This is a genomic window from Inquilinus ginsengisoli, from assembly GCF_050434925.1.
Taxonomy (GTDB): Bacteria; Pseudomonadota; Alphaproteobacteria; order DSM-16000; family Inquilinaceae; genus Inquilinus; species Inquilinus ginsengisoli_B.
The window spans coordinates 4081313-4193843 of sequence record NZ_JBNDJK010000001.1 but is presented as its reverse complement, the minus strand read 5'-3'; the positions used below and the strand labels follow the sequence as shown (position 1 = coordinate 4193843).

The window sequence follows — 112531 nt, the reverse complement described above, 5'->3', positions numbered from 1 at the left end:
TCGAACTCCCCGCCGCCGCGGTCGGCGCGGTCTTCGTGGTGGCGCTCGGCCATGTCCTCAGCCGTCGCGCCGCCAGACACAAAAACCGGGAACAGGAAGCCTGATCGTCCGATCAGGTGAGACAGGCCAATCGCGACTTCGCTCCGGGTCGCGTCGCGATAGCTCCTTCTCACACTTTGCGGTCAGGAGGCGCCACAGTTTCGCTTGACTTTAAGTTCCTGTTTTGTTCTAATGCAGGGATGGTCGATCCTGGGATCAAGGCCCGGACTCCCTCTGCCGCTTCGCCGGCCACGGACGAGGCCGACCTGGCGATGCTGTCCCGCATGGCCGCTGGCGCCGAGACGATGGCCATGGGCTTCCAGGCCCGGGTCATGGCCGCCCTCGAGGCCGACGATCTCGACCGCGCCGGAGAGGCCGAGACCCACTTCAGCAGCCTGTTCCGCGGCATCCGCCGCGCCATCGCGCTGAAGGCCAGGCTGCGCCGGCAGCGGGAGGAGGCGCGGCGGAAGGCCGAGGCCGGCACCGACCGGCGGCAGGACCGGAAGGACCGCCGGCGCCAGGCCGTCGCCGCGGGCCTGTCCCAGGCCATCGCCGTCGCCAAGCCCGAGGCCCGGGAACGGCTCACCGCCGATCTCTGGGAACGGCTGACCGAGAACGACCGCATCGATGCCGACCTCGCCGACACCGCCCTGCCGATCGCAACCCTGATCCGGCGGCTGGGCCGCCAGATCGGCCTCGCCGGCAGCGTCATCGCCTATGGCCTCGATCCGGCCCTGGCCAGGGCCGATCGGGCCGCGGCCGGCCCGAAGCCATGGGACCAGCCCTCCGGCCCGGCTGCCGCCCCGCCGCCGCCTCCGGACCCGTCCCGCCCCCGCCTGGTGGTCGCGCGCGGCATCCCGGCCAGCCTTGTCGGCGGACCCGAGGGCGAGCACTGGATCCACAACGTCACCACCGGCGAGGTCACCGACAAGACCGGCAAGGTCGTCCGCATCCTGCCCGTGCCCGAGCAGCCCTGGCGGCCTGGTGCCGGCGACACCGTATTGCCCGCCAGGACCGCGCCGGCCGATCCGGGCGGCGCCCGGCCTCCGTCAGCGGCCGGACCGCCGGATCCCCCGCCGCCGCTCGATCCGGACGAAGCCGAGTTCCAGCGCCAGGCGGCCTATGCCAAGCAGTACGGCATCACCCTGCTCAGGCCGCCCGCCCTGGCACGGCGCCTGGGATTGCCCGAGAATGGCACGGCCGACGGCGGCCCTGTCCCCGGCTTCGGGAACCGGGGCGCGCGGACACGAGGCCGTGAGCAGCGGACGCCGCGAGGCCGCCGTCAGGCGGCCTCGCCGGGAGTCCTTCCGGCGCGGTCGGTCGCCCGATCCGGACCGGCCTCATTCCGTTGGGTGATCGTGCCCCGCCCCGCTCTCCTCCGGCCATTCGAGCTTGAACGCCTGCTTCAGCTCCGAGATCTGGCCCGGCGACAGCAGGCGCGGGTTCAGGCCGCGCAGCAGCAGGTGCAGCTTCGCCGTCTCCTCCAACTCCTCCGTCGCATAGACCGCCGCCTCCAGGCTCTCGCCCGCCACCACCGGGCCGTGATTGGCCAGCAGCACGGACGAATAGCGCCCGGCCAGGCCGCGAATGGCGTCCGCCACCGCCGGGTCGCCCGGCCGGTAATAGGGCACCAGCGCCGTCGCCCCGACCCGCATCAGGTAATAGGCGGTCAGCGGCGGCAGCACCGCCTTGGGATCGATGCCCGGCAGCATCGACACCGCCACGGAATGGGTCGAATGCAGATGCACGATGGCGCGGGCCGAGCCGCGGGTCTCGTACAGGGCGCCGTGCAGCGGGATCTCCTTGGTCGGCTTGTCGCCGGACAAAAGCCGCCCCTCGGCGTCGAGCCGCGACAGCCGCGCCGGGTCGAGGAAGCCGAGCGAGGCGTTGGTCGGCGTCACCAGCCAGCCGCCATCGTCCAGCCGCAGGCTGATATTGCCGGAGGACCCCGGCGTCAGCCCGCGCTCGAACAGCGAGCGGCCGAAACGGCAGATGTCCTCGCGCAGGCTGGTCTCGTCCATGAATCCTTCCTCCGAATGCGGTCAGGCGGTGGCGCCGGGGATCAGCTCGAAGCCGAGATCGACGACCACCGGCGGTTCGCGGCCGCAGACCAGCCGCGCCCCGACCTCCCCCATCCGCACCCGCGGCGAGCGGATGGTGGAGAGCGGCTGCGGCAGCGCCTGGCCCAGGTCGAGCCCATTGAAGCCGAACAGCGCCACCTGGTCCGGCACGGCGATGCCGCGGCTGAGGCACAGGAAGCAGCCGCCCATCGCCATGTCGTCATTGGAGAAATAGACCGCGTCGACCCGGTCGGCACCCTCGCCACGGTCGAGGATCCGCGCCAGCCCTTCCCGCCCCGAGGCGGCGGAGGACCGGCCCGGCAGGATCTCGGTCGCGACCAGGGCCGCCGGGCTTTCCGACAGCGCCTCGCGAAAGCCCTCGAACCGCTTCGCCGCGCGCCGGTCCTGGCTGAGATCGTGCCCGACATAGGCCAGGCGGCGATAGCCGCGCTCGATCAGATGGCGGGCGCTGGCCCGCCCGGCCGCCCGGTTCGACAGGCCGACGACGATGTCGAGCCCGGCGCCGTCGAGATCCATCAGTTCGGCCACCCGGATTCCGGCATTGGCGAGCATCGCCCGGCTGCGGTCGGTGTGCTCCAGCCCGGTGACGATCAGCCCGGCCGGGCGCCAGGCCAGCATCGCCTCGATCAGCCCCTCCTCCCGCGCCGGGTCGTAATCGGTGACGCCGACCACCGGCCGGAACCCGGCCGCATCCAGCACGGCTTCGGCGCCGCGCAGCACGTCGGGAAAGACGATGTTGGCCAGCGACGGGATGATCACCCCGACCAGGTTCGAGCCGGCCGAGGACAGGGTGCCGGCCAGGCGGTTCGGCACATAGCCGAGGCGCCGCACGATCTCCAGCACCCGCTCGCGCGTTTCCGCGGCCACCGGCCCGCCGCGCAGCACCCGCGACACGGTGATCTTGCTGACCCCGGCGGTGCGCGCGATGTCCGCCAGCGTGATGCCCTTGGGATCGAGCCTGCGAGTGCGCGCCATCAGGCCCTTGCCTTCCTGGCCCGGCGGGACAGAGTCATCTCGGGTGACAGAAGCGGCGCCGGGGCCATGGGTCTTTCCTGTGAGCAGCCGCCCTCACGGCGTTGATACCGATATCATACTCTATCATGGAATTGTATAGCAGTCAGTTTATGGCTTTTCGGCTTTGTTGGATCGCCGTATGATATCGGTATCAGAAGCGAACGGATGCAGCGCCGGGCCGGCTGCGGCCCGGGTGACTGCACTTCGCCGAGACGAGGAGAATCGGAATGCAGGAAGCAGGGAGGACGGGCCGCGCCGCCGTGATCGGGCTCGGCTCGATGGGGCTGGGCATGGCCCTGTCGCTGCGCCGCGCCGGCTTCGAGGTCGCCGGCTGCGATCTCTCCGCCGCCGCGGTCGAGCGGCTGGTCGCTGCCGGCGGTACCGGCGCCAAGACCCCGGCCGAGGCCGCCGCAGGCGCTGACATCGTGGTCTCGGTCGTGGTCAATGCGGCCCAGACCGAATCGGTGCTGTTCGGCGAGGCCGGCTGCGCCGCGGCGATGCCGGAGGGGGCGGTCTTCGTCTCCTCCGCGACCATGGCGCCGGAGGCGGCGCGCGGCATGGCGGAGCGGCTGGAGGCGACCGGCCGGCACTATCTCGACGCCCCGATCAGCGGCGGCGCCCAGCGCGCGGCCGAGGGCGCGCTGACCATCCTCGCCTCCGGCAGCTCTGCCGCCTTCGCCACGGCCCGGCCGGCGCTCGACGCCATGGCGGCGAAGCTGTACGAGCTCGGCGACGCGCCCGGCACCGGCGCCGCCTTCAAGATGGTGAACCAGCTGCTGGCCGGGGTGCATATCGCCGCCGCCTGCGAGGCGATCGCCTTCGCCGCCCGCCAGGGGCTGGACATCCGCAAGGTCTATGAGGTGATCACCGCCTCGGCCGGCAATTCCTGGATGTTCGAGAACCGCATCCCGCATGTGCTGGACGGCGACTATGCGCCGCGCAGCGCGGTCGACATCTTCACCAAGGATCTCGGTATCGTCATGGACATGGCGCGCAGCGGCAAGTTCCCGGTGCCGGTGGCCGGCGCCGCCCTGCAGATGTTCCTGATGACCGCCGCCGCCGGCATGGGCCGGGACGACGACGCCTCGGTCGCCCGGCTCTACGCCCAGATCGCCGGCCTCGACCTGCCTGGCGTGCCGAAGAAGGAGGGATAGATGCCGCGCTTCGCCGCCAATCTCAGCCTGATGTTCACCGAGTGGGACTTCCTCGACCGCTTCGACGCGGCGGCCGGGGCCGGCTTCACCGCGGTCGAGTACCTGTTTCCCTATGAGCATCCGCCGGAGGCGATCGCCGAGCGGCTGGCCCGCAACGATCTGACCCAGGCGCTGTTCAATCTGCCGCCGGGCGACTGGGTCAGGGGCGAGCGCGGCCTGGCCGCCCTGCCCGACCGGGCCGACGAGTTCCGCGCCTCGGTCGCCACCGCCCGGACCTATGCCGAGGCAACCGGCGTCGGCCGCGTGCACATGATGAGCGGCAACGCCGACCCGGCCGACCCGCGGGCACAGCAGGCCTGGCGCGAGGCGACCTTGTTCGCCGCCGAGGCCTTCGCCGCCAAGGGGGTCGACGTGCTGCTGGAGCCGCTCAACACGCGCGACATGCCGGGCTATTTCCTGGGCGACTTCAACCGGGCCGCGGCCCTGATCGGCGAGCTGGGCCTGCCCAACCTGAAGCTGCAGTTCGACTGCTACCACCGGCAGATCCTGCATGGCGACGTGACCATGGCGCTGCGGGCGCTGCTGCCGATCACCGCCCATGTCCAGATCGCCAGCGTGCCCGGCCGGCACGAGCCGGACATCGAGGAGCTGAACTACCCGTTCCTGTTCCAGGAGTTGGAGCGGCTGGGCTATGCCGGCTTCATCGGCTGCGAGTACCGGCCGCGCGCCGGCACGCTGGAAGGCCTCGGCTGGTTCGCGCCCTATGCCGGCCGCCGCGAAGGATGAGGAGGAGACGATGACCCTCGTGCTCGGCTGCGTGGCCGACGACTACACCGGCGCCTCCGACCTGGCGAACACCCTGTCCAAGGCGGGGCTGCGCACGGTCCAGACCATCGGCGTGCCGCGCGACGACCTGGACCTGCCGCCGGTCGACGCCGTGGTGGTGGCGCTGAAGAGCCGGTCGATCCCCGCCGCCGAGGCGGTGGAGCGCAGCCTGGCCGCCGCGCGCTGGCTGCGCGGCCGCGGCGCCGGCCATGTGCTGTTCAAGATCTGCTCGACCTTCGATTCGACCGATGCCGGCAATATCGGCCCGGTGACCGACGCGCTGCGGGCCGAGATCGGCGCCGGCCCGGCCCTGGTCACCCCCGCCTTTCCGGAGACCGGGCGGACGGTCTATCTCGGCCATCTCTTTGTCGGCACCGTGCCGCTGCATGAGAGCCCGTTGAAGGATCACCCGCTGAACCCCATGCGGGATTCGAACCTGGTGCGCGTGCTGGCCCGGCAGAGCCGGGCGCCGGTCGCCCTGCTGCCCCTGGCCACGGTGGAGGCCGGGCCGGAGACGGTGCGGACCACCCTCCGCCAATTGGCGGCCGAGGGCGCCGGCGCGGTGATCGCCGACGCGGTGCTGGACCGGCATCTGGAGACTTTGGGCGTGGCGGCGCTGGACCAGCCGATCTCGACCGGCGCCTCCGGCCTCGGCCTCGGCCTCGCCCGGGCGCTGGTCGCCGCCGGCCGGATCACGGCCGCGGGCGGGATCCAGGCACCGGCCCCGATCGGCGGCCCGGCCGCGATCCTGGCCGGCAGCTGCTCGCAGGCGACCTTGGGCCAGATCGCGGCGGCGGAGCGGAGCATGCCGGTCCTGCGCCTCGACCCGGAGGCGCTGGCCGGCGATCCCGCCGAGATCGGTCGGGCGCTCGCCTGGGCCGGGCGCCATCGCGCCGAAGGGCCGGTGCTGATCGCCAGCAGCGCGCCGCCGGATCAGGTGGCGGCGGTGCAGCGGAAGCTCGGCCGCGATGCCGCCGGCCATGCCATCGAGCAGGCGATGGCGCGGATCGCTTTCGGCCTGGTCGAAGCCGGCGTGCGCCGGCTGGTGGTGGCGGGCGGCGAGACCTCCGGCGCGGTGGTCGACGCCCTGGCCCTGCCCGCCTTCCGCATCGGCGCCGAGATCGCCCCGGGCGTGCCGGTGCTCCACACCGTCGGCCGCGAGCCCTCGATGGTGCTGGCGCTGAAATCCGGCAATTTCGGCGGCCCGGACTTCTTCGCCGACGCGCTCAGGGCGATGCCATGAGCCAAGGCGGATGGGCCTGAGCCACCCCCTCACCCGAAACCGCTGCGCGGTTCCGACCTCTCCCCAAGGAGAGGTATAGGGGCCTAACGCTCTCTATTCCCTCTCCTCGGGGAGAGGGAGGGGCCCGTCGCGTTGGCGACGGGAGGGTGAGGGGGAGAGCGGTGCCGCCCTCAGAAGATCACCGGCTCCGGCTCCAGCGCCACGCCGTAGGTAGCCTGGACGTCGCCCTGGATCTGCCGGGCGAGGTCGAGGATCTCGGCCCCGGTGGCGCCGCCGCGGTTGACCAGGACCAGCGCCTGGCGGTCATGCACTGCGGCCTGGCCGACCGCCCGTCCCTTCCAGCCGCAGCGGTCGATCAGCCAGCCGGCGGCCAGCTTCACCCGTCCGTCCGGTTGCGGATAGCCGACGATGCCGGGGAAGGACACGGAGAGATCCTGATACTGATCCCCGGGCACGATCGGGTTCTTGAAGAAGCTGCCGGCATTGCCGATCACCGCCGGGTCGGGCAGCTTCTGTCGCCGCACCGCGACCACGGCGTCGAAGATCTCCGCCGCTGCCACATCCGTCCGATCGCCGAACACTCGCGCCAGGTCGGGATAGGTCGTGACCGGTGCCCAGGGCCGCGGCAAGCGCAGGGTGACGGCGGTGACGATCCAGCGCTCCGGCTCGCGCTTGAACAGGCTGTCGCGATAGCTGAAGCGGCAGGCCGCGCGATCGAGGGTGACGAAACCGCCGGTCGCGGTGTCGAAGGCGCGCAGACTGTCGAACCGCTCCTCCAGCTCCACCCCATAGGCGCCGATGTTCTGGATCGGCGCGGCCCCGGCCGTGCCCGGGATCAGCGCCAGATTCTCCAGCCCCGGCTGGCCCTGGACGATGGTCCAGGCCACCAGATCGTGCCAGACCTCGCCGGCCCCGGCCTCGACCAGCACCGTCTCGGCGCCTTCCCCCACCAGCCGCCGGCCGGGGATCCGCATCAGCAGGGTCAGCCCGTCGAAATCACCGGTCAGCACGACATTGCTGCCGCCGCCCAGCAGCCGGCGCGGCAGGCCAGCAAAGCGCGGATCCGCCAGCACCGCCGGCAGGTCCGCCTCGTCGCGGATCTCTACGGCATGGCGGCTGCGCGCGGCGATGCCGAAGCTGTTGGCGGATTGCAGCGGGTGGTCGGTCAGGATCTGGTACATCAGGCGACTTCGGAACGAGGATCAACTTCAGTCTGTCATGCTCGGGCTTGACCCGGGCATCCAGAAGATGTCGAGGCCCCTTGGATTGCCGGGTCGAGCCCGGCAATGACAAGAAGAAAGATCGGTCGGGACGGCTACACGATCTCGTCGATCAGCTTGGCGATCAGCGCCTGGATGAAGCTGTCGCGGCCCTCGGCGGTGCGGACGAAGGCGCCGATGCCGCCGATCACCTGTTGCCGGTAATAGTCTTCGAGCCAGTCATATTCGTCGAGGATGACGAGGGCGTTGACCGTCACCCCCGCCGTCTCCGCCGCGTCGCGGGCCAGCGTGGAATCCAGCCCGGCATTGGAGAAGCCGTTCGAGACGATGTCGATGGTCTGGCGCGGGCCGTCGAAGCCGCTGCCCTTGAACAGCTCGAGCGCGTCCAGCACGGCGCTGCCGATCGCGGTCGATCCCGCCTCCTGTCCGGCCGGCGCCGCCAGCACCGCCTCGGCGAAGGCATCGGCATCGGCGGCGCTGGCGAGCCGGCGCCAGGGCAGCAGCACCTTCAGGCTGTGCGGGCCGTCGAAGCGCGCCAGCGTCACCGCGATGCCGGGGCCGGCGGCGACGGCCGCCTTGACCTTGTCGTCGCGGAAGGCGGCGGCATGGCCGCGCAGCTGGAACTCCAGCGCGCCGGTGGTGATGCTGGCCGAGGCGTCGACCAGCAGCACCAGCTCGAGATCGACCGGTTCCTCTGCCGGCGCCGGCTTGGGCTCCGGCGCCGGATTCTGGGCCGCGAGCGGCCGGGCCAGCAGCGCGCCCGCCAGCCAGCCGGCGAAGTGCCGCCGCCTCATGGCGCCAGCGTCGCCAGGAAATCGTCGGCGTCGCGCCAGAAGGCGCTGCGGATGTCGTCGCGTTCCATCAGGATCTCGTGCCGGGCGTCCGGATAGACGCTGACCCGGCACTGCGGCATCTGTTGGGCGACCCGGCGGGAGGCGACGTTGTCGACCAGCCGCTCCTGACCGGCCAGCAGCATCAGCACCGGCACCCGGATGGACGGCGCCTCGCGCGTGATCGCGGCGGAGGATCGAAAAGCCGCCGCCAGCCAGCCCCAGGTGATGCCCGAGACGCGGTAGTCCGGATGGTCGCGGAACCAGTCGGCCTGGATGCGGTTGCGCACCGGATCGCTGGACAGCAGCCGCCGCGGGTCGAGCAGGCGCTGCGCGTCATAGCCGCCCTCGCCCGGCGCGTAGCCGCGGCCGCGGCCCAGGACGGCCGCCATCGGCGACAGCAGCCGCGCCGCCTGGCGGGCATAGGGCTGGGCGATCGGCATCACCATCGGTGCGGTCAGGATCGCGCCGGCGGCGAGATCCGGCTGGGCGGCCAGCAGCCGCAGCGCCAGGTGCCCGCCCATGGAATGGCCGAGCAGGATCAGCGGCCCCTCCCCGGCCGGCCGTACCACCTGGTCGGCGATCAGCGCCACGTCGCGCACCAGCGGGTCGAAGCTGTCGTAATGGCCGGTCTCGTCGCCCATCGGCGTGCGCGACGACAGGCCCTGGCCGCGCCAGTCGAAGCCGAAGACGCGAAAACCGCGGGCGATCAGCTCGCCCGCGGTCTCGCGGTACTTCTCGATGAACTCGCTGCGGCCGTTCAGGATCAGCACGGCGCCGCGCCGCCCCTCCGGCTCCGGCCACGCGGCCCAGCGCAGCCGCGCCCCGTCCGGCGTCGTCAGGACATCGGTGCGGGGCGCGGCGGCGAGGTCCATCCGCCTATTCGGCCTTCACTTCGGACCGCAGCGCCGCCTGCGCCGCAGCCAGGCGGGCGATCGGCACCCGGTAGGGCGAGCAGGAGACGTAGTCCAGCCCGACCGATTCGCAGAAATGGATCGAGGCCGGGTCGCCGCCATGCTCGCCGCAGATGCCGAGCTTGATGTCCGGGCGGGTCTTGCGGCCGCGCTCCACCGCCAGCGACACCAGCTCGCCCACCCCGTCGCGGTCGAGGGTGACGAAGGGGTCCTGCTCCAGGATGCCGGCGCGGGTGTAGTCCGGCAGGAAGGTGCCGGCATCGTCGCGGCTGATGCCGAAGGTGGTCTGGGTCAGGTCGTTGGTGCCGAAGGAGAAGAACTCCGCCGTCTCCGCCAGCTCATGCGCCCTGAGCGCGGCGCGCGGCAGCTCGATCATGGTGCCGATGAGGTAGTCGAGCTTGAGCCCCTTCTCCGCCTCGACCGCGGCGGCCACCGCCACGATCGCGGCCTTGAGGATGTCGAGCTCCTTCTTCGAGAAGGCCAGCGGGATCATGATCTCCGGCGTCACCGTCTCGCCGGACGCGGTCTTGACCTCGGCCACCGCCTCGAAGATCGCCCGCGCCTGCATCTCGTAGATCTCCGGGAAGGAGATGCCGAGGCGGCAGCCGCGATGGCCGAGCATCGGGTTGCTCTCGTGCAGCTGGGCGGTGCGGTGCCGCACCCGGCCGAGATCGACCCCGGCGATGCGGGCGACCTCCTCCAGATCCTCCTCGGTCCGCGGCAGGAACTCGTGCAGCGGCGGGTCGAGCAGCCGGATGGTGACCGGCAGGCCCTTCATGATGGTGAACAGCTCGACGAAATCCTGCCGCTGCATCGGCAGGATCTCGGCCAGCGCCGCCTTCCGCGCATCCACCGATTCGGCCACGATCATGCGGCGCACGGCGGTGATGCGGTCGGCCTCGAAGAACATGTGCTCGGTCCGGCACAGGCCGATGCCCTCGGCCCCGAACTTGCGCGCGGTGCGGGCGTCCAGCGGGGTCTCGGCATTGGTGCGGATCTTCATCCGCCGCACCTCGTCGGCCCAGCCCATCAGCTTGGCGAAGTCGCCCGACAGCTCCGGCTGCACGGTCGGCACCTCGCCCTTCATCACCTCGCCGGCGGCGCCGTCGATGGTGATGACGTCGCCGGCCTTCAGCGTGACGCCGCCGACCGAGACGGTCCTCGCCTTGGTGTCGATGCGCAGCTCGCCGGCGCCGGAGACGCAGGCCCGGCCCATGCCGCGGGCCACCACCGCCGCGTGGCTGGTCATGCCGCCGCGGGTGGTCAGGATGCCGGCCGCGGCATGCATGCCGTGGATGTCCTCCGGGCTGGTCTCCTCGCGCACCAGGATGACCTTGTCGCCCATCTGCGCCTGGGTCTCGGCCTCGTCCGCGGTCAGCACGATCTTGCCCGAGGCCGCGCCGGGCGAGGCCGGCAGGCCCTTGGCGATGACCTCGCGCTTCGCCTTCGGGTCCAGCGTCGGGTGCAGCAACTGGTCCAGCGCCTGCGGCTCGACCCGGCGCACCGCCTCGCGCTGGTCGATCACGCCGGCCTCGGCCAGCTCGACCGCGATGCGCAGCGCCGCGGCGGCGGTGCGCTTGCCGTTGCGGGTCTGCAGGATGTAGAGCCGGCCTTGCTGGACCGTGAACTCGATGTCCTGCATGTCGCGGTAATGGCTCTCCAGCCGGTCGCGGATGTCGCAGAGCTGCCGGAACGTCTCCGGCATCGTCTCCTCCATCGACGGCAGGTCGCTGCCCGCCTGCTCGCGCGATACCTTGGTCAGGTTCTGCGGCGTGCGGATGCCGGCGACCACGTCCTCGCCCTGGGCATTGACCAGATACTCGCCGTAGAAGGCGTCCTCGCCGGTCGACGGGTTGCGGGTGAAGGCGACGCCGGTGGCGCAGTCGTCGCCCATGTTGCCGAACACCATGGCCTGGACGGTGACCGCCGTGCCCCAGCTGGCCGGGATGTCGTGCAGGCGGCGATAGGTGATGGCGCGCTGGTTCATCCAGGAGCCGAACACGGCGCCGACCGCACCCCACAGCTGGTCCTTCGGGTCCTGCGGGAAGGGCTGGCCGAGATCGGTCTGGACCACGCCCTTGTAGCGGTCGACCAGGGTCTTCAGGTCCGCGGCCGTCAGCTCGGTGTCGAGCGACACGCCGCGCTCGCGCTTGATGCCCTCGAGCTCGTCCTCGAAGCGGTAATGCTCCACCCCCAGCACCACGTCACCATACATCTGGATGAAGCGGCGGTAGCTGTCATAGGCGAAGCGCTCGTCGCCGGTGCGGGCGGCGAGGCCGCCGACGGTCTCGTCGTTCAGGCCGAGATTGAGCACCGTGTCCATCATGCCCGGCATCGAGGCGCGGGCGCCGGAACGGACCGAGACCAGCAGCGGGTTGGTCTTGTCGCCGAACTTGGCGCCGACGATCGTCTCGATCTGGCCGAGCGCAGCCTGGACCTGCTCCGTCAGCTCGTCCGGATAGGCCCGGCCGTGGTCGTAATAGTAGGTGCACAGCTCGGTGGTGATGGTGAAGCCGGGCGGCACCGGCAGCCCCAGAACGCTCATCTCGGCGAGATTGGCACCCTTGCCGCCAAGCAGGTTGCGCATGTCGGCGCGGCCATCGGCCTTGCCGTTCCCGAAGCCGTAGACCCATTTGGTCATTTCGTTCGATTCTCCGCCTTGGCGTTCGTGGGAGACGATTGAGTCGGATCTTAGACCCGAAACGGCGGAAGCGGTACGTCGGCCCCCGACCGGGCATTCGGGCGGGCTACGTGCAGACAGCCGCCTTCCAGAGCCCTTGCGGTCGGAATCATCGTACCTCCGCCTCGATCCAGCGCAGCGGGAACAACGGTTCGATCCCCGTGCGTGTTCCGTGTCTTGCAGCGCAGCGAGGCAATGAAGTCAAGCTCGGAAAGGCCGCTGGATTCCTCAGAGTTTTAACCTTTTGCGATGCAACATGACCAATTCCCGGACTGCTAATAGCGAAGACGGAAATCTGCATCGATTTAATAAGCGAGCATAGGGATGCACAGAGTTATGCCAGTTGGCGGCGAATGAACCAATACGATCACCGCCGCCCTCTACCGACGAATAAATCTACCGATTCCGTCGCTGCGAGATCTATCCCTCGACCCTGGAGAAGTCGCCGACGGCATCCATCGAGCGCGTCAGATCCTCCAGCAGCGCCAGGCGGTTACGGCGCCGCGCCGGATCGGGATCGTTGACCAGCACTGCGTCGAAAAAGGCGTCGACCGCGGGTCGCCAGCCGGCGAGCGTCGTCATCGCCCCGGCAAAGTCGCCGGCCGCCAGAGCCCCACGCAGCGGCTGTGCATCCGCCCCCAGCCGTTCGAACAGCGCCCGCTCCTCGGCCATGGCGAAGCGGGCGGGGTCGACCTCGCCGAAGCCCTCCATCCCGTCCTTCTTGCGCTCGATCCGGCCGATGTTGCCGGCACGGCGATAGGCGGTGAGCAGATTCGCCCCGTCCTCGCTGCCGAGGAAGGCGGCCAGCGCGTCGACCCGGCCGAGCAGCCGCAGCAGGTCGTCCTCGCCGCCCACGGCGAAGACCGCATCGATCAGATCGTGGCGCACGCCCTTCTCGCGCATCGCCACCTTCAGCCGGTCGGCGATGAAGGACAGCAGGTCCTCGACCACCAGGGCGCGGTCGCGCAGGCCCTCGACGCGATAGGCGTCCCAGGCCGAGCCGAAGGCCTCGCGCAGCGGCAGGGCGGCGCGGTTCTCGACCACCAGCCGGATCACGCCCAGCGCGGCCCGGCGCAGCGCGTAGGGGTCGCGGCTGCCGGTCGGCTTCTCGTCGATGGCGAAGAACCCGGCCAGCGTGTCGAGCTTGTCGGCCAGCGCCACGGCGATCGAGACCGGCGCGGTCGGGCAGCGGTCGCTCGGTCCCACCGGCTTGTAGTGGTCGGCGATCGCCTCGGCGACGTCTGGCGCCTCGCTTTGGGCCAGGGCGTAGTAACGGCCCATCAGCCCCTGCAGCTCCGGGAACTCGCCGACCATCTCGGAAGTCAGGTCGGCCTTGGCCAAGCGGGCGGCGCGGTCGGCGCGGGCCGGGTCGGCGCCCAACGTCGGCGCGAGCCAGGCCGCCAAGGCCGCCATGCGTTCGACCTTCTGGGCCACGCTGCCCAGCTTCGCGTGGAAGATGATCGGGTCGAGGCTCTTCACCCGGCCTTCCAGCGGGGTCTTGCGATCCTGGTCCCAGAAGAACTTGGCGTCCGACAGGCGGGCGCGCAGCACCCGCTCGTTGCCGTCGATCACCGTGGCGCCACCGTCCCTGGTCTCGGTGTTGGCGACCACGGCGAAGCGCGGCGCCAGCTTGCCGTCTGCCCCTTCAAGGGCGAAGTAGCGCTGATGGGTGCGCATCGAGGTGACCAGCACCTCTTCCGGCACCGCCATGAAGGCGTCGTCGATCCGGCCGAGATGGGCCACCGGCCATTCGACCAGCCCCGCCACCTCCTCCAGCAGACCCGGATCGTCGCGCAGGGTGAGGCCGGCGGCCTTGGCCTGGGCCTCGACCTGCTCGCGGATCAGCGCCTTGCGCTCCTCGCGGTCGAGCAAGACATAGGCGTCGAGCAGCTTGGCCCGATAGTCGTTGAAGCCGCTGACCGTGATCCGGCCGGGCGCCAGGAAGCGATGGCCGACCGTCGAGTCGACGGCCTCCCTGGCCCCCTCGCCCGAGCCGTCGATGTCCGGCTTGTGCAGGTCGTAGCGGAACGGCACCACCTGGCCGTCGAACAGCGCCAGCACGTGGTGCAGCGGGCGCACCCAGCGCACCACCTGCTCAGCCGCGCGCATCGATTTCGGCCAGGGCAGGCCGAGGATCGCCTTCCGGATCACCTCCGGCAGCAGGTCCGCGGTCGGACCGCCCGGGATGGTCAGGCTGGCGAACCAGATCTTGCCCTTGGGCGTGTCGCGCTGCTCGCACTGGTCGAGCGTCAGCCCGGTCGCCTTCAGGAAACCGTCGATCGCCTGCTGCGGCGCGTCGACCTTCGGCCCCTTACGCTCCTCGGCCACGTCGGGCCGCACTGCCGGCAGGCCGTCGACCACGAGGGTCAGGCGCCGCGGCGTGACGAAAGCCTCGGCCCGGCCGAAAGCCAGGCCGGCCGCCTTCAGCGCGTCAGTGACGAGGGATTTCAGGTCCTCCGCGGCCCGCGCCTGCATGCGGGCCGGGATCTCCTCGGAGAAGAGTTCGAGCAGGAATTCAGCCATGTCAGCTCCCCTCAGGCCGCGTCGAGCCAGAGTCGGCAGCAAGCCCGGGCGAGGTCGCGCACGCGGCCGATATAGGCGGCGCGCTCGACCACGGAGATCACGCCGCGGGCGTCGAGCAGGTTGAAATTGTGGCCGGCCTTCAGGCACTGGTCATAGGCCGGCAGCGCCAGGCGGCGCTCCAGCAGTGCCTTGCACTCCTGCTCCGCATCCTTGAAGTGCTGCAGCAGGATCGCCGTGTCCGCGTGCTCGAAATTATAGGCCGAGTATTCCCGCTCGGCCCGCAGGAACACCTCGCCGTAGCGCTTGGCGCCCGGGGTCTGCGGGTCGTTGAACGGCAGGTCGTAGACGCTCTTCACGTTCAGCAGGTACATCGCCAGGCGCTCGAGCCCGTAGGTCAACTCGACCGGCACGGGGTCGCATTCGATGCCGCCGACCTGCTGGAAATAGGTGTACTGGGTGACCTCCATGCCGTCGCACCAGACCTCCCAGCCGAGGCCCCAGGCGCCGAGCGTCGGGTTCTCCCAGTCATCCTCGACGAAGCGGATGTCGTGCAGCGCCGGGTCGATGCCGAGGGCATAGAGGCTCTGCAGGTACAGGTCCTGCGCATCCGCCGGTGCCGGCTTCATCAGCACCTGGAACTGGTAGTAGTGCTGCAGCCGGTTCGGGTTCTCGCCGTAGCGCCCGTCCTTCGGCCGGCGCGAGGGCTGGACATAGGCGACGTTCCAGACCCGGTCGGGGCCGAGCGACCGCAGCGTCGTCGCCGGATGCGACGTACCAGCGCCGACCTCCATGTCATAAGGCTGCAGGATCAGGCATCCCTGGGCGGCCCAGAAATTCTGCAGCCGCAGGATGATCTCCTGGAAACTCTTCGGGGGTGGGGCGACCACTGGGAAGTCTCGGGGCGGCATGTCTCGGGCTGGCGCTGGAGTGAGGCCGCGCACCATAGGGCGCCGGGCGGGTGGCTTCAAGCACGGGGCGTCCCATTTTGTTACGTCGTCGGCCCCGCGCCAACGCCAGGCAGCATCGGGCGTTGCGGGGATAGGAACGGTTTTGCGAGATAGTCGGCGTAACAGTCTGTTACGCAATCACAAGATGCGGCATGCAATTTTCCTCTATTTTAAATGTCATCCTCGAGCTTGACCCGGCGATGACAGTGAGAGGAAGCGGTAGATCCGTAACGGATCTATTGCCTGCGTTTGAGCACAAGTGCCTCGGCGATGCGCTTTTCCAGGAGCGCCTGCATCTCGTCCATCACCTGCTCATGCGGAATCCATTTCGTGGCCGGGTCGTCGGCCTCGCGCAGCGCCTGCTCCAACTCAGCGTCGACCCAGGCATCGTACTCGGCGCGCGCCTGATCGGCAGAGTGTCCCTTTGCCATGACGTCACCCCTCGCAACGGTGGCTCAGGCCATCGGCATGATAGGCACCGCAGTTCGGGCAGCGGACCAGATCCTCGGTGCGCTTCTGTGCCTTCCGGGCGCGGTGCTGCTGCGACAGCGCATCGCGCCGCGCCGCCGTATCGCGGGCGACGCCGACGCGGCGGGCCATGCCCATCAGCCAGAGCACGCCGACCACCAGCGCAATCGCGACGAGGATCTTGCTGAGCATTTACGTCCTTACATCCCGTAGCGGGACCAGAGGAGGCGATCCTCCACCGCGCCGACGGCGCTGTCCACAGCGGCGGCGGCCAGGCTGTCGGCCCGGGTCAGGCGGCGCAGCCAGCCGGTCGGCTGCTGCACCAGCTTGAGCCGCACCTTCGGCCCGAACTTGGCGCGCAGCACGGCATGGGGGTGGCCGATGCCGTCGGCCAGGCCGAGGGCACGGCCCTTGGCGCCGGTCCAGAACTCGCCGGTGAACAGGGTGGCGTCATCCGCCGTCAGCCGCCCGCCGCGGCGGGCACGGATATGGGCGATAAAGGCGGCGTGGATCTCGCGCTGCAGCTCCTCCAGCTTGGCCACGTCCTCCGGCCGCTCCGGCTGGAACGGGTCGAGGATCGATTTACGCGTGCCGGCGGTGTGCATCCGGCGTTCGACGCCGATGCGCGCGATCGCGTCCTGAAAGCCGAAGCCGGCCGAGATCACGCCGATCGAGCCGATGATCGAGCTGTCATCGACCCAGATCTCGTCGCCGGCGCAGGCCAGCCAGTAGCCGCCCGAGGCGGCGACGTCCTCGACGAAGGCGTAGACCGGGACCTTCTTCTCCTCCGCCAGGTCGCGGATGCGGCGCGCGATCAGCGAGGATTGAACCGGCGATCCACCGGGAGAGTTCACCAGCAGCGCCACCGCGGCCAGGCGCTTGGGGCTGAAGGCGGCGGCGATCGGGCGCGCCAGCTTCTCCATCGACAGGCCCTGGGCCAGGAAGCCACGCCCGCCTCCGATCACGCCGCGCAGCGGCAGAACGGTGACCAGCGGCCCGTCGCCGCGGCCGAGCAAGGGAAGTCGGGACAGGAGGCCCATGGATGCGCTCTCGATCGGTTGGTTGCCGCACGATACCGGGCAGGATATGGCCCGTCGGGCCCCGATTTCAAAAGATCCGGCGCTTCAGAGCGCCAGCGGCGCCGCGTCGCGCAGCACCGCCTGCGCCGCCGGAGTGTAGCCGCCATCGGCCTCGTGCAGCACCAGCCCGGCTGCCAGCACGGCGGGCGAACGGCCGCCCTGCCGCGCCTGCACCAGCACCCGCCGTGCCGGCTCCCCTACCCTCGGCCAGAGCGGGAACAGGGTCAACGCGCCGAAGCCGGGCTGCAGCACGGCGCAGATCTCGTCGACCCGGTCGGCGCGATGGATCAGGGTCAGCCAGCCGCGCGGCTTCAATGCCCGCGCCGCGGCGGCGACCCAGCCGGTGAGATCCAGCCCGTCCTCGACATTCGCCGCCGCCTTGACTGGATGGGCGGAGGCCCGGCCGCGGCCGGGCGGCAGGAAGGGCGGGTTCATCATCACCCGGTCGAAGGGCGCACCAGGGACAGGGTCGGCGACGCTGCCCTCGACGATCGCGGCACGCCCGGCCAGCCCGTTCAGCCCGAGATTCTCACGCGCCAGCGCCGCCAGGCCGGGATCGCGCTCGACGCCGGCAACCGAAATCTCCGGGCAGCGTGCGGCGAGGCAGAGCAGCGCCGCGCCGACGCCGCAGCCGAGATCGGCCACCCGCTCGCCGGGCATGGCCCGCACCGCGGCGGCCAGCAGCACCGGGTCGATCGCGGCCCGGTAGCCGTCTCGCGGCTGCAGCAGGCGGACCCGCCCATCGAGCAGTCGATCCTCGCCGGCCGCCGGTCCCGCCCCCTCAGGCATCCGGCAGGCTTTCCCCCGCGGATTGAAGGACATAGCGTGCCCTGGCCCAGTCATCGACCGCCACCATCAGGCGGCGCGGCAAGATGCCCAGGCTCCCTTCCAGCACGGATGTGTGCATATCAAGGATGACGCTTTCGATCCGGGCGTCGGTCAGCAGCGCCGTCAGGAAGGACAGCCGGACCGGGTCGTTGGTTCGCAGAAGCTCTTTCACGGGGCCCATTTCTCGTTTATGCAGCGCACACAGGCGTCATGGTGACACAATCCGGTCCGGATCGCTGCCCCGCTGCAGGCCGGTGCCGGAGATCGGAATTGGATGTTGAGGAGCCAGGCTTGACCGCCAGTCTTGGAGCGACGAGAGCCGAGTCCCTGCCGCCGGAGCCGACCACCGATTCCGGCGCGCTCGACCGCCTGACCACCCTCGTCGCCGAGGATCTGGAGGCGGTGAACGCCCTGATCCTGCAGCGGATGCAGAGCTCGGTCGAGCTGATCCCGCAGCTGGCCGGCTATCTTATCGCCTCGGGTGGCAAGCGCATCCGTCCGGTGCTGACCCTCGCCTCGGCCCGGCTGTGCGGCCATCGCGGCCAGCGCCATGTCGGCCTGGCCGCTGCCGTCGAGTTCATCCACACCGCCACCCTGCTGCATGACGACGTGGTCGACGAGAGCGACCTGCGCCGCGGCCAGGCCTCGGCCAATGTCGTGTTCGGCAATCAGGCCAGCGTGCTGGTCGGCGACTTCCTGTTCTCCCGCGCCTTCCAGGTGATGGTCGAGGACGGATCGGTCGACACGCTGCGCATCCTGGCCAACGCCTCGGCCGTGATCGCCGAGGGCGAGGTGCTGCAGTTGTCGGCCGCGCACGACACCGTGACCAGCCGCGACACCTATCTGCGGATCATCCGCGCCAAGACGGCGGAGCTGTTCGCCGCGGCCTGCGAGATCGGCGCGGTGGTGGCCGACCGCAGCCCGGCCGAATGCGCCGCCATGCGCAGCTTCGGCACCGAGCTGGGGATCGCTTTCCAGATCGTCGACGATGTGCTGGACTATTCCGCCCGCCAGGCCCGCCTGGGCAAGACCATCGGCGACGATTTCCGCGAGGGCAAGATCACCCTGCCGGTGATCCTGGCCATGGAGCGCGGCAGCGAGGAGGAGCGCGGCTTCTGGCGCCGGACGCTGGAGGATGGCGAGCAGGCCGAGCAGGAGGATCTCGATCACGCTGTGGCTTTGCTGCAGCGCCACCACGCGCTGGCCGACAGCATGGCGGCCGCGCGGGTGCATGCCGAGAACGCCCTCCGGGCGATCCGCCTGCTGCCCGCCTCGCCGATGCGCACGGCGCTGGAGGACGTGGTCGAGTTCGTCGTCGAGCGGGATTTCTGACGAAACTGCGACACAGGCCTTGCGGCCCCCCGCCAGTCTCGCTATAAGCCCAACCGCCGGTGCAACGGAGTGTAGCTCAGCCTGGTAGAGCGCTACGTTCGGGACGTAGAAGCCGGAGGTTCGAATCCTCTCACTCCGACCATTTCCAACCGGTTCGACGGCGCCCTCCCGAGGCGCCGTTTCCTTTTGTGCCTCCTGCCCCGGATAAAAGAGGCCGGCCCGGTTGCGGTGCGGGCCGGCCCTGAAGTGGAGCAATGGAGTCAGTCCGGCGAAGCCTTCGCCGGCCACCCCGACCGGGTCGAGGTGGTAAGTCGGACTATCTTTGATCCGACAGGGTCCCGACACCCCCATATGGGAGGGCCGCATCGGAATTCCGCGGTGCGGAATTGCCTGTTTCACGAGCGATTCACGGGCGGGGACCGAGCGTCAGTCGTGGTGGAACACCTCCGGCATCATCGCCCACCATTCTCCCGCCTCCCGGGTCTCGAACGGCTCCTGGCACGGCGAACACAGCGCCCACCACTCCCGGGTCTTCGGGTCGGCCGCCATCCGCGCCATGTCGGCGGCAAAATCCACGCCGTGATACTCCCAGTAGGCGAACAGGATGTTCTCCGGCTGCTTCAGGAAGATCGAGTAGTTGCGGATCTGGCAGGCGCTGATCGTGGCCAGCACCTCCGGCCACACGGCCTGGTGCAGCCGCAGATACTCCGTCACCGTGTCCGGCTTCAGCCGGATGCACATGCCCATGCGCTGCATCGCTTTCTCCTCGTCCTATCCCCAGAGACCGTTTGGAAATGCGCTGGCGTGAGTCGGCTGGTGGTGGTTTCGAGAACCAGCGCGCAGCGGACGTTTGGGTCCGTGAGCACCGGAAGCGCAGAAACCGCCGTCAGACGGCCGCACCAGTAGCATTTACAACGGTCTCTCAGCGCCGGCCTCGCCACGCGACCCGGTCCTGCCGCGTCGCCTCGGCCACCCTGCCGGCGGCGTCGCGCAGCCAGGCCGGCTTGCGCGCCGCGAGATCGTCGGCGACGGCCCGGGCGCGCGAGCGGCGGGCCGAGTGCAGGTTGGCCAGCTCCGCCCCCATCGCCGTCAGCAGGCGGCGCATCAGGCCGGGATCGGCCAGCGCCGGAAAATCGAGCTTGCGGCTGTTCGGCGCCAACCGGCGGACGAGGATGCCCTTGCGCGGCTTAAGCCAGGGGTCGGCGATGCGGAATTTGCCGAAGGCAACCTCTGCGAAGCGCATCTTGCGATCGCCCCCCTGAACCAGCGACCAGGCCGAGGGCAGCAGCGGCTTGGCCTCGCGCGCCACCGGGCCGCCATGCCAGTCGGCGATTGCGACCCAGCGCGGCCGGCCCAGGCTGCCGGTCCCCGCCACGCGCTGGGCGGTGGCCATGGTCAGATCCGAATCGGGCATGGCCGCGGCCAGGACGTCGCGATAGCTGCGCGGCGGCGAGGCGCGCGGCAACTGCTCCAGCGCCGACCAGAACCGCTCGCGCTCCTCGTCGCTGGCCAGCACCAGGTCGCGCAGCCAGAGGTGCCGGCGTTCCAGCACGAAGGCGGCCGGTGCCCGCAGGCCCTCGACATAGCCGCCGAGGATGGCGGCGGAGATTTCGTCGACGGAGACCGAGCGGTCGCGGCCGCGGGCCAGCACGGCGCTGGCGGCGAGGCGAACGAGGTCGAGCGCGTAAGGCGTCTCCGCCGCCTCGTCGAAATCGTTAACGCCCCAGACCAGGCGACCGTCGGCGTCGCGCCACAGCCCGAAATTGCCGATATGGGCGTCGCCCACCGCGACCACGCGCGGCGTCTCCATCAGGCCGGGGCACAGCTCATGCACGGTTTCGGCCCAGCGGAAACAGGTGGCGCGCAGGAAGAGGAAATCGCTCTCCTCCATCTTGCGATGCTTGCGGTCGAGGTCGGCCTGGACGAGCTGCCGGCCGAGCTGCTCCTCGAGCCAGACCTCGTAGCGCTTGACCGACGCGGTGATCGACCCCATGCGGCCCCCGGCTTTGCCCGGCCGCCATCATAGTCGGCCGCGGCCCGCCGTCCACCGGGACGCGCTGTCAGCGGGGGAGCGTCTCGACCGCCTCGACCACCAGCGGGCTCAGCTCGGCGTTCTTCGCCGCCACCTGGGCGCGGATCTGGTCTTTCATCCGCGGCTCCCAGAAATCCTTGATGTGCTTGCGCACGCCGGCCACCGCCTCCTCCTTGGGGTAGGAGGCGAAGAAGCTGGCGATCTGGTTCGCCATGCGGGTGATCTTGTCGGAGCTGCCGCTCATGCTTCGACCTTGGCTGCAATCAGGGGAGAGAAATCGGTGTAGGCGGTCATGCCGTCGCCACGGGCGAAGGCGATCAGGGTGACGCCGGCGGCCTTCGCCGTGTCGATGGCCAGCGTCGTCGGCGCCGAGATCGCGACCAGGATCGGGATCCCCGCCGCGGCCGTCTTCTGCACCATCTCGAAGCTGCAGCGGCTGGTGATGACGCAGATCCCCTGCCCCGCATCGATGTCCGCGCGAGCCAGGGCGCCGACCAGCTTGTCGAGCGCGTTGTGCCGGCCGACATCCTCGCGCACCAGCCGGATCCGGCCCCCGCGGTCGGCCCAGGCGGCGGCGTGGACGGCGCCGGTGCGGCTGCGGATGTCCTGCAGCCCGTCGAGGTCGCGCAGCGCCCGGCGGATCGCCGCCCGCTCCACCTCGATCGGCTTCGGGGCACGGCGCTTGCGGCCATGCAGGGTGTCGAGGTCGCTGGTGCCGCAGATGCCGCAGCCGGTGCGGCCGGTGATGGTCCGCACCTTCTGCAGCATCTGGGAGAACTGCGCGCCGCGCAGCGCCATCCGCACCTCGATGCCGCGCTCCTCGTCGCCCACGACCTCCTCGACCGTCAGGTCGGACGCCGCATCGGCCAAGCCTTCGGTCAGGCTGAAGCCGAGGGCGAAGTCCTCGAGATCGGCCGGCGACGCCATCATCACGGCGTAGGACAGGCCGTTATAGACCAGCGCCACCGGCACCTCGGCCGCGACCACCTCCTCCACCGGCTCGGCCCGGTCGTCCCGGGTCAGCCGCCGGGCCGGCACGCGCAGATCGGTTGGAGGCAGGGCCATTCTATTCCGCGGCCTCCTGCGGGCGCTCGATCTGGATCGTCTTCTCGCGCAGCTCGCGATAGCCGATCTGCCAGTCGGACAGGTGGTTGACCCGACGAACCTGCACCGCCGTCACCTTGTATTCCGGGCAGTTCGTGGCCCAGTCGGAATAGTCGGTGGTCACCACGTTGGCGCCGGTCTCGGCATGGTGGAAGGTGGTGTAGACGACACCCGGCTGCATCCGGTCGGAGATCCTGGCCCGCAGGCTGGTCTCGCCCGACCGGCTGTGCAGCGCCACCCAGTCGCCGTCGCGGATGCCACGGTTCTCGGCATCCGTCGGGTGGATCTCCAGCACGTCCTCGTCATGCCAGGCGATGTTGTCGGTGCGCCGGGTCTGGGCGCCGACATTGTACTGGCTGAGGATTCGGCCGGTGGTCAGCACCAGCGGGAAGCGCGGGCCGGTGCGCTCCTCGGTCGGCACGAACTCGGTGATCATGAAGCGGCCCTTGCCGCGGACGAAATGGTCGATATGCATGATCGGGGTGCCTTCCGGCGCCGCGTCGTTGCACGGCCACTGCACCGATCCGAGCTCGTCCAGCTTCTGGTACGAGACGTTCTTGAAGGTCGGGGTGGTGCGGGCGATCTCGTCCATGATCTCGCTGGGATGAGTGTAGCCCATCTTGTAGCCCAGCGCCTCGGACAGCATCATCGTCGCTTCCCAGTCGGCATAGCCGGCCTTGGGCGGGGTGACGCGACGGACGCGGCTGATCCGCCGCTCGGCATTGGTGAAGGTGCCGTCCTTCTCCAGGAAGGAGGAGCCGGGCAGGAACACATGGGCGTAGCTGGCGGTCTCGTTCAGGAACAGGTCATGGACGATGACGCATTCCATCGCCGCCAAGCCGGCGGTGACATGCTTCACGTCCGGATCGGACTGGGCAATGTCCTCGCCCTGCACATACAGGCCCTTGAACCCGCCATCGACGGCGGCGTCGAGCATGTTCGGGATGCGCAGGCCCGGCTCGGCCGACAGCACGGTGCCCCACATGTCCTCATAGATCTTCCGCACCTCGTCGCCGGCGACGTGGCGATAGCCCGGGAACTCGTGCGGGAAGGACCCCATGTCGCAGGAGCCCTGGACGTTGTTCTGGCCGCGCAGCGGGTTCACGCCGACGCCGCGACGGCCGATATTGCCGGTCAGCATCGCCAGGTTGGCCATGCCCATGACCATGGTCGAGCCCTGGCTGTGCTCGGTGACGCCGAGGCCGTAATAGATCGCGGCCCGGCCGCCGGTGGCATAGAGCCGCGCCGCCGCCCGCACCTCGGACGCCGGCACGCCGGTGAGGGTCTCGACCGCCTCCGGCGAATGGCGCGGATCGGCGATGAACTCGGCCCAGCGCGAGAATTCGGCGATGTCGCAGCGCTCGCGGACGTAGTCCTCGGCCACCAGCCCCTCGGTCACGATCACATGCGCCAGCGCGTTGACGACCGCGACATTGGTGCCGGGCTTCAGCGGCAGGTGATGGTCGGCCTTGATGTGGGCCGACTTCACAAGGTCGATGCGGCGCGGATCGACCACGATCAGCCGGGCGCCCTCGCGCAGACGGCGCTTCATGCGGCTGGCGAAGACCGGATGGGCGTCGGTCGGGTTGGCGCCGATCACCACGATCACGTCGCTCTCGTCGACGCTATCGAAATCCTGGGTGCCGGCCGAGGTGCCGAAGGTCTGGCCCAGGCCGTAGCCGGTCGGCGAATGGCAGACCCGGGCGCAGGTGTCGACATTGTTGTTGCCGAAGCCGGCGCGGATCATCTTCTGAACGAGGTAGGTCTCCTCGTTGGTGCAGCGCGACGAGGTGATGCCGCCGATCGAATCCTTGCCGTAGGTCGCCTGGATCCGCTTCAGCTCGGAGGCGGCATAGGAAATTGCCTCCTCCCACGACACCTCGCGCCACGGATCGGTGATCTGCTTGCGGATCATCGGCTTGGTGATCCGGTCCTTGTGGGTCGCGTAGCCCCAGGCGAAGCGGCCCTTGACGCAGCTGTGGCCGTGATTGGCCTTGCCATCCTTGTACGGCGTCATCCGCACCACCTCGGTGCCCTGCATCTCGGCCTTGAAGGCGCAGCCGACGCCGCAATAGGCGCAGGTGGTGACCACCGAATGCTCCGGCTGGCCGGCCTCGATGATGCTGTTCTCCATCAGCGTCGCGGTCGGGCAGGCCTGGACGCAGGCGCCGCAGGAGACGCACTCGCTCTCCTTGAAGCCGTCATCCTGGCCGGCCGAGACGAAGGAGCCGAAGCCGCGGCCGTCGATGGTCAGGGCGAAGGTGCCCTGCACCTCCTCGCAGGCCCGGACGCAGCGCGAGCAGACGATGCATTTGGTCGGGTCGAAGGTGAAATAGGGGTTGGAGGTGTCCTTCTCGCCGACCAGGTGGTTGGCGCCGTCATAGCCGTAGCGCACCTCGCGCAGGCCCACGACGCCGGCCATGTCCTGCAGCTCGCAATCGCCGTTGGCGGCGCAGGTCAGGCAGTCCAGCGGGTGGTCGGAGATGTAGAGTTCCATCACGTTCCGGCGCAGCTTCGCCAGCTTCGGCGACTGCGTCCGGACCTTCATGCCGGGCTCGACCGGCGTGGTGCAGGAGGCCGGCGTGCCGCGCCGCCCCTCGATCTCGACGACGCAGAGCCGGCAGGAGCCGAAGGGCTCCAGGCTGTCGGTCGCGCACAGCTTCGGTATCGCGGTCTCGATCTCGGCCGCCGCCCGCATCACCGAGGTGCCGGCGGGCACGGTCACGGCCTCGCCATCGATCTCCAGCGTCACCATGTTGGGCGAGATCCGCGCCGGGGTCCCGAAATCCTGTTCCGTCACGAGAGCCATCGGATGGACTCCTTACTCGGCCGCTTGCGCCGGGGCGGGCGCGCGGTCGAAATCATCGGGGAAATGGGTCAGGGCGCTGAGCACCGGATAGGGGGTGAGGCCGCCGAGGGCGCAGAGCGACCCGTCCAGCATGGTCTCGCACAGGTCTTCGATCAGCGTCAGGTTGCGGCCGAGCTCGCGCCCGCCGGTCTCCCGGTTGGCGATGATCTTGTCGATCGTCTCGGCGCCGCGGGTCGAGCCGATGCGGCAGGGCGTGCACTTGCCGCAGCTCTCGATGGCGCAGAACTCCATGGCGAAGCGGGCCTGGACGGCGAGGTCGACGCTGTCGTCGAACACCACGACTCCGCCATGGCCCAGCATGCCCTTCTTCGCCGCCATCGACTCGTAGTCGAGCGGCGTGTCCAGCAGGCTGTCCGGGAAATAGGCGCCGAGCGGGCCGCCGACCTGGACCGCGCGGAACGGCCGGCCGCTGGCGGTGCCGCCGCCGAAGCCCTCGATCAGCTCACGCAGGGTCAGGCCGAAGGCGACCTCGATCAGTCCGCCGCGCTTGACGTTGCCGGCCAGTTGCAGCGGCTGGGTGCCGCGCGACCGGCCGGTGCCGTAATCGGCGTAGAAGGCGGCGCCCTTGTCGAGGATGATCGGCACCGAGGTCAGCGACAGCACGTTGTTGATCACCGTCGGCTTGCCGAACAGGCCCTTCAGGGCCGGCAGCGGCGGCTTCGGCCGGACCATGCCGCGCTTGCCCTCCAGGCTCTCCAGCAGCGAGGTCTCCTCGCCGCAGATGTAGGCGCCGGCGCCGACCCGGACCTCGAGGTCGAAGCGCTTGCCGCTATCGAGGACGCTGGGGCCGAGCAAGCGGCGCTGATAGGCGATGTCGATCGCCGCGTTCATCGCCGCGATCGCATGCGGATATTCCGAGCGGATGTAGACGAAGCCCTTGGTCGCGCCGGTGGCGATGCCGGCGATGATCATGCCCTCGACCAGCAGGAAGGGGTCGCCTTCCATGATCATCCGGTCGGCAAAGGTGCCGCTGTCGCCCTCGTCGGCGTTGCAGACGATGTATTTCCGGTCGGACTGGGCCTGCAGCACGGTGCGCCACTTGATGCCGGTCGGGAAGCCGGCGCCGCCGCGGCCGCGCAGACCGGAGGCCGTGACCGTCTCGACGATCGCCGCCGGCTCCATCGCCAGCGCGGCGCGCAGGCCCTTCAGCCCGTCATGCGCCTCGTAATCGTCCAGTGACAGCGGGTCGGTGATGCCGCAGCGGGCGAAGGTCAGGCGCTGCTGCCTGGCGAGATAGGGGATCTCCTCCGGCCGGCCAAGCCGAAGCGGATGGTCGCCGCCCTCGGCGAAGCCGGCGGCGAACAGGCCCGGCACGTCCTCGGCCTCGACCGGGCCGTAGCCGATGCGGCCGTCCGGCGTCTCGACCTCGACGAACGGCTCCAGCCACAGCAGGCCGCGCGAGCCGTTGCGCACCAGCTGCAACTCGACGCCGCGGGCGGCAGCCTCGGCCTGGATGGCGCGGGCGACATCGTCGGCACCGACCGAGACAGCAGCAGCGTCGCGGGGGACGAAGACCTTCATCGCCCGGCCTCCATGGCGTCGACCAGGCGGTCCAGGCGCCTGGTGTCGATCCGCCCGACCAGCTCGCCATCGGCCAGCGCCGCCGGGGCGCAGGCGCAGTTGCCGAGGCAGTAGACCGGCTCGACCGTGATCCGGCCGTCCGCCGTGGTCTCGTGCAGCCCGATGTCGAGCCGCCGCCGCAGATGCTCGGCGAGGTCGCGCGCGCCCATCGACTGGCAGGCCTCGGCCTGGCACAGCTTCAGCACGTGGTGCCCGGCGGGCTCGGACCGGAAATCATGGTAGAAGGTGATGACCCCGTGCACCTCGGCGCGGGACAGGTTCAGCGCGTCGGCCAGCAGCGGCACCGCCTCGCGCGGCACATGGCCGAAGACCGATTGCAGGTCGTGCAGGATGGGCAACAGCGGCCCTTCGGTCGCACCATGCGATGCGATCACGTCACGCGCCACCTCGGCGTCCCAGCCCCGGTGTTCGGGCATTCCGTCCCACTCCCTTTTCGGGTTCGTTGGTTCGGGCGGCCCTTGGCTGCCACCCGATAATTTAGGATGGGCGGGTGCGTATACCAGATTCAAATACAAAGCCCGGATGAATTGATAAACAGCGCTTATGAAGATGGGGGCTGCAGCGGCGTGCCCTGCAACTCGGCATCGAGGTCCAGGGTGCGGGCGGTGTCGAACAGGCCGCGGGCCAAGGGCGACGGCGGATCGCGATCGGCCATCACCAGGCCGACGGTGCGGGTCGCCTCCGGCTCGACCAGGCGCAAGGCCCGGGTCCCCGCGGGCACGCCGAACAGGTGCAGCAGCGCCCGCGGCATGACGCTGGACCAGGGCCCCGAGCGGACATGCGAGCACAGGTTGATGATGCTGTCGGTCTCGACCGCGGCTCGCGGCGAACAGCCGACCGACCGGAAGATGCCGTCGATGATCCGCCGGTTCTGCATGGTCGGGGTCAGCAGGCACAGCGGCAGCTCCGCCGCCTCCGCCCAACGGATGGTGCGGCGCGATGCCGCCGCCTGATCCGCCGGCATCAGCAGGATGTAGTCCTCCTGGTACAGCGGCAGGCTGCGGACATGGCGCAACGGCTCGTTGTCGAGATAGGTGACGCCGACATCGATCTCGAAATTCTCCAGCCCGGCCTCGATCTGGATCGAGGTCTGCGACAGCACCGACACGGTGACGGCCGGGTGCGACTGGGCGAAAGGCGAGGTGACCAGCGACACGATCGGCAGGGCCGAGGGCACGGCGCCGATCCGCAGCTTGCCGGCCAAGCCCTGCTGCAGCATCGCCAGCTCCTGCGCCAGGCCGTCGCGGTCGGCCAGGATCTTCTTGGCCCAGTCGAGCACCAAGGCGCCTTCGCGGGTGAAGCCCTGGAAGCGGTGGCCGCGCTCGACGATCGGCACCTGCAGCTCTTCCTCGAGCTGGCGCAGCGCGGTCGACAGCGCCGGCTGCGACACGCGGCAGGCCTCCGCTGCACGGGCGAAATGCTTCTCGCGGGCGAGGGCGACGAGGTATTCGAGCTGGCGGATGACCATCGGGCCTCCGGAATGCGACTTGATAACGCATGGTTATCGGACGCCTCCGCCCCCGCCGCAAGCGGGTCAGCCCGGCGCCGTTTCGATTGGCCCTCCGCGACCCGGCCGCTAAGCTGCCGTCCTCCTCACTCGACATAGCGATCCCGTGACGACGACAGCCCTGGGCGGCGACCGCCTGCTCGACCATCCCTCCTTCCTGGTGTTCTGGGGCGCGCGGGTGCTGTCCGCCATCGGCTTCCAGATGTCGGCCGTCGCCATCGGCTGGCTGGCCTACGCGCTGACCGGCAGCGCCTATACGCTGGGCCTGGTCGGGCTGTTCCAGTTCCTGCCGATGGTGGTGCTGACGCTGCTGGTCGGCCATGTCGCCGACCGCTACGACCGCCGCCGCATCGTCCAGATCTGCCTGGCCGTCGAAGGCGCGACGCTGGTGGTGCTGGCGCTCGGCATCCTGGATGGCTGGCTGACCGTGCCCGGCATCTTCGCCGCGGTGCTGGTGCTGGGCGCGGCCCGCGCCTTCGAGCAGCCGACCATGGCGGCGCTGCTGCCGGCGGTGGTGCCGGCCGGCATCCTGCCCCGGGCGCTCGCCGTCTCGTCCTCCGCGATGCAGACGGCGACGATCGTCGGCCCGTCGATCGGCGGGCTGCTCTACGCCGTCGGCACCACGGTGCCCTTCGCCGTCGCCGCCGCCAGCTTTCTCGGCGCCGGCGCGCTGATGCTGCTGATGCGGCTGGAGCGGCCGCCGCCGCAGCGCGAGCCGGCGACGCTGCGCTCGGTGTTCTCCGGCATCGCCTTCATCCGCAGCCAGCCGATGATCCTCGGCGCCATCTCGCTCGACATGTTCGCGGTGCTGCTGGGCGGGGCGACGGCGCTGCTGCCGATCTATGCCCATGACATCCTGCAGACCGGCCCATGGGGCCTGGGCCTGCTGCGCGCCGCCCCGGCCGTCGGGGCGCTGATCATGTCGGCGGTGCTGACCCGGGTGCCGTTGCGCCGCGCCGTCGGCCTCAAGATGTTCGCCGCGGTGATCGTGTTCGGCGCCGCCACCGTGGTCTTCGCCGCCTCCACCAGCCTCGCCGTGTCGCTGGTGGCGCTGGCCGTGCTCGGCGCCGCCGACAACGTCAGCGTGGTGATCCGCAGCTCGCTGGTGCAACTGCTGACGCCGGACGGGATGCGCGGCCGGGTCAGCGCCGTGAACTCGCTGTTCATCGGCACCTCGAACCAGCTCGGCGAGTTCGAATCCGGCATGGCCGCCGGGCTGCTCGGCGCGGTGCCGGCCGGCATCCTCGGCGGCGTCGGCACCGTCGTGGTCGCGCTGCTGTGGATGCGGCTGTTCCCGGCGCTGCGCAAGGCGCAGACCCTGTCAGGCTGAGCGAATGATGACCAATCCCGCGCCGACCGGTGTCGCCGAGCTGATCGAATGGTTGTCGGGCGACGAGTGCCACGACGCCTCGGGGGCCGAGCTGCTGGCCGGGCTGGGCCAGCGGCTGCGCGCGCTGGGCCTGCCGGTCGACCGGCTGAGCCTGCATCTGCGCACGCTGCACCCGCAGATCCTGGCCCGCACCTTCGCCTGGACCGAGGGCGAGCCGGTCGAGCTGCGCGACCGCGACAACTCGATCGAGCGTCTGCCCTTCTTCGCCGGCAACCCGATCCGGCGGGCCACCGAGGCGCGGAGCTGGCTGAGCCTCTCGACGCCGGAGGAGATCGCCGGGCTGGAGGAGCTGGACTTCTTCCAAAATCGCAACCTGGCGGTGGCGGAGGTCGTGCCGCTGCTGATGGGCCAGGGCCCGGCCAGCGCGGTCGTCTTCGCCACGCGGCGGCCGGAGGGGTTCGGACCGGACGGCCGCGCCCTGCTGCAGCGCATCGTCCCGGCCCTGCGCGGCGCCTGCGAGATCCGCCTGCTGCAGCTGGCCGAGGCGACGCTGCTCGACACCTATGTCGGCCCGCTCACCGGCCGGCGCATCCTGGAAGGGCATATCCGGCGCGGCGATGTCGAGACGCTGAACGCGGCGCTGCTGCTGTGCGACCTGCGCGACTTCACCGTGCTGTCGAACCGGCTGCCGCCGGAGCAGATGCTGGACCGGCTCAACCTCTACTTCGACCAGCTGGTGCCGCCGATCGCCGCCCATGGCGGCGAGGTGCTGAAGTTCATGGGCGACGCCGTGCTGGCCTTCTTCCACCACCAGGACGGGCCGGCGGCCAGCTGCGCCGCGGCTTTCGAGGCGGCGCGCCAGGCCCTGACGAACATCCACTCCGTCTCCCAGGCCGGGACGCCGCTCTCCGCCGGGGTGGCGCTGCACCATGGCGAGGTCGCCTATGGCAATATCGGCTCCGGCGGGCGGCTGGACTTCACCGTGATCGGCCGCGACGTCAACCTGGTCAGCCGGATCTAGACCGCCTGCGCCACCACCGGCCAGCCGCTGCTGATGTCACCGCACTTCGCGGCGCTGCTGGACCGACCGGGCAGCCGCAGCATCGGCCCGCACCCGCTGAAGGGCTTCGCCGAGCCGCTGGAGCTGTTCGCCTGGGCTTCCGAGTAAGGCTCAGGTGAAGGCGTCGGGCATGCTGTCCTTCTTGCGCCGCATGAAGTCCTGCAGCGCCTCGTCGATCGCGGGGTCGATCGCCGGCGCCTCATACTCCTCCAGCATGCGCTTCCAGATCTTGTTGGCACGCTGCGAGGCGTCCTGCCGGCCCTCGGCCTCCCACTGCTCGTAGGAGTTGTTGTCGGCGACGGTCGAGCGGTAGAAGGCGTTCTCGAAATTGCGCTGGGTGTGGTCGCAGCCGAGATAGTGGCTGCCCGGGCCGACCTGGCGGATCGCGTCCATCGCCTGGCCGTTCTCGCTGAGGTCGATGCCCTCGGCCATCACCTGCATCATGCCGAGCTGGTCGGTGTCGAGGATGAACTTCTCATAGGAGCTGACCAGGCCGCCTTCGAGCCAGCCGGCGGCGTGCAGCACGAAGTTGACCCCGCCCAGCATGGTCGGCAGCAGGGTGTTCGCGCTCTCGAACGCCGCCTGGGCGTCCGGCGCCTTGGAGCCGCAGAGCGAGCCGCCGGAGCGGAACGGCACGCCCAGGCGCCGGGCCAGGGCGGCGGCGCCGTACAGCACCAGTGCCGGCTCCGGCGTGCCGAAGGTCGGCGCGCCGGACTGCATCGAGATCGAGCTGGCGAAGGAGCCGAACACGACGGGCGCGCCGGGGCGGCACAGCTGCGCCGTGGCCATGCCGGCCAGGCTCTCGGCCAGGGTCTGGGTCAGCACGCCGGCGCTGGTGACCGGCGCCATGGCGCCCGCCAGGATGAACGGGGTGACGATCACCGCCTGGTTGGCCCGGGCGTAGGTCTTCAGCGCGCCGAGCATGGTGCCGTCCCACACCATCGGCGAGTTGGCGTTGATCAGGCTGATCAGCACGCAGTTCCGGTCGACGAACTCCTCGCCGAACACCAGCCGCGCCATGGCGACCGTGTCCTCGGCCCGCTCCGGCGCGGTGACCGAGCCCATGAACGGTTTGTCGGAGTACTTGATGTGGGAATAGACCATGTCGAGATGCCGCTTGTTCACCGGCAGGTCGACGGGCTCGCACACGGTGCCGCCGGAGTGGTGCATCGCCGGCGTCATGTAGGCGAGCTTGACGAAGTTGCGGAAATCCTCGATCCGGGCGTAGCGGCGGCCCTCGTCGAGGGTGCGGATGAAGGGCGGGCCGTAGACCGGGGCGAAGACGGTGTTGCCGCCGCCGATCTGCACATTGCGGTCCGGGTTCCGCGCATATTGAGTGAACTCGCGTGGCGCGGTCGCCTGCACCAGCTGCCGGCACAGGCCGCGCGGGAAGCGGATGCGGGTGCCCTTGACGTCGGCGCCGGCCGCCTTCCACAGCTCCAGCGTCTCCTCGTCGTCGCGGAACTCGAGGCCGATCTCCTCCAGCACCGTGTCGGCGTTGTGCTCGATCAGCTCGAGCCCGTCGGTCTGCAGCACCTCGTAGAGCGGGATCTTGCGCGAGATGTATTTCAGCTGCTGCAGCCCGCCGCCGCGGCGCAGGGCGCGCCGGGCCTCGGCGCCGCCGCGGCCGCGGCGGCCGGCCCGACCGCCGGTGTCCTGGGTGTCACCCGATGGGGTGTCGTCCGATGGGATGGCAGCGTCGGTCATGGCGGGCATTCCTTCTCGCAGAGTCCCGATGCTACGCGCCGAGGCTGCGGCGACCATCGTGCCTGCGACCCGGCCTCGCCCGGTCACGACACCACCGCCGCAGCCGCCTTGAACCCGGCCCGCGGGCGGGTTACCTGGAGAGGGCCATGACCTCCGATCTCCCACCCATCGTCTCGCCCTGCATCGGCGTCTGCACGCTCGAGGCCGGGACCGGCCTGTGCGCCGGCTGCCTGCGCACGACCGAGGAGATCGCGGCCTGGCGCGACGCCGACAACGCCTGGCGGCTGGCCACCCTGCAGCGGCTGAAGGAGCGGCGGCGCGCCCGCGGCCGCACCAGCGCCGCCGACAGCCGACCGCGCCGGCGCCAGCCGCAGCCCGTCTGAGGACCCGCCATGACCACCGTCACCGTCGCCGCCACCCAGACCTTCTGCAACTGGAACGAGGCCGAGACGCTGGAGCGGGTCGAGGCGCTGGTGCGCCAGGCCGCCGGCCGCGGCGCCCAGATCGTGCTGCCGCAGGAGCTGTTCGCCGCCCCTTACTTCTGCCGCGACGAGCTGCAGAAGCACTTTGCCCTGGCGCAACCGATCGACGGCCATCCGGTGGTGGAGCGGTTCCGCCGGCTGGCGGCGGAGCTGCAGGTGGCGATGCCGGTCAGCGTGTTCGAGCGCGCCAACAACGCCTATTACAACTCGATCGCCATGGTCGATGCCGATGGCAGCGTGCTGGGCGTCTACCGCAAGTCGCACATCCCGGACGGGCCGGGATACGAGGAGAAGTTCTACTTCAACCCCGGCGACACCGGCTTCAAGGTGTGGAACACCCGCTACGGCCGCGTCGGCTGCGGCATCTGCTGGGACCAGTGGTATCCCGAGACGGCGCGCTGCATGGCGCTGATGGGCGCCGATGTCCTCTTGTACCCGACCGCGATCGGCAGCGAGCCGCAGGATGGCGGGCTGGACAGCCAGGCGCACTGGACCCGGGTGATGCAGGGCCATGCCGGCGCCAACCTGGTGCCGCTGGTCGCCTCCAACCGCATCGGCACCGAGCAGGGCGAGCGCTTCAGCCAGACCTTCTACGGCTCCTCCTTCATCGCCGGCCCGACCGGCGAGCTGGTGGCCCAGGCCGGCCGCACCGAGGAGGAGGTGCTGGTCGCCCGCTTCGACCTCGACGCCATCCGGGCCCAGCGCGCCAGCTGGGGCCTGTTCCGCGACCGCCGGCCGGAGCTGTACGGCGCGATCCTGACCTATGACGGGGCCACCCGGCCGTCCTGAGGGCACCATGCGATTGCCTCTCCCGCTTGCGGGCCCTTTCAGAACAGCTGAAGCCGCTTCATTTTAGTCCCCCCTCCCCTTGCGGGAGGGGGGCAGGGGGAGGGGTCTGCGCGCGTCCGCGCGCGAATGGCCAGGGCAGGAACCCGCGGTCCATGCCAGTTCGCGACGGTCTGGGCCGGCTCAAGCCGAGGGAACCCCCTCCCCCTAACCCCCTCCCGCGAGGGGAGGGGGACTCATTTTTTCGATCGAGACCGTTACCGCCCCGCCGTCACCCGGCCTCGGCCAAGCCCTGCCTCTCATCCGCGGCGATCTCGGACAGGACCCAGTCGCGGAAGGCGGTGATCTTCGGGACGTCGCGGCGGCTGTCGAGGTAGACGAGGTAATAGGAGCCCTCGTCGCGGATGCTGTAGGGGAACGGCCGGACCAGGTCGCCGGCGGCGAGCTCGTCGAGGAAGAAGGTCGGGTTGACCAGGGCCACGCCCTGCCCCGCCTGCGCCGCGCGGCCCATCATCTGCTGGTTCTCGAGCCGCAGGCCGCGGTCGGACACGGTGCGCGGCACGGCCAGGCCGGCGGCGGCGAACCAGCGCTGCCAGTAGCCGTCGCCGTCGTCCCAGAACAGCGGCACCTCGAGCAGGTCGCGCGGATCCTTGAGACCGCCGGCGCGGTCGCGCAGCGCCGGGCTGCACAGGGCGGTGTATTCGATCGGCATCAGCGGATGGGCGGCCAGGCCGGGCCAGACGCCCATGCCGTGGCGGATGCCAATGTCGCTGTCGCCGCGGGTGAAGTCGACCAGCTTGGTCTTGGTGTCGAGCCGCACGGCGATGCCGGGATGGGCGAGCTGGAACCGGCCGAGCCGCGGCACCAGCCAGTTGGTGGCGAAGGTGTGGATCGAGGTGATCGACAGCAGCCCGCCGGTGTCGTCCCGCGCCGCGGCGAAGGCGCCGGCCAGCCGGGCCAGGGCCTCGGTCACCGCCGGCGCCAGCCGCTCCCCGGTCTCGGTCAGCGCCACCTTGCGGGTCAGGCGCAGGAACAGCGGCGCGCCGACGCGGTCCTCCAGCAGGCGGATCTGGTAGCTGACCGCCGCCTGGGTCATGCCCAGCTCGGCCGCCGCCTTGGTGAAGCTGAGGTGGCGCGCCGCCGCCTCGAACACCCGGATGGCCGGCAGCGGCGGCAGGCGCGAGGCTGATCCTTCATCCATTAACAGGGCTTATCCGTTGCTTATCGAGAACGCGTTGGTCGAACGCCCGGCGAACGCCGATATTCGTCTCATACAGACCACATCGCAACGACGGCCCGTCGACACGCATCAGCAGGGCTGATGCATCCGGGCCATCCGGAGACCGACATGACCAGCATCGTTCAGCGGGCGCCCGTGCGCCCGATCCCCCGGCTTCGCCCCCGGCGCGGCCTGCTCTCCATCCTGCGGGCCGCCGCCCGGCGGATGCTGCGCCCGGCCGCCGGCAGCATGCTCTACCCCAAGGAGCTGTCCGATCAGCTGCGCCGCGACCTGGGGTTCGACCGGAGCTGAGGACACGTCGAACAATAATTGAACCAATAATACTGTCATGCCCGGGCTTGACCCGGGCATCCAGAGGATGTCGACATCTTCTGGATTGCCGGGTCAAGCCCGGCAATGACAAATAGGGGAATCTCCCTGGAAGCCCCGCAATCATGCGGCGCTGGCGGCTCGGGTCGCCATGGTCTCGGCCGCTTCGGCCAGGAGCCAGTCGCGGAACAGGGCGATCTTGGGGACGTCGCGGCGGGTCTCGAGATAGACGATGTAGTAGGCGACATCCTCGCGCAGCAGCGTCGGGAAGGGCTGGACCAGCTGGCCGGAGGCGAGGTCCTCGGCGAACAGCAGCGGGTTGAGCAGCGCCACGCCCTGCCCCGCCTTCGCCACCTGGCCCATGATCTGCTGGCTGTCGAGCCGCAGCCCCTCATCGGCGATCGAGGCCGGCACCGCCTCCCCCGCCGCGGCGAACCAGCGCTGCCAGGCATCGGCGTCGTCCCACAGCAGCGGCAGGCGCAGCAGGTCGCGCGGATGGCGCAGGCCGCCATCCGCGCGCTGCAGCAGCGCCGGGCTGCACATCGGCGCGAAATCGACCGGCATCAGCCAATGCGCGGCCAGGCCGGGCCACAGGCCCTTGCCGACGCGGATGCCGAGATCGTGCTCGCCGCGGGTGAAGTCGACCATCGCGGTCATGGTGTCGACCCGGACGGTGGTGCCGGGATGGACGGCCTGGAACCGGCCGAGCCGCGGCACCAGCCAGTTCGAGGCCATGGTCAGGACGGTGGTGACCGAGAGCAGCCCGCCGCCGGCGTCGTCGCGCAGCGCGGCGAAGGCCCCGGCCATGCGCGACAGCGCCTCGGTCAGCACCGGCGCCAGGCGCTGCCCGGCCTCGGTCAGCGCCACCTTGCGGGTGAGGCGGTGGAACAGCGGCGCGCCGACCCGGTCCTCGAGCAGGCGGATCTGGTAGCTGACGGCGGCCTGGGTCATGCCCAGCTCCGCCGCCGCGCGGGTGAAGCTGAGGTGCCGGGCCGCCGCCTCGAACACCCGGACCGCGGCGAGCGGCGGAAGCTGGAAGCCTGGCTGGGTGTCCATGGGCGGTCTACGGGCGGTTCAGGATATGTTCCATTCTCGCCCGGGAGGGGCGTTAACTCAAGAGCGGCGGCTGCTCTTGCGGCACGAACCCCCTCCCCCTACCCCCTCCCGCGAGGGGAGGGGGAGGATTCAGAGGATGTAGCCGGCCCTTGCCTCCGCCTCTTCCACACCGTCATTGCGAGCGCAGCGAAGCAATCCATGCGGCCGCTCGTGCGGAACGATGGATTGCTTCGTCGGCTTCGCCTCCTCGCAATGACCGTGAGGGGAATGACCCGTGTCCCGCCCCGCCTCAGTCCAGCGACTGCAGGGTCTCGCGCATGGTTTCCACCAGGCGGTCGATCTCCGCCTTCTCGATGATGAAGGGCGGCGACAAAGCGACGATGTCGCCGGTGGTGCGGATGCCGACGCCCTTCTGGAAGCACTTGATGAACAGGTCGTAGGCCCGGGCGGTCGGGCGGCCGGCGATCGGCTCCAGCTCGACCGCGCCGACAAGGCCGAGGTTGCGGATGTCGATGACGTGGCGGGTGCCCTTCAGGCTGTGCAGCGCCTGCTCCCAGTACGGCGCCAGGTCGGCGACGCGCTCGAACAGCCCTTCCTCGCGGTAGACGTCGAGGGTGGCCAGGCCCGCGGCCATGGCCAGCGGATGGGCCGAGTAGGTGTAGCCGTGGAACAGCTCGATCATGTGCTCCGGCCCGGTCATGAAGGCGTCGTAGATGTGCTTGCGCACGCCGACGGCGCCGGCCGGGACGGCGGCGTTGGTCAGGCCCTTGGCCATGGTCACCAGGTCCGGCTGCACGCCGAAGAAGTCGGCGGCGAAGGGGGTGCCGAGGCGGCCGAAGCCGGTGATGACCTCGTCGAAGATCAGCAGGATGCCGTGCTTGTCGCAGATCTCGCGCAGCCGCTGCAGGTAGCCCTTGGGTGGCATCAGCACGCCGGTGGAGCCCGCCACCGGCTCGACGATCACCGCGGCGATGGTGGAGGCGTCGTGCAGCGCCACCAGCCGCTCCAGGTCGTCGGCCAGCTCGAACCCGTGCTCCGGCAGGCCGTGGCTGTAGGCGTTGCGCGCCAGGTCGTGGGTGTGGCGGATGTGGTCGACGCCGCCGAGCATGGTGCCGAAGGTGCGGCGGTTGGCGACCATGCCGCCGACCGAGATGCCGCCGAAGCCGGTGCCGTGATAGCCGCGCTCGCGCCCGATCAGCCGGGTGCGGGTGCCCTGGCCGATCTGGCGCTGATAGGCCAGGGCGATCTTCATGGCGCTGTCCACCGCCTCGGACCCGCCGCCGGCGGCGAAGAACACGTGGTCGAGGTCGCCCGGCAGCAGCTGGGCGACGCGGGAGGCCAGCTCGAACGCCTTGGGGTGGCCCATCTGGAAGGACGGCGCATAGTCCATCTCCGCCGCCTGGTCCTGGATCGCCTGGACGATCTTCGGGTGGCAGTGGCCGGCGTTGACGCACCACAGGCCGGCTGTGCCGTCCAGCACCTGGCGGCCGTCGACCGTGGTGTAGTACATGCCCTTGGCCGAGGCGTAGAGCCGCGGCGCCGCCTTGAACGACCGGTTCGCGGTGAACGGCATCCAGAAGGATTCGAGGTTGTTCGGGGCGCGCAGGTCGCCGCGGGGCAGGGCATCGTCCATGGGGTGCAACTCCGGTCGGCTGTGGAGGGAACCGAACACGCCGAACGGCCGGCGCCGGCTCGCCCCCGGATCGTGAAGGGCCGGACCGGAGCCTAGGACCGCCCGGATCGCTGGACAAGCGGGCGCGCGCGCCGGACACTGCGAAAACCGCCGGCGGAGGCCGCCCCGATGCCGGCGTTCGGGATTTCGAACAGGAAAACACCCATGGCCGATGGCACGGCCGTCCTCGCCCCTCCTCACTCCGGCGCCGACGACCCGGGCATCGACATCGGCGGCCGGCTGCGGCGGCTGCGCGAGGAGCATGGCTTGAGCCAGCGCGAGCTGGCGCGCCGCGCCGGCGTCTCCAACGCCACCGTCTCGCTGATCGAGCAGAACCGCGCCAGCCCCTCGATCGGCTCGCTGAAGCGGGTGCTGGACGGGCTGCCGCTGAGCCTTGCCGCATTCTTCGCCCTGCCCGAGGGGCCGGAGGACCCGGTATTCTTCCCGGCGGCCGAGCTGACCGAGATCGCGGGCCGGCTCGGCCCGCATGGCGGCGCTCCCGACGGACCCGAAGGACCCGAAGGGCTGATCTCCTACCGCCAGGTGGGCTGCGACCTGTCCGGCCGGGCGCTGCAGATCCTGCATGAGCGGCTGGCGCCGGGCGCCGACACCGGCCCGACGGCGCTGAGCCATGCCGGCGAGGAGGGCGGCGTGGTGATCCGCGGCCGGGTGGAGCTGACGGTCGGCCCGCGCCGCCGCATCCTCGGCCCCGGCGACGCCTATTACTTCCAGAGCCGCCTGCCGCACCGCTTCCGCGTGGTCGGCGAGGAGCCGGCGGAGATCGTCTCGGCCTGCACCCCGCCGAGCTTCTGAGAGCAGGCCCCGCCCGGGCCCGCGGCCCGGGCGCTCGCAGAGGACCTTCCTGTGAGGGCCGGCCCCGCCCCCTCCCCTCGCCCGCAACCGCAAGCACCTCCGGCCCCTCCCGCAAGCGGGAGAGGCGAACCACATCGAATTGTCCTGGAAAGAGAGCATGTCGCGACCGCGGCGGCGTTCAGCTGCTGTCGGGCTTGGGCGGCCTGGACGGCGGGCAGCCGTCTCCGGACTCCTCCGGCGGCTCGGCCCAGCCGTCCGCGGGCAGAGAGGTGGCGGCGACGAGTTCCACGCTCGTGCCGGGCAGGTCGATGATGTCGGCCTCGTCCGAGCCCTGCGGCGGAGGAGCCGAAGGCGGCATGCGGCCGATCTTGCGGCACACCGCCTGCAGGAACTCCTCGGGCGACAGCGTGTCCAGCTGCACGTCCAGGATCTCGTCCTCGACCAGCCTCTCCCACACCCTCGACCGCACGCGTTCGACGTCCCCGGCCTGGTCCGGCCGGGCCACCGCATTGGCGATGGACTCGGCGGCCTGCTCCCGTTTCTGCCGGCGGCGCTCCTGCTCGCCCGACTTCACCCGCCCGGCCTTGCGCATCAGATAGTCGGTGCGGATCCGCTCGGTCATCGCCAGCGACAGCCGCACCGACCGGGACAGCCGCGACTGCGTCAGCCCGAAATCCGGCGTGTCCGGCCCGGCGGGCGTCCTGTCCTGCTGCCGCTCGATCATCCGCTTGGTGCGCAGGTCGGACTGGACCAGCTCGCGCAACGCATCCAGCGCCCAACCCGTCCAATGCATGTCGGGGTCGGTCGGCTTGATCTCGTCGGAGTCGGATTGCGTCCCGTTCATAGAACGTATCATGAACGATAGTCGTGGGCTGGCGCAATGAACATTGCGTGCACTCGCCCGCGGCACGCGCCCGGCCGGGTTCCGCCCTTCGCTGTGACAAATATCGTCCGTATTGACGTTCGCAGGTGGAGGCGCCCCATGAGCGACACTGCCATCGCCAAGCTGTTCCAGACCGGCCATAGCCAGGTCGTGCGCCTCCCTAAGGGGTTTCATCTGCCTGGCAAAGAGGTCCGGGTGCGCCGCTACGGCCGCGGTGTGCTGCTGGAATCGATGGAGCGGAGCGTCGTGGACATCCAGACGATCGTCGCCGAGATCGCCCGGCTGCGCGGCATCGACTTTCCGCCCGAGCGCCGGCCCGAGCAGCCACCGATGCCAGCCGAGACGTGTCGTTGGACGATTGATCGGGGATCGGGAATCGGATCGACGGCAGCGGGGACTTCCGCTCGCTCTTCGAGCAAGAGCAAGAATCCACCAAAAACTCACAGTCTCCTTAAGCAACCACCTAACCTAACAGAGGACGAAACTAAATAATACTTAATCAAGTAAATAAATCAAGCTGAATCGGGCCCTCATAATGAGGAACCGCCCCATCAATCTTTACCTCAATGCCATTTCTATTTAGCGTCACGCAAATTAAAACTTCAATATCTCCAACGATTAATGTCGATGATGCCTTTCGATTTATAATACTGTCCATAGTGAATTGAACAGTATCATCTTCGCCACCGCCGCCATCTCTCAGATCCCGCAGACGAACCTCTCTCACTCCAATGCTCGATGCGCCCGGCGACGGAAGCGCAGTCTCCAAAAGTACACGTCGCTCGCGAAAACTCCCTCTCGAACTACGTTTCTCTTCCGCCATCATTAAAACATCATTCCACTCAACATCAGAGTTGGCTGCAAGCGACATGACCACTTCCAAAATGTCAGAGAGTTCCTCGGTCTTTGCCTTTGGAGAAGAAGCACTACTAAACTCAAATCCCTCTTCAAATAGCTTTCCTATAAGCGCGGCAACAATATCCTCTTTCGCTAGTTTTGCTTCGATCACTCGTTCGCCACTGGCCCTTATTCGGTCGGGTATCCTATCTCGCACGAGTTTCCCAAAGACCTGTCTACCACGGACGCGATTATATTTTGCCGTATTGGGCGGGTCTACGGCTACACCTGCTTGATAAAGCTTATAATAGGTATGGCTAAGCGCTGATCCCTGAATTTCTACTGGCAAGCGCTTCTGCTGCGCAACTTGTATAACTTTATCCAGAAACTCCTCTTCGCGGATTAGTTCAGCGTCTGGATCCAGCTTCAGAGTAACATGCTCATCACCTATAGATTCCAAGTCGGAGTAGCTCTTAATCCTAAATGGTCTGTACTTTGGTGCCTGTCGCGGTGCGGGATCAAAGATTTCTCTGGCGCGAAACCAGGGGACGTTCCTTCCAATGGCAAGAGCTTCTGGAACACCAGAGAACCACATTATCTGCGCACGCCGTCCCAACTTGTTGGCAATATTCGCGGTTCTTATGCCGATTTCCAGGGCATCTTTTTCTGATAGAACTGAACTTCGGCTTCTCCTGCGGAGAATGTCGACATACTCCCAAGATCCGTCGCCACGCTCGCAGAGAAATCTTGGTTTAAATCTTATCCTTTCCGACAAAATTTTTTCACGGCGAATATCAACCTGATAAGAATCGTGAGGCAATACCTGTAGGCCGTCGGGCAGCCCCCACAGAGCATCGACAAAGGCTATTGGCTCTCCAGGATCAGCATATGCCCATGCCCCAACCCGAGCAGGAATAAACGCATGCAGAATAAATGCAAAAGAGGTCGGCTCCAGCCCCCTTTCCTTGAACTCCGCTACGTGGTTGGCAATCCAATCAATTGCGGCTTGCCCATTTACTGTTTCGGTTCGAGGAAGGTTAAATGACATAATCCCTTTGTCAGGCAGGACATCCATCCGCACTACGGCACGGCCATTTGTGAGCCGCTCAATCTCGTCGCGGAGTTGCGTTTGGTCGGCTGAGAGAGCGGCAGCAATATGAGCACCATTGGCAAAATATAATATCGGACATGCACTAGGAGATTCAAAATCGAATTCCATTAAATTCTTTAATTTTTTCCATTCTGTTTCACTTCCCAAGATGTACCGCTCAAATATTTCTGTCGACAAAATATCCGGAACTGAATATTTACCCGAAATATCGATATCATTTGGATCAACACCGCTATCGATCTCATTCCACTCAAAGTCCACTTGTACCAAATACAGAGCTTTTTCGCACACTAACCATTCCACATGAACGCGAGTCGTAATGACCTCGGTCAGCCATCTACCCACCGATCTGAGATTCGCATGGAGCACGAAAATTGATGCGTAAAGCGGTAGCTTCGGATCTGGTCTAGGAGCAAATCGAGAATTGAGTCCTCGAGGTGGCAGCCAACTCGGAACATCGATCTCGTACTGCCATTGGTTTCTTGTTGGGCTAACACGGATTTCGTTGGAGAAGTGTCCCGCACCATCGGGATTTCGGAAAATCTGAATGACTATACCGATTTTTCCAGAAAGACCTCGTACCGATGCGTGCTCAAATATCTTTCGCGCGGCAGCACCAGCATCAACGCCCGTCGCCTCGCTTTGTATACGTATTGAAAGATAGCGACCGCGATCCGCTAGCGTTTCATCCACTCCGCTCGAACGCACAAGGAACCCGTCCTTCGCGTTCGCACGGTGGTCATCAAGCCACACAGCAACGTCCGAATTAGAGAGTATCGCTTCGACTGCATCTCCGGCCCTGTGGCAATCATGCAATCCAATCGATATGCTGATGTACGGTGGACACCAAGCCCGGGGAAGAACGGCTAGTCCAGCAGACTTATTTCCGAACGCAGACGCGTGTCGACGGAATTCCGCAAACGTTCTGAACTCTATTGGATCGCGTTGGCGGTAAAACTGAATTGCCATGTTAATTTCGAGGCTCCTCAGCTCTCACCGCCCTGTTTCGTGGTTCCGATATAAGTTTGAGCAAAATTTTGTAGTGCAGCTATAACGTTGTCTGAAAAATATCCAAATAGAAATCCGAATCCGAGAGAAAAATATGTTCCTCGAAAAGATTCACCTTTGACGAATGGAAGTAGTCCAGAGACGATCAGAAACGCTAGAAAAACCGACACCACACCAGATATAACGGGAACAAGTAGGCGCCACAGAACTCTATCTCTGCTCCACACACCTTTTGCTACAGAGTGATATAGCCATTTTAGATCAAAAATTATTCCACCAGTTATCCCGGCCAAAACACTAGAAAAGATTGCACTATTTCTTTGTTCAGATTCACACTCAGAAACGGAATGTGTATAGAGCTCGACTGTGATGCGCGTTCGGTCAAACACATACCAATATAAATTGACAAAAAGCTGACTATCGCCAGCAATATCAATAAGTACAGCAATTCAAAAGTAATCTGATACCAAGCAGAAGAGTTATAGCGGCTGCGCCACTCTCCATCTTGTCGACCATCAGTGAGATCTATCTTATTCTTTGGATCGCTGGTTGTGCTCATGAACTATGCCAAAAGCGGAAGATGTGGAATTGATCATATCTAGAGCGGGATATTTCCGATAGTCCCACTCATCAGGCTTATTCAGCCCCCGCGCGATCAGTTTTCGAAACCACTGTGATTGCGGTGATGAAGGAACGCCAATTAGGCCTCTTTCTGAAGCGGATCGAACCCAGAGATATTCGGTGAGTATCTCAACATCTTCAGACGACCAACTCAATGGCTTAAACTCTGACCAACTCACCCCTTCTTCTTGCGATGAAAGATCTACAAGATCAAAAGAAAGCGGCAACAAATGAAGATGAGCTTGATCAACCCCACATGAATGCAGACTTTGGTATGGCCCTCCATGCTCAAAGGCATACACCTGACCCAAACGCTGCAGGCGTGGAAGTAAGCTGGCCACAACTGCTTCTAGCTCGATGCGTTCCGATCTATCCAAAAATGTAAAATTCGGAATATGCCGCCGCGGAACCACGAGCAGCCATCCTACCGTCAGGCTACCGAGTGAAGGGAGCACGACAAATTGGCGGGATTCTAACACTGGGACATCAAACAACCCACGGGACGCTTGGTGAGCATCCGTTATCCATCCGAAGCGGTTATTGTCAGCCGATAAGTGATTCATGCTAGGGAATATAAGGTGATTTGCGTGCGCGCGGAAGCCCACGCTAGAGGGGCAAACAGCTATCTACGCACGATGGTTAGATAGCCGCCCAGAGTTAGGTGCTTAGGCCCTCCCCAGGTTCCCCGCTGCCCGCTTGCACTACATCGGGGCTGCCGTCTCGCCACCCCGGACCCCACCGCGCCCGACTGGTTCTCGCTCGCCGAGCTCACCGCCCTCTTCCAGGCCATAGTCATCGACCTGGCGCTGGCCGGCGACACTGCCATCGGCATCGACATGGCTGCGGCCGGGGAAATGCCACCTCTGCCCATCGATTCCCGACCAGCGTCGCACTCACCCAAACGATATCCGGCGGAGTATGTTCGGGGAGTAATGAGCGCGCTATAAAAGGCCCATGGGATTCGGGGTCTTCATCCACCGCTCAGATTCGATCTACGACGACAGCCCCGCTGAACGATACCAGTTTCCCAGCCAATATCTTCGTCGGGTTCAGGCCTGCGTCGGCGACTGGATCATCTACTACGAGCCCCGAAAAATCGTCGCGACCCGCGGCTATTTCGCCGTGGCGAAGGTCCAGCAGGTCATTCGCGACCCCGGCGTATCCAGCATGTATCTCGCCCTGATCGAGCCAGGAAGCTACCTGGACTTCGCCAATCCCGTGCCGTTCAGCGACGCTGGGGGCGTGGTGGAGCGAGGCGTGTTGAACGAGCAAGGGCAGATCTCCGGCCGCGCGCAGTCGGCCGTCCGCCCGATCTCCCCGGCCGATTTCAACCGCATCATCACGCTGGGCCTGGATCTGTCCGAACCCGTGCTGCCACGCGTCGGCGATCCCATTTCCCCTATCGGCTTCCAGGAAGAGCAGGCGCCGATGGAATTCGAGCAGAGTCGCGAAAGGGTGAATGTCATCACCTCTCGGGTCGTCCGCGACCGCGTGTTCCGCCAGATCGTCCTGCGGGCCTATGACCAGCGCTGCGCGATCACCAGTCTCAGGCTGATCAATGGCGGCGGCCGGGCGGAGGTCGCTGCCGCGCATATCCGGCCGGTCGAGGCGAACGGACCCGATATCGTCAGCAACGGGCTTGCCCTCTCCGGCACGGCGCATTGGATGTTCGATCGCGGGCTGATCAGCCTGGGTGACGACCTGGATATCCTGATCTCACGACAAGCCAATGACCAGGACAGCATCCGGGCCTTCATCAACAGGACCGGCCGGGCGCACAAGCCTCAGAGAACGCTCGATCGGCCACATCCACACTTCCTCCGGTGGCATCGGGAGCACTGCTTCAAGCAGTGACGTGAGGCGGCGACCACGTCATGGCAGGGCGAGCGTGATGCGCCGGGTTCCCTCCCCCGCCATCCTGCGTTAAACCGGCACCGGCCGTCGGCCGCTCCGGATTTCCTCTGCATCGGACCCCGCCATGCCCGACTGGTTCTCGCTCGCCGAGCTCACCGCCCTCGTCCAGGTCGTGATCATCGACGTGGCGCTGGCCGGCGACAACGCCATCGTCGTCGGCATGGCCGCGGCCGGGCTGGCCGCCGAGGAGCGGCGCCGCGCCATCCTGTGGGGCATCGTCGCCGCCACCGTGCTGCGCATCGTCTTCGCCCTGTTCACCACCCAGCTGCTGCAGATCGTCGGCCTGCTGTTCGCCGGCGGCATCCTGCTGCTGTGGGTGTGCTGGAAGCTGTGGCGCGAGCTGCGCGCCGACCACGCCGCCGAGGCCGCGGCGCTGAACGGGGGCGAGGCGGCCGAGGCCGGCGGGGGCGGTTCCGGCGGAGGGAACCCCCTCCCCCTGGCCCCCTCCCGCGAGGGAAGGGGGGACTCGAAAGGAGTCCCGACCAAGACCTTCCGCCAGGCCGTCACCCAGATCGTGCTGGCCGACGTGTCGATGTCGCTGGACAACGTGCTGGCCGTGGCCGGCACCGCGCGCGACCACCTGGAGGTGCTGATCGTCGGCCTCGCCCTCTCCGTCGCGCTGATGGGCCTGGCCGCCAACTTCGTCGCCCGGCTGCTGCACCGCCACCGCTGGATCGCCTATGTCGGGCTGCTGATCATCCTGTATGTGGCCGTCGTCATGATGTGGGATGGGGCGCACGAGATCTGGGCGGTGGCCAAGCCGGCCGTGGCGGGCTGACCGGCTCGCTTTCTGCGAGGGTGGTTCTCGCGGAGGGACGCCCCTCCCCCTAGCCCCCTCCCGCGAGGGGAGGGGGGACTCATAGGGCCTCATCGTCTCGGGCCGATGAGGCGGGTTCAGGGCGGAGCCCGCCCCCTCACCCTCCCGTCGCCAACGCGACGGGCCCCTCCCTCTCCCCGAGGCTGTCGGGCTCACACATTGCCTCTTCTGAGTCCCCCCTCCCCTTGCGGGAGGGGGTTAGGGGGAGGGGTTCTCTCGGCTCGAACCGAGCCAGACTGTCGCAAACCGGCTCGGACGGCGAGTTCGGTGCCCGCCCATTCGCGCGCGGACGCGCGCAGCCCCTCCCCCTGCCCCCCTCCCGCAAGGGGGGACTTTAAAAGCCCGTTTCAGCGATGTGTGAATCCGATAGCTCCCGAGGAGAGGGGAACAAGGTGCCGGTGCCCCTTCACCTCTTCTGGGGAGAGGTCGACATCGCGGCGGCGGCGCTACGGGGCCCAGGCCAGGAAGGCGTAGGTGGCGGTGTAGGGCACGCCGACCAGCGTGTCCGGCCGCACCGGCGGGGCGGCGGGGGCGGCGCCGCCATGGGTGGCGAGGCGCTGCACATAGGCCACCCGGGCCAGCAGGCCCGGCGCCGGGTCGTCCGTCACCGCCACCAGCAGCCAGGGAATGTCGGCCGGATCGGGCGCCGGCGCCGAGACCACCGGCACCGCCGGGTCGTGCGCCACCCTGCTGCCGTCCGCCGCCTCCCAGGACGGGCCGGCATAGTGGAAGATCGCGATCCGGCCGCCGTCGCCGGTCAACCGGGCCAGCGGCGCCTGCAGCACCCAATGCGGCGCGCCGCCGGCCTCGGCGACGCTCTTGTAGATCTGCACGCCCGAGGCTTCGGCGGTGAACAGCAGCCGCGCGCCCGGCGGCTGCAGCGCCGGCGGCGCCTCCGCTGCGGCGACCGTCTGGGGCGCGACCGCCGGCAGCGCGCCCAGCAGCAGCCAGGCGGCCAGGACCCATCTCCGCATCGGGTACTCCTTCACCCCGTCGACCGGTTCCCCCTTGCCGCCGTTCGCCGCGGCCCCGCCACGGGTTGCGGCGCCTATTCGTCGCGATAGGTGCGGACGATGCCGGCGGGGCGGAGCTCGGCGTCGTCGGGGTCCTGGCCGAATTCGCGGCGGGCGCGGCGCTGGCGCAGCAGGTCCCAGGCGCGGTCGAGCTCGACCTCGATTTCCTTCAGCCGCTTCAGCTCGGGATCGCTCGGCCGGCCGCCGGACCACAGCCGCTCCTCCTCCGCCACCAGCTTCTCGATCCGGTTCAGCACGGATTGGTCGGTTGTCACAGCACGGTGTCTCCCTCGCTATCGTCCGAATCGAGAGTAGCGCAAAGCGCGGGCCGTGACAGGGGCGCGACGGCTCGCCGCTGTTCGCCGCCGGTTCGGCGCGGCAGCGGGGCGGACCGCTACCTCTGCGCTTGACTCCGGCCGGCTGCGGTATGAACATCTGTTCATTGATCGAGCAGAATCACAATCTGTCCGATCGACCGTCAGGCGCCGCCGCCCGAAACGGCGTAGGCTTCCGGCGGGAAGAGAGCGAGACCGCGGATAGACGCGGCTTTGGAGGAACAACCCGAGGAGGCCACCATGCCCTGGAAGATGTGCAAGGCCCTGGCCGGCGCCGGCGCGCTGGCGCTGCTGCTGTCGTCCGCTTCGGCGATGGCGCAGCAGAAGCTGACCATCGCCACGGTCAACAACGCCGACATGATCATCATGCAGCGCCTGTCGAAGGACTTCGAGAAGTCGAGCGGCATCGCCCTGAACTGGGTGGTGCTGGAGGAGAACGTGCTGCGCCAGCGTGTCACCACCGACATCGCCACCAATGGCGGCCAGTTCGACGTGCTGACCATCGGCACCTATGAGGTGCCGATCTGGGCCGGCCAGGATTGGCTGCTGCCGATGGACGACCTGCCGGCCGACTATGCGCTCGACGACGTGCTGAAGCCGGTGCGCGACGGGCTTTCGCATGACGGCAAGCTGTATGCCCTGCCGTTCTATGCCGAAAGCTCGATGACCTTCTACCGCAAGGACCTGTTCGACAAGGCCGGGCTGAAGATGCCCGACCAGCCGACCTACGACCAGATCAAGGAATTCGCGGCCAAGCTGCACGACCCGTCGCACGAGATCTACGGCATGTGCCTGCGCGGCAAGCCGGGCTGGGGCGAGAACATGGCCTTCGTCGGCCCGCTGGTGAACACCTATGGCGGCCGCTGGTTCGACGAGAAGTGGGAGCCGACGATCGACACGCCGGCGTGGAAGGAAGCCATCACCTACTATGTCGACCTGCTGAAGAACTACGGCCCCCCGGGCGCGCCGTCGAACGGCCACAACGAGAACCGGGCGCTGTTCGCCAGCGGCAAATGCGCGATGTGGATCGACGCCACCTCGGCCGCCGGCTACCTGTACAACCCGAAGGACTCGACGGTGGCCGACAAGGTCGCCTTCGCCCAGGCGCCGATCGCCAAGTCGCCGAAGGGCAACCACTGGCTGTGGTCCTGGGCCCTGGCCGTGCCGAAGTCGACCAAGGCGCCGGACGCCGCCAAGAAGTTCATCGCCTGGGCCACGTCCAAGCCCTATATCGAGGCGGTGGCGAAGAGCGACGGCTGGACCGTGGTCCCGCCCGGCACCCGCAGCTCGACCTACGCCAACCCCGAGTACCAGAAGGCCGCGCCCTTCGCGTCCTTCGTGCTGAAGGCGATCGAGACCGCGGACCCGAACGACGCCACGGTCGAGAAGGTGCCCTACACCGGGGTGCAGTTCGTCGGCATTCCGGAGTTCCAGGCCATCGGCACCGAGGTCGGCCAGCAGATCGCCGCCGCCCTCGCCGGCTCGGTCACCGTCGACGCCGCGCTGAAGTCCGCGCAGGACGCGGCGGATCGGGCCGTGACCCAGGGCGGGTACAAGTAAGGGCCTCGTCTCCCCGGCTGGATGTTTTTCCAGTCCCCCCTCCCCTTGCGGGAGGGGGGTAGGGAGAGGGGTCTGCGCGCGTCCGCGCGCGAATGAGGTGGACACTCTCCGATATCACCGCGGCCACGCATCAGCGCCAGCTCAGGCCGAGAGAACCCCCTCCCCCTACCCCCTCCCGCGAGGGGAGGGGGGACTCAAAAAGAATTCCCGCGCCCGTCGCGCATCGCGTCAGGAAAGGATGCATGCCATGGCCGCCATCGCCTCGACCCGGCGCAAGGCGACGCTGCTGCTCGCCCCCTCGGTCACGGTCCTGGCCCTCTGGGCCTTCGTGCCGCTGGCGGCGACGATCTATTTCTCGACCCTGCGCTGGAACCTGATGAATCCGGCGCGGCGCGGCTTCGTCGGCCTGGGCAACTACACCTACCTGCTGAGCGACCCGTCGTTCTGGGACGCGATCCAGAACACGCTGATCCTGGTCGGCTCCGTGCTGGCGATCACCGTGGTGCTGGGCACCCTGATCGCGCTCCTGCTGGACCAGCCCTTCCCCGGCCGCGGCATCGTCCGCGTCCTGGTAATCGCGCCGTTCTTCGTCATGCCGACGGTCAGCGCGCTGGTGTGGAAGAACATGATGCTGCACCCGGTCTCCGGCGTGCTGACCTGGGTGGCGCGCGCGGTCGGGCTGCAGCCGATCGACTGGCTGAGCCAGGCGCCGCTGGCCGCCATCATCATCATCGTCGCCTGGCAGTGGCTGCCCTTCGCCGTGCTGATCCTGCTGACCGCGCTGCAGTCGCTGGACCATGAGCAGCGCGAGGCGGCGCGGATCGACGGCGCCGGGCCGATCGCGATGTTCTTCTACATCGTGCTGCCGCATCTGATGCACGCCATCGGCGTGGTCATCATGGTGATGACCATCTTCCTGCTGTCGATCTTCGCCGAGATCCTGGTCACCACCAATGGCGGCCCGGGCACAGCCAGCACCAACCTGACCTACCTCGTCTACCGGAACGGCCTGCAGCAGTTCAATGTCGGCAGCGCCTCGGCCGGCGGCGTGGTCGCCGTGATCCTGGCCAACATCGTCGCCTTCTTCCTGGTGCGCGCCCTGGCCCGCACCCTGCGCAAGGGGAGCTGAGCCATGGCCATGCAACGCAGCCGCCAGCAGGCGATCGGCGTCACCATACTGGGCTGGGCGGTCGGGCTGGTCCTGTTCTTCCCGATCGGCTGGATGATCCTGACCAGCTTCAAGACCGAGATCGAGGCCTTCGCCACGCCGCCGTCGATCTTCTTCACCCCGACGCTGGAGAACTACGTCGCGGTCAATTCGCGCATCGACTATGTCCACTACGCCCTGAACTCGGTCTACATCGCCTTCGGCTCGACCCTGCTGTGCCTGATCATCGGCGGCATGGCGGCCTATTCCATGGCCTTCTTCCCGACCAGGCGGACCGAAGGCACGCTGTTGTGGATGCTGTCGACCAAGATGATGCCCGCGGTCGGCGTGCTGGTGCCGATGTATCTGGGCTTCCGCGACCTCGGCCTCCTGAACACGGTCACCGGCATGGTGCTGCTGATGACCCTGGTCAACCTGCCGATCGTGGTGTGGATGCTGTACACCTATTTCCGCGACTATCCGCGCGAGATCCTGGAGGCGGCGCGGGTGGACGGCGCCGGGTCGTGGCAGGAGATGCTGTACATCCTGCTGCCCACCACCCTGCCCGGCATCGTCTCGACCTCTCTCCTGACCATCATCCTGAGCTGGAACGAGGCGTTCTGGAGCATCAACCTGACCGGGCCGGATTCCGGGCCGCTGACCGCCTTCATCGCCTCCTTCTCCAGCCCCGAGGGGCTGTTCTGGGCCAAGCTGTCCGCCGCCTCGACGCTGGCGATCGCGCCGATCCTGGTGCTGGGCTGGCTGTCGCAGCGCCAGCTGGTGCGCGGTCTGACCTTCGGGGCGGTGAAGTGAGCCATGGCTGACGGCTACGACTTCATCATCGTCGGCGGCGGCAGCGCGGGGTGCGTCGTCGCCAGCCGGCTGGTGACCGAGCGCCGGGCCCGGGTGCTGCTGCTGGAGGCCGGGGGGCGGCGCGGCAGCCGCCTGCTCGACATGCCCGCCGGCTACATGAAGTTCCTGAACCAGGACACCTACCTGACCCTGAACCAGACCGTGCCGCAGGAGCAGCTGGGCGGCCGCGCGCCCATCATCCCGACCGGCAAGCTCTTGGGCGGCGGCAGCGCGGTCAACGCCATGGTCTATATGCGCGGCCGGCCGCAGGACTATGACGGCTGGGACGCCGAGCTCGGCGGCAATTCCGGCTGGGGCTGGGCCGACCTGCTGCCCTATTTTGTCAAGCAGGAGGGCAACGACCACCTCGGCGCGCCTTTCCACGGCACCGACGGGCCGCTGAAGGTCTCGCATCTCGGCCAGCACTGCGCCATGAGCCGCGCCTTCGTCCAGGCGCTGCAAGGCCTGGGCGTGCCCTACCGGCCGGACTTCAACGGCGGTGAGCAGGCCGGCGTCGGCTTCATGCAGCACACCATCGACGCCGCCACCCGCACCCGCTGCAGCGCCGTCGCCGCCTTCCTCGGCCCCGTGCTGCGCGACCCGAAGCTGACGGTCGAGACCGGCGCCGCCGTCACCCGCATCCTGGTCGAGCGCGGCCGCGCCACCGGCGTCGACTACGTCAAGGACGGGCAGAGCCGCCGCGCCGGCGGGGCCGAGGTGATCCTGGCCGCCGGCGCCTATGCCTCGCCCAAGCTGCTGATGCTCAGCGGCATCGGCCCGGCTGCGGCGCTGGGCCGGCACGGCATCCAGGTCAAGGCCGACCTGCCGGGCGTCGGCGCCAACCTGCAGGACCATCACGAGGTGCCGGTGGTGGCCGCCACCAACGGCGCCTATGGCTATTTCGGCCAGGACCGCGGCCTGCCGATGGTCAAGGCCGGGCTGCAATACCTGATGTTCAAGACCGGGCCGGTGACCACCACGGGGGTCGAGGCCTGCGCCTTCATCGACCCGGACGGCGAGGACCAGAGCGACCCGAAGCTGCAGCTGTACTGCGTGCCCACCGTCTATCTCGACCGCGACGTCACCGGCGTGGCGCCGACCGACGGGGTGACGCTGAATGCCTGTCTGATGCGGCCGCAGGCGCGCGGGTCGGTGGCGCTGCGCTCGGCCGACCCGGCCGACCCGCCGCTGATCGACTGCGCCTTCTTCGGCGACCCGGAGGATCTGCGCCTGTCGGTGGCCGGGCTGCGCTATGCCCGCCGGGTGCTGGCCGCCGACCCGGTGCGGCGGATGGTGACCGGCGAGATCTTCCCCGGCGACGCCGCCACCAGCGACGACGACCTGGCGGCGCATTGCCGGCGCACGGTCAAGACCAACTACCACCCGGTCGGCACCTGCCGCATGGGGCCGGAGAGCGATCCGACGGCGGTGGTCGACCGTGAGTTGCGCGTGCGCGGGGTGGAGCGGCTGCGCGTCATCGACGCCTCGATCCTGCCGCGGGTGACCAGCGGCAACACCAACGCCCCGGTGCTGGCGGTCGCCGACCGGGCCGTCGACCTGATTCCGAATTAGCTCTGTTGTGATGGAGAAGACCATGTACCGCGAGAAATTCGACCTTTCCGGCCGCGTGGCGGTGGTGACCGGCGGCGGCCGCGGCATCGGCCGGGCCACCTGCGAGGCGCTGGCCGAGGCCGGCGCCAAGGTGGTGGTGGCCGAGATCCTGGCGGATATCGGCGCCGACACCGCCAAGGCCGTGGGCGGCGAGTTCATCAGGCTGGACGTCACCGACCCCGACGCCGTGACCAAGGCGGCCGACGACGTCCGGTCGCGGCTGGGCCGGGTCGACATCCTGGTCAACAATGCCGGCATGGCCCGCAACAGCGACGCGCTGGAGACCAGCGACGAGGAATGGCGCAAGGTCATGGACCTGAACGTCAATGCCGTCTTCTGGTGCGCCCGCGCCTTCGGCAAGCACATGGTGGCGGCCAAGAGCGGCAGCGTGGTCAATATCGGCTCGATGTCCGGCATCATCGTCAACAAGCCGCAGGGCCAGGCGCATTACAACGCCAGCAAGGCCGCGGTGCATCTGCTGACCAAGTCGCTGGCCTGCGAATGGGCGCCGCACGGGGTGCGGGTGAACGCCATCGCCCCCGGCTACATCGCCACCGACATGACCCTCGCCGGCCGGACCAAGAAGGAATGGTACGACCAGTGGATCGAGATGACGCCGATGGGCCGCTGCGGCGAGCCCTGGGAGATCGCCGCCACCGCCCTGTTCCTGGCGGCCGACGCCTCCGGCTTCTTCACCGGCGCGATCCTGGGGCCGGATGGGGGGTATACGGCGTGGTGAGGACGGTCTGACGAGGGACTGGCGCAACCTCTCACCGTCATTGCGAGGAGGCGAAGCCGACGAAGCAATCCAGGGCAGTGCGAGCGGCTCTGGATTGCTTCGCTGCGCTCGCAATGACGGTAAGGGAATCGACTCGCTTTTTGTTCCCATTTTGTTCTAACCTCCCCGGCATGGTCGATACCATGCCTGCTCCCACCCGCCTGATCCGGATCGATGCCGCTTTGGCTGCCGCCTTCGGGCCGCCGCCGCGCTGGCTGTATCCGGACCCGGTCGAGGTGCTGGTCCTGGCCCTGCTGTCCGCGCGCACCCGGGACGAGGTGGCGCTGGCCGCCCACCGGGTCCTGCGGGTGCGCTTCCCGCGCTGGGAAGCCCTCCTCGAGGCCGATCCGGCGATGATCGAGCGGCTGATCGGCCGCACCACCTGGCCCGACCGCAAGGCGCAGACCTTGCAGGAGGCGCTGCGGGCGCTGCAGGCCGCGCGCGGCCGGCTGGAGCTGGACTTTCTCGCCGACCGGCCGGTCGAGGAGGCGATCGCCTGGCTGCAGACGCTGCCGGGCGTGGGGCCGAAGACGGCCGCGTGTGTGCTGCTGTTCAGCCGGCTGCGGCTGCGCGCTTTGCCGGTGTCGACCGGCCATCACCGCATTGCCAAGCGGCTCGGCCTGATCTCGCGCCGCGCCGGCGCCGAAGCGGCGCATGAGCCGCTGCTGGCGATGCTGCCGCCGGACTGGGACAACGACCGGATCGAGCGGCACCACTGGCTGGTCAAGCGCCAGGGCCACGACCACTGCACCGACCGGCGGCCGCGCTGCGGCAGCTGCCCGGTGCGGGAGCTGTGCCCGAGCCGCGGCCGCATCCTGCCGGCGCCCGAGCACCGCATCCGCCAGCTTCCCCTGCCCTTCCCCGCCATCGGCATCCGGGTACATCCGGGATTCGCAGCCGGCGGCCCGACGGAATCTTCGGGAGGTCGTTCGCCGGTCCTTCGGCACGCGCGAACGAAACCTTCTCTCTCGGACGAAACCTCGGGTGTTCGATCCTCCGCCGATCTGATAACTTTCCCAAAAATAGAGCAGTTGGAGGTTCGCCCGTCTGCGAGGACGTGAACCCGATCTCCATCCTGGAGGGTTCAAATGTCGCTCATCAGCACTGTTGCTTATTCGCCCGACCCGACCGACGGCCAGGCCCTGGGCCTGGACGTCGCTCTGAACGGCGCCACCCGGCTGGTGGTCAACTGGGGCGACGGCTCGCCGCTGCAGCTCTATCAGTTGGAGCCGGGCAGCACTTCGATCCACCTGTCGCACGACTACGCCGGCCCCACGGCCGGCACCATCGCAATCCGCGCCGCCGCCCCGGGCGTGCCGGACGAGCGCACCACCCTGAACCTCTTCGTCGGGGCGGATGAAGCCTACACCCGCGTCTCCGCTGATCCGGAGGAGCCGGAGATCACCCGCAAAGGTCCGGTGATCTCTGCCGACGGCCAATGGGTGGCCTGGGCCGACGCCTACAACGAGATCTACAGCGGCTACGGCGTCACGCTCAAGAACCTGGTCGACGGCACCACCGTCAGCCTCGGCAGCACCCATGGCGATGCCTATGAGTTCGATGGCGGTCCGGTGATGCTGGCGAACGGCAACGCCACCTGGTTCGCCGAGAAGTACTCCGGCATCGAGGGATACGAATTTCACCCCGTCGTCCTTTACCGGACCGAAGCGGGCGACTGGACCACGCTCCGGGACGCGTATGACGTCACGGTCACCGACGACGCCAAATATGCCGTCTACCGGCAGGACTCGACTCTCGCCTCGGACAATGGCTGGTATCTCCGCGACCTCGACACCGGCACCAACACCTATCTCGGGTCGAGCAGCCCCGAATATGACGGCCCGCGCTACCACGTGCATGTCGTCGACGGCCAGTTGGTGGTCGACGACGACACCACCGGGCAGCAATCGGTCAGCGGGCCGCTGGCCACGGACACCACGGCCGATGGCAGCCTCACCGTCGTCGCCACCGACGAGGCGCTGGCGCCGGGCGACACCAACAGCGGCTCCGACGTCTATGTCCAGGAGAACGGCACGGCCGAGCCCCCGCCACATTCCGGCACCGCCGGGCCGGACGTGCTGCTGCTGGGCGCGGCGAACGACATCGCCGAAGGCGGCGCCGGCAAGGACTATCTGGCCGGGGGGCTCGGCGACGACAGCCTGAGCGGCGGCGCCGGCGACGACCTGTTGGAGGGCGGTGCCGGGGCGGACAGCCTGGCCGGCGGCGACGGCATCGACGCCGCGGGCTATGCCACCAGCCTCGCCGGGGTGCAGGCCAGCCTCGACCGGCCGGCCGGCAACACCGGCGCCGCGGCCGGAGATACCTATTCCGGAATCGAGACCCTGCTGGGCAGCGCCTTCGCCGACCGGCTCGAGGGCGACGCCGCAGCCAACGCCCTGCGCGGTGGCGCCGGGGACGACCGGCTCGGCGGCCTCGGCGGCGACGACCGGCTGGCCGGCGGCGACGGCGCCGACGTGATCTCCGGTGGCAGCGGCAGCGACCGGATCTATGGCGGTGCCGGAGACGACCGCATCACCGGCGGCGCCGGGGCGGACACGTTGGTGGTCCAGCCCGGCTTCGGTCGCGACGTGGTGACCGATTTCGACCATGCGGGCGGCGACGTGGTCCTGTTCGACCGCGCCGTCTTCGGCAGCTTCGGCGAGGTCATGGCCCATGCCGCCGATTACGGCGCGGACGGCACCGTGATCACGCTCGACGCCGAGGACAAGCTGATCCTGCTCGGGGTCGACCGTGCCTCGCTGGTGGCCAGCGACTTCGCCTTCGTCTAGGCGCTACGCCGCCAGGCTGGGCTGCGGACCGACATAACGGCTGTCGGGTCGCAGCAGCCGGCCGGTCTGCTCCTGCTCCAGGATATGGGCGGTCCAGCCGGCGACGCGGCCGATGGCGAAGGCCGGGGTGAACAGTGACCGGTCGAGCCCGACCGCGTCGAGCACCAGGGCGGTGTAGAACTCGACATTGATGTCGAGCGGCCGGTCCGGCTTGTGCTTGTGCAGCGCCGCCAGGGCCGCTTTCTCGACCGCCTCGGCCAGGGCGATGCGCGGGCTGGACAGGCGCGCGACCACCGATTTCAGCACGTCGGCGCGCGGGTCGCGGGTGCGGTAGATGCGGTGGCCGAAGCCCATCAGCCGGCGGCCGGCCGTGAGCTCCCCCTCGATCCAGCCGGGCGCGGCCTTGGCGGCGCCGATGGCGTCGAGCATGTCCAGCACCGGCCCCGGCGCGCCGCCATGCAGCGGGCCCTTGAGGGCACAGAGCGCGGCGGTGACCGAGGCCACCGTCCCGGCCAGGGTCGAGGCCACCACCCGGGCGGCGAAGGTCGAGGCGTTCAGGCCGTGGTCGGACACGGTGACGAGATAGGCGTCGAGCGCCCGCGCCAGCGCCGGCTCGGCCGGCTTGCCCGCCAGCATGCGCAGCAGGTCGGCGGCGTGGCCGGATTTCGGATCGGGCGCGATCGGGGTCTTGCCCCGGGCCTGGCGCACCAGCGCCGCCAGGAACACCGGCATGGCCGCGACCAGGCCCAATGGGGAGCCATCCGCATCGTCGGCCAGGCCGGCGATCATCGCCCGCAGCCCGTCGATCGGCGGCAGCCCGGCGGCGGCCGGCAGCAGCCGCGGCACATGGCGGAAGGCGGCGGCGCGGGTGACGCCGAGCCGGGCCTTGAGGTCCGCGGTGTCGGCGAAGCCGTCCCACAGCAGCGCCAGCACGCCTTCGAAATCGAGCGTCCGCGCCGCCTCCTCGACCGGCAGGCCGCGGATCACCAGCACGCCACGCTGCCCGTCCACCAGGCTCATCACCGTCTCGGCGGCGACGATTCCGTCCAGTCCTGTCGTCATCTCGACCTCCTTCTTCGCAGATGCACAAAAGGTCGAGCCGAACGGATAGGTTGTCAATCTTGATAGATGCGATCAATGTATCTGGATGATTTGTTGGGACATTCCCTTTTTGTCATCGCCGGGCTTGACCCGGCGATCCAGGGGGCTGCCGCTGCGCGAGCCGGCCTACGCAAGGTCCGCGTACAAATCCCGCCACTCCGGATTCTCGCTTTCGATCAGCGCGAGCTTCCAGCGCCGTGGCCATTTCTTGAGCGCTTTCTCTCGCCGGATCGCTGTCTCGACCCAATCGAAGGCTTCCACATGAACAAGCATCTTCACGCCGTAGCGTTTGGTGAAGCCGTCGACCTCACCCATCCATGATCCAGGAGCCCAACCTGTCGGCGAGCGAGGCGGCGGCGGAGCTGGGGGTCAGCCTGGCGACGCTGTACGCCTATGTCAGCCGCGGCATGGTCCGCTCGATCGCCGAGCCCGGCCGCCGCCAGCGCCGCTATGCCGCCGCCGACATCCGCCGCCTGGCCCGCAAATCCGAGCCCGAGGCGACCCCGCCGCCGCTGTACTGGGGTCAGCCGGTGCTGGAATCGGCGATCACGCTGGTGGCCGGCGGGCGCCTCTATTACCGCGGCCGGGACGCGGTGCGGCTGGCCGAGAGCGCGACGCTGGAGAGCGTGGCCGGGCTGCTGTGGAATGTCGCCGCCGACGACCCCTTCGCCGCGCCGGTGGCGCCGCTGCCGCCGGTTGCCGCGCGCATCGCCGCCGAGGCGGCCGGCCTGCCGCCGATGGAGCGGGCCATGGCGGTGCTGCCGGCGCTGGGCGTCGAGGACGACCGCGCCCTCGCCCGCTCCGCCGCCGGGCTGCAGCGCACCGGGGCAAGGCTGCTGCGCTGGCTGACCGCGGTGATGCTGCGGCGCCCGGCCTCGGCGGCGCCGGCGCATGAGGATCTGGCCGAGGCCTGGGGCGCAGAGTCCAAGGGAGCCATTGGCGGCGCCGACCTGCTGCGCCGGGCCCTGGTGCTGTGCGCCGACCACGAGCTGACCGCCTCGACCTTCGCCGCCCGCATCGCCGCCTCGACCGGCGCCTCGCCGCATGCCGCGGTCGCCGCCGGGCTGGCGGCGCTGAACGGCCCGCTGCATGGCGGCCTGAGCGCCCGCACCGGCACCTTCCTGGAGCTGGCGCTGGGCGCCGCCGACGCCCGCCGCCTGGTGGTGGAACGGCTACAGCATGGCGAGGACCTGCCCGGCTTCGGCCACACCCTCTACCCGGAGGGCGACCCGCGCGGCCAGCACCTGCTGGACCGCATCGTCGCCACCCTGCCGGACGGGCCGGAACTGGCGGTCGCCCGCACCCTGGTCGAGACCGTGTTCGACCTGACCGGCGAGCGCCCGACCATGGACTTCGCCCTGGTGCTGGCGAGCCGGCTGATCGGCCTGCCGCCCGAGGCGCCGCTGGCGGTATTCGCGCTCGGCCGCAGCGTCGGCTGGATGGCGCATGTGATGGAGCAGTATGCGGCCGCCCGGCTGATCCGCCCGCGCGCCCGCTATGTCGGGGCCCAGCCTTAGGACCCTGCCTCCTCGCGCAGCCCGACCAGGCTGTAGATCGGCACCGGCTCGCGGGCGCCGCGCGGCACTTCGTTGCCGACGAAGCGGAACTCGAACCCCTCGCCCGCCTCCTGCCGAACCGCCTCGCTGACCAGGATGGTGGTGCCGTGGATCTTGTTCAGCACCTCGAGCCGCGCCGCCACGTTCACAGTGTGGCCGAGCGCGGTGTAGTTCATCCGGTCGACCGAGCCGACATTGCCGACCACCGCCTCGCCGGTGTGCAGGCCGAAGCGGGTCGGCATCGCCCTGCGGCCTTCGGCCTCGAACTCGGCGTTCAGCCGGTCGATCCGCGCCGCCGCCCCGAGGGCGCCACGGCAGGCGCGGCGGACATGGTCGGGCTGATCCTCGGGCGCGTTCCAGAACGCCATGACGCTGTCGCCGATATACTTGTCGATGGTGGCGCCGCTGGCGATCAACTCCTCCCCCAGCGCGCCGAAATAGCGCGAGGTGCGCTCCATCAGCTCCTCCGGCGGCAGGCTTTCGGCCAGGGCGGTGAAGCCGGCGACATCTGAGAACAGCACGGTGACCGGCTGGCGCCGCCCGCCCAGCGCCGGCACCAGCGTCTGGCCGAGGATGCCGCGGACGATCTGGCCCGGAACATAGGCGGCGAAGCTGCGCAGGGTGAGGCCGAGCACGTCGATCGCCGAGGATAGCGACCGGATCTCCTCGATCCGCGACCCGCCCGGGCCGCCGCCATGGAAGTCGAACCGCATGATCCGGCCCAGATCGCCCGTCACCCGGCGCAGCGGCCGGGCCAGGGCCCGTGCCGCGACCAGGACGATGCCGAGCGCCAGGACCGTGGCGCCGACGCCGATCAGGAGCGAGACGTAGCGGATGCGGTCGGCCGGCCCGACCACCAGGTCGTAGGGATAGGCGATGCCGAGCACCACGTCGGGCATGCTCATGCCGATCGGCTCGAATCGTTCGAGATAGGATTGGGCCCCGAGCGCGCCGGTGAAGTTCCGGCCGGTGCCGACGGATTGGAAGCTGCGATACATCTCGGCCAGGATCGGCGACCCCAACTCGCCCAGGAGCGGCAGATGTTCCGCACGGGCTTCCCGGAACTCGGTGCGGTAGCGGACGCCGTCGGGATGGGCGATCAGCGCCCCGGACCGGCTGAACACCACCAGCTCGAGCTCACGCTCCTTGCGCAGATCGGCCAGGGTACGGTCGAGGACCGCAAGGCCGATGTCGATCCCGAACACGGCGCCATCCGCCAGGCGTGACTTGCGCGCCAGGCTGACGCCGACCTGGTCCATGGTCGCGAAGCGGTAGGGCTGGGTGATGATCGCCCCGCCGGCCGCCACCGCCGGCGCATACCAGGGCCTGGTGCGCGGGTCGAAGCCGGTCGGCATCACCTGCGGCTCGCCGATCGGCCGCCCCTCCGCATCCGTCACCACCCAGCGCGCGGTCGCGCCGTCGAGGGTGGGTTCGACGAATTGCAGCGCATAGGCCGCGCCGGGCAAGGCCGTGGCCGTCACCTCCGGCAGATGCGCCGTGGCCAGCGACTGCACCAGGACGAAGCGGCCGTCGTCCCAGGCGGCGAAGAAGGCGGTGGCGGCCGGCAGCACCTGCTCGAGGTCATGCAAGGTGCCGCGCATCACCGCGCCCAGATGATCCTCCGGCACGTCGGTCTCGATCGTCAGCGTGGCCGTGTCCAGCACCACATCGGCGAGGTGCAGCCCGTTGCGGAACTCGTCCCGCACCCGGCTGACGATCCGGTCGAACCGGGCATCCGCATCGGCGCGGACCAGCGTCGTGACCTCGCCGTGGTTGTACCAGATCAGGCCGCCGGAGATCGCCAGGACGATGACGGCGAACACCGCCGCCACCACGACCTGCAGCTTCCACGGTCCGAATCCGGTTGCAGTCACCCCCCGCATGCCCCCTCCCAGGGTTGTGCCCGCCACCCTAGCCCGATGGCGCGCCGGCCGGAACCTCCCCGATCGGGCCATGCCCGGCAAATCGGGGCTGCCCTTCGATCACGACGTTTGACACGCCTCGCCGGCCCGCGCTTGCCTGCAGGGAAACGCCCCGCGCCGCTGGATCATGACCGCCCTCTACCTGCCCGTCGCCGCCATCATCCTCGGCATCTCCGTCCTGCAGATCGCCAACGGCATCCTGGTCACCATCCTGCCGATCTCGCTGACCGAGGCCGGCTATTCGATCCAGGCCTTCAGCGCGGTGGCGACGGCACATTCGCTGAGCTTCCTGCTGGGCTGCGTGCTGTCGACCCGGATCATCGGCGCGGTCGGGCACATCCGCGCCTTCGCCGCCTATGCCGCCGCCACCTCGGTGACGGCGCTGAGCTTCACCGTCGCCCCCGACCCGGCCTGGTGGATGGCGCTGCGCCTGGTCACCGGCTTCTGCTCCGCCGGGCTGTTCACCGTGGCCGAGAGCTGGCTGAACGAGATGACGCCGAACGCCCATCGCGGCCGGGTGTTCTCGGTCTACACCATCGTCCAGAAGGTGGCGCTGGTCGGCGGCCAGTTCGTGCTGCTGATCACCGGCGGGCCGGTGGTGCTGGGGCTGTTCATGATCGCCTCGGCCTTCTATTCGATGTCGCTGATCCCGGTGGCGATGACCCGGGCCCCGACCCCGTCGATCGCCGCCATCCGCACCCTGCCGCTGCGCCAGCTGTACCGGATCGCCCCGGCGGCGGTGATCGGCTGCGTCTCCAGCGGGCTGATCAACAGCGCCGTCGCCTCGATCGGCCCGATCTGGGGGCTGCAGGTCGGGCTCGGCGTCGGCCTGGCCGGCGCCATCCCGGCCATGTCGCAGGTCGGCAACCTGCTGGCGCAATGGCCGCTGGGCCGGCTGTCCGACCGGATCGACCGGCGCAGCGTCATGCTGGGCGCCAGCGTCGTCACCATCCTGGTGTCGCTGGCCCTGGCCCTGGCGCGGCCGGATTCCGACTGGCTGCTGGCGGTGCTGTTCGGGCTGTGGGGCGCGGCCTCGATCTCGACCTACGGCATCTGCGTCGCCCATGCCAACGACCTGGCGCCGCGCGGCACCGCCGTGGCGCTGTCGAGCAGCCTGCTCCTGTGCTGGGGCGTCGGCGCCTGCGCCGGCCCGCTGGTGGCGTCGACCGTGATGGGCTGGGTCGGACCGCAGGGGCTGTTCCTGCACGGTGCCGCCATCGCCACCGTCACCGCGGTCTTCACCGCCTGGCGCATGACCCGCCGCCAGGCCCTGCCGGCGGAGGCGCGCGAGCCCTTCGTCAACCGCCCGGCGACCAGCCCGATCGTCGGCGAGATGACCGCGCGCGAGTCGAAGACGCAGTAGCCGCCTGAGGCGCGATGTCTCTCTTCTATTGTCATTGCCGGGCTTGACCCGGCAATCCCAGGGGCCACCCGGAGCGGCATCGACAGCTTCTGGATGCCCGGGTCAAGCCCGGGCATGACAGCAAGGGGTATACCAACCCCTTGCTTGTACGCCAGAATCGGAAGCGGGCGGCCCGGAGGCCGCCCGCTTCGCCGCAACAAGGCTGTTTCGCGACGACCGCTACGCCGTCCGCCGCGACGCGGGCTGCACGGCGAGACGAGGGGCTGTCATTTTCGCCGGCGCCGCGGCGGTTCCGCGTCCGCGCCGCTCGCCTGCGAAGTCGCCTCGTCTCGCCAATCCTCGCCCCGAGCTGAGCAGCCTCGACAGCTCGCGCCGGGCCCGGGACAGGCGGCTCTTCACCGTGCCGACGGCGCAGTTGCAGATCTCCGCCGCCTCCTCGTAGCTGAAGCCCGAGGCCCCGACCATCAGCAGGATCTCGCGCTGGTCGGGCGTCAGCATCATCAGCGCCCGGCGGAAGTCCTGGAACTCCAGCTTCGAATCCTGTGATGGCGGCACCCAGAGGAGGTCGAGATCGACCCCGTCCTTGGGCTCGGCCACGAACTTCCGGCGCCGCAGCTGGTTGACGTACTGGTTGCGCAGAATCGTGAAGATCCAGGCCCGGAAGTTGGTGCCCGGAGTGAACTGGGTCTCTGCCCGGAGCGCGCGAAGGATCGCGTCCTGGACCAGATCATCGGCGCGATCCGCATCACCGCTGAGCGAACGCGCGAAGGCCCGCAGATGCGGGATCGCCTTGGTCAGCTCAGCGTGAAAGTCGAATGGCACATTCCCCTCCTTGTTGACGCCGACGGCTGTGCCGGCCACGCGGGATCGATGGTGGTGCGGTCCGAACTGTCGGCACCGAATAAGGCAGAAATTCGGCCCTTCCGCCATGCGCCCGGCCTGTTTCGGTCAGCGATCCTTGTCCTCCTTCGGCTTGTCGGTGCTCTTGGCACCGTCCTCGAGCATCTTCATCAGGTCGTCCGGCAACGGCTCCTCCAGCACCGGATCGTACAGCGATCGGAGCTGCTGCGAGAGCCAGTTGTCGAATTGCGGCGGCCGCTTCAGGCGGTCCGGTCCCGGACGACCGGGATCGGTCGGCCGCGCCCCCGCTTCCCGCCTTCGCGTTTTCTCGCCGCGACGTCGATTCATCAACGCTCGATCCCGCTCTGCTTCGGCCATTGGTGGTACCCTACACTACCAATCCTCGACCAGGATGGAAGTTCCTGCGCCACCCCTTGCCTGCCGGCCGGTTCTGCGGCATTGGAACGGATTGCGATCCGGGGCGACGGCCGCTAAGCATGACGCTGGACGGGCAAGCCCTCCCGTATTCGTAAGGTGGACGCGATGACCGGCTCTTCGCAGGAGATTCTGAAGCACCTGCCCTACCTGCGGCGCTATGCCCGGGCCCTGGTCGGGTCGCAGGAGCGGGGCGACCAGTATATGCGGGTGTTCCTGGAGGCGATCCTGGAAGATCCGCAGCGGATCCCGGCGGACGGCAACCTGCGGGTCCAGATCTTCGCCGTGTTCCATGACGTCTGCACCCTGCTGCACGCCACCGACGAGGAGGACACCGCGGCGCCGCTGGAGGGGCTGGTGCCGGTCGAGGCCCGGCTGTCGCAGCTGACGCCGACACAGCGCCAGGTGCTGCTGCTGGTGTCGCTGGAAGGCTTCTCCTTCGAGGATGTCGGCTTCATCCTGCACCTGCCGGAGACGGAGGTGCGCGACCTGCTGGACGCCGCCCGCAAGGAGATGCAGCGCCAGCACCCGGCCCGGATCCTGATCGTCGAGGACGAGCCGCTGATCGCCATGGACATCGCCCGCATCGTCGAGGAGATGGGCCACACCGTCTGCGGCACCGCCGCCGACCATGCCGCGGCGGTCGCCCTGGCGAAGCGCGAGTCGCCGCACATCGTGCTGGCCGACATCCAGCTCAAGGGCGGCGACAGCGGCATCGAGGCGGTGCAGGACATCCTGCGCGGCATCTCGGTGCCGGTGGTCTTCGTCACCGGCTTCCCCGAGCGGCTCCTGACCGGCGAGCGGCTGGAACCGACCTTCGTCGTCACCAAGCCGTTCAAGCCCGAGGCGCTCGTCTCGGTGATCGGCCAGGCCCTGGCGATGCATCCGCCGCCCGCGCTGGTGTGACGCCGGGGTGGCGACCGGATCGAGCGGCAGCACCATGACCACCGCCCTGATCACCGCCATCGACACCCGCGAGGAGCGCGACGTGATCGCGGCCCGGCAGCGTGTCCGGCTGGTGGCGACCGAGTTGGGCTTCGACGGTCGCGACCGGGTGCGCATCGTCGCCGCCGCCTCGGCCATGACCCGCAGCTTCCTGGCGCGCTTCGAGCAGGCCAATCTGTCGCTGCTGGTCACCGCCGGCCCGCCGATGGCGCTGGAGATCGTGCTGGCCGCGCCGCGCCGGCCGCTGGGCCAGGGGCAGCCGCAGCGGCCGCGCCTGGACACCGCGGCAGTCCGGGCGCTGATGGATTCGGTCGAGCTGCGCCACGCCCGCGGCGTGGTCCGGCTGGTAATGCGCAAGGAGCTGCCGGCCAGCGCCGGCCGCGACCCGACCGCGCTGGCGCATCGGACCATGGCAGCACTGGCGGACGAAACCGGCGTCGATCCCTTCGAGGAGGTGCACCGCCAGACCGTGGAACAGATCGCCAGCCTGACCGAGCTGCGCCAGCGCGAGGAGCAGCTGATCGCCGCCAACGCCCAGCTGCGCGAGGTCGAGCGGGCGCTGCGCGCCAGCCTGGAGGAGAAGGACGTGCTGATGCGGGAGGTGCATCACCGCGTCAACAACAACCTGCAGATCATCTCCAGCCTGCTCAACCTGCAGGCCTCGCGCGCCACCGAGCCGGCGGTGCGGGAAGAGCTGGCGGTGGTCGGCCACCGCATCCAGTCGCTGAGCCTGGTGCATCAGAAGCTGTACCATTCCGACGACCTGTCCCATATCGACGCCGGCGGCTATGTCCAGGATCTGTGCGCCCATCTGCAATCCGCCTTCGCCGCCGGCACCGGCCCGGTGGCGCTGACGGTCGAGGCGCCGCACCAGCAGATCCCGCTGGACAACGCCATCCATCTCGGCCTGATCGTCAACGAGCTGGTGACCAACAGCCTGAAGCACGGCTTCCGCGACGGCCGCGGCGGGCATATCGCCGTGTCGCTGCAGCGCACCGACGACGACAGCCTGACCCTGACCATCGTCGATGACGGCCGGCCCGACGACGGCAGCCGGCGCGGCTTCGGCATGACCCTGGTCGAGGCCATGGTCCGCCGCCTGGACGGCATCCTGACGATCGACCGGAACGGCGGCACCCGCACCACCCTGACCGTGCCAGTGCCGAAATCAGCCCCGCAAATTCGTTCCGAATCAGGGCTCTAGAAAGAAAACTCACATCACAAGATCAACTTCAGCCTCTATAGTATTGATGACGAAATACAAGGCCAATTGTCTGGCAATTTTCTGTGTGCAATCAAACACCTCGCGACGATCCTTTAGAAAAACACTCCACACTTGCTGAATTTATGGTATAGTCCTTCGTGCAGTACCTTCTGCACCCTTCCGCTTCCTAACGACCTTAACCAAGCCGCGGTCCCCCGCGGCTTGTTTTTGTATGGATGCCGGGCGAGTTCAGGGGACGACGAAGGTCAGCGGGATCTCGGTCGTCGACTTGATCTCCTCCATCGCGAACATGGAGGTGACGTCCGCCAGCTCGATGCGCGCGATGATCTTCCGGTAGAGCGCGTCGTAGCTGCCGATATCGGCGACATAGGCCTTGAGCAGATAGTCGATCTCGCCGCTCATGCGATAGACGTCGACGATCTCCGGCAGGTCGCGCACGGCACCGCTGAAGCGCTCGAGCCATTCGACCGTGTGCTGGTTCGTCCGCACGGCGATGAACACGGTCACGCCGACATTGAGGGCCGCCTTGTCGAGCAGCGCCACGCGCTTGCGGACGATGCCCGCCTGTTCCAGCTTCTGCACGCGGCGCCAGCACGGCGTGGCGGAGATGCCGGCCTTCACCGCCAGGTCGGCCAGTGCGATCGTCGCATCCGCCTGCAGCGCCTTCAGGATCCTGAGGTCGATCTCGTCGAGCTTGAGCGAGGACGACGAGGCCATGGCACGGGCTCCTTCCTGCGCGGCGCGCGGGCGGCATCGCCCCAAAAGCCGATCATGGAATCAGTTTCTACCAGAATGGCGAAACGGGAAAATCCATTTCCATTGGCCGAGTGGTCTCCGGCAACAACGCAAGCTGCTTCCCGCCGGTCCGGCATACGCTGTTGTCATGTTTGGAGAGGCAGGCCGGACCATGAACCACGCCGTTGCAGCAGAAGCCCTCCGGTCCACCGCCGGGTGGAGAGGCGCGATGCTGGAGACCCTGCCGGATTTCGCCGGATCACCGCAGGCGGTGCTGGAGCATGTCGTGGCCCATCCCGAGCTCGTCCGCAATCTCGACCTGGAGCACAAAGCCGGCAGCTATGCCCGCACCCTGCTCTGGGGCGATGCCGCGTCGAGCGTCTGGGCCATCGTCTGGGACCGCGGCGCCCGGACGGCGATCCATGACCATCACTGCTCCTGCGCCTTCGGCATCGTCAGCGGCCGCCTGACCGAGTTCCGCTTCCGGGCATTGGACGAGGTGCGGGTGGCGAAGACCTGGGAGACCGTGCACCGGCCCGGCGACATCGTGTCCCTGGCGACGGCCCAGCCCAACATCCATCAGATGGTCAATGACAGCGGTGCGATCGCAATCTCGCTGCACATCTACGGCTTCGACCCCCGCGTGCACGACTCCTCGGTCAACCGGGAGTACGTGGCCATCGGAGACCGTCCGTAAATGCTACTGGCGCGGCCGTCTGACGGCGGACTCGAAGCTTCCGGTGCTCACGCACCAAACGTGCGCTGCGCTCCGGTTCTCGAAACCACCGCCAGCCGACTCACGCCAGCGCATTTCCAAACGGTCTCCGACGCTCTGCCCGTCCGGCGTCAGCCCCCCACACCTGCCTGCAGCACCGGGGCGCCGTGGGTGTGGGGGATCTTGTCGGCGAAGACCTTGACGAAATCGTCCACCGCATGGTCGGTCGCGAGCGGCCGCAGCGCCTCGTCCGTGTAAGCCGCAGCCGCCGGATCGGCCTGCACCCGCTTCATGATGGCACGGTAGCGCCGGAGCAGGGTGATCCACTGCGCGGCCACCTTGACGAACTCGACGGCACGGCGGGGATAGAAGATCAGCGGGTTCTCGATCGGCAGGCCGTGCCGCCGTTGGGTCCGCAGCTTGCGGCGGGCATAGCCGAACTGGAGCGGATGCACGCCCTCGATCCGCGACGCGCCGGAGAACACGGTGAGGATGTCGGCGATCTTCTTGAGGCTGAGGCCGCTGACCGCGGCCCGCCGCAGCACCGTCTCGACATGGTCGTCGGTATAATAGCGGCCCCAGGCATCGCGATAGACGCCGTCCCACTCCTCCTTCGACATCATCGCATGGCCGGTGCAGACATGCTCCAGGTCGTATTTGTTCATGTCCGGGTCCATCGGCACCCGCTTGAGATACAGGTTCTTGTGGTCCTCCGAGCCGGGCAGCGGCGTCAGGCAGAAGAATTCGAGGATGTCGATCGGCAGCTCGCGCTTGATGATCTCGATGTCGCGGGCGATGCTCTGCGGCGTGTCGGTCGGGAAGCCGAGGATATAGCCGGCCCAGGTCATCACCTTCTGGCTGCGCCAAGCCTGCAGCATCTCACGGTATTCCCAGATCTTGTTCTGGCGCTTCTTGGTGTTGAGCAGCGATTCCGGGTTGATGTTCTCGAGCCCGATGAAGACGGCGTTGCATCCGGCGCGCGCCGCCTTCTCGATGAAGCCCGGGATGCGGTGGCACAGCGTGTCGACCTGCAGCACCAGGCGGATGCGGAAGCGATGCTGCTCGCGCAGCTCGATCAGCCGGTCGAGGATCGGCTCCCAGTTGCGGTTGCGGGCGAAATTGTCGTCGGTGACGAAGAAGCGGGTGACGCCCTGCGCCTGATTGGCGCGCACGATCGCCTCGACGTCGTCCGCCGTGCGATAGCGCGACTTCCGCCCCTGCACGTTGATGATGGTGCAGAACGAGCATTGGAACGGGCAGCCGCGCCCGGCATCGAAGCTGGTGTAGTGGCCGGCGATCCGCTGCACCACGTCGCGCGGCAGGATCGGCAGGGTCGCCGCCGCCATCTCGGGCATATCGCCGAGGTAATTGTAGATCGGCTTGAGCTGCCCGGCATCGATGTCTTGCAGCAGGGCGCCGAGGCGGCCCTCGCCTTCGCCCGCATACAGGCTGATGCCGAGGTCGAGCGCCTCCTGCAGGTCGGGCGGCAGTTCCGGCAGCATCGAGATGCAGCCGCTGACATGGAAGCCGCCGATCACCACCGTCAGCCCGGCGGCGCGGAACCGGCGCGCCAGATCGAGCGCGCGGGGATACTGGTTCGACTGGACGCCGACCAGGGCCACGAAGCCGGCCCCCGCCTCGCGGATGCGGCGCGTGATCGCGGCGACATCGACGACGGTGTTGCATTCGTCATAGGCCTCGATGGCGATATCGACATCCGGCCCGAGCACCCGTTCCGCGGCGCATTCCGTCAGCAGGCCATGCACGCTGGCCAGGCTGTTGGACGGGATGGTCGAGCGCCGCCATTGGATGACATAGCCGTCGTCGTCGTAATGCGACGGCTTCACCAGAACGATCCGAAACGCCCGTGCCCCCATGGCGCTCACCCCACTCGTTGGTGGTAGCGGACTATCGCTGCTCTGGCGTCCGGTCGATCACGGCCCCCCGATCACATCCGGACGCCACTCAATTCATGCACCGCAATTCTGTGATTCAAGCACGATCACCATGAGTCTGTCACAGCAATTCGATCCAGGGCGTAATGTCGGACATCAAGACTTTTGCCGGTATTTGAAGGAATCATTGATCCGGCCGACGATGTAGTCGCCGGCGTCGACCGGCGGGTAGTGCGGCTCTTCCCCCTGCCCCAGGTTCAGGTCCCGCGGGTCGACCGAGGCGGTGTAGGTCGGGTCGTAGAAGGTGGCGATCGACAGCCGCTTGCGGCCGCTGCGGTTCACCACCCGGTGCGGGGTCGACGCGAAGCGGTCGTTCGACCAGCGGGCCAGCAGGTCGCCGACATTGATCACGAAGGTGCCGTCGACCGGCACCGCGTCGATCCACTCCCCGTCCTTGCGCTGGACCTCGAGCCCGCCGGTCTGGTCCTGCCACAGCAGGGTGATGCAGCCGTAATCGGTGTGCGGCGCCACGCCGAACTGCTCGGCGCCCAGATCGGCCGGCTGCGGCGGGTAGAACACCGCCTGGGTGCGCTGCATGCGCTTGGCATAGCGCTCGGCGAAGAAGTCCGGCGCGATGCCGAGGCTGAGTGCCACCGCCCGCAGCAGATGGGCACCGCACACGCCGATCGCCTCGTAGTAGCGGTAGAAGTCGCGCTGCACCTCGGGCATGAAGGCCGGCCAGTTGTTCGGCCCGCGCAGCGCCTGGCCGGCCAGCACGTCGGGGTCGTCCTCCGGCAGCTCCAGCCCGGTCGAGAAGAACTCCTTGTAGTCCGGCTTCTTGGCCCCGTACATCAGCGCGCCGCCGATCTCGTGAAAGCCGCGATGGCGCTGGTTGACCTTGACCTGGCGCTTGGTCTCGACCGGCAGGTCGAAGAAGCGACGCATGGTGGCGACCGCCGCGTCGATCACATCCTGCTTCACGCCGTGGTTGCGGATGTAGAAGAAGCCGACCTGGGTGCAGGCGGCATGGATCTGCGCCGCCGCCACTGCCGTGCCGGCCGGGTCGCCGGCGACCACCGGCGCGAAATCGACGATCGGAAGGCCCAGGGTCGCGCTCATCTCATCCTCCCACTGCTTCGGCCGGCGCATCCTGCCAGAAGGCGTTGCGCCGGCGGTAATTGTCCAGGAACTGGCGGATCCGGGGATGCCCGTCCTCGAGGAAGATCTGCCGCGGCGGCCCCTTGGCCAGGATCCGGCCCTCGTCGACGAACACGACGGAGGTCGCGACCTGGGCGGCGAAGCCCATCTCATGCGTCACCACCACCATGGTCATGCCGTCGCGGGCCAAGGCGCGCATCACCTCCAGCACCTCGCCGACCAGCTCCGGGTCGAGCGAGGAGGTCGGCTCGTCGAACAGCATGATCTCCGGCTCCATCGCCAGCGCCCGGGCGATCGCCACGCGCTGCTGCTGGCCGCCGGACAGCTGCGACGGGTAGGAGCCGCCCTTGCCGGCCAGGCCGACCCGGTCGAGCGCGGCCTGGGCCTTCCGCTGCGCCTCGGCCCGCGGCAGCCGGCGGACCCGGACCAGCGCCTCGGCGACATTGCCCAGCGCGGTCATGTGCGGCCACAGGTTGAACTGCTGGAACACCATGCCGACATTGCGCCGCGCCTTGCGGATCCCGGCCTCGCCCATGCGCTGGCGCTTGCCGTTCTTCGTGACGAAGCCGATCGGCTCGCCATCGATGCGGATCTCGCCGGCATCATGCTCCTCGAGGAAGACCATGCAGCGCAGCAGCGTGCTCTTGCCCGAGCCGGAGGGGCCGACGATGCAGACCACCTCGGACTGGTCGATCTCGAGATCGACGCCCTTCAGCACCCGGGTCGCGCCGAACTGCTTGGTGACGCCGCTGAGCTGGATCAGGGTCATGACGCCGGCACCAGGAAGCGGCCGACCCGGCGCTCGGCCCAGCGGCCGAAGCCGGCGGCGACCTCGACCAGGCCCCAATAGATCAGCGCCAGGGCCAGCGTCGTCTCGACGAAGGCGAAGGTCTCGGCGCCGATGCCGCGGATGACGAAGGTCAGCTCGGGAATGGTGACGATCGACAGGATCGCAGTCTCCTTGCTGAGGAGGATGACCATGTTGACCAGGGCCGGGAGGATCACCACCAGCATCTGCGGCAGCACGATCCGCATCAAGATGGTGGCGCGACCCATGCCGAGGCAGGCGGCGGCCTCGACCTGGCCCTTCGGCACGGATTCGAAGCCGGCGCGGAAGATCTCGGCGAAATAGGCGCCGGCATAGACGCCGAGGCCGAGCAGCCCGGCCTCGATCGGGTCGAGCACCAGGCCGAAGCTGGGGCCGCCGTAATAGAGGATGAAGAGCTGCACCAGGAAGGGCGTGCCGCGGACCGCCTCGATCACCACCCGCACCACCGCGCGGACCACCCGGCCGAGCCCGCGCTGCATCAGCGCCAGGACGAAGCCGAGGACGAGGCCGATGACGACGCCGACGATCCAGGTGCCGAGGGTGACGCCGAGGCCGGACAGCACTTCGGGCCAGCGGTCGAGGATGATGGCGGGATCGAAGCTCATCGCCCGGCTCCCAGCCGCCGCTGCAGCCACAGGCCGAGGCCGGACAGGGCGAGGCACAGCACCAGGTACAGCACGCCGCCGGCGAGGTAGATCTCGAGCGGGCGGTAGCTGGTGGCGACGATGTTCTGGCTGACCCGGGTCAGCTCCGCCACCCCGACCACCGAGATCAGCGACGACGCCTTCAGGATCATGGTGCACTCATTGACCAGCGCCGGCATGGTCAGGCGCAGCGCCAGCGGCACCCGGATGCGCCACAGCACCTGGGACGGCCGGAAGCCGAGCAGCCGCGCCGCCTCCAGCTGGCCCCCAGGGACGCCGAGGAAACCGCCGCGGAGGATCTCCGCCATATAGGCCGCTGTGCACAGGGCCAGCGCCGCGATCGCCGCGACCAGCGGCGGCACGTCGATGCCGATGAAGGGCAGCAGGTAGAACACCAGCAGCAGTTGCACCAAGAGCGGCACGCCGCGGAAGAAGCTGATGTAGAGCGTGCCGGCCCGGCGCGGCCCGGGCCGGTGCGACAGCCGCAGCAGGCAGATGCCGACGGCGAGCAGGAAGCCGAGCCCGAGCGACACGGCCGAGACCCAGAGGGTCGTGCCCGCGCCCTTCAGGAGCAGCGGCAGGCTCTTCAGGATGACGGCCGTGCTGAACACCGGACCCTCTCAGGCGAACCGGTCTCAGACGTTCGGGTCGGTCACCTGGGCGGGCACGTCCATCTCGACGCCGAACCACTTCTTCTGGATCGCGGCGAGGCGGCCGTCGGCCTTCATCTTGGCCAGGGCGGCGTCGATCGCGTCGAGCAGCGGCGCGCTGTCGGCGTCCTTGCGGCCGAGATAGCCGAAATAGACCTTCTTGCCGAAGGGAGGCATGACGACCTCGAAGGTCTCCGGCCGCTGCTGCGCGACATAGGCAATGTTCGGCAGCGAGTTGCCGACGGCGACGATCCGGCCGGCCGCGAGATCGGCATAGGCCTGGTTGTTGTCGACATATTCGCGGACCTCGGCTTTGCCCGGCAGGGTCGCGACATAGGCCTTGAGCTGCTCCAGCTGCGAGGAGGCCTTGCCGGCGCCGACCATCTTGCCGGCGATGTCCTCGGGCTTCGTCACGGAGGTGTCGCCGGCCCGCTTCAGCAGGGCGACCGAGGCGTCGGCGATCGGCGAGGTGAAGCGGTAGCGCTCCATCCGCGCCTTGGTGATCGTCACCGGCCCGGCGACGACCTGGAACTTGCCGGCCTCGAGCCCCGGCAGGACGCTGTCCCAGGGCAGGTCGACGAAGCTGATCTTGACCCCGAGCTCCTTGCCGATCTCGTCGAACACCTCGACGTTCAGCCCCTTGTGCTCGCCATCCTCGGAGAAATCGAACGGCGCGAACTGCATCTCGGTGCCGATGACGAGCTCGCCGGACGACTTCACCTGGCTCAGCAGATCGGCCGCGTGCGCCTGCGGCGCGGCGGCCAAGGTCCCCACGGCCATCAGGCCGGCTACGAACGCTCCCAGAACCCGCATCATATGCCTCCACATCCCTGAACTTTGTCGACCGCACGGCATTGCGGTGCCGCGCGGCTTTTGCGGTTCTTAGACTTCGCCCTCCCCGGAGACAACCGCGCGGTCCGTGCCGCCGCAGTTTCGGCAACGGTTCCGCACCTGTCTATACATGTCAAGCGGCAGCTTTCTCCCCATTTTCCCTGTGGCTCTGGCCGGCTTTCCCCTTATCCTTTCGTGAAAGGCGGCCCCTGTCGCAAAAGGGGGGCGCCGATACGAGGGGAGGACACGATGCTCGGCCGGATGCAGCACGAACCCTTGCAGATCGGATCGCTGCTCGACCATGCGGCGCGGCTGCACCGGGGCTCGCGGGTCGTCACCCAGCGCCGCGACGGCAGCACCGTCACCCACTCCTACCCCGAGATCGCCGCCCGCACCGCCCGGCTGGCCCACGCCCTGGCCGCACGCGGCGTGGCCCAGGGCGAGCGGCTGGCGACGCTGGCCTGGAACGACCACCGACATCTCGAGCTCTATTACGGCGTCAGCGGCATCGGCGCGGTGTGCCACACGGTCAATCCACGGCTGTTCCCGGACCAGATCGCCTATATCCTCGCCGATGCCGGCGACACCCATCTGTTCCTCGACCCGATGTTCCTGCCCATCCTGGCCGGGATCGGCGACCGGCTGCCGGACCTGAAGACCCTGGTGCTGCTGGAGCCGCCGGCCGAGCCCGTAGCGCCCGCCCTGGCCGCCCGCTTCGAGATCCTCGATTACGAGACGCTGATCGCCGGCCACGCCGAGACCTTCGACTGGCCGGTGCTGGACGAGAACACCGCCGCCTTCCTCTGCTACTCCTCCGGCACCACCGGTGAGCCGAAGGGCGTGCTGTCCTCGCACCGCTCGACCCTGCTGCACACCTATGCCGCCAACCAGCCGGACGCCTTCGGGCTGCGCGCGGTCGACACCGCCATGCCGGTGGTGCCGATGTTCCACGTCAACGCCTGGGGCATCCCCTTCGTCGCGCCGCTGGCCGGGGCGTCGCTGGTGCTGCCGGGGCCGCGGCTGGACGGCGCCTCGTTGTTCCGGCTGATCGAGACGACCGGCGTGACCTTCTCGGCCGGCGTGCCGACGATCTGGCTCGGCCTGCTGGCCCATCTGCGCGAGAGCGGCGGCCGCTTCACCCGCCCGCCCCGGCTGGTGATCGGCGGCTCGGCCTGCCCGTTGCCGATGATCGAGGCGTTCGAGCGGGACTATGGCGTCGAGATCGGCCATGCCTGGGGCATGACCGAGACCAGCCCGATCGGCCTGTTCAACGCGCCGAAACCGGAGACGCTGAGCCGGGACGAAACGGAGCAGCGCGCGCTGAAGCGCAAGCAGGGCCGGCCGATCCCGGGTATCCGGCTGCGCATCGCCGATGCCGAGGGAAACGACGTGCCGGCCGACGGCGTCGCCTTCGGCGAGATCCTGGTGCGCGCCCCCTGGGTCGCCGCCGCCTATTTCGGCCGCGACGACGACCCCGCCTTCACCCCGGACGGCTGGTTCCGCACCGGCGACGTCGCCACCATCGACGGCAGCGGCTTTGTCGAGATCGTCGACCGCGCCAAGGACGTGATCAAGTCGGGCGGCGAATGGATCAGCTCGATCGCGCTGGAGAACATCGCCGTCGGCCACCCGAAGCTGCGCGAGGCGGCGGTGATCGGCGCCCGCCACCCGAAATGGGACGAGCGGCCGGTGCTGATCGCGGTGCCGGCCGAGGGCGCCGCCCCGACCAAGGCCGAGATCCTGGCCTGGTTCGACGGCAAGGTCGCGAAATGGTGGCGGCCGGACGACGTGGTGTTCGTCGACGAGCTGCCGCACACCGCCACCGGCAAGCTGCTGAAGAGCGAGCTGCGCAAGCGGTATCGGGATCATCTCGCAGGGTAAGGCCGCGCTCATCTGTCATCCTCGGGCTTGACCCTGGGGCAGCCGGAGAGGTTCTTCGTAGCCTCTGGATTGCCAGGTCAGACCCGGCAATGACAATAAAGGGGATAGTGAGAGAGCGGCCTGCCTCACCTCGCAGGTCGAGCAGGCACCGTCGCCCTGTCGCGGCGCAGCCTGACCCGACTGGTCCAGCAGGAGACCGGCTGCCGATCGGACAATGGCGGCTGCGCCGGCGCGTGGCCGCCATTGTCCTTCTGGCCGAGGGCCGGAGATATGGGCACTGCCATAACGGTCTGGTCGGCGGAGAGCGATCGGCTGAACCTCAGCGACCGCCCGCCGCCGGCGTCGCTTGGCCGTCCGCCACGAGCCATTTCTGCAGCTTGCCGAGGAATCCCCAGCCGGTCAGCGCCACCGCGAAAGGCTGAATGGCGCTGGCCCAGGAAGTCACGGTGTGTTCATCGATCGGAGGGAGGCCGAGAGAGGTCGCCCAGCTCGGGGCCACCGCCGTCAGGAGCGTCGCCACCAGTCCGATGGCCGTCTTGCGACCGTCGAGGAGACGGCCGACGGTCTGCCCGAGAGCTGCATTAACCGATGTGAGGGGCTGCCCGTTGTCGGGCGGCGGCGGATCGACGACCGGGGACGGGCGCGTGAAATCCGGATTCAAGATCGATGCGGCGCTTGGCACCGACAGGAAGGTGCGAGCGAAGGCGGTGATGTCCTCCAGCCGGTTCATCCATCCCTTTCCGAAGGTGCTGAAATGGTGGAGAGAGCGCAGGAACCGCTCCTGAATACTGGCGAAATCAGCGACCAGCCGGGGCAGATCCGCGCGCGCTGCCGCGCCCAGCGTCTGCCGGCCGACCGCGCCGTCCACCGCCACCTGCAGGCCCTGGGCGACCAGGGCAGCCTGCAGGAAGCGGGCACCGCGGCTGGGGCCGTGCAGCACGGCGGCGTTGTAAGTCATCGCGGCCGCCGCCGCCGGCATCTCGTCACCGCGCACGACGTCATAGTAGAACGCCTTCATGATCAGGCGCTGCTCCACCCGGGTCAGGGCCTTGAGCTCCGCCTTCGAAACTGCCCCGCCACGCCAGCGCGAAAGGGTGGCCAGGGTGATCCCCATGTTGGTTGCACCGCCGGGATCGCTGGGATGGTCGACATATCCGCCTTCCCATTTGTCGATGTAGGTCTGGATACGGGCGAACTGATTGGGAAGCATGGCGTGGATCTCCGCAGTCGGGTCAGGCACGGCGGAACGGTTGAGCGCTCCGTCTCCAGCGGTCGAGGCGTCAAGATCGAGACTGTCGACTCCGATGCCGCTGGTTACCCTCGACGCACCGACGCCGTCCAGTGCCGGCCGCTCTGGTACCGCTGGCCGCGGCGGGACCGCGCCTGCACCTGCCCAGCCCTCGATGGCGGTCTCCAGATTCTCCGCCCAGTTGTCGTCGCCGAATGGCGGATAGCGTCCTGCCCGGAGATCCTCGATGCGTAGTCCCGCCAATTGGAGGTGCGGCATCTCCCAGCTCAGCGGCTCCAACCCGTGCCGGCGCCCGAGCTCGTGGAGCGCCTTCCAGTGGACGACGTTGATACCTTGGGTGTCCCAACTCCACTGTCCGTTGATCTTGAGGACGAAGTCCGCAGCCAGTCCATATTGGTGATACGACGACCAGGGACGCGCGTTGGTGACGATACTGCCCGGCGCCGACCTCCCCTTTGAGAAGAGGTATTCCTGCCGCTCCGGTGATCTGAAGGATTCGAACAATTCAAATGGATGATTGCCGTCTTTCAGATCATCTATGAGCTTCAGAACTGCATCCCGAAATACCGGATGCAAGACCGATACATCGGTGTGACGTCGATCAAGCGATTGCATCTGATTTCACCTGAAGTAAATTGCAACTGTGTAGGACAAAAAGTCTATAAAATAATTTCCAAAATTCGGCGATGCCAATATTACATCAAAGGCATTTTTTAGTAAAGACACCAGAGCTTTCTGGCCGTAATCACGCCCGCACAACTTCTACGATGTCCGCACATCATCTGTTCGAGCGCTCGGTACACGAGGTCTCCGCCAGCGTGCGTCGCTGGTGGCGCCGGGCTTCTTTCCGGCAACCGGCCCGCGGTCGATGAGCTTGGCGCTGCCGGGCATCGTCCCGGTCGGGCTCGGCATCATCAGCCCCGCTATCAGCCTCGCCGCCTAGCCGAGCACCAGGTCATCGCGGTGGATCATCTCGTCCCGGCCGCGATAACCGAGGATGGCCTCGATCTCGCGGCTCTTGTGGCCGCGGATGCGGTCGGCGTCGTCGGAATCATAGGCCGAGAGGCCGCGGGCCAGCACCCGGCCGTCGCCGTCCTTGACCGCGATCGGGTCGCCGCGGCGGAAGCTGCCCTCGACCGCGGTGACCCCGGCCGGCAGCAGGCTGCGGCCATCCGCCAGCGCCTTGGCCGCGCCGGCGTCGATCACCACCGACCCGACCGGCTTGAGCGAGCCGGCGATCCAGCGCTTGCGGGCGGTGCGCGGCTCCGCCCCCGGCACGAACCAGGTGCAGGGCGCGCCGGATTCGATGCGGGCGAGCGGCGCTGCCTCCTTGCCCATGGCGATCACCATGCGGCAGCCGGCGCCCATGGCGATGCGGGCGGCGACCAGCTTGGTGACCATGCCGCCGGAGGAATAGCCGGGCAGCGCCTCGCCGGCCATCGCCTCGATCTCCGGCGTCAGCTCGCCGACCTCCGGGATCAGCGTCGCCGTGGGATCGCGCTTCGGGTCGGCGGTGTAGAGCCCGTCGATGTCGGACAGCAGCACCAGCGTGTCGGCCGAGATCATCTGCGACACCCGTGCCGCCAGCCGGTCGTTGTCGCCGAAGCGGATCTCGGCCGTGGCCACCGTGTCGTTCTCGTTGATCACCGGCACCGCGCCGAGCCGCAGCAGCGTCTCGATCGTCGCCCGGCCGTTCAGGTGGCGGCGGCGGTCCTCGGTGTCCTGCAGGGTCAGCAGGATCTGGGCCACGGTGATGTCGTGCCGGGCCAGCGTCTCCTGATAAGCATGCGCCAGGCGGATCTGGCCGGTGGCGGCGGCGGCCTGCTTCTCCTCCAGCCTGAGCGGCCGGCCCTTGAGGCCGAGATGCTCGCGACCCGCGGCGATCGAGCCGGAGGAGACGATCACCACCTCCTGCCCGCGCGCGCGGCAGCGGGCGACGTCGTCGGCCAGCGCGTCGAGCCAGGCGCGGCGCAGCTGCCCGGTGCGCGGGTCGACCAGCAGGGCGGAGCCGACCTTGACGACGATGCGGCGGGCCTGGGCGAGGGAAGCGGTCATGACGGGCATTCGGCAGACGAAAGGCAAGGCCCCTTCCTAGCCCTCCGACCGCATCGGAGCCAAGCCGTTCCGCGACCCGCCCTCCCCTCGCCGCGGCACGGCGGCTATGATCCGGCACGACGCGGCCCGCCGCCCCGATTCAGAGGAAGCCTCATGACCGAGGACGCGACCGTCCTGCTGTTTTCCTACGGCACGCTGCAGCAGGAGAATGTCCAGCTCTCCTCCTTCGGCCGCCGGCTCGAAGGAACGCCGGACGCCATGCCGGGCTGGCGGCGCGGCGAGATCGAGATCACCGACCCCGAGGTGATCCGCACCAGCGGCAAGCGCTTCCACCCGATCGTCGAGCCCGGCGGCGCCGCGGATGCGGTGGCCGGCACGGTGTTCCGCATCACCGCGGCCGAGCTCGCCGCCGCCGACGCCTATGAGGTATCCGACTACAAGCGGATTCAGGTGCGGCTGCGCTCCGGCCTGGAGGCCTGGGTCTACGTCCGGGCCTGACGTCAGCCCCGGCCGAGCGCCCGTCGGATCGCGGTCTCGACCGGCGAATAGGCCCCGTCCGGCCGCTCCAGGCGGTAGGGCTCGGCCAGGCCGAGCGAGGGTTGCGCCAGAAAGCGCGGCTCGGTCCCACGGTGCCGCTGCGCCGTATGGATCATGAAGGGATGGCACAGATAGACCGTGCCGGCCTCCCCGATCGCCAGCGCCTCCGGCCGGCCGGCGCCGACCCGGTCGACCCGCGGGGTGGCCAGCCCCGCCTCGCCCGCCGGCTCGAGGAACCGGGCCATGTCGAGGTGGGAGCCGACCCGGAGCCGCGTCGGCGCGTCGTTCGGCCCGATGTCGGAGAACAGGAACAGCATCACCAGCGCCCGGCCGCGCGAGCTGACATTCACCCGCCAGGACGAGAAGTCCTGGCGCTCGTTCGGGTCGCTGCTGTCGCCGGGGAAGCTGACATCGACATGCCAGCCGTCGTCATTGGGCGCCATCCGCGCCGGGAACCGGACCGGGAAGGTGCCGAGATCGGCCCGCGGCTGCCACCGCCCCGGGCCGACCAGCCGGTCGAGGGCGGCGCGGAGGACCGGCGTGTTCGCCGCCTGGCGGAACGGCTCCTGCCCGTACCAGCCGAGCCGGACGACCGGTTGCGTCCAGGTCTTCGGGTCCTGCGGATCGCCGGGCAGGTCACGCCACAGGATGGCGCGGCCCGCTTCTGCCAGGTCCCGGGAAAACGCCCGGTCGACCCGGACGAACCCGTCCTCGATGAACCGCTCCACCTGCGCGTCGCTGAGCATGTGCGACGGAGACTCGAAGGCCATCGGCTTCTCCCGTTCGCTCCGACTGGGCCGCTCAGTCGGAATCGGTGGCCGCCCAGGGCGTGATGTCCACCGGCGCCGCCTCTTCCTCGGCCGGGGCCGGGCGGCTCTCGGCGATGCGGGCCCAGAGCAGGCGCAGCACATCCTGCACCCCGCCGCCGGTGGCGCCGGACAGGGCGACGACCTTGGCCTTGCGGCCGGCCACGGCCTTCAGCGCCTTCAGCCGCGCCGCGATCGTCTCCTTGTCGAGCGCGTCGGTCTTGTTCAGCCCGACGATCTCGAGCTTGCCGGCCAGGCCACCGCCATAGGCCGCGAGCTCGCCGCGGACCACGCGATAGGCCTCGGCCACATCCTCGCTCGTGCCGTCGACCAGGTGCAGCAGCACGTTGCAGCGCTCGACATGGCCGAGGAAGCGGTCGCCCAGCCCGGCACCCTCATGCGCGCCCTCGATCAAGCCGGGGATGTCGGCCAGCACGAATTCATGGTCGTCGCTGCGGACCACGCCGAGATTCGGATGCAGCGTGGTGAAGGGATAGTCGGCGATCTTCGGCTTGGCCGCGGTGGTGGCGGCCAGGAAAGTCGATTTGCCGGCATTGGGCAGCCCGACCAGCCCGGCATCGGCGATCAGCTTCAGCCGCAGCCAGACCCAGCGCTCCTCCCCCGGCCAGCCGGGATCGAATCGGCGCGGGGCGCGGTTGGTCGAGGTCTTGAAATGGGCGTTGCCGAAGCCGCCGTCGCCGCCCTTGAGCAGCCGGAGACGCTGCCCGACCTCGGTCAGGTCGGCCAGCACCGTCTCCTTGTCCTCATCCAGCACCTGGGTGCCGACCGGCACACGCAGCACGGCATCAGCCCCGGCGGCGCCGAACCGATCGGAGCCCATGCCGTGATGGCCGCGCTCGGCCTTGAAATGCTGCTGGTAGCGGTAGTCGATCAGGGTGTTCAGCCCGTCCACCGCCTCGACCCAGACGTCGCCGCCGCGGCCGCCGTCGCCGCCGCTGGGGCCGCCGAACTCGATGAACTTCTCGCGCCGGAAGGCGACGCAGCCATTCCCGCCGTCGCCGCTCTTCAGGAAGATCTTGGCTTCGTCGAGGAACTTCATGGCCGAATCGCCCCGTACCGCCGGCCCCGGGGCCGGCCCTCTTCTTGTCGCATCAAATAGGAAACGGGGGAATGGTCGCCCATTCCCCCGCTTCACCATCGTCCGTGCCTGCAAGCCCCCGGAGGGGGCGAGGCGTTACTCGGCGGCTTCCGCCTGGGCGATCGACACCGTCATCCGGCCGCCGGCCGACTTGAACTGGACGCTGCCGGGAACCAGGGCGAACAGAGTGTGGTCCTTGCCCATGCCGACATTGACGCCGGGATGGAACTTGGTGCCGCGCTGCCGCACGATGATGTTGCCGGGAATGACGGCCTGGCCGCCGAAAATCTTGACGCCGAGGCGCTGGCCTGCCGAATCGCGGCCGTTGCGCGACGAACCACCGGCCTTCTTATGTGCCATCTGTCGATCTCCTCTTTACGCGCCGGCGATGGCGGTGATCTTGAGCACCGTCAGGTCCTGGCGGTGGCCCTTCTTCCGCCGGTAGTTCTGGCGGCGCTTCTTCTTGAAGATGATGATCTTCGGGCCGCGGGTCTGCTCGACCACCTCGGCGGTGACCGAGGCACCGGCCAGCACGGGCGTGCCGATCTGGATGGCCCCCTCGCCGCCGAGCATCAGCACCTCGTCGAGGGTGACGGACGCGCCGGGCTCGCCGGCGAGGCGCTCGACGGTGATGAGCTGGTCCTGGGCGACCCGGTACTGTTTCCCGCCGGTGCGGATGACTGCGAACATGGTCAAGCTGCCGTCGACTAGGAGGATGGCCCGTTGGCGGTCCGTCCTCAGGTGATCAAAAACGAGCACGGGTGCCAGCCGAACCAGCACCCGTGTCCGTGAACGCGGCACTATAGTCAGGCGCGTCCGCGTGTCAACGGGGGAATGCCGAACCGGGGATTCCGCCCCCGCAATCGACGCTTGCATGGCCGAACGCTCTCCACTATGGTCCGCGCCGGCCACGCGGAGGGGGTCTTTACAGACCGCCCGCCATGCCTCTGCGGAGAGGTGCTAGAGTGGTTGAATAGGACGGTCTCGAAAACCGTTGTGTCCGCAAGGGCACCGAGGGTTCGAATCCCTCCCTCTCCGCCATTCACTCGATTTTTGGCAGTTTTCCTGGGCTCCCGGGATTGTTCCAGTGGCCGAGGCTACAATTCCGGCTACAACGGAATTTCCGTCCGGACATCCGCGGTCAGCACGACATCGATGCGAGTGGCGTCGAAGGGGAACACGACCCGTCCGTCAGCGGCGTGGTCAACGACGCCGCTGCTGATCAGGGCGGCCACATCAGCATCAACCCGCACCGTGAGAAGCTGGACGTTTGGCGCGAATTCAATCGATGCCTACGAGAATATTCGTGACAACTTCGCGTGAACAATTAAGATGGATTTTCTATTAGAAGGTTTTTTTTCAGCAGGGTCTCTTTAGCCGACTATTTCCCAGTGACATATTGCGCCCCCCTGCTGGCCGGCCATTTGAAGGGGGAACACATGAAGCAGAAACCTGAAAACATTCAAGGAATTCAGATCTTGCGGGGGCTGGCCGCCACCGTGGTCGCGCTGGGGCATTCCCAGTACGGGGCCGCCGGCCGGTTGAGCACCGATTTCTTTTCCTGGGACCACATGCTTGGAGCCGGCGTCGACCTGTTTTTCGTGATCTCCGGGTTCATCATGATGCTTGTGAGCGACCCGGCTTCTGGCCGCGAGAGCACGCCGGGGATCTTCCTGCTTCGCCGCTTCCAGCGGATCGTGCCGCTCTATTGGTTCTACACCCTGCTCCTCGTGGTGAGCGCGATCCTGGTCCCGTCGCTCTTGCGCTGGACGACGCTGACGCCCGATCTGGTGTTCACGTCCCTGTTCTTCATCCCGAGCTTCCACCCGGTCAACGGCCTCGTGCAGCCGCTCCTCTCCATAGGGTGGACGCTGCAATACGAGATGTTCTTCTACCTCTGCTTCGCCGCGGTGCTGGGCCTGAGCCTAGGCGCCAGGGTGGTGGCGATGACGGTGCTGTTCGCCGGCCTGATGGTCTTGACCAGCGCCATCGGGCGGGAGACCGCGATCCTGTCCTTTCTCGGCAATCCGATCGTCTTTGAGTTCGTGGCCGGTATGGGCGTGTATTGGCTCTATTGCCGAGGATGGGTGACCCGCCGGGCTGCGGTGCCGATCGCCGCCGTTGCGCTGCCGGTGGTGGTGTGGCTCGTCGGCTCGGGCACCGCGGCGCCGCTGGAGGACGTCCTCGACCGACGTTGGCTCCGCGCCGTCGTCTGGGGCGTGCCGGCGCTGCTGGTGTTCTATGTCGGTCTCGCCATCCACGACATGCCGGGCGCCGCCGGCCGCGCCCTGGCCAAGCTCGGCGACGCCTCGTATAGCCTCTATCTGAGCCACGTCTTCGTCGCGGCGATCCTCGGCAAGGGATGGGCGGCCCTCGGCCACGGGCCAAGCTCGGTGTTCGGGGCCCTGGTGGTGCTGCCCTGCTGCATCGTGGCGGCGCTGGTGTCCTACAGCTTCGTCGAGCGACCCCTGGGGGCCATGGCCCGCCGCGCCGCCGGTCTGTTGCAGAAGGCGCCGCAGACCCGCCCGAGTTAGGTCGTGCTCCGAAAGTGCCATGCCGTCGCGGCCGGGCGCGGCGGGGGAATGGCCCTGGTGGCGCCAACAACCGGCAGTTCATGCAGCAGTTCTGAGCGACCAGTCGGACGACGGTATGGCCGACGAAGCAGCCGAAGGCTGGGATCTGATCTCCCTCCCCGCCATTCCCGCCGATTGCTCTCTATGGTCCGATATTGCCGCCGATCGCTGCACTCTACCAGGCAGCATGGCGAACCGTCGATTCTACGCCATGGCCCGATATATCTTGGCTGGGGTTGCGGACCGATTCAGCGCAGCAAAGGCAGCTTACGCCCCCCGGCCAGACATTCGGGGCACGCCAAATCCAGAAGCAGCCATATTCTGAATAGGCGGCAGCAGCGGCCTTGCGCAGAAGCGGACTTCCCTATCTGACCGGGGTGACTTCGACTAAAAGGAGGCTAGACTCGCACGGCATTCCCGCCATTACGAAGAGAGCGCGAGATGCCCCGCTTTCTCGCCGTCTATACCATGAAGCCCGAAGACCTCGCCCGCTTTCGGAGCCTGCCCAAGTCCGAGCAGAGCGCGATCGACGCCATCGGGTTAAAGCAATGGAGGGACTGGGAGGACAAGAACGCCGCATCGTTCCCCGATCGCGGGGGAATGGTCGGCAAGACGAAACGCGTGACCAAGGACGGCATCGCCGACGCCGTGAACCCCTTCTGCGGCTACATTGTCGTTGAGGCCGAGACCATAGAGGCTGCCGCCCGCCTTTTCGAGAGCCACCCACATTTCTCGGTCTTTCCAGGAGACGGCGTGGACATCATGCCCTTCGTCACCGACCCTGCGCCCTAGCCCTCCGGCCCTGGACTGCTCGATGAACATTCGACTTGTTTGCAGCCCTCAGGCCATCGCCCCTCTGGCGGCGACCGGCCACAGGCATTCGACCCGGCCGTTGCGCGTGCCGACATACCAGTCGTAGCGGTCGACCGTCGGGTCGCAATGGCCCGGCACCAGGCGCAGGCGCTCGCCGAGGCGAGGCCGGGCAGCGCCGGGATCGACCACCAGCCGGCCATGCTCGTCCGACGGGCCCTCATAGCGGATGCCGTCGCGGCCCCAGACCAGGGGCATGCCGCTGTCGGTCGGCAGCGCCTTGTGGCCGGCGTCGACCACGGCGGCGCCGTCGCGCGGCACGCTCATCACCGTCGCCAGCACGAACAGCGCCTGGCGGAAGGGTGGCGGTGGGTCGTTGCGGGCGTAGTCGGCATCCATGAAGGCGTAGGAGCCGACCTGCAGCTCGGTGAACACGCCGCTCGCCGCCTCCAGCGCGAAGGTGCCGGTGCCGGCGCCGCCGACGATCGGGCAGTCGAGGCCGGCCCGGCGCAGATCTTCCACCGTCCGCCCGGCCGCCTGTGCCGCCTCGGCGATGGCGGCGGCGCGCTCCTCCGGCGAGCGGCGGTGCTGGGCTCGGCCGTGATAGGCCTGCAGCCCGCCGAAGACGAGGTGCCGGCTGGCGGCGATGCGCCGGGCCAGCACCACCGCCTCATCCCCCGGCGCCACGCCGCAGCGGCCGGTGCCGACATCGATCTCGACCAGCACGCTCAGCCGCGTGCCGGCCACCTCCGCCGCGGCCTCGATCGCCGCCACGGCGTCGGGATGGTCGGCGCAGACGGCGACCCGCGCGATCCGGGTCAGCGCCGCCAGCCGGGCCAGCTTGCGCGCACCGACCACCTCGTTGCTGACCAGTATGTCTGGCACGCCGCCCCAGGCCAGGATCTCGGCCTCCGCCACCTTCTGAGTGCATTGGCCGACGGCGCCGCGCGCCAGCTGCAGATGGGCGATCACCGGCGATTTGTGGGTCTTGGCATGCGGCCGCAGCTTCACCCCGGCCGCCGCGGCCAGCCCGGCCATATGGTCGAGATTGGTCTCGAAGGCGTCGAGGTCGAGGATCAGGGCCGGGGTGTCGACCTCCTCCTCGCGCATGCCGGGCTCGGCCGGCGGCGGCTGCAGCATCGATCGGACTCCTTGAGGCTCGGGCCTAGGCCGCCATCGGCCGGGTCGCGCCCTTCAGCTCGCGGAAATTGTCGCGGATATGGGCAGCCGCCCGCAAGGCCAGGGCCGAGATTGTCGGCGTCGGGTTGACCACGCCGCCGGTGGCCAGGACGCTGCCGTCGACAATGAACAGGTTCGGCACGTCCCAGCTCTGCTGCCATTTGTTCACCACCGAGGTCTCCGGGTCGCTGCCCATGCGGCAGGTGCCGATCATGTGCCAGGCCGGGGTGCGGTAGACGCCGTCCTCGTCGCGGTAGTCCTGCAGCTTGACCTCGAAGGCGCCGGCCGCGCTGCCGATGTCGACCAGCCGGTCGAGCATGTAGTTCATCATCCGCCGGTCGTTCTCGCCCGGCGCGTAATGCATGGTCGCGACCGGGATGCCGTCGGCGTCGCGCTTGACGGGATCGAGGGCGACGCGGTTCTCCGGGTTCGGCAGGTCGTCGCCGATGGCGTAGACGCCGATGCCGTGGCCGAAATGGCGCTCGAACCAGTGGTGATGGTCGCGGCCCCAGGGCGCCCGGGTCTCGGTGATCCAGCCGGCGGCGACCTCCGCCGCGGCCGAGGTGCTGGTCAGGCAGTTGAAGTTGAAGCCGTTGACGAAGCCGCGGCCGACATCGGTCTCGGCGAATTGCCGGCTGATCAGCGAGGCGACGTAGCCCATATGGCCGTCGATCGGCTCGTCGACCCAGATCTCGGCCCCGACCAGCGTGTGGTGCAGCAGGTTGCGGCCGACCTGGTCCGACTGGTTGGCGAGGTTGTCCGACGCCAGCAGCAGCCGCGGCGTGCCGACGCCGTTGGCGGCGACGACCACGATCTCGGCCGGTTGGAACTCGGTGCGGCCGGTCTCGCGGTCGATATAGACCGCACCGGTGGCCCGCCCGTCCCTGCCCTTCTCGATCCGCAGCACCCGGGCGTGGATGCGCAGCTCGGTCCCGGCCGCCAGCGCCTTGGGCCAGATCGACAGCGAGTACTTGCTCATCGACCCGCGCGGGCAGCCGTTGCAGATACCGCAGCCGTTGCAGCCCGGCCGGCCGTCGTAATCCTCGGAGATCACCCCCGCCTCGGCCGGCCACCAGTGCCAGCCGAGATGGTCGAAGGCCTGGGACAGGCGGCGCGCCGCCTTGGTGAAGGGCAGCGGCCCAGTGGGGCAGGAGTCGCGCGGCGGCATCGCCGGATCGCCGGCCAGGCCGCTGACGCCGATCATGCGGTCCGCCGCCTCGTAGAACGGGGCGATGTCCTCATAGGCGATCGGCCAGTTCGGCTGCAGCCCGTGCTCGTCGCCCTTCCGGAAATCCGACGGGCGATAGCGCGGCCAGATCGCGCCATAGACGTTGGTCGAGCCGCCGACGCCGTTCCACATCAGCACCTGCGAGCTGTCGGAGACCACCGGGTAGTCGTCCGGATGGTGGCGGCGGTTGACGTCGGCGTTCCACCGGGTCTTTCGCTGCCACGACCAGTCGGAGCTGTAATGCGGATGGTCGCCGGCCTCGACCCAGGAGCCTTGCTCGAGGCAGACCACGTTGAGCCCGGCCTGGGCCAGCACCACGGCGGCCAGCGAGCCGGTGGCGCCGGCGCCGATGATCAGGATGTCGCAGGATGGCTTGGTCATCGCTTCAGGCCCCAGGCTTGCGTGCGGTCGACGTCGAGTTCGAGGGCGGAAATGTCGACCGGGCGCACATCGCCGGTCGGCAGCCAGCGGCCGCGGCCGTGCTTCGGCGCGTCCCGCGCCGGGTCGAAACGCGGCAAGGGATAGCCCTTCACATGCGGCCGCAGCCGGTAGGGGTGGCCCTGGGCGTTGATCACCGCGACCACGTAAGGGCTCTCGTAATAGGCGAAATAGGCGGCATCGCGGACCCAGCCGAACAGCTCCGGCTCCGCCGCCTCCAGGGCCTGGACGATGGCGATGCGCCGCTCCTCCGGATGGTCGGCGAAGGGGCCGCCCGCCTGCAGGATCGCCTGGGCCAGCCGGGCGAGATCGGCCTCGCCGCGCTCCTCGACCAGATGGATCGCCAGCGTCGACTGGACGCCGATGGTGGCGCCGGAGGGCCAGTCGCCCTCGCCCGGCAGCAGCAGGTCGACCAGGTCGGCCAGCAGCCGGGCCGCGACGGCGGATGAAGGTGTGGTTGTCGTCATTTCCCGGTCCGGGTGATCGAGATCATCTTGAGTTCGGTCATCGCCTCGAGCGTGTGGCGGCCGCCGAGCCGGCCGATGCCGCTCCTGGTGCCGGAGCCGCCGCCGAAGGGCAGGTGCAGCTCCCAATACGTGCTGCCGGCGTTGACGTTGACGATGCCGGCCGGGATCGCCTCGCCGAAGCGCAGCGCCCGGTCCATGTCCGCCGTGAACACGCCGACGCTGAGGCCGTGCTCGGTGTCCAGCGCCAGGTCCAGCGCCTCCTCGTCATCGTCGAAGGCCAGCACCGGGACCACCGGGCCGAACGTCTCCTCGCGGTTGATCTTCATGTCGCGGGTGACGCCGGTGATCACGGTCGGCTCGAAGAACAGGTCGCTGCCGAGATCCGGCCGCGGCTTGCCGCCGGCCAGCACCGTGGCGCCGCGGGCGACCGCGTCGTCAACATGCTCGCGCACCTTGGCCGCGACCTTCGGGTTGTTCAGCGGCCCCATGGTGGTGCCCTGCTGCAGCGGGTCGCCCAGCGTGTGCGACCGGGCGATCTCGACCAGCCGCTGCGCCAGCTTCTCGACGATGCTGCGATGGGCCAGCACCCGGCCGGTGGCGGCGCAGACCTGGCCGGCGTTGAAGAAGGCGCCGCCCGCGGCGGCCGCTGCGGCGCGGTCGAGATCGGCATCCGCGAACACCAGCACCGGCCCGTTGCCGCCGAGCTCGAGCAGCATCGGCTTGCCGGCGCCACGCTCGGCGATGCGCTGGCCGGTGGCCGGGCTGCCGGTGAAGCCGATGCCGTTGGTGCCGGGATGGGCGACGATCTCGTCGCCGACCACCGCCCCCTCCCCGATCACCAGGTTGACCACGCCGGGCGGCAGCCCCGCCACCTCGATCGCGCGCATCAGCTCGACCGCCGCCATCGAGGTGGTCGGCGCCGGCACCCAGACGATGGCGTTGCCGGTGGCGATGCCGGGGGCGAGGTATTCGACCGGGATGTTGACCGGGAAGTTCCAGGGCGTGATCACGGCATAGACGCCGCGCGGCTGGCGCAGGGTCAGCACCAGCTTGCTCGGATCCTCCGCCGGCAGGGTCTCGCCGCCCAGTTGCTTGACCAGCTCGGCCGCCAGACGGAACCCGTCCGCCGCCTTGCCGACCTCGCCCTGCGCCTCCTTGAACGGCTTGCCCTGCTCCAGGCTCAGGGTGCGGGCGATGCGGTCGCGGGCGCCGTCGATCTGGGCGGCGATGGCGAGGCAGGCCTTCGCCCGCTGCCACACCGGCGTCGCCGCCCAGCCGGGCTGCGCAGCCCGCGCGGCGGCGATGCCGCGCCGCGCCGTCTCGCGGCTGCTGCGCGGCAGCCGGCCGATCGGCTCGCCGGTCGCCGGGTTCACCGCCGGCATCGTCTCCGGCTCGGTTTCCCAGCGTCCGCCGATGTGGTTGGCGAAGGTCTCGACGTCGTCGCGCTGCATCATTTCGTTCCTTCCGCCGGGTGCCACCAGCGCCCATTGACCACGACGCCCTCGGCGAAGATCCGCCGGTCGGCGGTGACGATCTCGCCGCGCACATCCTCCAGCGGGAAGGCGCCGTCCTTCAGCGACAGGATGCTGGCGTCGCCGACGCTGCCGATCCTGAAAGTGCCGAGTTCCGGCCGGTTCAGCGCCTTGGCGGCGTTGACGGTGGAGGCCGCGATCACCTCGTCGAGCGGCATGCCCAGCGCCAGGAACTTCGACAGCGTCGTCACCTGGTCATAGGCCGGGCCGTTGATGCACAGCGCGTGCACGTCTGAAGAGATGGTGTCCGGCTTGAAGCCCCGGGCCAGCATCGTCCGCGCGGTCTTCCAGCCGAACGACCCCTTGCCGTGGCCGATGTCGAACAGCACGCCGCGCTCGCGCGCCGCCAGGACCTCCGGCTTGATCTTGCCGTCGCGGGTGACCGGCGAATTCGGGAAGGGCCGGAAGCAATGGGTCAGCACATCGCCCGGCCGCAGCCGGTCGACCACCGCCTCGTAGGAGGGCGGCGGCTCGTCGATATGGACCATCAGCGGCAGGCCGGTCTCGTCCGCCACCTGCAGGGCGACATCGAGCGGAGCGATGCCGGCCGGGCCGCTGGCGATGCGGCCGATCCGCACCTTGATGCCGATGATCACATCGCGGTTGGCCTCGGCGACCTCGACCGCATCCCGCGCGGCCATCAGCCGGATGTCATGGCTTTCCCCCACCATGACCCGTTCGGAGAAGGCGAAGATGCCGGCGAAGGAGACGTGGAGGTAGACCAGGATGCGGATCTGGCTCGGCTCGATCACATGCTTGCGGAAGCCCGGGAAGTTGCCGGGCCCGGCGCTGCCGGTGTCGACGCAGGTGGTGACCGCGCTCATCCGCGCGAACTCCTCGGCGTCGATGCCGAGCGAGGTGCCGCCCCAATAGACATGGGTGTGCAGGTCGATCAGCCCCGGCGTCACGATCAGGCCGGAGACGTCGCGGACGGCGCCGCCGCCGGGGTCCAGGCCGGCGCCGACCGCCGCAACCTTGCCGCCGGAAAAGGCGACGTCGGCGACGCGGTCGATGCCCTGTGACGGGTCGATCACCCGGCCGTTCCGGAGCACGAGATCGAAGGCCATGGGATGCACGCTTCCTTGTGGAATCAGACCCGCGCGCCGCTGGCGCGGTCGAACAGGTGGATGCTGCGGTCGGCGGCGGTCAGGGTCAGGCTGGCGCCGGGGCGCAAGGTCCCGGGATCGCCGCAGGTCGCCTTGACCATCCGGTCGCCGATCAGGACGTCGAGGAAATGGATCGGCCCGGCGGGCTCGATCAGCGCCAGCTCGCCGGTCAGGGACAGCGTCCCGTCCTCCGGCCCCGCCGACGGCGTCAGGTCGTGCGGCCGGATGCCGACCACCCGGCTGTCGTCCTGGCCGCCGGAGACGGCGGAGCCCGGCAGGAAGTTCATCTGCGGGCTGCCGATGAAGCCGGCGACGAACTGGTTGGCGGGCTCGCGATACACCGCCATCGGGTCGGCGAATTGCTGCAGCACGCCGTCATGCATCACGGCGATCCGGTCCGACAGGACCATCGCCTCCTCCTGGTCATGGGTGACGAAGATGGTCGTCACCGCCAGCTCGCGCTGCAGCCGCTTGATCTCGGTCCGCATCCGCACCCGCAGGCTGGCGTCGAGGTTGGACAGCGGCTCGTCCATCAGCAGCGCCGCCGGGTTGCGGACGATGGCGCGGCCGACCGCGACGCGCTGGCGCTGGCCGCCGGACAGCTCGGCCGGCGACCGGTCCAGCAGCTCCTCCAGCCCCAAGAGCTCCGCCGCCCAGGCGACCTGGCGCTTGATGGCGTCGGCGCCGACCCGCTGCTGGCGCAGCGGGAAGGCCATGTTGTCGCGCACCGCCATATGCGGGTAGAGCGCGTAGTCCTGGAACACCAGGGCGATGTTGCGGTCGCGCGGCGCCAGGCCGCTGATGTCGCGACCGTCGAACAGGATGCTGCCGGTCGAGATCTCCTCCAGCCCGGCGATGCAGTACAGCAGCGTGCTCTTGCCGCAGCCGGAGGGGCCGAGGAAGGAGATGAACTCGCCATCGGCGATGTCGAGGTCGAGCCCCTTCAGCACCCGGTGCTGGGCGTAGCTCTTGGACACGGCGCGGATGTTGATCGAGGTCATGTGGGCCTCTCGCGGCTCAGCCCTTGACGGCGCCGGAGAGCGCGCCCTGGACGAGATAGCGTTGGAACAGGAAGGCGACGAGCACCGGCGGCGCGATCGACAGCACGCTGGCGGCGAACATCGGCCCGTATTCGTAGAAGCGCGCCTGGCTGAGGAAGCCGGACAGCACCACCGGGATGGTCTGCGACGCGGGCGTCGAGGTCAGGATCAGCGCGAACAGGAACTCGTTCCAGCTGACCAGGAAGCAGAAGATCGCGGCGGCGATGATGCCCGGCCGGGCCACCGGCAGCAGGATCTTCCACAGCATCTTCAGCCGCGAGCAGCCGTCGATCAGCGCCGCCCGGTCCAGGCTGACCGGGATGCCCTCGAAATAGCTCTTCATCATCCAGGCGCTGAGCGGCAGCAGGATGCTGCTGTAGGCGATCACCAGCCCGGTCCGGGTGTCGATCAGCCCCAGCGTGCGGAAGATGACGAAGAAGGGCAGCACCAGCGTCAGCGCCGGCGTCATCCGGGTCAGGAGCAGGCCCCACAGGCTGATCCGGAAGAACCGGGCCTTGCCGTGCCGGGCGAAGGCGTAGCCTGCCAGGGTGCCGAGGGCGACGCTGATCGTAACCACCACCACGCCGACGATGAAGCTGTTCAGCAGCGACAGCGGCACCCGCTTGGCCTGGACGCTGGTCTCGTTGCCGGCCGCCAGCTCGGGCGCCAGCACCGCGGTGAAGTTCTGCAGCGTGAAGCCACTGGGCACCATGGTGGGCGGCGTCCGGATCAAGTCCGAGGCCGGTGTGATGCTCATCAGCACCAGCGCGATCACCGGCAGCGCCGACCACAAGAAGATCAGCAGCGCAGACAGGACGAAGCCGAAGCGGGCCAGCACGGCCTCGACCGGCCGGGGCAGCCGCGCCCGCGGCCGATAGCGCGGCAGCGTCACCATGGCGTGCCGCCGGCCGGCACCGACCCGGCCGCTGTCCGGGGCGATGCCGCTGGAGGCCTCGGCCGCCCGGCTTTGCCGCGGCCCGAGCACCAGGAAATAGAGGATTGCCAGGACGAAGCTGAGGATGGTGAGGCCGTACAGGATCGCCGCCCCTTCCCCGAACTTCAGGAACTGGAAGGAATAGAGGTAGCCGAGCCAGGCGAAGACCGTGGTGGCGGCGCCCGGCCCGCCACGGGTCATGATCCACAGGATGTCGAAGGCCATCAGCGAGTTGATCGTGGCGATGATGGCGATGAACAGCAGGTTCGGCTTCAGCCAGGGCAGCGTGATCGCAAAGAAGCGGGCGACCGGCCCGGCGCCGTCCAGCATCGCCGCCCGGTGCAGATTCCCCGGCATCGACTGCAGCCCGGCCAGCAGCAGGAGGGCGGTCAGCGGCGCCTGGTTCCAGACCTGGGTCAGGGCCACGAGGTTGAGCGCACGGAAGCCGTCGCCGAGCCAGGGCGTGGCCAGGAAGCCGAGGCCGAGATCGTTGAGCAGCCCGTTCAGCGCGCCGTAATCGCCGGCATAGACGAAGGACCAGAGGACGCCGACCGAGACCGGCGCCATGGCCCAGGGCACCAGCATGACGCTGCGCAGGAAGCCGCGCCCGGCGAAGCGCTCGTTCAGCACCAGCGCCATGGCCATGCCGATCACGGTGGTGCCGATCACCGAGAAGCCGGCGAAGTAGGCGGTGCGGCCCAGCGCCGCCCAGAACTCGGCATTGCCGAGCATGCCGGCATAGTTGTCGAGCCCGACGAAGATCCAGCGCTTGGTGATCGGGTTGGTGCGGTGGAGGCTGAGATACAGGCTGTAGGCCAGCGGCAGGCCGACGACGGCGATCACGATCGCCAGCGTCGGCGCCACCGCGCCATAGGCGAAGCCCGGGATCCGGCCGACGCGGCGGCGCGGACGGCCGATGGCAGGTGCTTGCGGAATGGTGATGGTCACCGGCCGCCCCTCCGACGAATGGCTCGCGAAGAGCGATCGCGGCGACGCCGCGACCGCCGTTCCTGCTGGCTACTGGTACTGCTGCTTCAGCTCGGCCACCTTCTTGCCGAGCTCGTCGACGATCTGGTCGGTCGACATGCTGCTGCGGATGTATTCCTGCACCCGCTGCATCATGAACAGGTCCCATTCCGGGAACCAGATCTGCTTGGCGATGTCGCGGGAGGTGGCGAGCTCGAGCTGCTTGTTGGTGACGGCGAGGTCGCGCCACTTGCCGAAGCTGGCGACGACTTCCGGATCGGCCATCACCTCCTTGTAGGCGGAGCCCAGGCCGAAATCGAGCGCCCAGCGCTTGATCACATGGTACTGGCCGTCCTTGGACTTGCCGCCGAAGAAGCGCAGCAGGTTCCAGGTGCGGTCGATGTCGGTCGGCTGCGCCCCCATCATGTAGACGGCGGTCCAGGCGAAGGTCGACTTGGTCTTGCCCGGCATCAGGGCGTTCTTGACCTTGCCGGCGGCCTTCGAGAGCTTGGGATCATTGGCGACCTTCTGGTCGTAGTCGTGCAGCACCATGAAGGTGTGGCGGCCGGTGGCGTAGCTGGGCACGCCCTCATTCGGCAGCGTCATGATGTCGGCCGCCACGAGCTGCTCCTTGTACAGGGCCTGGTGCGTCTCCAGCACCTTGCGCAGCGCGGCGTCGTCGACGAAGTCGCCCTTCTCATCGAAGACCGGCGCGCCTTCCGCGTACCAGCAGGCGAAGATGCTCCAGGACAGCTCCGGCCATTTCTGCCCCCAGGCGCTGTTGTAGGGCGCGTCCGAGACGCCATCCTTCTTCAGCTTGCGGCAGGCGTCGAGCAGCGAATCCCAGCTGTCCGGCACCTGGAGGCCGGCCTTCTGCAGATGCTCCTCATTGTAGATGAAGGCGTTGTGCCCGGCGTAATAGGGCAACCCCGCCAGCTTGCCGTTCGGCAGCGACATCGACTTGACGCTGACCGGGAACATGCCGGCCTTCATCTCGTCGACGCCGTCCAGCCCCTCGAGGTCGCGGGTCCACTCCGCCGTGCACCAGCGGGCGATGTGGTCCTCCTCGGCATACAGCATGTCGATGCGCTGGCCGCCGGTCAGCTTGGTCTCGACCACGGGGTGATAGTCGCCGGTCACCAGCTCGTAATTGACGTTCTCGTCATACAGCTTCTTGAAGGTGTTGACGTTCTCTTCGACGATCTGCGGCTGGAACTGCCAGCCGATGAAGCTCAAGGGCGTGGACGGGGCAGCGCGGGCCAATCGGCCGCCGAGCCCCGTCAAGGCGGCGCCCGACCCCAGGGCGGCGCCCTGCAGCAGACGACGGCGGGACATCAGATAACGACCCAACAGATCCTTATCCATTCGCCTCTCCTGTGATTTTTCGGGCTTGCTTCCATCCGGCAGGCCGCCGGTACGGGCTCGCTTCATTGGTATGTTTGTTATAGATCCAAACAAACTAGTCGTCAATGTGGGAGACGCGCGCGGCCCCGGACGCTCACCACAGCGTGTAGCCGCCGTCGATCACATAGGCGGCGCCGGTGACATAGGCCGCGGCGGGGCTGGCCAGATAGACCGCGAGCGGCCCGATCTCGGGCGGGTTGCCGGGCCGGCCCATCGGCACCTGCCGGACGAAGGTCTCGATGACGTCGGGCCGCGTCTCGTTCCAGTGCCGGTTCGCATCGGTCATGAACAGGCCGGGGCAGATGGCGTTGACGGTGATGCCGTGCGGCGCCCAGTCGGCCGCTGCGCAGCGCGTGAAGTGCAGCACCGCCGCCTTGCTGGTCTCGTAGTGGCGGCCGCCGATGCCACGATTGGCGATCAGGGCGCTGATCGAGGCGATGTTGATGATCCGCCCGCCCTGGACGCGCTTCAGCATGGCGCCGCCGACCAGCTTGGTGGCGACGAAGCAGCTGGTCAGGTTGAGGTCCATCAGCGACCGCCAGTCCTGCAGCGTCTCCTCCTCGATCGGCACGTTGAGGTCGCGGTTGCCGACATTGTTGATCAGGATGTCGATCGGGCCGAGCTCGGCGAGGATCGTCCCGCAGGCCGTCTCGCACTCCTCCGGCACGGCCATGTCGGTCTTGACCGTCCAGGCCTGGCGGCCGATGGCGCGGATGTCGGCGGCGGTCTGGTCGAGCGTCTCCTGCGTGCGGCCGGTGATGATGATGTCGGCACCGGCCGCGGCCAGCGCCAGCGCCATCTCGCGGCCGAGGCCGCGGCTTGCGCCGGTGACCAGCGCTCGCTTGCCGTCGAGGCCGAACCAATCCTGCAGTCCCATCTGGGTCTCCGATGTCGAAGGGTGTTGATGTCGGGAACCGGGTACGGCGTTATTTCGCGGTGCCGGCCACAAGGCCGCTGACGAGCGGTGCTCTGGAGAAGACGGTTTCGAACTGACCATTCCGCACGTTTGTTATAATTCCTAACAAACTTGCCGTCAACGCGGTTAGTATGCCCGAGCATGGGCTCGGATGGGCGGGCGCTCCGCATCACGCGCCGCCGCCATTAGGATGTGTCGGGAGGCCGGACCCTGCATCTTGGGAAGATGGGATATGTCGACTGGAAAGATGTCAGGCCGGGTGACGGGGCCCGCCGCGCGGGGCCGGGATGGAGACAGCACCGCCGAGGCATCCCTGGCCGCCGAGGCGGTGAAGCCGCGGCCGCATTCCCTGCTGTCCCCGGCCAAGATGGGCGACGTCAACCGGGGCCGCCTGCTGCAATCCCTGTTCGATCTCGGCCCGACCAGCCGCGCCGACCTGGCCCGCCATATCGGCGTCAACCGCGCCACCATCACCGGCATCGTCCAGCCGCTGATTGATGACGGCATCCTGGTCGAAGGCGAGCCCGCCTCGTCGGGCGGTGCCGGCGGCAAGCCGGCCCGGCCGCTGCAGTTCTCGCGCGATGCGCCGCAGATCGGAGCGGTGGCGCTGAGCCACGGCTCGGTCCGCACCGCGTTGGTGTCCTGGACCGGCGAGATCACGGCGCTGGAGCGCGCCGAGTTCCCCACGGATGGCGGCGACCCCGGCCAAGCGGTCGCGGCCATCGCCGAGAGCCTGTCGCGCACCCTGTCGGCCGCCCGGCAGCCGCCGCTGGGCATCGGCGTCGGCGCCACCGGCATGATCGACACGGACCGCGGCGTCATCGTCAAGGTCAACCTGGCGCCGGTCCTGTCCGGCCTCGGCCTCGGCGCGGCGCTGGAGGAGCGGACCGGCCTGCCGGTCTATCTCGACCACCATCCGCGGGCGCTGCTGCTGGCCGACCGCTGGTTCGGCATCGGCCGCAGCCTGCGCACCTTCGCGGTGCTGTACCTGTCGGACGTGATCGGCGGCGCCCTGCAGCTGGAGGGGCATCTTCAGAGCGGGCCTGCCGGCGCCGGCGGCGAGCTGGGCCACACCTTCGTCCAGCTCGACGGCGAGATCTGCGCCTGCGGCCGCCGCGGCTGCTGGGAGACGATCGCGACGATCGGCTGGCTGCGGCGCCAGGCGCAGGCCGCCGGCCTGCCCGGGGCCGAGGCGATGACCCCTGCCCTGCTGGCCGGTCAGGCCGATGCCGGCTCCGACGCGGCCGGGCGGCTCCTGGACCTCTATGCCCGCAACATCGCGGTCGGCATCGCCAACCTGCAGCAGACGCTGGCGCCTAACCACTTCGTGCTGCATGGCGAGGTGGTCGAGGCCGGCGAGCGGCTACGGGCGGCGATCGAGGCGCATGTCGGCCGCCTGGTGCCGCCGCGCCCGGGCAGCGACCCGCACGTGCTGCTGACCGACCAGCGAGGCTTCGCCACGCTGCGCGGGGCGGCTGGCATCGTGCTGTCGCGCCGGCTGCAGTTCCAACTGTAGCGAGGCAACTGCCGCGTCAACCCCGCGACCGGCGCTCGAAGCCGATGCGGATCCGGTTCCACTCCTCGGTCGGCTGGAACAGGGCGCCGGGATGGCGCAACTGCGCCGCCACCGCCTCCTCGTTCAGCTCGATGCCGAGGCCAGGCGAGTCGGGCACGGTGACGTAGCCGCCCTCGAGGTAGTCGGGGTCGATGCCGGTCACCAGCTCGCCCCAGTTCGGCAGGTCCAGCCCGTGGTGCTCGACCGCCACCAGGCCGGAGATCGCGGCGCCGCAATGGACGTTGGCCATCAGGCCTATAGGCGTGCAGCAGGCGTGCAGCGCGGTCGCCAGGCCGAAGCGCTCGCCGTAATCGGCGATGCGCTTGGTCTCCAGCATGCCGCCCGAGGTCAGCAGGTCGGGGTGCAGGATGTCGAAGGCGCGGGTCTCGATCGGCTCACGGAACCCGTCCCAGAGATACAGTTCCTCGCCCGCCGCGACCGGGGTCAAGAGCGCGTCGGCCACCTTCCTGTGCCCGGCGAAATCGTGCCAGGGCAGCGGGTCCTCGACCCAGGCGAGGTCGAACGGCTCCAGCGCCTGGCCCAGGCGGATCGCCTCGTCGGCGGTGACGAAGCCTTCGCCGAAATGGTCGATGCACAGCGAGATCTCAGGGCCCACCGCCTCGCGCACGGCGCGGACCACGTCGACCGCGGCGGCGATGCCCTTCTGGCTGAGCTTGATGCCCCGCCCGGCGCCCGGCGCGCGCCAGGCCTTGGCCAGGTCGTATTCGTGCCGGGTGGCCTGGCCGACCAGGGCGCCGTCGACCGCGTTGAAGAAGCGCGGCGGCAGGTCGAACTTGATGAAGGTCAGGCCCAGCGCCTTGCGCCGCAGCACCGCTTCGACATAGCCCTCCGGCGTCGGCTGGGCCGGGGCCGGCGTGTCGCCGTAGATCCGCACCCGGTCGCGGTGCTTGCCGCCGAGGAACTGGTGGCACGGCACGCCATAGGCCTTGCCGACCAGGTCCCACAGCGCGATCTCGACGCCGGAGACGCCGCCCCCTTCCCGCCCCCAGTTGCCGTAGCGGCGCAGGGCCGAGAAGATCATGTCGACATTGCAGGGATTCTGGCCCAGCAGCATGTGCTTGAACTGCAGCGCGTATTCTGCATGGCCGCCGTCGCGCACCTCGCCGAGGCCGCTGATGCCCTGGTTGGTGTCGATGCGGATGATCGGGTGATAGCCGCTGCCGACCACCACCGCGACCCGCAGATCGGTGATTCTGAGCTCGCTCGGCCGGGAATGGGTCGACACGGCGTTCTCGACCCTGCCCATGGCAGCGTCATCCAGACGTCCTGTGGTCATGGTCTCCGCCCCTGCAGTTTGCTGTTCGTTAGGTAATTTGCTATCATCACCAAACAAGTTGCGCAAGCCGATGCGGTGGCATGTGACGATGTTGACGGCGGAACCAGCGCTGCGGCAGAAGGTGCGGCCCAAACAGGAGCGCAACCCGGCATGAGCTCAGGCCGCGTCACCATCCAGGACATCGCCGACCGGCTCGGGATCTCGAAGTTCTCCGTCTCCCGCGCCCTGTCCGGCAAGTCCGGCGTCGGCGAGGCCACCCGCAACCGGGTGCTGCGCGCCGCCCACAGCCTGGGCTATCGCCGCAGCCAGGAGCTGCCGGCCGCCAACGGCCAGATCCTGTTCATCCGCCAGGAGATCGACCCGGTCTCCAGCGAGCTGTGGCTGAACATGCTGCACGGCGCCGAGCGCGAGGGCGAGCGGCTGGGCTTCTCGATCGTGCCGCGCCAGGCCCGGCACCTCGCCGAGGGCGCCCCGCTGGACAGCGCCGTGGCCGGGCTGATCCTGGCGGTGCCCCGGCCGCAGGAGATCTCCGCTTTGGCCGCGCGCACCGGCCTGCCGGTGGTCTGCGCCACCTATGTCGGCGCGATGGAGCGGATCGACCAGGTGGTCGGCGCCGACTGGGAGGCGGGGGTCGGCGTGGCCCGGCTGCTGCTGGGCCTTGGCCACCGGGCCACGGCCTTCGTCCATGGCAGCACGCTGCCGCTCGGCCGGGCCGAGCGCTACCGCGGCTTCCGCGACGGCATGCTGGAGGCGCCGGACGCCACGGCCGAGGACATCGTCTTCGATGAGGCGGAGGGCTTCCGCGACGTCTTCCTGGCCCATCTGCGGCGCGGCGGGGTGCCGACGGCGCTGTTCTGCGCCCATGACGGCATCGCCGTGAACGTGGTCTCGGACCTGCTGCGCCTGGGCATCCGGGTGCCGGAGGACATCTCGGTGGTCGGGTTCAACGATTTTGCGGCCGCGTCGCAGGTGTCGCCGCGGCTGACCACGGTGCGGACGCCGCAGGTCGAGATCGGCGCTGCCATGGTGCGCTGCATCGCCGACCGGCTGGGCGACGCCGAAGCCGCGGCCCGTCCGCCGGTGCGCCTGGCGCTGGTGGCCGAGATTGTCACCCGCGGCTCCACCGGCCCTGCCTCGCCGACGGCCTGGCTGGCGCCGGTGCTGAAGCGGGCGAAGGCGGCGAAATAGGGCGCAGCCCAGGCGATTGCTTAGGCCCATAAGGTCCGCTCCTATTGCCTCTCCCGCCTGGCGGGAGAGGCCGGGCGTCCGCAGGACGACCGGGTGAGGGCCGGCCCGGGCCTCGACAAAGAGCCCTCACCCGGAGCCGCTTCGCGTCTCCGACCTCTCCCCGCAAGCGGGAGAGGCAACGTCAAAACCAGCTCCTGATCTTTCTCGTACCTAACAAGTTGCAAAGAGTCTTGCCTGTGTTAGGCTCGGTCATCGACTGCCTAGATCGGACATAAAAGGGCAGCGGAGAGGAAGCAACCGGGTGGGCGGCAACGCCCGTCCCCCACCGAGCGGGGCGCCCAGGACCATGAAGATCACCGATCTGAAATGCGCCGTGATCGGCAAAAACCCGATCGTGCGCATCGTCACCGACCAGGGCCTCAGCGGCTATGGCGAGGTCGAGTCCTACAAGCCGTACCTGAAGCCGCACATCCTGCATTTCCGCGACGCCCTGATCGGCGAGGACCCGACGCTGGTCGAGCGGACCATGACGCGGATCCGCCAGCGCGGCGCCTTCAAACCCTGGGGGGCCGCGGTCAGCGCCATCGAGATGGCGCTGTGGGACGTCGCCGGCAAGGCAGCGGGGCTGCCGGTGCACAAGCTGCTGGGCGGCAAGGTGCGCGACCATGTGCGGGTCTATAACGGCTCGCTGCGCGTGCCGATGGGCGGCTACTCGCCGGAGCACTACGCCGCGGATGCCAAGCGGCAGATGGCCCTGCCCGAGGGCTTCACCATGATCAAGCAGGGCATCGGCTTCCACAGCCCGATGAAGCGGGAGATCCCCGACTTCTATTACGGCAACCCGGGGCAGAGCGTGTTCCACGGCGCGATGGATTCGGGGCTGATCACCGAGCGCGGGCTGAAGCACATGATCGACTGCGTCGCGGCGATGAAGGAGGTGCTGGGCGACAAGGTCGCGCTGGCGCTGGACTGCGGGCCGGGCTGGACCGTACCGGACGCGATCCGCTTCGCCCGCGCGGTCGAGCCCTACAACCTGCTGTGGCTCGAGGACCTGCTCACCGGCGACTATGTGCCCTATGTCAACGCCGACGTGTATCGCGAGGTCACCCGCGCCACCTCGACCCCGATCCACACCGGCGAGCAGATCTATCTGCGCCAGAACTTCAAGGCGCTGATCGAGGGCCACGCGGTAAATGTGGTCGGCCCCGACCCCTGCGACGTCGGTGGCATCGCCGAGCTGAAATGGATCGCCGAATACGCCAACCTGCACGGCATCCTGATGGCGCCGCACGGCACCGGCAACGGCCTGCTGGGCCTGGCCGCGCTGGTCCAGGTCTCGGCCACGCTGCCGAACAACTTCATCGCCTTCGAATACCCCAGCGGCAACCCGGCCTGGTGGTACGACATCGTCGACGGCCTGCCCAATCCGATCGTCCGCAACGGGCTGATCGAGGTCTGGGACCGGCCCGGCATGGGCGTCGAGATCAACCCCGAGCGAGCCCGGCAGCACCTGGCCGACGAAGACAGGGAATTCTTCGACTGAACGGCCGGTCGAGGAATTCCCCTGACTAACAACATAACAAATACCGCAACTAATTGCGCAGAGATCCTTGACGCGTTTTACCCCCGAAGCCTAGGCTGACCCGGAACTCGCAGACGACAAGCGAGGCCATTGGGAGGACCGCTCATGACCAAGCCTCATGCAGGTGACCTCTTTACCCATGCCGTCGACCGCAGGCGCTTCCTCGGCTATGCCGCCGGGGCCGGGGCGCTGGCCGCCGGGCTCGGCCCGCTCCGCGCCCTGGCGCAGGACACGGGCATCGACATCGCCAACTGGACGCCGGACTACATCAACAGCATCGCCGGCACGATCGAGGTCGACACCGCGGCGGAATGCGCCAAGGTGGTGCCGCTCGACTACAAGGGCCGGCTGACCTACTGGTGGGTGGGACCGAACGAGGCGTCGCCCCGGATCGACCACGAGATCGATGCCCAGTTCTGGGAGGCCTTCGCCAAGACCTACCCCAACATCACGGTCGAGAAGCAGAACCTCGACTACAACCAGATGCTGAACAAGCTGCGCGCCGCGGCGCTCGGCAACGCCGCGCCGATGGCGGCGAAGCTGCCGATCCTGTGGGGCGTGGAATTCGCCGCCAAGGGCCAGCTGAGCGAGCTGTCGCCGGAGCTGGTCGGCCATCGCACCGCCGATTTCTGGCCCGGCGCGATGAAGTCGGTGACCTGGAAGGACAAGACCTACGGGGTGCCGACCAACAACGAGACCATGGCGCTGATCTGGAACGCCGCGATCTTCAAGGAGGCCGGCCTCGACCCCGAGAGCCCGCCGGCGACCTGGGACGACCTGGTCGCCTATTCCAAGCAGATCAAGGACAAGACCGGCAAGAACGGCTACGGCCTGGTGGCCCGGCCGAATGCCGGCAACACGCCGTTCCGCTACATGCCGCAATGCTGGGCCTATGGCGGCGGCGCGCTGGACGAGGCCGAGGCGAGCCCGACCTACCAGAACATCTACATCAACAATGACGGCTCGAAGGCCGCGCTGCAGGCGTCCTACGACATGTATGTCCGGGACAAGTCGGTGCCGACCTCGGCCCTGACCAACACGCAGACCGAGAACCAGGACCCCTTCATCTCCGGCCAGCTGGCGATGATGATCAGCCACCCGCTGGAATACGCCACCATGCTGGACCGCGCCAAGAAGGCGACCGGCGCCGACAAGGCGGTGGCCGACGCGGTGGTGGCGAACATGCGCTACGGGCTGATCCCGAAGGGGCCGGCACGGCGCGCCGTGGTGTTCGGCGGGTCCAACGCCCACATCTTCAATCCGGATGTGGTCGATGGCGGGCTGGACAAGGACGCCGCCCGTGCGTTCATCGCCTTCGCCACCGGGCCGGAATGGTCGACCAAGGTGGCCTGGGTCGGCTCCAACCCCGGCAACACCCGCGGCTTCCGCACCAAGTGGATGAAGCAGCGGCTGGACGAGATCAAGTTCCTGAACGTCACCACCTCGATGCTGCCGAGCGGGATCCCGTTCCCGGTGATCCCGGAATCGGCGGAGATCATGAACATCATCGTCCCGGACATGATGCAGAACGCGCTGACCGGGAAGATGACCGTGGCCGAGGCGGCCGACGACGCCGCCAGCAAGATCAAGGACCTGCTGTCGGGCCTCTAGGCCCCGTCCCGCACCGGCCGGTGCCTGAGGCGCCGGCCGGCCCTTTCCCCCCGCGAAGGAGAAATCGGGCGTGACCATGGCTGCCGCGCAGGAGGATGCGCCAAGAACGCGGGTGGCGCCCCGCCGCCCGGGGCTGATGCGGCGCATCATCCGCCACCGGGCCGACTACCTCTACATCCTGCCGGCGTTCGCGGTGATGCTGCTGGTGATCGGTTACCCGATCTACGACACGGTCTACCTGTCCTTCTTCAACACCCCGCCCAGCCTGGCGATGGCCGACAAGACCTTTGTCGGCCTCGACAACTACAGCCGCATCCTGGGCAGCGACAGCTTCCGCGAAGTCACCATCAACACCCTGATCTGGACGGTGTTCTCGACGGCCTTTGCCTTCATCCTGGGGCTCGGCGCCGCGCTGTCGCTGAACAGCTCCTTCATCGGCCGCGGCATGCTGCGGGGGCTGTTCCTGATCCCCTATGTGATCAGCGCCGTCGCCGCCTCCTATGTCTGGCGCTGGCTGTATCACAGCGATTTCGGCGTGATCGGCGCGCTGTCGGTGGCCTTCGGCATCACCGAGACGCCGATCAACTTCCTGGACAACGTCCACACCTCGCTGCCCTCGCTGATCGTGGTCAATATCTGGAAGGAGTTCCCCTTCGCCATGATCATGCTGCTGGCCGGGCTGCAGACCGTGCCGGACGAGCTGCACCGCGCCGCCAGGGTCGACGGCGCCGGCATCTGGCAGCGCTTCTGGCACATCACCATGCCGCATCTGAAGGGGGTGACGATGGTGACCGTGCTGCTGCTGCTGGTCACCAACCTGAACGGCTTCACCATCCCCTGGATCATGACCGGCGGCGGTCCGGCCGGGTCGTCCGACATCTGGATCACCCAGATCTACCAGCTGGCCTTCGGCCGCATCCGCTTCGGCATCGCCTCGGCCTATTCGGTGATCCTGTTCGTGGTGATGATGGGCCTCGGATACTTCTATGTCCGGGCCCTGACCCAGGGCGAGAGGAGGCCGGAATGAGCGCCGTGACGCTTGAGCGGCGCCCCGCCCCGAAGCGCCGCCGTGGCAAGGCCGGCGGCTGGGGCGTGGCCCGCATCGTCTACCTGGTCCTGCTCGGCATCTTCACCGTGCTGCCGATGGCCTGGATGCTGCTGACCTCGGTGAAGACCCAGTTCGCCGCGCTGCAGTATCCGCCCGAATGGATCCCGTCCGAGCCGACGCTGGAGCAGTACACGCGGCTGCTGTCACCCACCAACGAGGTCGGGCAGGAGTTCCTGCACTACCTGCTGAACAGCGTCATGGTGTCGACCGCGACCACGGTGCTGGGCGTCGTCATCGCGGTGCCGGCGGCCTACGCCTTCTCGCGCTTCCGCTTCCCCGGCCGCAAGCTGCTGTTCTACGCCGTGCTGGTCCGGAACATGTTCCCGGCCGTGGTCTTCCTGATGCCGCTGTTCATCATGATGAAGTGGATGGGGCTGGTGAACACGGCCTGGTCGCTGATCCTGACCTACCTGACCTTCGGCCTGCCGCTGTCGATCTGGCTGCTGAAGGGCTTCTACGACAACATCCCGCCGCAACTGGAGCAGGCGGCACGGATCGACGGCGCCACCCGGTTCCAGGCCTTCATCTTCGTGGTCATGCCGCTGTCCACGCCCGGCATCATCGCCACCGCGATCTATTCCTTCGTTCTGGCGTGGAACGAATACGTCTATGCCCTGACCTTCATCAACGACAAGAGCAAGCTGACGCTGCCGGTCGGGCTGGAACGCTTCTTCACCGAATACGCGACCAACTGGCCCGGGCTGATGGCGGCCTCGTTCATCATGAGCGTGCCGGTCGTCGTGCTGTTCCTGGTCCTGCAGAAATACTTCGTCCGTGCCCTGACCGAGGGCGCGGTCAAGTCCTGACGAGAAGGGGAGCCGATGGCAGAGGTGGTCCTGCGGGACGTGGTCAAGCGGTATGGCGACCTGACCGTCGTCGACCATGTCTCGCTGACGGTCGGCGACGGCGAGTTCGTGGCCCTGGTCGGCCCGTCCGGCTGCGGCAAGACGACGACGCTGAACCTGGTCGCCGGGCTGATCGAGCTGAGCGACGGCGACATCCAGATCGGCGACCGGCTGGTCAACGACCTGGACCCGAAGGACCGGGACATCGCCATGGTGTTCCAGAACTACGCCCTGTACCCGAACAAGACGATCTACAAGAACCTGGCCTTCCCGCTGAAGATGCGGAAACTGCCGAACGCCGAGATCGAGACCAAGGTCCGGGCCGCGGCAAAGCTCTTGGACATCGAGCATCTGCTGGAGCGGCGGCCGCGCGAGCTGTCGGGCGGACAGCAGCAGCGCGTCGCGCTGGGCCGGGCCCTGGTGCGCGACCCGCGCGTGTTCCTGATGGACGAGCCGCTGTCGAATCTGGACGCCAAGCTACGCACCCAGATGCGGGCCGAGCTGAAGCGCTTCCACCAGGATCTGCGGGCGACGGTGATCTACGTCACCCACGACCAGATGGAAGCCGTCACCATGGCCGACAAGATGGCGGTGATGAGCGGCGGCGTGCTGCAGCAATACGACACGCCGGAGCAGGTGTTCGAGCACCCGGTCAACACCTTCGTCGCCGGCTTCGTCGGCAGCCCGGCGATGAACCTGGTGCGGGCCCGCGTCGCCGACAACGGCACCGAGATCGAGAGCCCGGACGGCTGGCGCACTGCGCTGTCCGACGCCAATGCCCGCAAAGCCCTGGCGGCGACTGATGGCGAGATCGTGCTGGGTGCGCGGCACAGCACCATCCGGCTGCACCGCGAGGCGGTGCCCGGGGCGGTTGCCGGCCGGGTCTACACGGTCGAGCCGACCGGCGACATCACCTACGCCCATGTCCATCTGGGGTCGGCCCCGCTGGTGGTCAGCGTCACGCCCGACGTCAAGCTGGGGATCGACCAGCCGGTCTGGCTCGAATTCGACCAGCAGAAGCTGCACCTGTTCGACGGCAGGACCGGACGCGCGCTGCCGGCCGCCTGACCAATCACCGGCCCCGCCAAGCGGGTCGGATCTCGAAGGGAAGGACGATTCCGTGAAGATCACCAATCTGCGCACCGCCGTCATCGCGGGGAACTTCCCGTGGGTGCTGGTGAAGGTGGAGACCGATGCCGGCATCACCGGCCTGGGCGAGGCGTATTGGGGCGCCGGGGTGGCCGAGCTGGTGCACAAGGCCAAGCCGATCATCATCGGCGAGGACCCGGTCAACATCGGCAAGATCGTCGAGATCCTGATCCGCTGCCTGTCCGGCGAGGGCTCGCAGGCCGGCGCCACTGTCACCGCGATCAGCGGCATCGAGATCGCGCTGTGGGACCTGCTGGGCCGGGCGCTGCAGACCCCGATCTCGACCTTCTTCGGCGGCCGCTTCCGCGACAAGATCCGGATCTATGCCGACTGCCACGCCGGCGACACGCCGGAGCCGTCTTCCTATGCCGCCAAGGCGCGCGAGGTGGTGGCGGACGGGTTCAGCGCCATCAAGTTCGATCTCGACACCCGCAATCCCCACACCATCGACATCTCCGACGATCCGAACCCGCGCCGGCAGTGGTTCGAGCCGTTCAACCGCACCATCGGGTCGCGCGAGATGGCCTGGATGGTCGATGTCGTCCGCGCCGTGCGCGAGGCGGTCGGGCCCGAGATCATGGTGGCGATGGACGCGCATTGGAAGTTCGGGGTGAACGACGCCATCAAGCTGGCCCAGGCGCTGGAGCCCTTCGACCTGCTGTGGCTGGAGGACCCGGTGCCGCCCGAGAACATCGAGGCGCAGCGCCACGTCACCCATTCGACCCGGACGCCGATCTGCACCGGCGAGAACCTGTACCGCAAGCATGGCTATCGCGAGCTGATCGAGAAGCAGGCGGCCCGGATCATCGCCCCGGACATCCCGAAGATGGGCGGGCTGGCCGAGGCCAAGAAGGTCGCCGACCACGCCGACCTCTATTACATCCCGATCGCGCCGCACAATGTGGCGAGCCCGATCGGCACGGTGGCCGGCGCCCATGTCTGCGCCGCCATGAACAACTTCCTGGTGATGGAATTCCACGCCCATGACGTCGAGTGGTGGAGCGCCATGGTCGATGGCGGCCCGCCGATCGTCGACGGCTTCATCCATTTGAACGACCGGCCGGGCCATGGCCTGACCCTGAACGAGGACGTCGCCAGGGCGCATCTGCAGAAGGGATCCAGCTATTTCGGCGACGAGCCTTAGCCGTCGCTCTCCCCTCTCCTGTCATTGCCGGGCTTGACCCGGCAATCCAGCGGGTATCGACGCTCTCTGGATGCCCGGGTCAAGCCCGGGCATGACAGACAGGGGATCCAGAATTCGTTGATCTTCAAAACGAAAGCAGACCCAGAATGATCGAGACCAGCGACATCAAGCGGCCGCCGGCGGAATGGTCGGCGGCACTGCAGGCGATCGGCGCCGCCACGGCCAGCAGCACCCTCGCCCATATGGGCATCCGCAACACCCATATCGGCGGCCCGGTGGCCTGGACCAAGGGCAAGGCGATCGCCGGCCCGGCGCTGACGCTGCAGTTCATGCCGAAGCGCGAGGACCTCTACGGCGAGGACGAATACGCCGAGCCGGAGAAGCAGCTCCACCGGCACGTGCTGTATCACGCGCAGAAGGGCGACATCGTCGTCGTCGACGCCCGCGGCGACATGAAGAGCGGCGTGTTCGGCGACATGATGCTGACCTATTTCAAGGGCCGCGGCGGCCTGGGCGTGGTGATCGACGGCTGCATCCGCGACTATCCCAACACGGGGCGGCTCGACCTCGGCTTCTGGCTGCGCGGCGTGACCCCGAACTTCCACACCCAGACCGACCTGATGCCTTTCGGCGTCAACATCCCGATCGCCTGCGGCGGCGTGCTGGTGATGCCGGGCGACATCATCGTCGCCGACGATGACGGCGCCGTGGTGGTCCCGGTGGCGCTGGCGCCGGAGGTGATCGAGAAGGCCACTCACCACCATGAATGGGAGGAGTTCTCGCGCGAGCGCCTGTCCGAAGGCGGTGACCTGCGCCGCTACTACCCGCTGAGCGACGCCGCCCGGCCGGAATACGAGGACTGGCTGCGGAGCAAGGGCCGGGCGCCGTAGCGCCCGCCCTGCCCATCCTCACATCCGGTCAGACTTCGAAATAGGCCGGCCGGTCTATATCGGCGAGCAGCCCGGGCTGCTGCGGCTGCCAGCCCAGCCAAGCCCGGGTCCGCTCGCTCGAGGTCGGGACGTCCATCCCGGCGAACATCGCGAACCAGCCGAAATGCGCCGCCGCCTCTTCGGGCGATTTGCCGGCCACCGGCACCCCCAGGCGGCGGCCGATCACCTCGGCGATGTCCCGGAACGGCACGCCCTCCTCCGCGATGGCGTGATAGCGGGTCTCGGCAACGGAGCCTCGCTCCAGCGCCAACCGGTAGACACGGGCGGCGTCGGAGCGGTGGACGGCGGGCCAGCGGTTGAGGCCCTCGCCGATCATGGCCGACACGCCCTTCTCGCGGGCCAGCTTGATCAGGATCGGCACGAAGCCATGGTCGCCGTCGCCATGGACCGAGGCCGGCAGGCGCACCACCGCGGCGCGCACGCCCCGCGCCACCTGCTCGGCGGCCGTCGCCTCGGACATGCGGGGATAGGCGGCGGAGGTGGGAACCGGCCCATCCTCCTCGGTCCCGACCGGGCCCGCCGCCACCACCGCGGCCCCGGAGGTGACCAGCAGCGGCCGGTCGGAGCCTGCGAGCACGGCGCCGAGCGCCTCGATGGCGCGCCGGTCGACCGCGCAGTTCTCTGCGAATTTCGAGAAGTCGTGGTTGAAGCCCGTATGGATCACGCCATCCGCCTGGGCGGCGCCGCAGCGCAGGCTGTCGAGATCCTCGAGATCGCCTCGATGCGGCTGGGCGCCCGCGGCAAGAAGGGCTTCGGCGCCCGCATCGGACCGGGTCAGGCCGAGCACCTGATGGCCCGCGCCGATCAGCTCGCCGACAACGGCCGAGCCGACGAAACCGGTGGCGCCGGTAACGAAGACACGCATCGCTCTGTCCTTGATGTGATGCCAGAGGCCGCCTTGTGGCCTATCGTGAGGATAGGCAGTTGGGAAAGACGATCCATGCTGCAGAATCCGGATTATCTTCGCGATCGTCCGGGGCACATTCCAAATCAGGCGTTGAGCGCCTGCAGCACCCGCTGCGGCAGGAAGGGATAGTGCCGGAGCCGTACACCGCCGGTGAGCCGGGCCACCGCATTGGCGATCGCTGGACCGATCGGCGGCAGGCCGGCCTGGCCGATGCCGCCGATCGGAGCCTCGGGCGTCGGAAGTATGGCGACCTTGATGTCGGGTGCCTCCGACATCCGCATCACCCGATAGGTGTCGAAGTTCGATTCCTGCACCTCGCCGTCGATGATCGTAATCTGCTCGAACAGCGCATGGCTGGCGCCGTTGGTGATGCCGACGATCATCATGGCTTCGATGTTGCGCGGCTGGACGGCCACCCCCGGATCGACCGCGCACCATACCGTGTGCACCCGGATCTCGCCGCTCTGCCGGTTCAGCGACACCTCGGCGATCTGGGCGCAATGCGAGCCGAACGCGTCGGAATAGGCGAGGCCCAGCGCCCGCCCGTTGCGGGGGCGATCCCACTCCGCCATCTGCGCAGCGGTCTCGATGACCCTGCGCGCCCGCGGCTGGTCCTTCAGCAGCTCCAGCCGCAGCGCCAGGGGATCGGCGCCCCTGGCCGCCGCGATCTCGTCGACGACGCATTCGATGGCGAATCTGGTGTAGCCGACGCCGACCGCGAACCAGAAGCCGACATCCAGCCCGTTGTCCTGGCGGATGTATTCGATCCGATGCCCCGGGACGGCGTAGTTGAACTGCGCGCCCTCGGTCACGACGTCGTCGTGGCCGCCTTCGCTCTCGAACAGCCGGGGCAAGGTCCGGGCGAAGATGGAATCCGCGACGATGCGATGCCGCCAGCCGACGATGGTCCCGCCGGCATCGAGCCCGACCTGCAGGTGTTGCGCCGCGAGCGGCCGGTACTTGTCGTGCCGGACGTCGTCTTCACGGCTCCAGATCACCTTGACCGGGCGGCCTTCCACCGCCTTGGCCAGCGACACCGCGTCGACGATGAAGTCGGCCTCCGCCTTGCGGCCGAAGCCGCCGCCGAGCAGGGTCGTGTTCACCTTGACCTTGTCGGGGGTGGTGCCGGCCACCTCCGCCGCGAAGCCCTGGGTGCCCGTCGGCCCCTGTGTCGGTGCCCAGATTTCCACCCTGTCGCCGGTCACGAGCGCCGTGGCGTTCATCGACTCCATCGTCGCATGGCAGACGTGGTCGCTCATGTAGTCGACCGCAATGATCGTCGCGGCCCCAGAGATCGCGGCCGGTGCATCGCCGACCGCGTGAGCGGTGACGACCGCCTGGGCGAAGTCGCGGCCGACGGTGCGATACTCGTCCAGCAGCCGATCGCTGGTGTAGCGGCGGACCCGCGACGACGTGCTCCAGGTTACGTCGAGCAGGTCCTTGGCCCGCTTGGTCGCCTCGACCGTCTTGCCGATGATGCCTACGCCATAGGGCAGCGGCACGATGCGCAGGATGCCCGGCACACCCTGGGCCGCGGCGTCGTCGATCGCTTCCGGCCGCTCGCCCTGAACGGGTGCGCGCAGGACCGCTCCGTACAGCATGTCCGGACGCTGCACGTCGATCCCGTAAATCGCGGTGCCGTCGACCTTCGAGGCAATGTCGACGCGGCTTATTCTCGGATTGCCGATATAGCGCCATTGCTCGCGAGGCTTCAGATCGGCGACGGTCGCCTGCGGCAGCGGATCGGGCAGCGCCCCGGCCTCTGCGATCTCGCCGTAGCCGAGCGAGCGGCCCGATGGCGCGTGCACGACCCGGCTGGGCTCGGTCGTCAGCTCGCCCACCGGGACGTTCAGCATCCCGGCGGCGCTCGCCAGGATGATCTTGCGGGTCTGGGCGCCGATCAGGCGCAGCATCTCGTAATAGCCCCGCGTGGATTCGCTGCCGCCGGTGAGCTGAATGCCGTAGAAGCCCGGATTGCCATAGGTCTCCGCGTCGGACGGAGCCTGGACGATGCGGACCCTGTCCCAATCGGCATCCATGTCCTCGGCGATCAGCAGCGGCAGCGTCGTCATGATCCCCTGCCCCATCTCCGAGGCGGGCGACCTGATGGTCACCGTGCCGTCGCCGGCGATGGCCACCCAGGCATTCGGGCGATAGTCGCCCGCGGCCGACGCCGCCGCCGGAACGCCCCAAGCCTCCTCGGACAAGCCGCCGAAGGTGACGGCGATGCCGACGCCCCCGACGGTGACGAGAAAGCTGCGCCGAGACAGCGCATCGACACGAAGCTGCAGCGTCATGGCTCAGGCCTCCCGCGCGGCGCGCTGGATCGCGCTGATGATCCGCACATAGGTGCCGCAGCGGCAGATGTTGCCGTCCATATGCTCGACGATCTGGTCGCGGCTGGGGCTGGGATTATCCTTGAGCAGCGCCGCCGCCTGCATGATCTGACCGGACTGGCAATAGCCGCATTGCGGCACCTGCTCGGCGATCCAGGCCTTCTGCAGCGGATGGCCGGCATCCGGCGAGAGGCCTTCGATCGTGGTCACCGCCCTGCCCGCCACGTCCTGAAGCTGAGTGATGCAGGAGCGCGCCGGCGCGCCGTCGATGTGGACGGTGCAGGCGCCGCATTGCGCGATGCCGCAGCCGAACTTGGTGCCGGTGAGCTTCAGATGCTCCCGGATCACCCATAGCAACGGCGTGTCGAGCCCGACGGCGACATCCACCGCCCGCCCGTTGATCGTGAACGCTGTCATCGATACTGCCCTTGTCTGGGATCACCTCTGCGGAATGACCGCACGATAGGAGTCCCGGAGAATACGATCTATGCTGCGAAGTCCGCCTTATCTTCGCGATCGTCCGGGATAGCCCATGGATCCGCTGTCAGACGTGCTGTCTCTGCTGAAGCCCCGCAGCTATCGCTTCGGCGGCTTCGAGGCCGGCGGCGACTGGTCGATCCGCTTCCCCCGGCACGACGGGATCAAGTGCTACACCATCGGGTCCGGCGAATGCTGGCTGGCGATGGAGGGTGTCGACGCCGGCCCGGTGCGCCTACGGACGGGAGACTGCTTCCTGCTGCCATGGGGACAGCCCTTCCGGCTGGCCAGCGACCTGGCTTTGGCGCCGGTCGACGCCATGACGATCTTCCCCAGCCCCCGCAGCGGCGGCATCGCCCTGGTCGGCGGCGGCGGCGACTTCTCCGTCGTCGGCGGTCACTTCGTGCTCGACGGCAGCCACGCCCGCGTGCTGCTGCGCGCGCTGCCGCCGATCGTCCATATCCGGTCGGAGCCGGACCGGGCGGCGCTGCGCTGGTGCATGGAGCGCATGGGGCAGGAGTTGCGCGAGCGGCAGCCGGGCGGCTTCCTGGTGGCGCAGCACCTGGCCTATACGATGCTGATCCAGGCCCTGCGGCTGCATCTGGCGGAAGGGCCGAAAGCCGGTGTCGGTTGGCTGTTCGCCCTGGCGGACCGGCGGATCGGCGGGGCGATCACCGCCATGCACGACGACCCGGCGCAGCGCTGGACGCTTCAGACGCTGGCGGCGCGGTCCGGCATGTCGCGGTCCAGCTTCGCCTTGCGGTTCAAGGAGACGGTCGGCGAGGCCCCGCTGGAATACCTGACGCGCTGGCGCATGCTGCTGGCCGCGGACCGGCTGATCCACTCCGGCGATCCCGTCTCCGCCATCGCCCTGTCGCTCGGCTACGAATCCGAAAGCGCCTTCAGCACGGCGTTCAAGCGGGTGATGGGTTGTTCGCCAAGGCAGTATGGCCGCGGCCAGATTGTCTCCCATCTGCGGGGACGGGGCGATATGGCGATGAGCACGGACGACATCATGGCGCTCACCCGGGAGGGCTGAACGACCATAGCGTTGCCTGATCACCGACGGGTGTTCCTGACCCCGCCCTGGCCGGAGATCTACGGCACCGATCCGGAGCGGCGCCACGGCCTCGACGCTGCCCTGGCCGAGTACGAGCGGCTGCTCGAGGCCTATCCGGCGCTCGGCTACGAGGTCGTGGTCCTGCCGAAGGCGAGCGTGACCGAGCGAGCCGAGTTCGTCCTGGCGACGCTGGCGGCTTAGCTATTTCGGCGGCAGGGTGCGGACGAAGGCGAGCGCGGCATCCAGGAGCCGCCGGC

The 112531-nt window shown here is 68.6% G+C and carries 105 protein-coding genes and 2 tRNA genes (2 of these 107 cut by a window edge); 43 read left to right on the top strand and 64 right to left on the bottom strand.

What is annotated here, in order from left to right; genetic code table 11:
* Positions 1-104, top strand: partial view of a TerC family protein gene (locus tag QFZ27_RS19975; RefSeq protein ID WP_429228151.1) — the 3' end only. The gene continues 598 nt to the left of window position 1, outside the view; 104 of the gene's 702 nt are visible here — the last part of the coding sequence; its start codon lies off the left edge, out of view; it ends in the stop codon at positions 102-104.
* A gap of 78 nt (positions 105-182) precedes the next feature.
* On the opposite strand, the gene QFZ27_RS19970 is transcribed toward QFZ27_RS19975, so the two are convergent.
* The 3 genes from QFZ27_RS19970 to QFZ27_RS19960 all read right to left on the bottom strand — a co-directional run bounded on the left by QFZ27_RS19970 (position 183) and on the right by QFZ27_RS19960 (position 3095).
* Positions 183-941, bottom strand: a complete 759-nt coding sequence (locus tag QFZ27_RS19970; protein ID WP_429228150.1) for a hypothetical protein — start codon at positions 939-941, stop codon at positions 183-185.
* 438 nt (positions 942-1379) lie between these two features.
* Positions 1380-2060: a 3-oxo-tetronate 4-phosphate decarboxylase gene (otnC, locus tag QFZ27_RS19965; protein WP_429228148.1), complete on the bottom strand. Its 681-nt coding sequence runs from the start codon at positions 2058-2060 to the stop codon at positions 1380-1382.
* 21 nt (positions 2061-2081) lie between these two features.
* Complete coding sequence (locus QFZ27_RS19960; RefSeq protein WP_429228147.1) at positions 2082-3095, bottom strand: LacI family DNA-binding transcriptional regulator; 1014 nt, start codon at positions 3093-3095, stop codon at positions 2082-2084.
* Between the two features lie 266 nt (positions 3096-3361).
* On the opposite strand from QFZ27_RS19960, the gene ltnD reads away from it, so the two are divergent.
* From ltnD to otnK, 3 genes are read left to right on the top strand one after another with little or no spacing between them, the layout of a single operon-like run.
* Complete coding sequence (gene ltnD / locus QFZ27_RS19955; protein WP_429228146.1) at positions 3362-4288, top strand: L-threonate dehydrogenase; 927 nt, start codon at positions 3362-3364, stop codon at positions 4286-4288.
* A complete protein-coding gene (gene otnI, locus QFZ27_RS19950) occupies positions 4289-5074 on the top strand; it encodes a 2-oxo-tetronate isomerase (RefSeq protein WP_429228145.1) in 786 nt (261 codons plus the stop codon). It begins immediately after the preceding gene.
* Between the two features lie 10 nt (positions 5075-5084).
* Positions 5085-6356: a 3-oxo-tetronate kinase gene (otnK, locus tag QFZ27_RS19945; RefSeq protein ID WP_429228144.1), complete on the top strand. Its 1272-nt coding sequence runs from the start codon at positions 5085-5087 to the stop codon at positions 6354-6356.
* Positions 6357-6526: 170 nt separating this feature from the next.
* On the opposite strand, the gene murB is transcribed toward otnK, so the two are convergent.
* The 11 genes from murB to QFZ27_RS19890 all read right to left on the bottom strand — a co-directional run bounded on the left by murB (position 6527) and on the right by QFZ27_RS19890 (position 18017).
* Entirely contained in the window at positions 6527-7537 is a 1011-nt protein-coding gene (gene murB, locus QFZ27_RS19940) for a UDP-N-acetylmuramate dehydrogenase (protein ID WP_429228143.1), read from the bottom strand.
* Between the two features lie 134 nt (positions 7538-7671).
* Positions 7672-8370 (bottom strand): DUF1194 domain-containing protein, encoded by a 699-nt coding sequence (locus tag QFZ27_RS19935; protein ID WP_429228142.1) that lies wholly within the window; start codon positions 8368-8370, stop codon positions 7672-7674.
* Positions 8367-9281, bottom strand: coding sequence for an alpha/beta fold hydrolase (locus QFZ27_RS19930; RefSeq protein ID WP_429228141.1), 915 nt, complete (start codon positions 9279-9281; stop codon positions 8367-8369). The genes QFZ27_RS19935 and QFZ27_RS19930 overlap by 4 nt, the downstream gene beginning before the upstream one ends.
* 4 nt (positions 9282-9285) lie before the next feature.
* Positions 9286-11961, bottom strand: a complete 2676-nt coding sequence (gene ppdK, locus QFZ27_RS19925; protein ID WP_429228140.1) for a pyruvate, phosphate dikinase — start codon at positions 11959-11961, stop codon at positions 9286-9288.
* 459 nt (positions 11962-12420) lie between these two features.
* Positions 12421-14523, bottom strand: coding sequence for a glycine--tRNA ligase subunit beta (gene glyS / locus QFZ27_RS19920; RefSeq protein WP_429228139.1), 2103 nt, complete (start codon positions 14521-14523; stop codon positions 12421-12423).
* 11 nt (positions 14524-14534) lie between these two features.
* A complete protein-coding gene (locus QFZ27_RS19915) occupies positions 14535-15410 on the bottom strand; it encodes a glycine--tRNA ligase subunit alpha (RefSeq protein WP_429228137.1) in 876 nt (291 codons plus the stop codon).
* A 296-nt stretch (positions 15411-15706) separates the two neighbouring features.
* A complete protein-coding gene (locus QFZ27_RS19910; RefSeq protein WP_429228136.1) occupies positions 15707-15901 on the bottom strand; it encodes a hypothetical protein in 195 nt (64 codons plus the stop codon).
* Positions 15902-15905: 4 nt separating this feature from the next.
* Positions 15906-16130 (bottom strand): hypothetical protein, encoded by a 225-nt coding sequence (locus QFZ27_RS19905; protein WP_429228135.1) that lies wholly within the window; start codon positions 16128-16130, stop codon positions 15906-15908.
* 8 nt (positions 16131-16138) lie between these two features.
* Positions 16139-16978: a S49 family peptidase gene (locus QFZ27_RS19900; protein WP_429228134.1), complete on the bottom strand. Its 840-nt coding sequence runs from the start codon at positions 16976-16978 to the stop codon at positions 16139-16141.
* Between the two features lie 84 nt (positions 16979-17062).
* Positions 17063-17806, bottom strand: coding sequence for a tRNA1(Val) (adenine(37)-N6)-methyltransferase (locus QFZ27_RS19895; protein WP_429228133.1), 744 nt, complete (start codon positions 17804-17806; stop codon positions 17063-17065).
* Positions 17799-18017, bottom strand: a complete 219-nt coding sequence (locus QFZ27_RS19890; RefSeq protein ID WP_342239233.1) for a putative signal transducing protein — start codon at positions 18015-18017, stop codon at positions 17799-17801. The genes QFZ27_RS19895 and QFZ27_RS19890 overlap by 8 nt, the downstream gene beginning before the upstream one ends.
* A 155-nt stretch (positions 18018-18172) precedes the next feature.
* Here QFZ27_RS19890 and QFZ27_RS19885 point away from each other — a divergent pair, with 155 nt between their 5' ends.
* Positions 18173-19177: a polyprenyl synthetase family protein gene (locus QFZ27_RS19885; protein ID WP_429232478.1), complete on the top strand. Its 1005-nt coding sequence runs from the start codon at positions 18173-18175 to the stop codon at positions 19175-19177.
* A 65-nt stretch (positions 19178-19242) separates the two neighbouring features.
* Positions 19243-19319: transfer RNA gene (locus QFZ27_RS19880), tRNA-Pro, on the top strand.
* 284 nt (positions 19320-19603) lie between these two features.
* On the opposite strand, the gene QFZ27_RS19875 is transcribed toward QFZ27_RS19880, so the two are convergent.
* The 8 genes from QFZ27_RS19875 to QFZ27_RS19840 all read right to left on the bottom strand — a co-directional run bounded on the left by QFZ27_RS19875 (position 19604) and on the right by QFZ27_RS19840 (position 28231).
* A complete protein-coding gene (locus QFZ27_RS19875; protein WP_429228132.1) occupies positions 19604-19933 on the bottom strand; it encodes an L-rhamnose mutarotase in 330 nt (109 codons plus the stop codon).
* Between the two features lie 166 nt (positions 19934-20099).
* Entirely contained in the window at positions 20100-21170 is a 1071-nt protein-coding gene (locus QFZ27_RS19870; protein ID WP_429228131.1) for a DUF2252 family protein, read from the bottom strand.
* A 67-nt stretch (positions 21171-21237) separates the two neighbouring features.
* Positions 21238-21453, bottom strand: coding sequence for a formate dehydrogenase subunit delta (locus QFZ27_RS19865; RefSeq protein ID WP_429228130.1), 216 nt, complete (start codon positions 21451-21453; stop codon positions 21238-21240).
* A complete protein-coding gene (gene fdhD, locus QFZ27_RS19860; RefSeq protein WP_429228129.1) occupies positions 21450-22274 on the bottom strand; it encodes a formate dehydrogenase accessory sulfurtransferase FdhD in 825 nt (274 codons plus the stop codon). The genes QFZ27_RS19865 and fdhD overlap by 4 nt, the downstream gene beginning before the upstream one ends.
* 1 nt (position 22275) lies before the next feature.
* The gene (fdhF, locus tag QFZ27_RS19855; protein WP_429228128.1) at positions 22276-25122 is read right to left on the bottom strand and encodes a formate dehydrogenase subunit alpha; all 2847 of its coding nucleotides are present in this window, start codon (positions 25120-25122) and stop codon (positions 22276-22278) included.
* 12 nt (positions 25123-25134) lie between these two features.
* A complete protein-coding gene (locus QFZ27_RS19850) occupies positions 25135-26703 on the bottom strand; it encodes a formate dehydrogenase beta subunit (protein WP_429228127.1) in 1569 nt (522 codons plus the stop codon).
* Positions 26700-27179 (bottom strand): formate dehydrogenase subunit gamma, encoded by a 480-nt coding sequence (locus QFZ27_RS19845; protein ID WP_429228126.1) that lies wholly within the window; start codon positions 27177-27179, stop codon positions 26700-26702. Before QFZ27_RS19845 ends, QFZ27_RS19850 begins: the two co-directional genes overlap by 4 nt.
* Positions 27180-27304: 125 nt before the next feature.
* Positions 27305-28231, bottom strand: coding sequence for a LysR family transcriptional regulator (locus QFZ27_RS19840; RefSeq protein WP_429228125.1), 927 nt, complete (start codon positions 28229-28231; stop codon positions 27305-27307).
* 145 nt (positions 28232-28376) lie between these two features.
* On the opposite strand from QFZ27_RS19840, the gene QFZ27_RS19835 reads away from it, so the two are divergent.
* Both QFZ27_RS19835 and QFZ27_RS19830 read left to right on the top strand, forming a co-directional pair.
* Positions 28377-29600, top strand: coding sequence for an MFS transporter (locus tag QFZ27_RS19835; RefSeq protein ID WP_429228124.1), 1224 nt, complete (start codon positions 28377-28379; stop codon positions 29598-29600).
* A gap of 7 nt (positions 29601-29607) precedes the next feature.
* Positions 29608-30621 carry an adenylate/guanylate cyclase domain-containing protein gene (locus tag QFZ27_RS19830; RefSeq protein WP_429228123.1) on the top strand — a complete coding sequence of 338 codons (1014 nt, stop codon included), beginning with the start codon at positions 29608-29610 and terminating at the stop codon, positions 30619-30621.
* Positions 30622-30771: 150 nt separating this feature from the next.
* Here QFZ27_RS19830 and QFZ27_RS19825 read toward each other — a convergent pair whose 3' ends face one another.
* Positions 30772-32367: a trimethylamine methyltransferase family protein gene (locus tag QFZ27_RS19825; RefSeq protein WP_429228122.1), complete on the bottom strand. Its 1596-nt coding sequence runs from the start codon at positions 32365-32367 to the stop codon at positions 30772-30774.
* Positions 32368-32513: 146 nt separating this feature from the next.
* On the opposite strand from QFZ27_RS19825, the gene QFZ27_RS19820 reads away from it, so the two are divergent.
* Positions 32514-32750: a DUF1289 domain-containing protein gene (locus QFZ27_RS19820; RefSeq protein ID WP_429228120.1), complete on the top strand. Its 237-nt coding sequence runs from the start codon at positions 32514-32516 to the stop codon at positions 32748-32750.
* Between the two features lie 9 nt (positions 32751-32759).
* A complete protein-coding gene (gene aguB / locus QFZ27_RS19815; RefSeq protein ID WP_429228119.1) occupies positions 32760-33638 on the top strand; it encodes an N-carbamoylputrescine amidase in 879 nt (292 codons plus the stop codon).
* A 268-nt stretch (positions 33639-33906) separates the two neighbouring features.
* Here aguB and gcvA (QFZ27_RS19810) read toward each other — a convergent pair whose 3' ends face one another.
* Positions 33907-34836 carry a transcriptional regulator GcvA gene (gene gcvA / locus QFZ27_RS19810; protein WP_429228118.1) on the bottom strand — a complete coding sequence of 310 codons (930 nt, stop codon included), beginning with the start codon at positions 34834-34836 and terminating at the stop codon, positions 33907-33909.
* 147 nt (positions 34837-34983) lie between these two features.
* On the opposite strand from gcvA (QFZ27_RS19810), the gene QFZ27_RS19805 reads away from it, so the two are divergent.
* Positions 34984-35166, top strand: a complete 183-nt coding sequence (locus QFZ27_RS19805) for a hypothetical protein (RefSeq protein ID WP_429228117.1) — start codon at positions 34984-34986, stop codon at positions 35164-35166.
* A gap of 141 nt (positions 35167-35307) precedes the next feature.
* Here the strand turns inward: QFZ27_RS19805 and gcvA (QFZ27_RS19800) are convergent, their stop codons facing one another.
* Positions 35308-36240, bottom strand: coding sequence for a transcriptional regulator GcvA (gene gcvA, locus QFZ27_RS19800; protein WP_429228116.1), 933 nt, complete (start codon positions 36238-36240; stop codon positions 35308-35310).
* 289 nt (positions 36241-36529) lie between these two features.
* Positions 36530-37873 carry an omega-aminotransferase AptA gene (aptA, locus tag QFZ27_RS19795; RefSeq protein WP_429228115.1) on the bottom strand — a complete coding sequence of 448 codons (1344 nt, stop codon included), beginning with the start codon at positions 37871-37873 and terminating at the stop codon, positions 36530-36532.
* 204 nt (positions 37874-38077) lie between these two features.
* Here aptA and QFZ27_RS19790 point away from each other — a divergent pair, with 204 nt between their 5' ends.
* On the top strand, positions 38078-38725 hold the full coding sequence (locus QFZ27_RS19790; protein WP_429228114.1) for a cupin domain-containing protein: 648 nt from the start codon (positions 38078-38080) through the stop codon (positions 38723-38725).
* Positions 38726-38903: 178 nt separating this feature from the next.
* Here QFZ27_RS19790 and QFZ27_RS19785 read toward each other — a convergent pair whose 3' ends face one another.
* Positions 38904-39569 carry a hypothetical protein gene (locus tag QFZ27_RS19785; protein WP_429228112.1) on the bottom strand — a complete coding sequence of 222 codons (666 nt, stop codon included), beginning with the start codon at positions 39567-39569 and terminating at the stop codon, positions 38904-38906.
* Positions 39570-39707: 138 nt separating this feature from the next.
* Between QFZ27_RS19785 and QFZ27_RS19780 the strand changes: the two genes are divergently transcribed.
* Positions 39708-40100 (top strand): antitoxin, encoded by a 393-nt coding sequence (locus tag QFZ27_RS19780; RefSeq protein WP_429228111.1) that lies wholly within the window; start codon positions 39708-39710, stop codon positions 40098-40100.
* 7 nt (positions 40101-40107) lie between these two features.
* Here QFZ27_RS19780 and QFZ27_RS19775 read toward each other — a convergent pair whose 3' ends face one another.
* Positions 40108-42309, bottom strand: a complete 2202-nt coding sequence (locus QFZ27_RS19775; protein ID WP_429228110.1) for a hypothetical protein — start codon at positions 42307-42309, stop codon at positions 40108-40110.
* A 785-nt stretch (positions 42310-43094) separates the two neighbouring features.
* Entirely contained in the window at positions 43095-43598 is a 504-nt protein-coding gene (locus tag QFZ27_RS19770) for an HIT family protein (RefSeq protein WP_429228109.1), read from the bottom strand.
* A 541-nt stretch (positions 43599-44139) separates the two neighbouring features.
* On the opposite strand from QFZ27_RS19770, the gene QFZ27_RS19765 reads away from it, so the two are divergent.
* Together QFZ27_RS19765 and QFZ27_RS19760 are read left to right on the top strand one after the other, a co-directional pair.
* Entirely contained in the window at positions 44140-45039 is a 900-nt protein-coding gene (locus QFZ27_RS19765) for an HNH endonuclease (RefSeq protein WP_429228108.1), read from the top strand.
* 124 nt (positions 45040-45163) lie between these two features.
* Positions 45164-45877: a TerC family protein gene (locus tag QFZ27_RS19760; protein ID WP_429228107.1), complete on the top strand. Its 714-nt coding sequence runs from the start codon at positions 45164-45166 to the stop codon at positions 45875-45877.
* A 485-nt stretch (positions 45878-46362) separates the two neighbouring features.
* Here the strand turns inward: QFZ27_RS19760 and QFZ27_RS19755 are convergent, their stop codons facing one another.
* Both QFZ27_RS19755 and QFZ27_RS19750 read right to left on the bottom strand, forming a co-directional pair.
* Positions 46363-46890: a DUF3455 domain-containing protein gene (locus QFZ27_RS19755; protein WP_429228106.1), complete on the bottom strand. Its 528-nt coding sequence runs from the start codon at positions 46888-46890 to the stop codon at positions 46363-46365.
* A 74-nt stretch (positions 46891-46964) separates the two neighbouring features.
* Complete coding sequence (locus QFZ27_RS19750; RefSeq protein ID WP_429228105.1) at positions 46965-47204, bottom strand: DUF2630 family protein; 240 nt, start codon at positions 47202-47204, stop codon at positions 46965-46967.
* Positions 47205-47504: 300 nt separating this feature from the next.
* Here QFZ27_RS19750 and QFZ27_RS19745 point away from each other — a divergent pair, with 300 nt between their 5' ends.
* The 7 genes from QFZ27_RS19745 (at position 47505) to QFZ27_RS19715 (ending at position 56001) form a co-directional block, all read left to right on the top strand.
* Complete coding sequence (locus QFZ27_RS19745; RefSeq protein ID WP_429228104.1) at positions 47505-48824, top strand: ABC transporter substrate-binding protein; 1320 nt, start codon at positions 47505-47507, stop codon at positions 48822-48824.
* A 247-nt stretch (positions 48825-49071) separates the two neighbouring features.
* Positions 49072-49953 carry a carbohydrate ABC transporter permease gene (locus QFZ27_RS19740; RefSeq protein WP_429228103.1) on the top strand — a complete coding sequence of 294 codons (882 nt, stop codon included), beginning with the start codon at positions 49072-49074 and terminating at the stop codon, positions 49951-49953.
* A 3-nt stretch (positions 49954-49956) separates the two neighbouring features.
* Positions 49957-50784 (top strand): carbohydrate ABC transporter permease, encoded by an 828-nt coding sequence (locus tag QFZ27_RS19735; RefSeq protein WP_429228102.1) that lies wholly within the window; start codon positions 49957-49959, stop codon positions 50782-50784.
* A 3-nt stretch (positions 50785-50787) separates the two neighbouring features.
* On the top strand, positions 50788-52395 hold the full coding sequence (locus QFZ27_RS19730; RefSeq protein ID WP_429228101.1) for a GMC family oxidoreductase: 1608 nt from the start codon (positions 50788-50790) through the stop codon (positions 52393-52395).
* A 22-nt stretch (positions 52396-52417) separates the two neighbouring features.
* Positions 52418-53173 carry an SDR family NAD(P)-dependent oxidoreductase gene (locus QFZ27_RS19725; protein ID WP_429228100.1) on the top strand — a complete coding sequence of 252 codons (756 nt, stop codon included), beginning with the start codon at positions 52418-52420 and terminating at the stop codon, positions 53171-53173.
* A 182-nt stretch (positions 53174-53355) separates the two neighbouring features.
* The gene (locus QFZ27_RS19720; RefSeq protein ID WP_429228099.1) at positions 53356-54273 is read left to right on the top strand and encodes an endonuclease III domain-containing protein; all 918 of its coding nucleotides are present in this window, start codon (positions 53356-53358) and stop codon (positions 54271-54273) included.
* A gap of 27 nt (positions 54274-54300) precedes the next feature.
* Positions 54301-56001, top strand: coding sequence for a calcium-binding protein (locus QFZ27_RS19715; protein WP_429228098.1), 1701 nt, complete (start codon positions 54301-54303; stop codon positions 55999-56001).
* A 3-nt stretch (positions 56002-56004) separates the two neighbouring features.
* Here QFZ27_RS19715 and QFZ27_RS19710 read toward each other — a convergent pair whose 3' ends face one another.
* Positions 56005-57063 (bottom strand): citrate synthase/methylcitrate synthase, encoded by a 1059-nt coding sequence (locus QFZ27_RS19710; RefSeq protein ID WP_429228097.1) that lies wholly within the window; start codon positions 57061-57063, stop codon positions 56005-56007.
* Between the two features lie 165 nt (positions 57064-57228).
* The gene (locus QFZ27_RS19705; RefSeq protein WP_429228096.1) at positions 57229-57417 is read right to left on the bottom strand and encodes a GIY-YIG nuclease family protein; all 189 of its coding nucleotides are present in this window, start codon (positions 57415-57417) and stop codon (positions 57229-57231) included.
* A gap of 2 nt (positions 57418-57419) precedes the next feature.
* On the opposite strand from QFZ27_RS19705, the gene QFZ27_RS19700 reads away from it, so the two are divergent.
* Positions 57420-58619 carry a citrate synthase gene (locus tag QFZ27_RS19700; protein WP_429228095.1) on the top strand — a complete coding sequence of 400 codons (1200 nt, stop codon included), beginning with the start codon at positions 57420-57422 and terminating at the stop codon, positions 58617-58619.
* Here the strand turns inward: QFZ27_RS19700 and QFZ27_RS19695 are convergent.
* Positions 58616-60532: an adenylate/guanylate cyclase domain-containing protein gene (locus tag QFZ27_RS19695; RefSeq protein WP_429228094.1), complete on the bottom strand. Its 1917-nt coding sequence runs from the start codon at positions 60530-60532 to the stop codon at positions 58616-58618. The two genes, QFZ27_RS19700 and QFZ27_RS19695, sit on opposite strands and share 4 nt — an antisense overlap.
* 175 nt (positions 60533-60707) lie before the next feature.
* Between QFZ27_RS19695 and QFZ27_RS19690 the strand changes: the two genes are divergently transcribed.
* Positions 60708-61943: an MFS transporter gene (locus QFZ27_RS19690; RefSeq protein WP_429228092.1), complete on the top strand. Its 1236-nt coding sequence runs from the start codon at positions 60708-60710 to the stop codon at positions 61941-61943.
* A gap of 219 nt (positions 61944-62162) precedes the next feature.
* Here QFZ27_RS19690 and QFZ27_RS19685 read toward each other — a convergent pair whose 3' ends face one another.
* On the bottom strand, positions 62163-62873 hold the full coding sequence (locus tag QFZ27_RS19685; protein WP_429228091.1) for a sigma-70 family RNA polymerase sigma factor: 711 nt from the start codon (positions 62871-62873) through the stop codon (positions 62163-62165).
* A gap of 18 nt (positions 62874-62891) precedes the next feature.
* Positions 62892-63161, bottom strand: a complete 270-nt coding sequence (locus QFZ27_RS19680) for a NepR family anti-sigma factor (protein ID WP_429228089.1) — start codon at positions 63159-63161, stop codon at positions 62892-62894.
* Positions 63162-63326: 165 nt separating this feature from the next.
* Between QFZ27_RS19680 and QFZ27_RS19675 the strand changes: the two genes are divergently transcribed.
* Positions 63327-64124, top strand: coding sequence for a response regulator (locus tag QFZ27_RS19675; RefSeq protein ID WP_429228088.1), 798 nt, complete (start codon positions 63327-63329; stop codon positions 64122-64124).
* A 7-nt stretch (positions 64125-64131) separates the two neighbouring features.
* Entirely contained in the window at positions 64132-65367 is a 1236-nt protein-coding gene (locus tag QFZ27_RS19670) for a sensor histidine kinase (protein ID WP_429228087.1), read from the top strand.
* Positions 65368-65616: 249 nt separating this feature from the next.
* Here the strand turns inward: QFZ27_RS19670 and QFZ27_RS19665 are convergent, their stop codons facing one another.
* On the bottom strand, positions 65617-66105 hold the full coding sequence (locus tag QFZ27_RS19665) for an Lrp/AsnC family transcriptional regulator (protein ID WP_429228086.1): 489 nt from the start codon (positions 66103-66105) through the stop codon (positions 65617-65619).
* Between the two features lie 247 nt (positions 66106-66352).
* On the opposite strand from QFZ27_RS19665, the gene QFZ27_RS19660 reads away from it, so the two are divergent.
* The gene (locus QFZ27_RS19660; RefSeq protein WP_429228085.1) at positions 66353-66820 is read left to right on the top strand and encodes a cysteine dioxygenase; all 468 of its coding nucleotides are present in this window, start codon (positions 66353-66355) and stop codon (positions 66818-66820) included.
* A 149-nt stretch (positions 66821-66969) separates the two neighbouring features.
* Here QFZ27_RS19660 and QFZ27_RS19655 read toward each other — a convergent pair whose 3' ends face one another.
* From QFZ27_RS19655 to QFZ27_RS19630, 6 genes are all read right to left on the bottom strand, one after another.
* Entirely contained in the window at positions 66970-68685 is a 1716-nt protein-coding gene (locus QFZ27_RS19655; protein ID WP_429228083.1) for a B12-binding domain-containing radical SAM protein, read from the bottom strand.
* 204 nt (positions 68686-68889) lie between these two features.
* Positions 68890-69852, bottom strand: coding sequence for an isopenicillin N synthase family dioxygenase (locus QFZ27_RS19650; protein WP_429228082.1), 963 nt, complete (start codon positions 69850-69852; stop codon positions 68890-68892).
* A 1-nt stretch (position 69853) separates the two neighbouring features.
* Positions 69854-70660 (bottom strand): amino acid ABC transporter ATP-binding protein, encoded by an 807-nt coding sequence (locus QFZ27_RS19645; protein ID WP_429228081.1) that lies wholly within the window; start codon positions 70658-70660, stop codon positions 69854-69856.
* A complete protein-coding gene (locus tag QFZ27_RS19640) occupies positions 70657-71325 on the bottom strand; it encodes an amino acid ABC transporter permease (protein WP_429228079.1) in 669 nt (222 codons plus the stop codon). The genes QFZ27_RS19645 and QFZ27_RS19640 overlap by 4 nt, the downstream gene beginning before the upstream one ends.
* Complete coding sequence (locus tag QFZ27_RS19635) at positions 71322-71975, bottom strand: amino acid ABC transporter permease (protein ID WP_429228078.1); 654 nt, start codon at positions 71973-71975, stop codon at positions 71322-71324. The genes QFZ27_RS19640 and QFZ27_RS19635 overlap by 4 nt, the downstream gene beginning before the upstream one ends.
* 24 nt (positions 71976-71999) lie before the next feature.
* On the bottom strand, positions 72000-72827 hold the full coding sequence (locus tag QFZ27_RS19630) for a transporter substrate-binding domain-containing protein (RefSeq protein ID WP_429228077.1): 828 nt from the start codon (positions 72825-72827) through the stop codon (positions 72000-72002).
* A gap of 267 nt (positions 72828-73094) precedes the next feature.
* Here QFZ27_RS19630 and QFZ27_RS19625 point away from each other — a divergent pair, with 267 nt between their 5' ends.
* Positions 73095-74726 (top strand): long-chain-fatty-acid--CoA ligase, encoded by a 1632-nt coding sequence (locus tag QFZ27_RS19625; protein ID WP_429228076.1) that lies wholly within the window; start codon positions 73095-73097, stop codon positions 74724-74726.
* Positions 74727-75045: 319 nt separating this feature from the next.
* Here QFZ27_RS19625 and QFZ27_RS19620 read toward each other — a convergent pair whose 3' ends face one another.
* Both QFZ27_RS19620 and proB read right to left on the bottom strand, forming a co-directional pair.
* Positions 75046-76590: a glycosyl hydrolase 108 family protein gene (locus QFZ27_RS19620; RefSeq protein WP_429228075.1), complete on the bottom strand. Its 1545-nt coding sequence runs from the start codon at positions 76588-76590 to the stop codon at positions 75046-75048.
* A 324-nt stretch (positions 76591-76914) separates the two neighbouring features.
* Complete coding sequence (gene proB, locus QFZ27_RS19615) at positions 76915-78030, bottom strand: glutamate 5-kinase (RefSeq protein WP_429228074.1); 1116 nt, start codon at positions 78028-78030, stop codon at positions 76915-76917.
* A gap of 153 nt (positions 78031-78183) precedes the next feature.
* On the opposite strand from proB, the gene QFZ27_RS19610 reads away from it, so the two are divergent.
* Entirely contained in the window at positions 78184-78528 is a 345-nt protein-coding gene (locus tag QFZ27_RS19610; protein ID WP_429228072.1) for a gamma-glutamylcyclotransferase family protein, read from the top strand.
* Between the two features lie 2 nt (positions 78529-78530).
* Here QFZ27_RS19610 and QFZ27_RS19605 read toward each other — a convergent pair whose 3' ends face one another.
* The 4 genes from QFZ27_RS19605 to rplU all read right to left on the bottom strand — a co-directional run bounded on the left by QFZ27_RS19605 (position 78531) and on the right by rplU (position 81162).
* The gene (locus QFZ27_RS19605) at positions 78531-79337 is read right to left on the bottom strand and encodes a phytanoyl-CoA dioxygenase family protein (RefSeq protein WP_429228071.1); all 807 of its coding nucleotides are present in this window, start codon (positions 79335-79337) and stop codon (positions 78531-78533) included.
* A gap of 31 nt (positions 79338-79368) precedes the next feature.
* Positions 79369-80433: a GTPase ObgE gene (gene obgE, locus QFZ27_RS19600; RefSeq protein ID WP_429228070.1), complete on the bottom strand. Its 1065-nt coding sequence runs from the start codon at positions 80431-80433 to the stop codon at positions 79369-79371.
* A gap of 135 nt (positions 80434-80568) precedes the next feature.
* Positions 80569-80832, bottom strand: a complete 264-nt coding sequence (gene rpmA / locus QFZ27_RS19595; protein WP_429228069.1) for a 50S ribosomal protein L27 — start codon at positions 80830-80832, stop codon at positions 80569-80571.
* A gap of 15 nt (positions 80833-80847) precedes the next feature.
* On the bottom strand, positions 80848-81162 hold the full coding sequence (gene rplU, locus QFZ27_RS19590) for a 50S ribosomal protein L21 (RefSeq protein ID WP_395681932.1): 315 nt from the start codon (positions 81160-81162) through the stop codon (positions 80848-80850).
* 261 nt (positions 81163-81423) lie between these two features.
* On the opposite strand from rplU, the gene QFZ27_RS19585 reads away from it, so the two are divergent.
* Positions 81424-81513, top strand: a tRNA-Ser gene (locus QFZ27_RS19585).
* Positions 81514-81581: 68 nt separating this feature from the next.
* Here the strand turns inward: QFZ27_RS19585 and QFZ27_RS19580 are convergent.
* Positions 81582-81707 (bottom strand): hypothetical protein, encoded by a 126-nt coding sequence (locus QFZ27_RS19580; RefSeq protein WP_429228068.1) that lies wholly within the window; start codon positions 81705-81707, stop codon positions 81582-81584.
* 204 nt (positions 81708-81911) lie between these two features.
* Between QFZ27_RS19580 and QFZ27_RS19575 the strand changes: the two genes are divergently transcribed.
* Together QFZ27_RS19575 and QFZ27_RS19570 are read left to right on the top strand one after the other, a co-directional pair.
* Entirely contained in the window at positions 81912-83006 is a 1095-nt protein-coding gene (locus tag QFZ27_RS19575) for an acyltransferase family protein (protein ID WP_429228067.1), read from the top strand.
* A gap of 480 nt (positions 83007-83486) precedes the next feature.
* Positions 83487-83837 carry a hypothetical protein gene (locus QFZ27_RS19570; protein WP_429228066.1) on the top strand — a complete coding sequence of 117 codons (351 nt, stop codon included), beginning with the start codon at positions 83487-83489 and terminating at the stop codon, positions 83835-83837.
* A 48-nt stretch (positions 83838-83885) separates the two neighbouring features.
* Here the strand turns inward: QFZ27_RS19570 and QFZ27_RS19565 are convergent, their stop codons facing one another.
* The 9 genes from QFZ27_RS19565 to QFZ27_RS19525 form a co-directional block, all read right to left on the bottom strand.
* Positions 83886-84995, bottom strand: a complete 1110-nt coding sequence (locus QFZ27_RS19565) for a DSD1 family PLP-dependent enzyme (RefSeq protein ID WP_429228065.1) — start codon at positions 84993-84995, stop codon at positions 83886-83888.
* Positions 84996-85020: 25 nt separating this feature from the next.
* Positions 85021-86643, bottom strand: coding sequence for a GMC family oxidoreductase (locus QFZ27_RS19560; protein WP_429228064.1), 1623 nt, complete (start codon positions 86641-86643; stop codon positions 85021-85023).
* Complete coding sequence (locus tag QFZ27_RS19555) at positions 86640-87167, bottom strand: gluconate 2-dehydrogenase subunit 3 family protein (protein WP_429228063.1); 528 nt, start codon at positions 87165-87167, stop codon at positions 86640-86642. Before QFZ27_RS19555 ends, QFZ27_RS19560 begins: the two co-directional genes overlap by 4 nt.
* Positions 87164-88621 (bottom strand): aldehyde dehydrogenase family protein, encoded by a 1458-nt coding sequence (locus QFZ27_RS19550; RefSeq protein ID WP_429228062.1) that lies wholly within the window; start codon positions 88619-88621, stop codon positions 87164-87166. Before QFZ27_RS19550 ends, QFZ27_RS19555 begins: the two co-directional genes overlap by 4 nt.
* A complete protein-coding gene (locus QFZ27_RS19545) occupies positions 88618-89766 on the bottom strand; it encodes an amidohydrolase/deacetylase family metallohydrolase (protein ID WP_429228061.1) in 1149 nt (382 codons plus the stop codon). Before QFZ27_RS19545 ends, QFZ27_RS19550 begins: the two co-directional genes overlap by 4 nt.
* 23 nt (positions 89767-89789) lie before the next feature.
* Positions 89790-90806, bottom strand: coding sequence for an ABC transporter ATP-binding protein (locus QFZ27_RS19540; RefSeq protein ID WP_429228060.1), 1017 nt, complete (start codon positions 90804-90806; stop codon positions 89790-89792).
* Positions 90807-90822: 16 nt separating this feature from the next.
* A complete protein-coding gene (locus QFZ27_RS19535; RefSeq protein WP_429228059.1) occupies positions 90823-92727 on the bottom strand; it encodes an ABC transporter permease in 1905 nt (634 codons plus the stop codon).
* A 69-nt stretch (positions 92728-92796) separates the two neighbouring features.
* Complete coding sequence (locus QFZ27_RS19530) at positions 92797-94110, bottom strand: ABC transporter substrate-binding protein (protein WP_429228057.1); 1314 nt, start codon at positions 94108-94110, stop codon at positions 92797-92799.
* Positions 94111-94243: 133 nt separating this feature from the next.
* Complete coding sequence (locus QFZ27_RS19525; RefSeq protein WP_429228056.1) at positions 94244-95026, bottom strand: SDR family NAD(P)-dependent oxidoreductase; 783 nt, start codon at positions 95024-95026, stop codon at positions 94244-94246.
* Positions 95027-95297: 271 nt separating this feature from the next.
* Here QFZ27_RS19525 and QFZ27_RS19520 point away from each other — a divergent pair, with 271 nt between their 5' ends.
* Positions 95298-96581, top strand: a complete 1284-nt coding sequence (locus QFZ27_RS19520; RefSeq protein ID WP_429228055.1) for an ROK family protein — start codon at positions 95298-95300, stop codon at positions 96579-96581.
* Between the two features lie 16 nt (positions 96582-96597).
* Here QFZ27_RS19520 and QFZ27_RS19515 read toward each other — a convergent pair whose 3' ends face one another.
* Entirely contained in the window at positions 96598-97917 is a 1320-nt protein-coding gene (locus QFZ27_RS19515) for a mandelate racemase/muconate lactonizing enzyme family protein (RefSeq protein WP_429228054.1), read from the bottom strand.
* 150 nt (positions 97918-98067) lie between these two features.
* Here QFZ27_RS19515 and QFZ27_RS19510 point away from each other — a divergent pair, with 150 nt between their 5' ends.
* The 8 genes from QFZ27_RS19510 (at position 98068) to QFZ27_RS19475 (ending at position 107434) form a co-directional block, all read left to right on the top strand.
* Positions 98068-99105 carry a LacI family DNA-binding transcriptional regulator gene (locus tag QFZ27_RS19510; protein WP_429228053.1) on the top strand — a complete coding sequence of 346 codons (1038 nt, stop codon included), beginning with the start codon at positions 98068-98070 and terminating at the stop codon, positions 99103-99105.
* A 346-nt stretch (positions 99106-99451) separates the two neighbouring features.
* Entirely contained in the window at positions 99452-100648 is a 1197-nt protein-coding gene (locus tag QFZ27_RS19505; protein WP_429228052.1) for a mandelate racemase/muconate lactonizing enzyme family protein, read from the top strand.
* Positions 100649-100792: 144 nt separating this feature from the next.
* Positions 100793-102298, top strand: coding sequence for an ABC transporter substrate-binding protein (locus QFZ27_RS19500; RefSeq protein WP_429228051.1), 1506 nt, complete (start codon positions 100793-100795; stop codon positions 102296-102298).
* Between the two features lie 76 nt (positions 102299-102374).
* Positions 102375-103325, top strand: coding sequence for a carbohydrate ABC transporter permease (locus tag QFZ27_RS19495; RefSeq protein WP_429232477.1), 951 nt, complete (start codon positions 102375-102377; stop codon positions 103323-103325).
* Complete coding sequence (locus QFZ27_RS19490; protein WP_429228049.1) at positions 103322-104212, top strand: carbohydrate ABC transporter permease; 891 nt, start codon at positions 103322-103324, stop codon at positions 104210-104212. Before QFZ27_RS19495 ends, QFZ27_RS19490 begins: the two co-directional genes overlap by 4 nt.
* Positions 104213-104227: 15 nt before the next feature.
* Positions 104228-105319, top strand: a complete 1092-nt coding sequence (locus tag QFZ27_RS19485) for an ABC transporter ATP-binding protein (protein WP_429228048.1) — start codon at positions 104228-104230, stop codon at positions 105317-105319.
* Positions 105320-105371: 52 nt separating this feature from the next.
* On the top strand, positions 105372-106544 hold the full coding sequence (locus QFZ27_RS19480; protein ID WP_429228046.1) for a mandelate racemase/muconate lactonizing enzyme family protein: 1173 nt from the start codon (positions 105372-105374) through the stop codon (positions 106542-106544).
* A 146-nt stretch (positions 106545-106690) separates the two neighbouring features.
* Positions 106691-107434 (top strand): ribonuclease activity regulator RraA, encoded by a 744-nt coding sequence (locus QFZ27_RS19475; protein WP_429228045.1) that lies wholly within the window; start codon positions 106691-106693, stop codon positions 107432-107434.
* Positions 107435-107462: 28 nt separating this feature from the next.
* Here the strand turns inward: QFZ27_RS19475 and QFZ27_RS19470 are convergent, their stop codons facing one another.
* The 3 genes from QFZ27_RS19470 to QFZ27_RS19460 all read right to left on the bottom strand — a co-directional run bounded on the left by QFZ27_RS19470 (position 107463) and on the right by QFZ27_RS19460 (position 111154).
* Positions 107463-108359 carry an SDR family oxidoreductase gene (locus QFZ27_RS19470; RefSeq protein WP_429228044.1) on the bottom strand — a complete coding sequence of 299 codons (897 nt, stop codon included), beginning with the start codon at positions 108357-108359 and terminating at the stop codon, positions 107463-107465.
* Between the two features lie 125 nt (positions 108360-108484).
* Positions 108485-110698, bottom strand: a complete 2214-nt coding sequence (locus QFZ27_RS19465) for a xanthine dehydrogenase family protein molybdopterin-binding subunit (protein ID WP_429228043.1) — start codon at positions 110696-110698, stop codon at positions 108485-108487.
* Positions 110699-110701: 3 nt separating this feature from the next.
* Positions 110702-111154, bottom strand: a complete 453-nt coding sequence (locus QFZ27_RS19460) for a (2Fe-2S)-binding protein (protein ID WP_429228042.1) — start codon at positions 111152-111154, stop codon at positions 110702-110704.
* Positions 111155-111269: 115 nt separating this feature from the next.
* Between QFZ27_RS19460 and QFZ27_RS19455 the strand changes: the two genes are divergently transcribed.
* Both QFZ27_RS19455 and QFZ27_RS19450 read left to right on the top strand, forming a co-directional pair.
* Positions 111270-112253, top strand: coding sequence for an AraC family transcriptional regulator (locus QFZ27_RS19455; protein WP_429228041.1), 984 nt, complete (start codon positions 111270-111272; stop codon positions 112251-112253).
* A gap of 12 nt (positions 112254-112265) precedes the next feature.
* Positions 112266-112475 carry an AAA family ATPase gene (locus QFZ27_RS19450; RefSeq protein ID WP_429228040.1) on the top strand — a complete coding sequence of 70 codons (210 nt, stop codon included), beginning with the start codon at positions 112266-112268 and terminating at the stop codon, positions 112473-112475.
* On the opposite strand, the gene QFZ27_RS19445 is transcribed toward QFZ27_RS19450, so the two are convergent.
* Positions 112476-112531 carry the 3' portion of a TfoX/Sxy family protein gene (locus QFZ27_RS19445; protein WP_429228039.1) on the bottom strand. It continues 274 nt past the right edge of the window, so the window shows 56 of its 330 coding nt (coding positions 275-330); its start codon lies beyond the right edge, outside the window; the stop codon is at positions 112476-112478.

Bases quoted from the DNA above. Each gene is read 5' to 3' on its own strand.
- QFZ27_RS19675 (WP_429228088.1), top strand. From the start codon at position 63,327: ATGACCGGCTCTTCGCAGGAGATTCTGAAGCACCTGCCCTACCTGCGG.
- QFZ27_RS19485 (WP_429228048.1), top strand. From the start codon at position 104,228: ATGGCAGAGGTGGTCCTGCGGGACGTGGTCAAGCGGTATGGCGACCTG.
- QFZ27_RS19900 (WP_429228134.1), bottom strand. From the start codon at position 16,978: ATGGGCCTCCTGTCCCGACTTCCCTTGCTCGGCCGCGGCGACGGGCCG.
- QFZ27_RS19540 (WP_429228060.1), bottom strand. From the start codon at position 90,806: ATGACCTCGATCAACATCCGCGCCGTGTCCAAGAGCTACGCCCAGCAC.
- QFZ27_RS19560 (WP_429228064.1), bottom strand. From the start codon at position 86,643: ATGACCAAGCCATCCTGCGACATCCTGATCATCGGCGCCGGCGCCACC.
- QFZ27_RS19550 (WP_429228062.1), bottom strand. From the start codon at position 88,621: ATGATGCAGCGCGACGACGTCGAGACCTTCGCCAACCACATCGGCGGA.
- QFZ27_RS19690 (WP_429228092.1), top strand. From the start codon at position 60,708: ATGACCGCCCTCTACCTGCCCGTCGCCGCCATCATCCTCGGCATCTCC.
- gcvA (WP_429228116.1), bottom strand. From the start codon at position 36,240: ATGGACACCCAGCCAGGCTTCCAGCTTCCGCCGCTCGCCGCGGTCCGG.
- QFZ27_RS19700 (WP_429228095.1), top strand. From the start codon at position 57,420: ATGATCCAGGAGCCCAACCTGTCGGCGAGCGAGGCGGCGGCGGAGCTG.
- QFZ27_RS19495 (WP_429232477.1), top strand. From the start codon at position 102,375: ATGGCTGCCGCGCAGGAGGATGCGCCAAGAACGCGGGTGGCGCCCCGC.
- ppdK (WP_429228140.1), bottom strand. From the start codon at position 11,961: ATGACCAAATGGGTCTACGGCTTCGGGAACGGCAAGGCCGATGGCCGC.
- QFZ27_RS19475 (WP_429228045.1), top strand. From the start codon at position 106,691: ATGATCGAGACCAGCGACATCAAGCGGCCGCCGGCGGAATGGTCGGCG.
- QFZ27_RS19720 (WP_429228099.1), top strand. From the start codon at position 53,356: ATGCCTGCTCCCACCCGCCTGATCCGGATCGATGCCGCTTTGGCTGCC.
- QFZ27_RS19455 (WP_429228041.1), top strand. From the start codon at position 111,270: ATGGATCCGCTGTCAGACGTGCTGTCTCTGCTGAAGCCCCGCAGCTAT.
- QFZ27_RS19555 (WP_429228063.1), bottom strand. From the start codon at position 87,167: ATGACGACAACCACACCTTCATCCGCCGTCGCGGCCCGGCTGCTGGCC.
- otnI (WP_429228145.1), top strand. From the start codon at position 4,289: ATGCCGCGCTTCGCCGCCAATCTCAGCCTGATGTTCACCGAGTGGGAC.
- QFZ27_RS19625 (WP_429228076.1), top strand. From the start codon at position 73,095: ATGCTCGGCCGGATGCAGCACGAACCCTTGCAGATCGGATCGCTGCTC.
- QFZ27_RS19840 (WP_429228125.1), bottom strand. From the start codon at position 28,231: ATGGTCATCCGCCAGCTCGAATACCTCGTCGCCCTCGCCCGCGAGAAG.
- QFZ27_RS19660 (WP_429228085.1), top strand. From the start codon at position 66,353: ATGCTGGAGACCCTGCCGGATTTCGCCGGATCACCGCAGGCGGTGCTG.
- ltnD (WP_429228146.1), top strand. From the start codon at position 3,362: ATGCAGGAAGCAGGGAGGACGGGCCGCGCCGCCGTGATCGGGCTCGGC.
- QFZ27_RS19640 (WP_429228079.1), bottom strand. From the start codon at position 71,325: ATGAGCTTCGATCCCGCCATCATCCTCGACCGCTGGCCCGAAGTGCTG.
- QFZ27_RS19515 (WP_429228054.1), bottom strand. From the start codon at position 97,917: ATGACCACAGGACGTCTGGATGACGCTGCCATGGGCAGGGTCGAGAAC.
- QFZ27_RS19760 (WP_429228107.1), top strand. From the start codon at position 45,164: ATGCCCGACTGGTTCTCGCTCGCCGAGCTCACCGCCCTCGTCCAGGTC.
- QFZ27_RS19845 (WP_429228126.1), bottom strand. From the start codon at position 27,179: ATGCCCGAACACCGGGGCTGGGACGCCGAGGTGGCGCGTGACGTGATC.
- murB (WP_429228143.1), bottom strand. From the start codon at position 7,537: ATGTACCAGATCCTGACCGACCACCCGCTGCAATCCGCCAACAGCTTC.
- QFZ27_RS19610 (WP_429228072.1), top strand. From the start codon at position 78,184: ATGACCGAGGACGCGACCGTCCTGCTGTTTTCCTACGGCACGCTGCAG.
- QFZ27_RS19460 (WP_429228042.1), bottom strand. From the start codon at position 111,154: ATGACAGCGTTCACGATCAACGGGCGGGCGGTGGATGTCGCCGTCGGG.
- QFZ27_RS19650 (WP_429228082.1), bottom strand. From the start codon at position 69,852: ATGAGCGCGACCCTGGGCCTTCCGATCGTCGATTTCGCGCCGGTGGTC.
- rplU (WP_395681932.1), bottom strand. From the start codon at position 81,162: ATGTTCGCAGTCATCCGCACCGGCGGGAAACAGTACCGGGTCGCCCAG.
- QFZ27_RS19665 (WP_429228086.1), bottom strand. From the start codon at position 66,105: ATGGCCTCGTCGTCCTCGCTCAAGCTCGACGAGATCGACCTCAGGATC.
- QFZ27_RS19575 (WP_429228067.1), top strand. From the start codon at position 81,912: ATGAAGCAGAAACCTGAAAACATTCAAGGAATTCAGATCTTGCGGGGG.
- QFZ27_RS19870 (WP_429228131.1), bottom strand. From the start codon at position 21,170: ATGGGGTCGATCACCGCGTCGGTCAAGCGCTACGAGGTCTGGCTCGAG.
- QFZ27_RS19830 (WP_429228123.1), top strand. From the start codon at position 29,608: ATGACCAATCCCGCGCCGACCGGTGTCGCCGAGCTGATCGAATGGTTG.
- QFZ27_RS19935 (WP_429228142.1), bottom strand. From the start codon at position 8,370: ATGAGGCGGCGGCACTTCGCCGGCTGGCTGGCGGGCGCGCTGCTGGCC.
- QFZ27_RS19685 (WP_429228091.1), bottom strand. From the start codon at position 62,873: ATGGCGGAAGGGCCGAATTTCTGCCTTATTCGGTGCCGACAGTTCGGA.
- obgE (WP_429228070.1), bottom strand. From the start codon at position 80,433: ATGAAGTTCCTCGACGAAGCCAAGATCTTCCTGAAGAGCGGCGACGGC.
- QFZ27_RS19510 (WP_429228053.1), top strand. From the start codon at position 98,068: ATGAGCTCAGGCCGCGTCACCATCCAGGACATCGCCGACCGGCTCGGG.
- QFZ27_RS19875 (WP_429228132.1), bottom strand. From the start codon at position 19,933: ATGCAGCGCATGGGCATGTGCATCCGGCTGAAGCCGGACACGGTGACG.
- otnK (WP_429228144.1), top strand. From the start codon at position 5,085: ATGACCCTCGTGCTCGGCTGCGTGGCCGACGACTACACCGGCGCCTCC.
- QFZ27_RS19930 (WP_429228141.1), bottom strand. From the start codon at position 9,281: ATGGACCTCGCCGCCGCGCCCCGCACCGATGTCCTGACGACGCCGGAC.
- QFZ27_RS19745 (WP_429228104.1), top strand. From the start codon at position 47,505: ATGCCCTGGAAGATGTGCAAGGCCCTGGCCGGCGCCGGCGCGCTGGCG.
- QFZ27_RS19645 (WP_429228081.1), bottom strand. From the start codon at position 70,660: ATGACCCTGATCCAGCTCAGCGGCGTCACCAAGCAGTTCGGCGCGACC.
- QFZ27_RS19545 (WP_429228061.1), bottom strand. From the start codon at position 89,766: ATGGCCTTCGATCTCGTGCTCCGGAACGGCCGGGTGATCGACCCGTCA.
- QFZ27_RS19490 (WP_429228049.1), top strand. From the start codon at position 103,322: ATGAGCGCCGTGACGCTTGAGCGGCGCCCCGCCCCGAAGCGCCGCCGT.
- QFZ27_RS19565 (WP_429228065.1), bottom strand. From the start codon at position 84,995: ATGCTGCAGCCGCCGCCGGCCGAGCCCGGCATGCGCGAGGAGGAGGTC.
- QFZ27_RS19765 (WP_429228108.1), top strand. From the start codon at position 44,140: ATGGGATTCGGGGTCTTCATCCACCGCTCAGATTCGATCTACGACGAC.
- QFZ27_RS19820 (WP_429228120.1), top strand. From the start codon at position 32,514: ATGACCTCCGATCTCCCACCCATCGTCTCGCCCTGCATCGGCGTCTGC.
- QFZ27_RS19780 (WP_429228111.1), top strand. From the start codon at position 39,708: ATGAGCGACACTGCCATCGCCAAGCTGTTCCAGACCGGCCATAGCCAG.
- QFZ27_RS19500 (WP_429228051.1), top strand. From the start codon at position 100,793: ATGACCAAGCCTCATGCAGGTGACCTCTTTACCCATGCCGTCGACCGC.
- QFZ27_RS19505 (WP_429228052.1), top strand. From the start codon at position 99,452: ATGAAGATCACCGATCTGAAATGCGCCGTGATCGGCAAAAACCCGATC.
- QFZ27_RS19960 (WP_429228147.1), bottom strand. From the start codon at position 3,095: ATGGCGCGCACTCGCAGGCTCGATCCCAAGGGCATCACGCTGGCGGAC.
- QFZ27_RS19705 (WP_429228096.1), bottom strand. From the start codon at position 57,417: ATGGGTGAGGTCGACGGCTTCACCAAACGCTACGGCGTGAAGATGCTT.
- QFZ27_RS19680 (WP_429228089.1), bottom strand. From the start codon at position 63,161: ATGGCCGAAGCAGAGCGGGATCGAGCGTTGATGAATCGACGTCGCGGC.
- fdhF (WP_429228128.1), bottom strand. From the start codon at position 25,122: ATGGCTCTCGTGACGGAACAGGATTTCGGGACCCCGGCGCGGATCTCG.
- aptA (WP_429228115.1), bottom strand. From the start codon at position 37,873: ATGGACGATGCCCTGCCCCGCGGCGACCTGCGCGCCCCGAACAACCTC.
- QFZ27_RS19620 (WP_429228075.1), bottom strand. From the start codon at position 76,590: ATGCAATCGCTTGATCGACGTCACACCGATGTATCGGTCTTGCATCCG.
- QFZ27_RS19910 (WP_429228136.1), bottom strand. From the start codon at position 15,901: ATGGCAAAGGGACACTCTGCCGATCAGGCGCGCGCCGAGTACGATGCC.
- QFZ27_RS19735 (WP_429228102.1), top strand. From the start codon at position 49,957: ATGGCCATGCAACGCAGCCGCCAGCAGGCGATCGGCGTCACCATACTG.
- QFZ27_RS19725 (WP_429228100.1), top strand. From the start codon at position 52,418: ATGTACCGCGAGAAATTCGACCTTTCCGGCCGCGTGGCGGTGGTGACC.
- QFZ27_RS19755 (WP_429228106.1), bottom strand. From the start codon at position 46,890: ATGCGGAGATGGGTCCTGGCCGCCTGGCTGCTGCTGGGCGCGCTGCCG.
- QFZ27_RS19785 (WP_429228112.1), bottom strand. From the start codon at position 39,569: ATGAACGGGACGCAATCCGACTCCGACGAGATCAAGCCGACCGACCCC.
- aguB (WP_429228119.1), top strand. From the start codon at position 32,760: ATGACCACCGTCACCGTCGCCGCCACCCAGACCTTCTGCAACTGGAAC.
- QFZ27_RS19525 (WP_429228056.1), bottom strand. From the start codon at position 95,026: ATGGGACTGCAGGATTGGTTCGGCCTCGACGGCAAGCGAGCGCTGGTC.
- QFZ27_RS19605 (WP_429228071.1), bottom strand. From the start codon at position 79,337: ATGGCCTTCGAGTCTCCGTCGCACATGCTCAGCGACGCGCAGGTGGAG.
- QFZ27_RS19570 (WP_429228066.1), top strand. From the start codon at position 83,487: ATGCCCCGCTTTCTCGCCGTCTATACCATGAAGCCCGAAGACCTCGCC.
- QFZ27_RS19470 (WP_429228044.1), bottom strand. From the start codon at position 108,359: ATGCGTGTCTTCGTTACCGGCGCCACCGGTTTCGTCGGCTCGGCCGTT.
- otnC (WP_429228148.1), bottom strand. From the start codon at position 2,060: ATGGACGAGACCAGCCTGCGCGAGGACATCTGCCGTTTCGGCCGCTCG.
- QFZ27_RS19730 (WP_429228101.1), top strand. From the start codon at position 50,788: ATGGCTGACGGCTACGACTTCATCATCGTCGGCGGCGGCAGCGCGGGG.
- QFZ27_RS19895 (WP_429228133.1), bottom strand. From the start codon at position 17,806: ATGCCTGAGGGGGCGGGACCGGCGGCCGGCGAGGATCGACTGCTCGAT.
- QFZ27_RS19850 (WP_429228127.1), bottom strand. From the start codon at position 26,703: ATGAAGGTCTTCGTCCCCCGCGACGCTGCTGCTGTCTCGGTCGGTGCC.
- QFZ27_RS19790 (WP_429228114.1), top strand. From the start codon at position 38,078: ATGGCCGATGGCACGGCCGTCCTCGCCCCTCCTCACTCCGGCGCCGAC.
- glyS (WP_429228139.1), bottom strand. From the start codon at position 14,523: ATGGCTGAATTCCTGCTCGAACTCTTCTCCGAGGAGATCCCGGCCCGC.
- fdhD (WP_429228129.1), bottom strand. From the start codon at position 22,274: ATGGCCCTGCCTCCAACCGATCTGCGCGTGCCGGCCCGGCGGCTGACC.
- QFZ27_RS19465 (WP_429228043.1), bottom strand. From the start codon at position 110,698: ATGACGCTGCAGCTTCGTGTCGATGCGCTGTCTCGGCGCAGCTTTCTC.
- QFZ27_RS19630 (WP_429228077.1), bottom strand. From the start codon at position 72,827: ATGCGGGTTCTGGGAGCGTTCGTAGCCGGCCTGATGGCCGTGGGGACC.
- QFZ27_RS19530 (WP_429228057.1), bottom strand. From the start codon at position 94,110: ATGGATAAGGATCTGTTGGGTCGTTATCTGATGTCCCGCCGTCGTCTG.
- rpmA (WP_429228069.1), bottom strand. From the start codon at position 80,832: ATGGCACATAAGAAGGCCGGTGGTTCGTCGCGCAACGGCCGCGATTCG.
- QFZ27_RS19865 (WP_429228130.1), bottom strand. From the start codon at position 21,453: ATGAGCGGCAGCTCCGACAAGATCACCCGCATGGCGAACCAGATCGCC.
- proB (WP_429228074.1), bottom strand. From the start codon at position 78,030: ATGACCGCTTCCCTCGCCCAGGCCCGCCGCATCGTCGTCAAGGTCGGC.
- QFZ27_RS19740 (WP_429228103.1), top strand. From the start codon at position 49,072: ATGGCCGCCATCGCCTCGACCCGGCGCAAGGCGACGCTGCTGCTCGCC.
- QFZ27_RS19805 (WP_429228117.1), top strand. From the start codon at position 34,984: ATGACCAGCATCGTTCAGCGGGCGCCCGTGCGCCCGATCCCCCGGCTT.
- QFZ27_RS19710 (WP_429228097.1), bottom strand. From the start codon at position 57,063: ATGACGACAGGACTGGACGGAATCGTCGCCGCCGAGACGGTGATGAGC.
- QFZ27_RS19520 (WP_429228055.1), top strand. From the start codon at position 95,298: ATGTCGACTGGAAAGATGTCAGGCCGGGTGACGGGGCCCGCCGCGCGG.
- gcvA (WP_429228118.1), bottom strand. From the start codon at position 34,836: ATGGATGAAGGATCAGCCTCGCGCCTGCCGCCGCTGCCGGCCATCCGG.
- QFZ27_RS19715 (WP_429228098.1), top strand. From the start codon at position 54,301: ATGTCGCTCATCAGCACTGTTGCTTATTCGCCCGACCCGACCGACGGC.
- QFZ27_RS19825 (WP_429228122.1), bottom strand. From the start codon at position 32,367: ATGACCGACGCTGCCATCCCATCGGACGACACCCCATCGGGTGACACC.
- QFZ27_RS19905 (WP_429228135.1), bottom strand. From the start codon at position 16,130: ATGCTCAGCAAGATCCTCGTCGCGATTGCGCTGGTGGTCGGCGTGCTC.